General features: G+C 74.3%; 105 protein-coding genes and 1 pseudogene (1 of these 106 cut by a window edge). 43 read left to right on the top strand and 63 right to left on the bottom strand.

Annotation, left to right across the window (positions count from 1 at the left end; all coding sequences use genetic code 11):
* Positions 1-131 precede the first annotated feature (131 nt).
* The 3 genes from ACFTWP_RS10705 to ACFTWP_RS10715 form a co-directional block, all read right to left on the bottom strand.
* Complete coding sequence (locus ACFTWP_RS10705; RefSeq protein WP_380264047.1) at positions 132-788, bottom strand: Pr6Pr family membrane protein; 657 nt, start codon at positions 786-788, stop codon at positions 132-134.
* Between the two features lie 164 nt (positions 789-952).
* Positions 953-1,735 (bottom strand): response regulator, encoded by a 783-nt coding sequence (locus tag ACFTWP_RS10710; protein ID WP_380264049.1) that lies wholly within the window; start codon positions 1,733-1,735, stop codon positions 953-955.
* Positions 1,736-1,799: 64 nt separating this feature from the next.
* Positions 1,800-3,086, bottom strand: a complete 1,287-nt coding sequence (locus tag ACFTWP_RS10715; protein WP_380264051.1) for a sensor histidine kinase — start codon at positions 3,084-3,086, stop codon at positions 1,800-1,802.
* A 172-nt stretch (positions 3,087-3,258) separates the two neighbouring features.
* Between ACFTWP_RS10715 and ACFTWP_RS10720 the strand changes: the two genes are divergently transcribed.
* Genes ACFTWP_RS10720 through ACFTWP_RS10735 form a run of 4 tightly spaced genes read left to right on the top strand, consistent with a single transcriptional unit; the run spans position 3,259 to position 8,991 of the window.
* Positions 3,259-4,383 (top strand): CaiB/BaiF CoA transferase family protein, encoded by a 1,125-nt coding sequence (locus tag ACFTWP_RS10720; protein ID WP_380264052.1) that lies wholly within the window; start codon positions 3,259-3,261, stop codon positions 4,381-4,383.
* A gap of 39 nt (positions 4,384-4,422) precedes the next feature.
* A complete protein-coding gene (locus ACFTWP_RS10725) occupies positions 4,423-5,565 on the top strand; it encodes an acyl-CoA dehydrogenase family protein (RefSeq protein ID WP_380264053.1) in 1,143 nt (380 codons plus the stop codon).
* A gap of 23 nt (positions 5,566-5,588) precedes the next feature.
* Positions 5,589-6,803, top strand: coding sequence for an acetyl-CoA C-acetyltransferase (locus ACFTWP_RS10730; RefSeq protein ID WP_380264055.1), 1,215 nt, complete (start codon positions 5,589-5,591; stop codon positions 6,801-6,803).
* A 19-nt stretch (positions 6,804-6,822) separates the two neighbouring features.
* Complete coding sequence (locus ACFTWP_RS10735) at positions 6,823-8,991, top strand: 3-hydroxyacyl-CoA dehydrogenase NAD-binding domain-containing protein (RefSeq protein ID WP_380264056.1); 2,169 nt, start codon at positions 6,823-6,825, stop codon at positions 8,989-8,991.
* A gap of 81 nt (positions 8,992-9,072) precedes the next feature.
* Here ACFTWP_RS10735 and ACFTWP_RS10740 read toward each other — a convergent pair whose 3' ends face one another.
* Positions 9,073-9,942 carry a MerR family transcriptional regulator gene (locus ACFTWP_RS10740; protein WP_380264057.1) on the bottom strand — a complete coding sequence of 290 codons (870 nt, stop codon included), beginning with the start codon at positions 9,940-9,942 and terminating at the stop codon, positions 9,073-9,075.
* Positions 9,943-10,628: 686 nt separating this feature from the next.
* On the opposite strand from ACFTWP_RS10740, the gene ACFTWP_RS10745 reads away from it, so the two are divergent.
* From ACFTWP_RS10745 to ACFTWP_RS10755, 3 genes are all read left to right on the top strand, one after another.
* Positions 10,629-11,396: a hypothetical protein gene (locus ACFTWP_RS10745; protein WP_380264059.1), complete on the top strand. Its 768-nt coding sequence runs from the start codon at positions 10,629-10,631 to the stop codon at positions 11,394-11,396.
* A gap of 215 nt (positions 11,397-11,611) precedes the next feature.
* Positions 11,612-12,904: a YhgE/Pip domain-containing protein gene (locus ACFTWP_RS10750; RefSeq protein WP_380264061.1), complete on the top strand. Its 1,293-nt coding sequence runs from the start codon at positions 11,612-11,614 to the stop codon at positions 12,902-12,904.
* A 121-nt stretch (positions 12,905-13,025) separates the two neighbouring features.
* Entirely contained in the window at positions 13,026-13,799 is a 774-nt protein-coding gene (locus ACFTWP_RS10755; protein ID WP_380264063.1) for an aminotransferase class IV family protein, read from the top strand.
* A gap of 37 nt (positions 13,800-13,836) precedes the next feature.
* Here ACFTWP_RS10755 and ACFTWP_RS10760 read toward each other — a convergent pair whose 3' ends face one another.
* From ACFTWP_RS10760 to ACFTWP_RS10780, 5 genes are all read right to left on the bottom strand, one after another.
* Positions 13,837-14,598 (bottom strand): class I SAM-dependent methyltransferase, encoded by a 762-nt coding sequence (locus tag ACFTWP_RS10760; protein WP_380264064.1) that lies wholly within the window; start codon positions 14,596-14,598, stop codon positions 13,837-13,839.
* Between the two features lie 163 nt (positions 14,599-14,761).
* Complete coding sequence (locus tag ACFTWP_RS10765) at positions 14,762-16,030, bottom strand: RNA polymerase sigma factor (protein WP_380264066.1); 1,269 nt, start codon at positions 16,028-16,030, stop codon at positions 14,762-14,764.
* Positions 16,031-16,043: 13 nt separating this feature from the next.
* Positions 16,044-16,445, bottom strand: a complete 402-nt coding sequence (locus ACFTWP_RS10770) for a YciI family protein (RefSeq protein WP_380264068.1) — start codon at positions 16,443-16,445, stop codon at positions 16,044-16,046.
* A 171-nt stretch (positions 16,446-16,616) separates the two neighbouring features.
* Entirely contained in the window at positions 16,617-17,036 is a 420-nt protein-coding gene (locus ACFTWP_RS10775; protein ID WP_380264070.1) for a YchJ family protein, read from the bottom strand.
* 234 nt (positions 17,037-17,270) lie between these two features.
* On the bottom strand, positions 17,271-18,353 hold the full coding sequence (locus tag ACFTWP_RS10780; protein ID WP_380264072.1) for an isopenicillin N synthase family dioxygenase: 1,083 nt from the start codon (positions 18,351-18,353) through the stop codon (positions 17,271-17,273).
* Between the two features lie 528 nt (positions 18,354-18,881).
* Between ACFTWP_RS10780 and ACFTWP_RS10785 the strand changes: the two genes are divergently transcribed.
* Both ACFTWP_RS10785 and ACFTWP_RS10790 read left to right on the top strand, forming a co-directional pair.
* Positions 18,882-19,424, top strand: coding sequence for a carboxymuconolactone decarboxylase family protein (locus ACFTWP_RS10785; RefSeq protein ID WP_380264073.1), 543 nt, complete (start codon positions 18,882-18,884; stop codon positions 19,422-19,424).
* Between the two features lie 758 nt (positions 19,425-20,182).
* The gene (locus ACFTWP_RS10790; protein WP_380264075.1) at positions 20,183-21,565 is read left to right on the top strand and encodes an FAD-dependent oxidoreductase; all 1,383 of its coding nucleotides are present in this window, start codon (positions 20,183-20,185) and stop codon (positions 21,563-21,565) included.
* 194 nt (positions 21,566-21,759) lie between these two features.
* Here the strand turns inward: ACFTWP_RS10790 and ACFTWP_RS10795 are convergent, their stop codons facing one another.
* Positions 21,760-23,130 (bottom strand): methyltransferase, encoded by a 1,371-nt coding sequence (locus tag ACFTWP_RS10795; RefSeq protein WP_380264077.1) that lies wholly within the window; start codon positions 23,128-23,130, stop codon positions 21,760-21,762.
* A 97-nt stretch (positions 23,131-23,227) separates the two neighbouring features.
* Positions 23,228-23,941 carry a TetR family transcriptional regulator gene (locus ACFTWP_RS10800; RefSeq protein WP_380264078.1) on the bottom strand — a complete coding sequence of 238 codons (714 nt, stop codon included), beginning with the start codon at positions 23,939-23,941 and terminating at the stop codon, positions 23,228-23,230.
* 562 nt (positions 23,942-24,503) lie between these two features.
* Here ACFTWP_RS10800 and ACFTWP_RS10805 point away from each other — a divergent pair.
* Positions 24,504-26,360 (top strand): glycoside hydrolase family 3 protein, encoded by a 1,857-nt coding sequence (locus tag ACFTWP_RS10805; RefSeq protein WP_380264210.1) that lies wholly within the window; start codon positions 24,504-24,506, stop codon positions 26,358-26,360.
* Positions 26,361-26,447: 87 nt separating this feature from the next.
* Here ACFTWP_RS10805 and ACFTWP_RS10810 read toward each other — a convergent pair whose 3' ends face one another.
* Positions 26,448-27,233: an arylamine N-acetyltransferase gene (locus ACFTWP_RS10810; RefSeq protein ID WP_380264079.1), complete on the bottom strand. Its 786-nt coding sequence runs from the start codon at positions 27,231-27,233 to the stop codon at positions 26,448-26,450.
* 543 nt (positions 27,234-27,776) lie between these two features.
* Positions 27,777-28,469 carry an SDR family oxidoreductase gene (locus ACFTWP_RS10815; protein WP_380264080.1) on the bottom strand — a complete coding sequence of 231 codons (693 nt, stop codon included), beginning with the start codon at positions 28,467-28,469 and terminating at the stop codon, positions 27,777-27,779.
* Positions 28,470-28,940: 471 nt separating this feature from the next.
* On the opposite strand from ACFTWP_RS10815, the gene ACFTWP_RS10820 reads away from it, so the two are divergent.
* The 4 genes from ACFTWP_RS10820 (at position 28,941) to ACFTWP_RS10835 (ending at position 35,477) form a co-directional block, all read left to right on the top strand.
* Positions 28,941-29,654, top strand: a complete 714-nt coding sequence (locus ACFTWP_RS10820; protein ID WP_380264082.1) for a hypothetical protein — start codon at positions 28,941-28,943, stop codon at positions 29,652-29,654.
* Positions 29,654-31,216 (top strand): DNA polymerase Y family protein, encoded by a 1,563-nt coding sequence (locus ACFTWP_RS10825; protein ID WP_380264083.1) that lies wholly within the window; start codon positions 29,654-29,656, stop codon positions 31,214-31,216. The genes ACFTWP_RS10820 and ACFTWP_RS10825 overlap by 1 nt, the downstream gene beginning before the upstream one ends.
* A gap of 36 nt (positions 31,217-31,252) precedes the next feature.
* Positions 31,253-34,525 carry an error-prone DNA polymerase gene (locus tag ACFTWP_RS10830; RefSeq protein ID WP_380264084.1) on the top strand — a complete coding sequence of 1,091 codons (3,273 nt, stop codon included), beginning with the start codon at positions 31,253-31,255 and terminating at the stop codon, positions 34,523-34,525.
* Positions 34,526-34,664: 139 nt separating this feature from the next.
* Entirely contained in the window at positions 34,665-35,477 is an 813-nt protein-coding gene (locus ACFTWP_RS10835; RefSeq protein ID WP_380264086.1) for a DUF1963 domain-containing protein, read from the top strand.
* Positions 35,478-35,622: 145 nt separating this feature from the next.
* Here the strand turns inward: ACFTWP_RS10835 and ACFTWP_RS10840 are convergent, their stop codons facing one another.
* Both ACFTWP_RS10840 and ACFTWP_RS10845 read right to left on the bottom strand, forming a co-directional pair.
* The gene (locus tag ACFTWP_RS10840; protein ID WP_380264087.1) at positions 35,623-36,141 is read right to left on the bottom strand and encodes a hypothetical protein; all 519 of its coding nucleotides are present in this window, start codon (positions 36,139-36,141) and stop codon (positions 35,623-35,625) included.
* 85 nt (positions 36,142-36,226) lie between these two features.
* Positions 36,227-37,057, bottom strand: coding sequence for a TIGR03084 family metal-binding protein (locus ACFTWP_RS10845; protein WP_380264089.1), 831 nt, complete (start codon positions 37,055-37,057; stop codon positions 36,227-36,229).
* Between the two features lie 335 nt (positions 37,058-37,392).
* Between ACFTWP_RS10845 and ACFTWP_RS10850 the strand changes: the two genes are divergently transcribed.
* On the top strand, positions 37,393-38,280 hold the full coding sequence (locus tag ACFTWP_RS10850; RefSeq protein WP_380264091.1) for a LuxR C-terminal-related transcriptional regulator: 888 nt from the start codon (positions 37,393-37,395) through the stop codon (positions 38,278-38,280).
* An 81-nt stretch (positions 38,281-38,361) separates the two neighbouring features.
* Here ACFTWP_RS10850 and ACFTWP_RS10855 read toward each other — a convergent pair whose 3' ends face one another.
* Positions 38,362-39,894: an AMP-binding protein gene (locus tag ACFTWP_RS10855; protein ID WP_380264092.1), complete on the bottom strand. Its 1,533-nt coding sequence runs from the start codon at positions 39,892-39,894 to the stop codon at positions 38,362-38,364.
* 257 nt (positions 39,895-40,151) lie between these two features.
* Between ACFTWP_RS10855 and ACFTWP_RS10860 the strand changes: the two genes are divergently transcribed.
* Together ACFTWP_RS10860 and ACFTWP_RS10865 are read left to right on the top strand one after the other, a co-directional pair.
* Entirely contained in the window at positions 40,152-40,625 is a 474-nt protein-coding gene (locus ACFTWP_RS10860; protein WP_380264094.1) for a group II truncated hemoglobin, read from the top strand.
* A 101-nt stretch (positions 40,626-40,726) separates the two neighbouring features.
* Positions 40,727-41,101, top strand: a complete 375-nt coding sequence (locus ACFTWP_RS10865; protein ID WP_380264095.1) for a VOC family protein — start codon at positions 40,727-40,729, stop codon at positions 41,099-41,101.
* Positions 41,102-41,298: 197 nt separating this feature from the next.
* On the opposite strand, the gene ACFTWP_RS10870 is transcribed toward ACFTWP_RS10865, so the two are convergent.
* Positions 41,299-42,081, bottom strand: a complete 783-nt coding sequence (locus ACFTWP_RS10870; protein ID WP_380264096.1) for a dioxygenase — start codon at positions 42,079-42,081, stop codon at positions 41,299-41,301.
* Between the two features lie 125 nt (positions 42,082-42,206).
* On the opposite strand from ACFTWP_RS10870, the gene ACFTWP_RS10875 reads away from it, so the two are divergent.
* Positions 42,207-42,674, top strand: coding sequence for a MarR family winged helix-turn-helix transcriptional regulator (locus tag ACFTWP_RS10875; protein ID WP_380264098.1), 468 nt, complete (start codon positions 42,207-42,209; stop codon positions 42,672-42,674).
* Positions 42,675-42,933: 259 nt separating this feature from the next.
* Positions 42,934-43,596: a lysophospholipid acyltransferase family protein gene (locus ACFTWP_RS10880; protein WP_380264100.1), complete on the top strand. Its 663-nt coding sequence runs from the start codon at positions 42,934-42,936 to the stop codon at positions 43,594-43,596.
* Positions 43,597-43,650: 54 nt separating this feature from the next.
* Here ACFTWP_RS10880 and ACFTWP_RS10885 read toward each other — a convergent pair whose 3' ends face one another.
* Together ACFTWP_RS10885 and ACFTWP_RS10890 are read right to left on the bottom strand one after the other, a co-directional pair.
* Positions 43,651-44,871, bottom strand: a complete 1,221-nt coding sequence (locus ACFTWP_RS10885) for a saccharopine dehydrogenase family protein (RefSeq protein WP_380264102.1) — start codon at positions 44,869-44,871, stop codon at positions 43,651-43,653.
* Between the two features lie 101 nt (positions 44,872-44,972).
* Complete coding sequence (locus ACFTWP_RS10890) at positions 44,973-46,508, bottom strand: PucR family transcriptional regulator (protein ID WP_380264103.1); 1,536 nt, start codon at positions 46,506-46,508, stop codon at positions 44,973-44,975.
* A 374-nt stretch (positions 46,509-46,882) separates the two neighbouring features.
* Between ACFTWP_RS10890 and ACFTWP_RS10895 the strand changes: the two genes are divergently transcribed.
* A complete protein-coding gene (locus ACFTWP_RS10895; RefSeq protein ID WP_380264105.1) occupies positions 46,883-47,350 on the top strand; it encodes a molybdopterin-dependent oxidoreductase in 468 nt (155 codons plus the stop codon).
* Positions 47,351-47,381: 31 nt separating this feature from the next.
* Here the strand turns inward: ACFTWP_RS10895 and ACFTWP_RS10900 are convergent, their stop codons facing one another.
* From ACFTWP_RS10900 to ACFTWP_RS10930, 7 genes are all read right to left on the bottom strand, one after another.
* Positions 47,382-47,831, bottom strand: a complete 450-nt coding sequence (locus ACFTWP_RS10900; RefSeq protein WP_380264107.1) for an SSI family serine proteinase inhibitor — start codon at positions 47,829-47,831, stop codon at positions 47,382-47,384.
* A 195-nt stretch (positions 47,832-48,026) separates the two neighbouring features.
* A complete protein-coding gene (locus tag ACFTWP_RS10905) occupies positions 48,027-48,446 on the bottom strand; it encodes a molybdopterin-binding protein (RefSeq protein ID WP_380264109.1) in 420 nt (139 codons plus the stop codon).
* Between the two features lie 289 nt (positions 48,447-48,735).
* Positions 48,736-49,830 (bottom strand): WD40/YVTN/BNR-like repeat-containing protein, encoded by a 1,095-nt coding sequence (locus ACFTWP_RS10910; RefSeq protein ID WP_380264111.1) that lies wholly within the window; start codon positions 49,828-49,830, stop codon positions 48,736-48,738.
* A gap of 164 nt (positions 49,831-49,994) precedes the next feature.
* Positions 49,995-51,443, bottom strand: coding sequence for a dihydrolipoyl dehydrogenase family protein (locus tag ACFTWP_RS10915; protein WP_380264113.1), 1,449 nt, complete (start codon positions 51,441-51,443; stop codon positions 49,995-49,997).
* Positions 51,440-51,904 carry an OsmC family protein gene (locus tag ACFTWP_RS10920; protein WP_380264115.1) on the bottom strand — a complete coding sequence of 155 codons (465 nt, stop codon included), beginning with the start codon at positions 51,902-51,904 and terminating at the stop codon, positions 51,440-51,442. Before ACFTWP_RS10920 ends, ACFTWP_RS10915 begins: the two co-directional genes overlap by 4 nt.
* Positions 51,905-52,097: 193 nt before the next feature.
* Positions 52,098-52,613, bottom strand: a complete 516-nt coding sequence (locus ACFTWP_RS10925) for a pyridoxamine 5'-phosphate oxidase family protein (protein WP_380264117.1) — start codon at positions 52,611-52,613, stop codon at positions 52,098-52,100.
* 205 nt (positions 52,614-52,818) lie between these two features.
* A complete protein-coding gene (locus ACFTWP_RS10930; protein ID WP_380264119.1) occupies positions 52,819-54,333 on the bottom strand; it encodes an APC family permease in 1,515 nt (504 codons plus the stop codon).
* A gap of 161 nt (positions 54,334-54,494) precedes the next feature.
* On the opposite strand from ACFTWP_RS10930, the gene ACFTWP_RS10935 reads away from it, so the two are divergent.
* Positions 54,495-55,130, top strand: a complete 636-nt coding sequence (locus ACFTWP_RS10935; protein WP_380264121.1) for a TetR/AcrR family transcriptional regulator — start codon at positions 54,495-54,497, stop codon at positions 55,128-55,130.
* Between the two features lie 131 nt (positions 55,131-55,261).
* Positions 55,262-55,813 carry a GNAT family N-acetyltransferase gene (locus ACFTWP_RS10940; RefSeq protein WP_380264123.1) on the top strand — a complete coding sequence of 184 codons (552 nt, stop codon included), beginning with the start codon at positions 55,262-55,264 and terminating at the stop codon, positions 55,811-55,813.
* A 181-nt stretch (positions 55,814-55,994) separates the two neighbouring features.
* Here ACFTWP_RS10940 and ACFTWP_RS10945 read toward each other — a convergent pair whose 3' ends face one another.
* The gene (locus ACFTWP_RS10945) at positions 55,995-56,372 is read right to left on the bottom strand and encodes a thioredoxin family protein (RefSeq protein ID WP_380264125.1); all 378 of its coding nucleotides are present in this window, start codon (positions 56,370-56,372) and stop codon (positions 55,995-55,997) included.
* Between the two features lie 325 nt (positions 56,373-56,697).
* Between ACFTWP_RS10945 and ACFTWP_RS10950 the strand changes: the two genes are divergently transcribed.
* The 7 genes from ACFTWP_RS10950 (at position 56,698) to ACFTWP_RS10980 (ending at position 62,676) form a co-directional block, all read left to right on the top strand.
* The gene (locus ACFTWP_RS10950; RefSeq protein WP_380264126.1) at positions 56,698-57,312 is read left to right on the top strand and encodes a hypothetical protein; all 615 of its coding nucleotides are present in this window, start codon (positions 56,698-56,700) and stop codon (positions 57,310-57,312) included.
* Positions 57,313-57,482: 170 nt separating this feature from the next.
* Positions 57,483-58,064, top strand: coding sequence for a sigma-70 family RNA polymerase sigma factor (locus ACFTWP_RS10955; protein WP_380264128.1), 582 nt, complete (start codon positions 57,483-57,485; stop codon positions 58,062-58,064).
* Positions 58,061-58,777 carry an anti-sigma factor family protein gene (locus ACFTWP_RS10960; protein WP_380264130.1) on the top strand — a complete coding sequence of 239 codons (717 nt, stop codon included), beginning with the start codon at positions 58,061-58,063 and terminating at the stop codon, positions 58,775-58,777. Before ACFTWP_RS10955 ends, ACFTWP_RS10960 begins: the two co-directional genes overlap by 4 nt.
* A 181-nt stretch (positions 58,778-58,958) precedes the next feature.
* A complete protein-coding gene (locus ACFTWP_RS10965) occupies positions 58,959-59,228 on the top strand; it encodes a DUF1876 domain-containing protein (RefSeq protein ID WP_380264132.1) in 270 nt (89 codons plus the stop codon).
* A gap of 308 nt (positions 59,229-59,536) precedes the next feature.
* On the top strand, positions 59,537-61,201 hold the full coding sequence (gene ettA, locus ACFTWP_RS10970; protein ID WP_380264133.1) for an energy-dependent translational throttle protein EttA: 1,665 nt from the start codon (positions 59,537-59,539) through the stop codon (positions 61,199-61,201).
* A 123-nt stretch (positions 61,202-61,324) separates the two neighbouring features.
* Positions 61,325-61,783 carry an acyl-CoA thioesterase gene (locus ACFTWP_RS10975; RefSeq protein WP_380264135.1) on the top strand — a complete coding sequence of 153 codons (459 nt, stop codon included), beginning with the start codon at positions 61,325-61,327 and terminating at the stop codon, positions 61,781-61,783.
* Between the two features lie 116 nt (positions 61,784-61,899).
* Positions 61,900-62,676 (top strand): hypothetical protein, encoded by a 777-nt coding sequence (locus tag ACFTWP_RS10980; RefSeq protein ID WP_380264137.1) that lies wholly within the window; start codon positions 61,900-61,902, stop codon positions 62,674-62,676.
* A 111-nt stretch (positions 62,677-62,787) separates the two neighbouring features.
* Here the strand turns inward: ACFTWP_RS10980 and ACFTWP_RS10985 are convergent, their stop codons facing one another.
* From ACFTWP_RS10985 to ACFTWP_RS11030, 10 genes are all read right to left on the bottom strand, one after another.
* Positions 62,788-63,192, bottom strand: a complete 405-nt coding sequence (locus ACFTWP_RS10985) for a globin (protein WP_380264139.1) — start codon at positions 63,190-63,192, stop codon at positions 62,788-62,790.
* A gap of 125 nt (positions 63,193-63,317) precedes the next feature.
* Positions 63,318-64,604 (bottom strand): ABC transporter permease, encoded by a 1,287-nt coding sequence (locus ACFTWP_RS10990; protein ID WP_380264140.1) that lies wholly within the window; start codon positions 64,602-64,604, stop codon positions 63,318-63,320.
* The gene (locus ACFTWP_RS10995; RefSeq protein ID WP_380264142.1) at positions 64,601-65,518 is read right to left on the bottom strand and encodes an ATP-binding cassette domain-containing protein; all 918 of its coding nucleotides are present in this window, start codon (positions 65,516-65,518) and stop codon (positions 64,601-64,603) included. Before ACFTWP_RS10995 ends, ACFTWP_RS10990 begins: the two co-directional genes overlap by 4 nt.
* 144 nt (positions 65,519-65,662) lie before the next feature.
* On the bottom strand, positions 65,663-66,913 hold the full coding sequence (locus tag ACFTWP_RS11000) for an FHA domain-containing protein (RefSeq protein ID WP_380264144.1): 1,251 nt from the start codon (positions 66,911-66,913) through the stop codon (positions 65,663-65,665).
* 58 nt (positions 66,914-66,971) lie between these two features.
* On the bottom strand, positions 66,972-68,324 hold the full coding sequence (locus ACFTWP_RS11005) for a VWA domain-containing protein (protein WP_380264146.1): 1,353 nt from the start codon (positions 68,322-68,324) through the stop codon (positions 66,972-66,974).
* Positions 68,325-68,430: 106 nt separating this feature from the next.
* Entirely contained in the window at positions 68,431-69,771 is a 1,341-nt protein-coding gene (locus tag ACFTWP_RS11010; protein ID WP_380264147.1) for a PP2C family protein-serine/threonine phosphatase, read from the bottom strand.
* 3 nt (positions 69,772-69,774) lie between these two features.
* Positions 69,775-72,369: a tetratricopeptide repeat protein gene (locus tag ACFTWP_RS11015; RefSeq protein WP_380264149.1), complete on the bottom strand. Its 2,595-nt coding sequence runs from the start codon at positions 72,367-72,369 to the stop codon at positions 69,775-69,777.
* 5 nt (positions 72,370-72,374) lie between these two features.
* Positions 72,375-73,793, bottom strand: a complete 1,419-nt coding sequence (locus ACFTWP_RS11020; protein ID WP_380264211.1) for a hypothetical protein — start codon at positions 73,791-73,793, stop codon at positions 72,375-72,377.
* Positions 73,794-73,971: 178 nt separating this feature from the next.
* Entirely contained in the window at positions 73,972-74,940 is a 969-nt protein-coding gene (locus ACFTWP_RS11025; protein ID WP_380264151.1) for a glutamate ABC transporter substrate-binding protein, read from the bottom strand.
* 18 nt (positions 74,941-74,958) lie between these two features.
* On the bottom strand, positions 74,959-76,437 hold the full coding sequence (locus tag ACFTWP_RS11030) for a hypothetical protein (RefSeq protein WP_380264152.1): 1,479 nt from the start codon (positions 76,435-76,437) through the stop codon (positions 74,959-74,961).
* Between the two features lie 291 nt (positions 76,438-76,728).
* Between ACFTWP_RS11030 and ACFTWP_RS11035 the strand changes: the two genes are divergently transcribed.
* On the top strand, positions 76,729-77,304 hold the full coding sequence (locus ACFTWP_RS11035; protein ID WP_380264154.1) for a nucleosidase: 576 nt from the start codon (positions 76,729-76,731) through the stop codon (positions 77,302-77,304).
* A gap of 97 nt (positions 77,305-77,401) precedes the next feature.
* Here ACFTWP_RS11035 and ACFTWP_RS11040 read toward each other — a convergent pair whose 3' ends face one another.
* Entirely contained in the window at positions 77,402-77,824 is a 423-nt protein-coding gene (locus tag ACFTWP_RS11040; protein ID WP_380264156.1) for a hypothetical protein, read from the bottom strand.
* A gap of 190 nt (positions 77,825-78,014) precedes the next feature.
* Complete coding sequence (locus ACFTWP_RS11045) at positions 78,015-78,740, bottom strand: SDR family NAD(P)-dependent oxidoreductase (RefSeq protein ID WP_380264157.1); 726 nt, start codon at positions 78,738-78,740, stop codon at positions 78,015-78,017.
* A 45-nt stretch (positions 78,741-78,785) separates the two neighbouring features.
* Between ACFTWP_RS11045 and ACFTWP_RS11050 the strand changes: the two genes are divergently transcribed.
* Entirely contained in the window at positions 78,786-79,316 is a 531-nt protein-coding gene (locus ACFTWP_RS11050) for a MarR family winged helix-turn-helix transcriptional regulator (protein WP_380264159.1), read from the top strand.
* Positions 79,317-79,417: 101 nt separating this feature from the next.
* Here the strand turns inward: ACFTWP_RS11050 and ACFTWP_RS11055 are convergent, their stop codons facing one another.
* Positions 79,418-80,014: a cysteine hydrolase family protein gene (locus ACFTWP_RS11055; protein ID WP_380264161.1), complete on the bottom strand. Its 597-nt coding sequence runs from the start codon at positions 80,012-80,014 to the stop codon at positions 79,418-79,420.
* Between the two features lie 201 nt (positions 80,015-80,215).
* Here ACFTWP_RS11055 and ACFTWP_RS11060 point away from each other — a divergent pair, with 201 nt between their 5' ends.
* Entirely contained in the window at positions 80,216-81,175 is a 960-nt protein-coding gene (locus tag ACFTWP_RS11060; RefSeq protein WP_380264162.1) for a GlxA family transcriptional regulator, read from the top strand.
* A 40-nt stretch (positions 81,176-81,215) separates the two neighbouring features.
* Here ACFTWP_RS11060 and ACFTWP_RS11065 read toward each other — a convergent pair whose 3' ends face one another.
* Together ACFTWP_RS11065 and ACFTWP_RS11070 are read right to left on the bottom strand one after the other, a co-directional pair.
* Complete coding sequence (locus ACFTWP_RS11065; protein WP_380264164.1) at positions 81,216-82,082, bottom strand: ABC transporter permease; 867 nt, start codon at positions 82,080-82,082, stop codon at positions 81,216-81,218.
* Positions 82,082-82,999 carry an ABC transporter ATP-binding protein gene (locus ACFTWP_RS11070; RefSeq protein ID WP_380264166.1) on the bottom strand — a complete coding sequence of 306 codons (918 nt, stop codon included), beginning with the start codon at positions 82,997-82,999 and terminating at the stop codon, positions 82,082-82,084. The genes ACFTWP_RS11065 and ACFTWP_RS11070 overlap by 1 nt, the downstream gene beginning before the upstream one ends.
* 131 nt (positions 83,000-83,130) lie before the next feature.
* On the opposite strand from ACFTWP_RS11070, the gene ACFTWP_RS11075 reads away from it, so the two are divergent.
* The 3 genes from ACFTWP_RS11075 to ACFTWP_RS11085 all read left to right on the top strand — a co-directional run bounded on the left by ACFTWP_RS11075 (position 83,131) and on the right by ACFTWP_RS11085 (position 85,989).
* The gene (locus tag ACFTWP_RS11075; protein WP_380264167.1) at positions 83,131-84,438 is read left to right on the top strand and encodes a sensor histidine kinase; all 1,308 of its coding nucleotides are present in this window, start codon (positions 83,131-83,133) and stop codon (positions 84,436-84,438) included.
* Positions 84,435-85,112: a response regulator gene (locus ACFTWP_RS11080; RefSeq protein ID WP_380264168.1), complete on the top strand. Its 678-nt coding sequence runs from the start codon at positions 84,435-84,437 to the stop codon at positions 85,110-85,112. The genes ACFTWP_RS11075 and ACFTWP_RS11080 overlap by 4 nt, the downstream gene beginning before the upstream one ends.
* Positions 85,113-85,272: 160 nt before the next feature.
* Positions 85,273-85,989 carry a histidine phosphatase family protein gene (locus ACFTWP_RS11085; protein ID WP_380264169.1) on the top strand — a complete coding sequence of 239 codons (717 nt, stop codon included), beginning with the start codon at positions 85,273-85,275 and terminating at the stop codon, positions 85,987-85,989.
* On the opposite strand, the gene ACFTWP_RS11090 is transcribed toward ACFTWP_RS11085, so the two are convergent.
* Together ACFTWP_RS11090 and ACFTWP_RS11095 are read right to left on the bottom strand one after the other, a co-directional pair.
* A complete protein-coding gene (locus ACFTWP_RS11090; RefSeq protein WP_380264170.1) occupies positions 85,955-86,392 on the bottom strand; it encodes a hypothetical protein in 438 nt (145 codons plus the stop codon). The genes ACFTWP_RS11085 and ACFTWP_RS11090 overlap by 35 nt on opposite strands.
* Positions 86,389-86,952, bottom strand: coding sequence for an ATP-binding protein (locus ACFTWP_RS11095; protein ID WP_380264171.1), 564 nt, complete (start codon positions 86,950-86,952; stop codon positions 86,389-86,391). Before ACFTWP_RS11095 ends, ACFTWP_RS11090 begins: the two co-directional genes overlap by 4 nt.
* A 183-nt stretch (positions 86,953-87,135) precedes the next feature.
* On the opposite strand from ACFTWP_RS11095, the gene ACFTWP_RS11100 reads away from it, so the two are divergent.
* From ACFTWP_RS11100 to ACFTWP_RS11110, 3 genes are read left to right on the top strand one after another with little or no spacing between them, the layout of a single operon-like run.
* Complete coding sequence (locus ACFTWP_RS11100) at positions 87,136-88,089, top strand: Scr1 family TA system antitoxin-like transcriptional regulator (RefSeq protein ID WP_380264212.1); 954 nt, start codon at positions 87,136-87,138, stop codon at positions 88,087-88,089.
* Complete coding sequence (locus ACFTWP_RS11105; RefSeq protein WP_380264213.1) at positions 87,998-88,189, top strand: DUF397 domain-containing protein; 192 nt, start codon at positions 87,998-88,000, stop codon at positions 88,187-88,189. The genes ACFTWP_RS11100 and ACFTWP_RS11105 overlap by 92 nt, the downstream gene beginning before the upstream one ends.
* 58 nt (positions 88,190-88,247) lie before the next feature.
* Positions 88,248-88,460 carry a DUF397 domain-containing protein gene (locus tag ACFTWP_RS11110; protein WP_380264173.1) on the top strand — a complete coding sequence of 71 codons (213 nt, stop codon included), beginning with the start codon at positions 88,248-88,250 and terminating at the stop codon, positions 88,458-88,460.
* A 19-nt stretch (positions 88,461-88,479) separates the two neighbouring features.
* On the opposite strand, the gene ACFTWP_RS11115 is transcribed toward ACFTWP_RS11110, so the two are convergent.
* From ACFTWP_RS11115 to ACFTWP_RS11130, 4 genes are all read right to left on the bottom strand, one after another.
* Entirely contained in the window at positions 88,480-88,893 is a 414-nt protein-coding gene (locus ACFTWP_RS11115) for a hypothetical protein (protein WP_380264175.1), read from the bottom strand.
* A gap of 42 nt (positions 88,894-88,935) precedes the next feature.
* Positions 88,936-89,514 (bottom strand): MarR family winged helix-turn-helix transcriptional regulator, encoded by a 579-nt coding sequence (locus tag ACFTWP_RS11120; RefSeq protein ID WP_380264177.1) that lies wholly within the window; start codon positions 89,512-89,514, stop codon positions 88,936-88,938.
* Positions 89,515-89,946: 432 nt separating this feature from the next.
* Positions 89,947-90,159, bottom strand: coding sequence for a DUF4287 domain-containing protein (locus ACFTWP_RS11125; protein ID WP_380264178.1), 213 nt, complete (start codon positions 90,157-90,159; stop codon positions 89,947-89,949).
* A gap of 101 nt (positions 90,160-90,260) precedes the next feature.
* The gene (locus ACFTWP_RS11130; RefSeq protein ID WP_380264180.1) at positions 90,261-90,977 is read right to left on the bottom strand and encodes a TetR/AcrR family transcriptional regulator; all 717 of its coding nucleotides are present in this window, start codon (positions 90,975-90,977) and stop codon (positions 90,261-90,263) included.
* Positions 90,978-91,113: 136 nt separating this feature from the next.
* Here ACFTWP_RS11130 and ACFTWP_RS11135 point away from each other — a divergent pair, with 136 nt between their 5' ends.
* Positions 91,114-92,643 carry an MFS transporter gene (locus ACFTWP_RS11135; protein ID WP_380264182.1) on the top strand — a complete coding sequence of 510 codons (1,530 nt, stop codon included), beginning with the start codon at positions 91,114-91,116 and terminating at the stop codon, positions 92,641-92,643.
* Between the two features lie 133 nt (positions 92,644-92,776).
* Here the strand turns inward: ACFTWP_RS11135 and ACFTWP_RS11140 are convergent, their stop codons facing one another.
* Entirely contained in the window at positions 92,777-93,151 is a 375-nt protein-coding gene (locus ACFTWP_RS11140) for a DUF4288 domain-containing protein (protein ID WP_380264184.1), read from the bottom strand.
* 76 nt (positions 93,152-93,227) lie between these two features.
* Here ACFTWP_RS11140 and ACFTWP_RS11145 point away from each other — a divergent pair, with 76 nt between their 5' ends.
* Positions 93,228-93,602, top strand: coding sequence for a VOC family protein (locus tag ACFTWP_RS11145; RefSeq protein ID WP_380264186.1), 375 nt, complete (start codon positions 93,228-93,230; stop codon positions 93,600-93,602).
* Positions 93,603-93,652: 50 nt separating this feature from the next.
* Here ACFTWP_RS11145 and ACFTWP_RS11150 read toward each other — a convergent pair whose 3' ends face one another.
* The 3 genes from ACFTWP_RS11150 to ACFTWP_RS11160 form a co-directional block, all read right to left on the bottom strand.
* Positions 93,653-94,006 (bottom strand): hypothetical protein, encoded by a 354-nt coding sequence (locus ACFTWP_RS11150; RefSeq protein ID WP_380264187.1) that lies wholly within the window; start codon positions 94,004-94,006, stop codon positions 93,653-93,655.
* 260 nt (positions 94,007-94,266) lie between these two features.
* Positions 94,267-94,791 (bottom strand): hypothetical protein, encoded by a 525-nt coding sequence (locus ACFTWP_RS11155; RefSeq protein ID WP_380264189.1) that lies wholly within the window; start codon positions 94,789-94,791, stop codon positions 94,267-94,269.
* 142 nt (positions 94,792-94,933) lie between these two features.
* Positions 94,934-95,470, bottom strand: coding sequence for a helix-turn-helix domain-containing protein (locus ACFTWP_RS11160; RefSeq protein WP_380264214.1), 537 nt, complete (start codon positions 95,468-95,470; stop codon positions 94,934-94,936).
* 210 nt (positions 95,471-95,680) lie between these two features.
* On the opposite strand from ACFTWP_RS11160, the gene ACFTWP_RS11165 reads away from it, so the two are divergent.
* Both ACFTWP_RS11165 and ACFTWP_RS11170 read left to right on the top strand, forming a co-directional pair.
* Positions 95,681-96,475 (top strand): AzlC family ABC transporter permease, encoded by a 795-nt coding sequence (locus ACFTWP_RS11165; RefSeq protein ID WP_380264190.1) that lies wholly within the window; start codon positions 95,681-95,683, stop codon positions 96,473-96,475.
* A complete protein-coding gene (locus ACFTWP_RS11170) occupies positions 96,472-96,777 on the top strand; it encodes an AzlD domain-containing protein (protein ID WP_380264191.1) in 306 nt (101 codons plus the stop codon). The genes ACFTWP_RS11165 and ACFTWP_RS11170 overlap by 4 nt, the downstream gene beginning before the upstream one ends.
* A 63-nt stretch (positions 96,778-96,840) precedes the next feature.
* Here the strand turns inward: ACFTWP_RS11170 and ACFTWP_RS11175 are convergent, their stop codons facing one another.
* From ACFTWP_RS11175 to ACFTWP_RS11220, 10 genes are all read right to left on the bottom strand, one after another.
* Positions 96,841-98,124 (bottom strand): MFS transporter, encoded by a 1,284-nt coding sequence (locus ACFTWP_RS11175; protein WP_380264192.1) that lies wholly within the window; start codon positions 98,122-98,124, stop codon positions 96,841-96,843.
* A 110-nt stretch (positions 98,125-98,234) separates the two neighbouring features.
* Positions 98,235-99,230, bottom strand: a complete 996-nt coding sequence (locus tag ACFTWP_RS11180) for a BadF/BadG/BcrA/BcrD ATPase family protein (RefSeq protein WP_380264193.1) — start codon at positions 99,228-99,230, stop codon at positions 98,235-98,237.
* A gap of 120 nt (positions 99,231-99,350) precedes the next feature.
* Positions 99,351-99,830 (bottom strand): PPOX class F420-dependent oxidoreductase, encoded by a 480-nt coding sequence (locus ACFTWP_RS11185; RefSeq protein ID WP_380264194.1) that lies wholly within the window; start codon positions 99,828-99,830, stop codon positions 99,351-99,353.
* A gap of 180 nt (positions 99,831-100,010) precedes the next feature.
* Complete coding sequence (locus tag ACFTWP_RS11190) at positions 100,011-101,045, bottom strand: N-acetylglucosamine kinase (protein WP_380264195.1); 1,035 nt, start codon at positions 101,043-101,045, stop codon at positions 100,011-100,013.
* Between the two features lie 70 nt (positions 101,046-101,115).
* Positions 101,116-102,408: a 6-phospho-beta-glucosidase gene (locus ACFTWP_RS11195; RefSeq protein ID WP_380264196.1), complete on the bottom strand. Its 1,293-nt coding sequence runs from the start codon at positions 102,406-102,408 to the stop codon at positions 101,116-101,118.
* On the bottom strand, positions 102,408-103,322 hold the full coding sequence (locus tag ACFTWP_RS11200; protein ID WP_380264197.1) for a carbohydrate ABC transporter permease: 915 nt from the start codon (positions 103,320-103,322) through the stop codon (positions 102,408-102,410). The genes ACFTWP_RS11195 and ACFTWP_RS11200 overlap by 1 nt, the downstream gene beginning before the upstream one ends.
* 2 nt (positions 103,323-103,324) lie before the next feature.
* On the bottom strand, positions 103,325-104,308 hold the full coding sequence (locus ACFTWP_RS11205) for a carbohydrate ABC transporter permease (protein WP_380264198.1): 984 nt from the start codon (positions 104,306-104,308) through the stop codon (positions 103,325-103,327).
* Between the two features lie 17 nt (positions 104,309-104,325).
* Positions 104,326-105,681: an ABC transporter substrate-binding protein gene (locus tag ACFTWP_RS11210; protein ID WP_380264199.1), complete on the bottom strand. Its 1,356-nt coding sequence runs from the start codon at positions 105,679-105,681 to the stop codon at positions 104,326-104,328.
* 138 nt (positions 105,682-105,819) lie between these two features.
* Positions 105,820-107,010, bottom strand: coding sequence for an ROK family transcriptional regulator (locus ACFTWP_RS11215; protein WP_380264200.1), 1,191 nt, complete (start codon positions 107,008-107,010; stop codon positions 105,820-105,822).
* A gap of 402 nt (positions 107,011-107,412) precedes the next feature.
* Positions 107,413-108,516, bottom strand: a complete 1,104-nt coding sequence (locus tag ACFTWP_RS11220; RefSeq protein ID WP_380264215.1) for a mechanosensitive ion channel family protein — start codon at positions 108,514-108,516, stop codon at positions 107,413-107,415.
* Positions 108,517-109,048: 532 nt separating this feature from the next.
* On the opposite strand from ACFTWP_RS11220, the pseudogene ACFTWP_RS11225 reads away from it, so the two are divergent.
* Positions 109,049-109,552: pseudogene (locus tag ACFTWP_RS11225) on the top strand (HNH endonuclease); the annotation flags it as partial.
* A 271-nt stretch (positions 109,553-109,823) separates the two neighbouring features.
* Here ACFTWP_RS11225 and ACFTWP_RS11230 read toward each other — a convergent pair.
* Positions 109,824-111,178: the final stretch of a beta-N-acetylglucosaminidase domain-containing protein gene (locus ACFTWP_RS11230; protein WP_380264201.1), read on the bottom strand. Its footprint extends 2,617 nt past the window's final position; only the last 1,355 of its 3,972 coding nucleotides appear in the window; its start codon lies beyond the right edge, outside the window; its stop codon occupies positions 109,824-109,826.

Here is a 111,178-nt window from a genome sequence, read left to right on the forward strand (position 1 = left end):
GCCCCCCACAACCCGCCCCCCCCCCCCGCCCGGCCCCCCCCCCCCCCGGCCCCCGGGGGGCGCCCCCCCGCCGCGGGGGGGGGGGGGGGGGCCCCGCCCCCCCCCCCCCCCCGCCCCTCGGCGTCGCTCGCTCAGGCCTCGGCCGGGGCCGTCCGCCGCAGCCTGCCGGCCACCAGCGTGCCGAGCCGGTCCATGCCCACGACGGCCGCCGCGAGGACGACGAACTCGACCGTGAGCAGCACGATCTGGCCCCAGACGTAGCCGTAGCCCTTCACGGTCGGGTCGAAGAAGAAGTACGGGTACGGCGTCGGGTAGTTGGAGAACAGCGCCGAGCGGGCCAGCACGATCGCGGCGTAGCCGAGCGGGAAGGCCAGCCAGAGCGGGATGTCGCGCCAGTGCGAGGCGTTGCGCGGGCGCAGGGTCAGCCAGTCGATGATCACCATCACCGGCGTGACGTAGTGCAGGAAGAACGAGGACCAGTGCTGGAGCTTGTCCGGGCCGTCGAACAGGCCGGGCAGCGGGTTCGCGCCGTGCTCCAGCAGGATGTGCGAGACCAGCCCGGTGATCAGGATGTACAGGGTGACGGCCCCGCGCAGCCGGGGGGCGGGGGCGTCGGCGGTGCCGCGCTGCTTCATCCAGTAGACCGCGCCGGCGAAGTAGGCCAGGACGAAAACGTTGCTCTGGATGGTGAAGTAGACCAGCGAACCGGTGCCGAGGGTCAGGCCCGTGCCCGCCGATATCACGATGGCCAGGCGCCACCAGAGCGCGGGTCGGGTCCAGACGGTCATGCGGTCACCTGATCTTTTCGGGAGGTATCGGACGGTGGGTCGTCGCACTCTACTGGCTGGTAGGGCGGACGTGAAGGATCTTCTCAGGCAGCCGGACCGGCCGGTCACCCGCGGCGCCCGGGCACGGGGAGCCGTCGCCGACCGCCGGGCCGCCGTACCGGCGGTCAGCCGGGCTGCACGAAACCCGACTCGTAGGCGGCGATCACGGCCTGTGTACGGTCGCGCGCCCCGAGCTTGGCCAGCACGGCGCCGACGTGGGTCTTCACGGTCTCGGGGCTCACCACCAGCCGCCCGGCGATCTCCGCGTTGCTGAGCCCGGCCGCCATCAGCCGCAGCACCTCGCCCTCGCGTCCGGTGAGGCGTCCGACCGGGCCCCGGTCGGCGTCCGGTCGACGTCCACCGCCCTGTCGCCGGGCCAGCTCCCGGACGGCGGCGGGGAACAGCAGGGAGTCGCCGCGTGCGACCAACCGGACGGCCTGCACCATCTCCTCCGCCCGCGCCCGCTTGAGCAGGAACCCGGCGGCGCCGGCCCGGAGGGCGTCGTAGACGTGGTCGTCGTGTTCGAAGGTGGTGACCACCAGGATCTTCGGCGGCTCGTCCATGGTCGCCAGCAGCTGTTCGGTGGCCCGGATGCCGTCGACGCCGGGCATCCGGACGTCCATCAGCACCACGTCGGGCCGCAGCTCCCGGACCATCGGCACGGCCTCGGCACCGGAGGCGGCCTCGCCGATCACGGTGAGGTCGGGTTCGGCGTCGATCACCACCCGCAGGCCGGTCCGCACCAGGCGCTCGTCGTCCGCGACCAGTACCCGGATCGGCCGGTCCTGTTCCGGCCCCTCCTGTCCTCGCTCGTCCCCTGCCCGCCCGTCCGCTCCTCGCCGGTCCCGTTCCGGCCCGTCGTGCGCGGTCGGCCGCTCGATCGTCGTCATCCCGTTGACCCCCGTCATCCTGCTTCGTCCTGTCTTGCGCTGCCCTGCGCTGCCCGGCGTTGCCCGGCGTCGCCTTCCCGCGTCAGGTCCCGCGCGGCGGGAGCCCGGCCGGCCGCGGCTCCGGCGGGCCCGCCGGCAGCCACACCGCCAGCCGCCACCGCGTGCCGTCCGGCGTGGGTCCGGCCTCGCAGCCCCCGTGCAGGGCGGCGGTCCGCTCCCCGATGCCGCGCAGCCCGCGCCCCCCGCCCGGCCTGGAGGGACGCCCCGCCGCCAGCGGGCTGATCAGCTCCAGTTCCAGCCGTTCGCCGCGCAGGTCCACCCGCAGTCCGGCCGGCGCCGGTCCGGCGTGCCGCAGGACGTTGGTCAGGCCCTCCTGGACGATCCGGTAGGCCTCCCGCGAGAGTGCGGCCGGCAGTCGGGGCAGCTCCGGCGCGAGCGACGCCTCGACCCGTAGGCCGGTGCGCTCCAGCTGGCGCAGCAGGCCGTCCAGTGCCGCCAGCGTCGGCCCGGCCGGGGCGGGGGTCTCCTCCTCGCGCAACAGGCCGAGGACGGTGTCCAGTTCGGCCACCGCCTCGCGGGCGCTCCGCTCGATCGCCCGCAGGGCTTCGGCGGCGAAGTCCGGGTCCGTGGCCAGCACCCGGGCGGCGGCCGCGGCCTGCAGGCCCACCGCGCTCAGCGCGTGGCCCACCGAGTCGTGCAGTTCCCGGGCCAGCCGGTTGCGCTGGGCCAGTACGGCGGCCCGCTGTTCGGCGGCGGCGAGCCGCTCGTCCGGCGTCGGCCCGAGCAGGGCCGGTGCGCAGCGGGCGAGCAGGGCCCCGGCGCCGGCGTTGGTCGCCAGCAGCAGCAGGACGAGCGCCGCGGCCAGGGCCGCGGCGGGCACGGCGCCGGTGGGCAGCCCGTGCTCCCGCCACCAGGCGGGCACGTTGTGCAGGGTGCCGAAGTGCGACAGCAGCAGCGCCCCGGCCGCCGGCGGTACGGACAGCGACATCCCGCTCACCACCCCGCCGAGGAAGAGGTGCAGCACGTACCAGGCGGCGGTCCGCCGCCGTGCCGCCCACGATCCGGACGGTCCGGTGGACAGCTCGCCCGCGGCCCCCGCGCACAGGGCCCGGGCGGCCGCGCCCTCCAGGCCCCGGACGGCCGGGAGCAGGGCGGTCACGGCGGCCAGCGGCAGCGCGGTGGCGAAGGCGGCGAACTCCACGGCGACCCGGTGCAGCGGTGCGCCCCCCGGGCTGAGCGCGCTGAGGGCCACCTCGGACAGCAGCCAGTACGGCATCAGCAGGGCGCCGCCCAGCACCAGGTGCACCCAGCGCCGGCGCGCCCGCCTTCCGAGCAGCGCGCTGCCCGTCCCCCGAACCCCCGCGTTCACCGGACCGACTGTACGTCAGGTGGCGGGCCGCCCGCAGTGGCGGTCCGGGGAGCGCGGGAGGTGGCCGGCGGCCCCTCGGACGGGGTGCGCGCCGCCCTTGTTACCGGCGGGTCGCTTATCTATCATCGCCAGTGTTACAGCTTTACTGTCAAACCGATGAAGGGGACAGCAGGTGGACGGAGCGACCAACCCCGGCCCGCTGGCCGGCGTGCGCGTGGTGGAGCTCGCGGGCATCGGCCCGGGGCCGTTCGCCGCCATGCTGCTGGCCGACCTGGGGGCCGACGTGGTGCGCGTCGACCGGCCGGGCGACCTCCCGCTCAGCATCGAACCCGGGTACGACGTCACCAACCGCAACAAGCGCTCCGTCCTGGTCGACCTCAAGTCCCCCGAGGGCCCCGGCCAGGTCCTCGACCTGGTGGGACGCGCCCAGCTGCTGATCGAGGGCTACCGCCCGGGGGTGGCCGAGCGGCTCGGGGTCGGCCCCGAGGCCTGCCTGGCCCGCAACCCCGCCCTCGTCTACGGCCGGATGACCGGCTGGGGCCAGGACGGACCGCTCGCCGCCCGGGCCGGGCACGACATCGGCTACACGGCCGTCGCCGGCACCCTCGGCATGATCGGCGAACCCGACCGCCCCCCGGCGATCCCCGCCAACCTGCTCGGCGACTACGCCGGCGGCTCGCTGTACCTGGTCGTCGGCCTGCTGGCCGCCCTGCACCACGCCCGGGAGACCGGCGCCGGGCAGGTCGTGGACGCCGCCGTGGTGGACGGCGCCGCCCACCTCACCTCGATGCTCTGGGGGCTGCTCGCCGCCGGCCGCTGGCAGGACCGCCGCGGCGTCAACCTGCTCGACGGCGGCGCGCCCTGCTACGCCGTGTACGAGTCCTCGGACGGCGGCCACCTGGCGGTGGGCGCCCTGGAGCCCCGGTTCTACGCCGAGTTCACCGCCGTCCTCGGCCTCGGGCCGGACGCGCCGGGCCAGTTCGACGTCCCGCGCTGGCCGGAGCTGCGGGCCCGGATCGCCGCCCGCTTCGCCACCCGGACGCTCGCCGAGTGGACCGCCGCCTTCGAGGGCACCGACGCCTGTGTCGAGCCGGTGCTCACCATGCGCGGTGCGGCCGCGCACCCGCACCTGGTGGCGCGCGGCACCTACACCGAGCTGGACGGCGTCACCCAGCCCGCGCCCGCCCCGCGCTTCTCCGCCACCCCCGGCACGCTGCGCCGCCCGCCGGCGCGCCCGGGTGCCGACGCCGCCGAGGTCGCCCGCGACTGGGGCGTGCCCGCGCTCGCCCCCCGCTGACCGCCGCCACGGCTCCGACCGCCCCGAGAGGACACCGCAGTGCAGCGAGACATCTACACCGAGGAGCACGAGGCCTTCCGGGAGACCATCCGGGCCTTCCTCGCCAAGGAGGTGCTCCCGCACCACGACCGCTGGGAGCGGGCCGGCATCGTGGACCGCTCCGCCTGGACGGCCGCCGGCGCGCACGGCCTGCTCGGCCTCGCCGTCCCCGAGGAGTACGGCGGCGGGGGCAGTGCCGACTTCCGCCACAGCGCCGTCCTCGCCGAGGAGTTCACCCGGGCCGGTGCCTCCGGGCTGGCGCTCGGCCTGCACAACGACATCATCGGCCCGTACCTCACCTCGCTGGCGAACGAGGAGCAGAGGCGCCGTTGGCTGCCCGGATTCTGCAGCGGCGAGATCGTCACCGCCATCGCGATGACCGAACCCGGCACCGGCTCCGACCTCCAGGGGATCCGCACGCAGGCCGTCGACCAGGGGGACCACTACCTGCTCAACGGGTCCAAGACCTTCATCTCCAACGGGATCATCGCCGACCTCGTCGTGGTGGTCGCCCGCACCACCCCCGAGGGCGGGGCGCACGGTCTGAGCCTGCTGGTGGTCGAGCGCGGCATGCCGGGCTTCGAGCGCGGTCGCAACCTCGACAAGATCGGCCAGAAGGCCCAGGACACCGCCGAGTTGTTCTTCGACGACGTCCGGGTGCCGAAGGCCAACCTGCTGGGGGAGGAGAACGGCGCCTTCGTCTCGTTGATGCGCAACCTCGCCCAGGAGCGACTGGCCATCGCGGTGGCCGCGATCGCGGGCGCGGAGTACCTGGTCGAGATCACCACCGAGTACGTGAAGCAGCGCGAGGCCTTCGGCCGGCCGCTCGCCAAGCTCCAGCACGTCCGCTTCGAGATCGCCGAACTGGCCACCGAGTGCGCGGTCACCCGCGCCTTCGTCGACCGGTGCATCACCGAGCACAACCGCTACGCGCTCACCCCGGTGGACGCCTCGATGGCGAAGTGGTGGGCGACCGAACTGCAGAAGCGCACCGCCGACCGCTGCCTGCAACTCCACGGCGGCTACGGCTACATGGCGGAGTACCCGGTCGCCAAGGCGTTCACCGATGGCCGGATCCAGACCATCTACGGCGGCACCACCGAGATCATGAAAGAGATCATCGGCCGCTCCCTCCTCGGTTAGACCCTCCCGGAAAGGCACCCACCGTGACCACCGAAGCGTACGTCTACGACGCTGTCCGCACGCCGCGAGGCCGGGGCAAAGCGAACGGCTCGCTGCACGGCACCAAGCCGATCGACCTCGTGGTCGGCCTGATCCACGAACTCCAGGCCCGGTTCCCCGGGTTGGACCCGGCGGCGATCGACGACATCGTGCTCGGTGTGGTCAGCCCGATCGGTGACCAGGGCTCCGACATCGCCCGGATCGCCGCCATCGCGGCCGGCCTGCCGGACACCGTCGCGGGCGTCCAGGAGAACCGCTTCTGCGCCTCCGGCCTGGAGGCCGTCAACCTGGCCGCCGCCAAGGTCCGTTCGGGCTGGGAGGACCTCATCCTGGCCGGCGGCGTCGAGTCGATGTCCCGGGTGGCGATGGGCTCCGACGGCGGCGCCTGGGCGATGGACCCGATGACCAGCTACCAGACCGGCTTCGTGCCGCAGGGCATCGGCGCCGACCTGATCGCCACCATCGAGGGCCTGTCCCGCACCGACGTGGACGCCTTCGCCGCCGAGTCCCAGGCCCGCGCCGCCAAGGCGCAGGCGGACGGGTACTTCGACCGCTCGGTCGTCCCGGTCAAGGACGTCAACGGCCTGGTCGTGCTGGACCGCGACGAGTTCATCCGCCCCGGCACCACGGTGGAGACCCTGGCCGGCCTCAAGCCCTCCTTCGCCGGCATCGGCGAGGCCGGCGGCTTCGACGCCGTCGCCCTGCAGAAGTACCACTGGGTCGAGTCCATCGACCACGTCCACCACGCCGGCAACTCCTCCGGCATCGTGGACGGCGCGGCCCTGGTCGCGATCGGCTCGCGCGAGATCGGCGAGCGGTACGGGCTGCGCCCGCGGGCCCGGATCGTGTCCGCCGCGGTCTCCGGCTCCGAGCCGACGATCATGCTGACCGGCCCGGCCCCCGCCACCCGCAAGGCCCTCGCCAAGGCCGGCCTGACCGCCGCCGACATCGACCTGGTCGAGATCAACGAGGCCTTCGCCGCCGTGGCGCTCCGCTTCATCCGCGAACTCGGCTTCCGCCACGACCAGGTGAACGTGAACGGCGGCGCGATCGCCCTCGGGCACCCGCTGGGCGCGACCGGCGCGATGCTGATCGGCACCCTGATCGACGAGCTGGAGCGCCGCGACCTGCGCTACGGCCTGGCCACCCTCTGCGTCGGCGGCGGTATGGGCGTCGCCACCGTCATCGAGCGCATCTGAAACGGGAGACCTCCACCTCATGAGCAACACGACTGCCATCCGCTGGGAGCAGGGCCAGGACGGTGTGGTCACCCTCGTCCTCGACGACCCGGCCCAGTCCGCCAACACCATGAACGCCGGCTTCACCGACGCCCTGGAGGCTACGGTCGAGCGGCTGAAGGCCACCGAGGGCCTGCGCGGCGTGATCATCACGTCCGCCAAGAAGACCTTCTTCGCCGGCGGCGACCTGCGGCTGATCTCCGCGGCCACGCCGGAGAGCGCCGACCAGGTCTTCGCCAACTCGATGCGGATCAAGCGCGCCCTGCGCACCCTGGAGACCCTCGGCAAGCCGGTGGTCGCCGCGATCAACGGCGCGGCCCTCGGCGGCGGGCTGGAGATCGCGCTGGCCTGCCACCACCGGATCGCGCTGGACGCCCCCGGCAGCAAGATCGGCCTGCCCGAGGTCACCCTCGGACTGCTGCCCGGCGGCGGTGGCGTGGTGCGCACCGTGCGGATGATGGGCATCACCGACGCGCTGCTCAAGGTCCTGCTGCAGGGCCGGCAGTACCGCCCGGCGCAGGCCCTGGAGAACGGCCTGGTGCACGAACTGGCCGGCACCCGCGAGGAGATGCTGGAGAAGGCGCACGCCTTCGTGGCCGCCAACCCGGAGGCCGTCCAGCCCTGGGACGTCAAGGGCTACCGGATCCCCGGCGGCACCCCGAGCACCCCCGCGTTCGCGGCCAACCTGCCGGCCTTCCCGGCCAACCTGCGCAAGCAGCTGGCCGGCGCGGACTACCCGGCCCCGCGCAACATCCTGGCCGCCGCGGTCGAGGGTGCCCAGGTCGACGTCGACACCGCGATGGTGATCGAGGCCCGCTACTTCACCGAGCTGGCCTGCGGCCGGATCTCGAAGAACATGATCCAGGCCTTCTTCTTCGACATGCAGGCCGTCAACTCCGGTGCGGGCCGCCCCAAGGGCGTGCCGGCCCGCGAGGTCCGCAGGGTCGCGGTGCTCGGTGCGGGCATGATGGGCGCCGGCATCGCGTACTCCTGCGCCAGGGCCGGCATCGAGGTACTGCTCAAGGACGTCACCCCGGAGGCGGCCGAACGCGGGAAGGCGTACTCCGCCGGGCTGCTGGACAAGGCGGTGGCGCGCGGTCGCTCCACCGAGGCGCAGCGGGCCGAACTGCTGGCCCGGATCACCCCGACCGCCGACGCCGCCGACCTGGCGGGCTGTGACGCGGTGATCGAGGCGGTGTTCGAGAACCCGGAGCTCAAGCACAAGGTGTTCCAGGAGGTCCAGCAGGTCGTCGCGCCGGACGCGCTGCTCTGCTCCAACACCTCCACCCTGCCGATCGGCCTGCTCGCCGAGGGCGTGGAGCGCCGGGCGGACTTCGTCGGCCTGCACTTCTTCTCGCCGGTCGACAAGATGCCGCTGGTGGAGATCATCAGCGGTCCGGAGACCGGAGCCGAGGCACTGGCCCGCGCGTTCGACCTGGTCCGCCAGATCAACAAGACGCCGATCGTGGTCAACGACTCGCGGGGCTTCTTCACCTCGCGGGTGATCGGCCAGTTCATCAACGAGGGCGTCGCCATGGTGGGCGAGGGCGTCGACCCGGTCTCGGTCGAGCAGGCCGCGGCCCAGGCCGGCTACCCCGCCAAGGTGCTCTCGCTGCTGGACGAGCTCACCCTCACCCTGCCGCGCAAGATCCGGAACGAGGCCCGGCGGGCCGTCGAGGAGGCCGGCGGCACCTGGAGCGAGCACCCCGGCGACGCGGTGATGGACCGGATGCTGGACGAGTTCGACCGCCCCGGCCGCAGCGGCGGCGCCGGCTTCTACGAGTACCAGGACGGCCGGCGCACCCGCCTCTGGCCCGGCCTGCGCGAGCACTTCACCCGCGGCGCCGAGGCGCAGATCCCGTTCGAGGACATGAAGGAGCGGATGCTCTTCGCCGAGGCGCTGGACTCCGTCCGCTGCCTGGAGGAGAACGTGCTCACCTCGGTCGCGGACGCCAACGTCGGTTCGATCCTGGGCATCGGGTTCCCGGCCTGGACCGGCGGGGTGCTCCAGTACATCAACGGCTACGACGGCGGCCTGCCCGGATTCACCGCCCGGGCCCGCGAGTTGGCCGCCACGTACGGCGAGCGGTTCAACCCGCCGGCGATGCTGGAGCGGCTGGCCGCCGAGGGCGGCCGGTTCCAGGACTGACCGTACGGGCGCCGCACCCGGGGACGTTCCCGGGTGCGGCGCCCGCCGCCCGGCCGGGGCAGTGCGCCCGGCCCCCTCTGCTCAGCCCTCGCCCGACTCCGCGCGCAATCCCTCGCCCGACTCTGCGTCCAGTCCCTCGCCCAGCCCGTCGCCCAGCTCCTCGCGCAGCGAGCGCTGGAACGCCGTGACCAGTGCCTGCGCGATCATCGGCTGGATGTGGTCGGTGAGGCCCTTCATCCGCTCCAGCTCGGCCGGCGGCGGATCGCTCTCCCGGTAGGGCTTCCACACCGTCTCGCGGAACAGCCGGTGCAGCTCGTGCGCCGTCGCCCTGCTGTGCCGCAGCACCACCGCGCGGGCCGCGACCAGCGTCTCCAGCGGGATCGGCACGTCCAGCACCCGCACCCCGAGCGGGAGCAGGCCGGGGTCGACCCGGAACACGTCCGGCCGGGCCGTCCGCTCCAGCGCGCCCATGGCGGCGAGCCGGGCGATGTCGGTGTCCGACAGGGCCCGCCCGGCCCGCCGTTCCAACTGCGCCCGCCCGGTCTCCTCGGCGGCCTCCGGCGTCCAGGACGCGACCAGCGCGCGGTGGATCGCCAGGTCCAGCGAGCTGATGTCATCCGGCAGTTGGGCGAGGTAGCGCTCGATGGCGGCCAGTGTCAGGCCCTGGCGCTGCAACTCCTCGATCAGTTCCAGTCGGTCCAGGTGGGCGGCGCCGTACAGCCCGACCCGGCGCGGGCCCAGCTCCGGCGGCGGCAGCAGACCCTTGGTGCTGTAGAACCGCAGGGTCCGGACGGTGACCCCGGCCCGGGCGGCCAGCTCGTCGACCGTGAGCCGCAGCGGCGCGCCGGGGGAGGCGGTCGGGGCGGCCCCGCCCGGAGCGTCGGCCGGGCCGACCGCGGCGGGGCCGGCCGGGCCCGCCGAGAGGCCGGGCGTGGCGGGCGTAGCTGACATGGTGCGGCGCCTTTGCTGCTCGGGAACCAGGCGGAACCGTACGGAACACTCTCGCTGTGACAGTAGCAGTGTGACAGCGCCCGGAGAGGGCGCGTCCGCGCTCGGACGGCCCGTATCGCCAGGGGTTCCGGGAGGTGCGGGGAGGTGCCGAAGCGGGGGAGGCGGCCCCGCCGGGCCGACACCGTCACGGCTGCCGCCGCGGTCGGCACCGGGTTGTGGCCGGCAGCATTCGGGTCGTGGTCGCCATCCCCTCTACACCCTGCGCACACCGTTTGCAGACGTTTCGGTAAATGTTTCACATGGACCGGCAAACACTTCCACCGAACTCTTGATCGCTCCGGTGCCACCGGATGTGATGCCCGAGTCCTTCCGCCCGATCCCGGCTGGTGGCACCCCGAGCACCTCCTCCCCTCCCGCCGTCCCCGGCCCGGCCCCCGGCCCGTCCTCCGCCCGCCCTGGTCCGTCCCCGCCGCCCGGTTCGCCGTGCGGGCAGCGACACCCGTCGCTGCGAGCGGGCGTCCGGTGCGGGCGGACACGCGAGCACGCGGGCCGACGGCCGCACCGATGCCGGGTGCGGGCCGGGCCACGGGTGACGCCCGCCCGGGTCGGGCCGGCGGACACCGTCCCCCGGAACGCCCGGACGATCCGGTGCGTGCATCATTCGAACAGCAAGATCGGGCAACATCGTGCGCTTCACACCCACCGCCGCCGGAATCCTCGCCGCGGCGGTCCTCCCGCTGGCACTGACCTCCTGCTCCTCGGCGGCCCCGAAGGCCGCGGCCCCCGCCGCCACCGCCGCCGTTTCCACGCCCGCGGCCGCGCCGTCCACCACCCCGTCGGCGACCCCGGCCGCCGCCCCGGCCGCGGCCGACCCCAATGCCGGGCTGCTCACCGGCACCCAGCTCAAGGCCGTCCTGGCGCCCGCCTCCGCCTTCGCCGCCGGGTTCGCCCTGGACACCACCAGCGCCCGTGACACCGGCGACACGTACCAGCTCCCGGCCGTGACCGAGGTGCCCACGCCGGACTGCGTCAGGCTCGGCGGCACGTCCTGGACGGAGATCACCGGGATAGCCGGGGTCTCCTTCGCGGAGAACGCCTACATCGACAAGAACGCCTCCGCCGAGTCGGCCCAGGAGATCGACGTCTACCGCGACACCACCGCGAAGACCGTCATCGGCGCGCTCGGCAAGCTCTCGCTGGCCTGCCCGAGCTACACCGACGCCCAGACCAGCAGCAAGGTGACGGTGGCCGAGAAGCCGCTGCCCGGCGTCGGCGACGAGGCCTACGTGATCACCGAGACCAGCCCCGCCTGGAAGGGCGGCACCACCCTGGTCGCGGCCCGGGTGGGCACCGCCGTGGTGACGGTGCTGGCGAGCAGCGGAACCGGCGCCGCCACCGACACCGCCACCAAGCTCGCGGGCCAGATCGCGGCGGGGCTGAAGGGCAAGGCCTGATCCCACGGGTGGGCCTGGGCCGGCACACCGACCCGGGCCCACCCGGCGCCCCGGGGGGTCCCGGGTGCCGGGGCTCCCGCAGGGCCACCTGCGTAGCCCGCGCGTACCGCCGACCGGGTCCCCGGTCGGGGTGCGCGGGCGGGGCGCCGCGGTGGCGGGGCGGAGCGGGGCTACCGTGCTGCGGGGGCCGCCCGACCGACGCCCGCGGGAGAGCCATGACTTCGAACGAGCCCCAGGCCGGTGTGAGCGCCTGGCAGGTGCTGCGCAATCCCAAGGTGTGGGCGCTGCCGACGATCATCGTCGGAGCCGTGGCCCTGCTGCTGTCGCTCCTCTACATGGGCGGCATCGTGAACCCGCGGGCCGATCTGCACCGGCTGCCGATCGGCCTGGTCAACTCCGACCAGGGAGGCGAACTGGCCGGCAGCCCGGTGAACCTCGGCGAGCGGATCACCACCGGCATCCGCACGGCACCGGACCCGCAGCAGGAGGTCTCCTGGCGCCCGCTCACCCGGTCCGCCGCGATGGAGCAGCTGGCCTCGGGCAAGCTCTACGGCGTACTGGAGGCGCCCGCCGGTCTCACCGCGGCGGTCGCGGCGCTCGGCGCCTCGGCCCAACCGGACCCGGCGCGGCCGAGCATGCTCGTGCTCACCAACCCCGGCGTGGGCAGCCTGGCCTCCTCGCTGGCCTCCCAGATCTCCCAGCAGGCCGCCCACCAGGCCTCGCTGCAACTCGGTGCGACGCTGACCGCGCCGCCACCCGGTCAGCAGGGCGCCGGGGCGACCAACGCCGGACGGCTGCTGCTCGCGGACCCGCTGGCGGTGGTGGTGGAGGTCGGTCACCCGATCGGCGCGCACAGCGGACTGGGGCTGACGGCCTTCTACTACACGCTGCTGCTGGTGCTCTGCGGCTTCCTCGGGGCCAACATCATCAGCAACGGCGTCGACGTATCGCTCGGGTACGCGGCGAGCGAGTTGGGGCCCCTGCGCACCCAGCTGCCGCTGGTGCGGATCAGCCGGACCCAGACGCTGGCCGTCACCAGCGTGATGTCCGTCGGCCTGTCCGTCCTGACGTCCAGTCTGGTGATGCTGGCGACCGTGGTGATCCTGGACATGGACGCCTCGCACCTGCCGCTGCTCTGGGTGTTCTCGGTCTGCGCCAGCGCGGCGGTCGGGCTCGGGGTCCAGGCCCTGGTGGCGGCGTTCGGCAGCGTCGGCCAGCTGATCAGCATGTTCATCTTCATCGCCCTGTCGCTGCCGTCCTCCGGGGCCACCATCCCGCTGCAGGCGCTGCCGTCGTTCTACCGCGGGCTGGCCGTGTTCGAACCGATGCGCCAGCTCAGCGACGGGGTCCGGTCGATCCTGTACTTCGGGGCCCAGGCCGAGGCCGGGCTCGCCCGGGCCTGGGTGATGATCGCGATCGCCACGGTCGCCGCGCTCGCCTTCGGCTTCGGCATGACCACCTACTACGACCGTCGGGGCCTGCACCGGGTGCACCCGGAGACGAGCTGAGCCACCGGCGCACGCGCGAGCGTCGGACCGTCGGACCGGGCCCGGACCACCGGGGGACCACTCCTACGGGGCCGCGGGGCCACCGGCCGGGCCGCTGCCCGGCCGATGGCATGCTGGGCGCATGGCGGAACTGAACGGCGGCCCCGTCGGGGCGGACGAACTGCGGGCCCTCGCCCTGACCAACTACGGGCACTTCACCACGATGCGGGTGGAGGGCGGCCGGGTGCGCGGCCTGGCGCTGCACCTCGCCCGGCTGGCGCGCGACTGCCGGGCCGTCTTCGGCGCCGACCTGGACGCCGGGCGGGTCCGCGAGCTCGCCCGGCGGGCCGCACCCGCCTCCGGCACGGGGATCGTGCGGATCACCGTCTTCGACCCCGCCCTGGACATCGGACGGCTCGGCGCGGACGGCGAGCCGCAGGTGCTGGTCACGGCCCGGCCGGCCGGCGGGCTGCAGCTGCCGCCACTGCGGGTGAAGTCCGTGGAGTTCGTCCGGGACGCTCCGGAGATCAAGAGCGTCGGACTGTTCGGCGCGCTGCTCCAGCGCCGGGCGGCCCAGCTGGCCGGCTTCGACGACGCCCTGTTCACGGACGCGGCCGGGACGGTGTCCGAGGGCGGCACCTGGAACGTCGGGTTCGTCCGCGGTGGCGAGGTCGTCTGGCCGGACGCCCCCTGCCTGGCGGGAACCACGATGGAGCTGGTCCGGCAGGTGCACCCGGGCACCGACGAGAGCGTCCGGCTGACCGATCCGGCGGGCTTCGACGCGGCCTTCGCCACCAACGTCGCCATCGGGGTCAGGGCGATCCGCACCATCGACGGGCTGGAACTGCCGGGCGGCCACCCGGTGATCGAGCGCCTGCAGCGGGCGTACCTGGACATCCCGGGCGACCGGCTGTAGGCCCGGCTCGACGTCCGGCAGGACGGCGCGGGTCGCCTCAGCCCGGCTTGCGGGCCTCGATCAGGTACCGGGTCGAGTGGGCCACGAACGGCCCCTCGGCCTCGATCCGCGCGTGCAGCTCGCGCAGCCGGTCACGGTACCCCTCGACGGTGAATCCGGGGACCATCCAGATCACCTTGCGCAGGAAGTAGACCACCGCGCCGACGTCGCGGAACTCGACGCGCAGCGACTCGAAGCGCAGGTCGACCACCTCCAGCCCGGCGGCCGAGGCCTCCCGGCGGGCGTCGTCGGGGTGGCGGCCCCGGCGGACCTCCTCCGGCTGCGGCCCGAGGAAGTACTCGACGAGTTCGAAGACGCTGGCGGGGCCCACGTGCTGGGCCAGGTACGTGCCGCCGGGCCGGAGCACCCGGGCGATCTCCCGCCACCGGACGGTGACCGGGTGACGGCTGGTCACCAGGTCGAAGGCCTCGTCGGCGAACGGCAGCGGCGGCTCGTCCGTGTCCGCGACCACCACCGCGCCGAGCGGGTGCAGCAGGCGCGTCGCCCGGGCGACGTTCGGCGGCCAGGACTCCGTGGCGACCATCACCGGGGGCAGCTTCGGCACCCCGGCGAGCACCTCGCCGCCGCCGGTCTGGACGTCCAGCGCCGCGGTGACCCGGGCCAGCCGCTCGCCCATCGTCCGCTGGTACCCCCAGGAGGGGCGCTGTTCGTCGGCCCGGCCGTCCAGCCAGGAGAAGTCCCAGCCGTCCACCGGGACTGCCGCGGCCTCGGCCACCAGATCGTCGAAAGTACGTGACATATCCGCATCCTCCCGGCAAACCGCTGCGCCGGCCAAGGGAGTTTCCGTCCTGCCGGCTCCGTCTGTCCCGCCCGCCCCGCTCGCCCTGTCCGTCCCGCCCGCCCCGCCGGTCGCGAGAGGCCGTCAGCAGCGGGGCCCTCGGCCCCGGGCGCGTCGGGGCAGGTCAGCCCGCGGGCCCGCGGGTCGACGGCCTCGGACCGGCGGCGAGCCGGGCGGCGCGCAGCATCAGGTAGTGCCGCTCCGGCGTGCTGGCCGTCCGGTTGGCGGCCGTGCGGTAGTCCTCGGCGGCCCCGGGGAGGTCGCCGGCCAGCTCCAGCAGGTGCGCGCGGACCACGTGCAGGCGGTAGTGGCCCGCCAGCCGGCCGTCGGCCTCCAGGGCCGCCAGGATGCCGAGCCCGGCGGCGGGACCGTGCACCATCGAGGCGGCGACCGCCCGGTTGAGGGTGACCACCGGACTGGGCGAGGCGCTCTCCAGCACCTCGTACAGCGCGAGGATCTGCGGCCAGTCGGTCTCCGCGGCGGTCGGTGCCTCGTCGTGGACGGCCGCGATCGCCGCCTGCAGCTGGTAGGGCCCGACCCGGCCGCCGGGCAGCGCGGCCGTGATCAGCGCGACGCCCTCGGCGACCAGGGCGGCGTCCCAGCGGCCGCGGTCCTGCTCGGCCAGCGGGACCAGCTCGCCGTCCGGCCCGGTCCGGGCGGGGCTGCGGGCGTGGCTGAGCAGCATCAGCGCGAGCAGCCCGGTGACCTCGTCGTCTCCCGGGAGCAGCGCGTGCAGCGCCCGGGTCAGCCGGATCGCCTCGCGGGACAGCTCCACCCGTTGCAGGTCCTCGCCCGCGGTGCTGGTGTAGCCCTCGTTGAAGATCAGGTAGAGCACGTGCAGCACGGCGTCGAGCCGGGCGGCCCGGTCCCGCTCGTCCGGCATCCGGAACGGCAGGCCCGAGGACTTGATCCGCTGCTTGGCGCGGCTGATCCGCTGCCCCATCGTCGGCTCGGGGACCAGGAAGGCGCCGGCGATCTCGGCGGTGCTCAGACCGCCCACCGAGCGCAGCGTGAGGGCGACCGCGGAGGCCGGCGAGAGCGAGGGGTGGCAGCAGAGGAAGAGCAGGGTCAGGGTGTCGTCGCGCCCCGCCGCGTCCTCGTCGTCGGCGGCCGGCGCCGCCCACCGGTCGGCCGGCAGCTGCCGGGCGGAGAGCTCCTCGCGGCGCCGGCGCGCCTGCTCGTTGCGTACCCGGTCGGTCATCCGCCGGGCGGCGACCTGGATCAGCCAGCCGCGGGGGTTGTCGGGCACGCCCTCCTCCGGCCACTGGCCGGCGGCGGCGAGCAGCGCCTCCTGGACGGCGTCCTCGGCTGCGGCGAAGTCGCCGAAGCGGCGGGTGAGCACGCCGACGACCTGCGGCGCGAGCTCGCGCAGCAGGTCGTTGACGGGGTTCACGGGCCGGATCAGCTCACAGCTCCGTGGGCGGGACGGACATCACCTGGCGGACCTCGATCGGCATGTTCAGCGGCTCACCCTTCGGGCCGGGGGCCGCCGACACCTGGGCGGCGATCTCCAGCGCCCGCTCGGGCGTCTCGCAGTCCACGATCCACCAGCCGGCCAGGAACTCCTTGGTCTCCGCGAACGGGCCCTCGGTCACCAGCGGGGTGCCGTTCGCGTGCGAGCGGACGATCTTCGCCGTGTCCGGCATGGCCAGCCCCTGGGCGTCCACCAGCTCGCCCGACCCGACCAGCCCGCGGTTGGTGTCCTTCATGAACCCGATGTGCGCCCCGACCTCCTCCGGCGTCCACTGGTCGATCGGCGCGAAGTCGACGCTCTGCCCGCTGAACTGCATCAACAGCATGTACTTCATGGCCTGCTCCTCTGGTCGGCGCACCCGGTGGGGGTGCCTTCACGGACAGGTCGAAGCAGGCGCCGCGTCTTCGACATCCCCGACGGAACTTCGCGGAGGAAAATCTAGCGCCCGGGGGAGCGGAGCCGCGGCGGGCGCACCGCGGGCGGACCGGGACGGCCGCCGGGGGGGTCAGGCCTGCGGCGGCAGGGCGTCCAGGTACACCCAGGCGCCGTCGTGACGGACGAAGCGGCTGTGCTCGCGCAGCACGTCCGGACTGCCGCGGTCGGTGAAGTGGGCACTGAAGTCGACCGTGCCCTCGGAGTGGAACGGGCCGCCCTCGGTGCTGGAGTGGATCTCCAGCCGCTGCCAGCGCAGCCCCGGGTCGAAGTCCACCCGGGCCGGCCGGGTGTCCGGGTGCCATGACCGCAGCAGGTACGCCTCGTCCCGCACGACGAAGGCGCTGTACCGCGAGCGCATCAGCCGCTCGGCCGTGCCGGCGGCGTCCTCGCCCCGGTGCAGCCGGCCGCAGCACTCGCCGTAGGCGGCGGGCAGCCCGCAGGGGCAGGGGGAGGCGGCGGACAGGGCGAGCGGCGGCGTTCGGCGTGACATGGGGCCAGCCTAGGGGCCACGGACCATCCCGGGGACACCACAGCACCCCACGCCCCGGAGCCCACGCCCCACCCCGCCCGCAGAGACCCCCACCCCGAGTGGCGCGCCCCGAGCCGAAGGGGCGCGCCGGTGCCGAAAGGAAGAGAGCGAGGGAGCGACCGACGCAGGAGGGAGAGAGGGAGCGACGACCGTCGGCACCGGATCGAAGCGCCCCGGAGGCGAGCGGGCGCAATGTCAGAGGAGCCCGGCGTGGTGGCGGCGGGTCACCTCGGGGTGGGCCCGCAGGTAGCCCTTCAGCTCGTTGCGGCCGAAGTCGGCGAAGAGCGGGTTGCCCGGGTCCTGGGTGGCGCCCGGCGCGTGGTGGGCGAGCGGGAAGTCCAGCGGCTCGATGTGGGCGTCCAGGCGCGGGTTGTAGAAGAACGGGACGGAGAACCGCTCGCGGGCGCCGGGCGGGCTGACCACGCGGTGGTTGGTCGCCTTGAGGTACCCGTCGGTGGCGACCTCCAGCAGTTCGCCGAGGTTGACCACGAAGGCGCCCTCCATGGGCGGCACCTCCAGGAAGGACCCTTCCCCACCCTCCGGGCGGGGGGACCCCCCGTCGCGCTCCACCTGGAGGCCGGCGACCTGGTCCTGGAGCAGCAGGGTGATGAAGCCGTAGTCCTTGTGCGCGCCGACGCCCTGGCCGGCGCCGTCGGGGGCCGTCCCGGGGTAGCGGACCAGCTTGAGCCGCAGGTGGGGGTGGCCGGCGAAGGCGTAGTCGTAGAAGTCCGGCCGGGCGCCGATCGAGGCGAGCAGCTCGTGCAGCAGGCGCTCGGCCACGCCGCTGAGCCGGTCGATCCAGTGCAGGGCGGCGGTGCGCAGTTCGGGCAGCGCCTCGGGCCACTGGTTCGGGCCCTCCAGCCACCAGTACGGCGGCTCGCCCGGCGCCGGGACGTGCGGGGGCAGTTCCGCACCGATGTCGAGCTGGTCCCGCCAGTCCTGGCTGCCGCCGGTGCGCTCGTCCCCGGTGCGGGTGTAGCCACGGAAGTGCGGGGAGTTCAGGTTGCTCACGGACAGCCGGTCGGCCTCCGGCAGGGCGAAGAAGGCGTGCATCGCGTCGGTCAGCGCGGCCGTCTCCGCGGCGGTGACGCCGTGGCCGGTGAGCTGGAAGAAGCCGACCTCGGTGGCCGCGGCCCGGAGCTCGTCGTGCAGCCGGGCGCGGTCGGCGGGGCCGCCGGCGGCGAGGGAGAGGTCGATCACCGGGAGCCCGGCCTCGGGGGCGGTGGCGCGGGGTGTGCCGGTGGTGGAGGAGGGAACCTGCTGCGTCATGGGTGACATCCGCTTGGTCTCGTCCCGGCCGGGCCCGGTGGTGACCGGGGACGCCGAAGCCGCGCCGGGTAGGGCGGGTGCCACGGGGCCGGGAGGGGGGTGCGCGCCCCGTGGGGCCGCGCGATGAGGGTCTGGGAGGATCAGCCGGAGCGTCGACAGGACATGCTCGTGACGCGGAGCAGGTCCACGTGGCGACGGCTGACGAGTATGAGCACGTCGTCCAGCCTAGATGACCAAGGTGGCGGCGGGCGAGCCCCCTGCTGTGGGGTGTGCCACGCCGGGGGACGGGCGGGCCCCGCGGGGGGTCGCACCATCGCACCCTCCTCCCCGTACCGGGCGGATTGTCATGAACAGGCTCGGCGAGGTCGGACGGTACGTCAAGAACCCCCGCGCGCGACCGGCGGCGCCCCGGGCCGAGGAGGGCAACTCGGAAGAGGTCAACCCGGAAGAGGGCAACCTGGGAGTAGGCGCGCCGTCGGGGACCGGCCGACCATGGGTCCTCCGTCCCGTCCGGCCCGATCCGTGGAGAACACCGCCATGCCGCACATCACGATCACCAACGATCTCCCGGGTATCAGCGGCCTCATGGTCCAGCGCCCCGACACCGCGGCCCCGCTGAACCAGCTCGCCGAGACCCTGCTCCGCGGCCCGCTCTCGCTGAGCCGCGGCGAGCGCGAACTGATCGCCGCCTACACCTCCGAACTCAACGAGACCCCGTTCTGCTCGGGATCGCACAGCGCCTTCGCGGCGGCCCAGCTCGAAGGCGGCCAGGAGCTGGTCAAGGCCGTCCTGCACGGGCTCGACGACGCGCCCGTCACCCCGCGGCTGCGGGCCCTGCTGCGGATCGCCGGCGCCGTCCGCGGCCCGGTCGCGGCACTGCCGCCGGAGCTGGTGGCCGAGGCCCGGGCCGCCGGCGCCGACGACGACCACATCCACGACACCGTGCTGATCGCGGCGGCGTTCTGCCTGTACAACCGGTACGTCAGCTGCCTCGACACCGAGCTCCCGACCGACCCGGGCTACTACGAGGAGGGGGCGGAGCGGATCGTCAGCCGCGGCTACGCCCCGGCGGCCCACTGACCACCCGGCACCCGGGCGCATCGGCCCGAGCGCCGGACCGCGCCGAGCCCGGACTGCTCTGAGCGCCGACCGCGCTGAGCCCGGACCGCACTGAGCGCCGACCGCACTGAGCCCGGACCGCACTGAGCGCCGACCGTACGACGGTCGGCGCTCAGTGCGGTTTTCCGCCCGCGGGCCGTGCGGGAACGGGCAGCCCCGGGCGCCGTGCCCGGCTCGAAGGCCCCGAGCCCGGAGAGCCGGTGCCCGTCGGGGTAACCGCGCACCTGGCTCCCTCCCGCCCGAGGTGCGGATCGCGCCTGGGCGGCAGCAGCCGGACGAGGCGCCCGCGCAGCCGCATCCCGCCCCCGGACGGCGGCGCGCAGCCCGGCCGGCGGCGCGGGGTGGCCGAAGGACTCGCGCAGCGGGTCGTCCAGCAGGCGGATCGCCTCCCGGCCCTGTGGCCGGGCCGGGGGCAGGTCAAAGGGGCCGCGGGTCCGGCGAACGGGTGGCGAGGCCCCGGCGGGGCGGCCCCCGGGCGGGGGTCGGGTACCCGGATCGCGGCCGGTTGTGTAAGGGTGTCCTAACAAGCCGCGTGGATCCCCCGGCATAGGTCCACCCTATGGGTCCATAGGTCCAGCACGCCTACCGGACGGGCGCCAGCCGGGGAATCGTGGTCGAAGCAGAACTGGCGCACCGCACCTGCCCGCCCGGCGGGACCGGTCCACCCTGCCAGGTCCAGCCCGCCGCCCGCCTAGCCCTGCCAGTCGGAGGAAACCCCCATGCCTCGTCCCATACGTGTGGCGATCGTCGGAGCCGGCCCCGCCGGCATCTACGCCGCGGACGCTCTGATGAAGTCCGACGTCGCCCAGGACCCAGGCGTGTCGATCGACCTCTTCGAGCGGATGCCCGCGCCGTTCGGCCTGATCCGCTACGGCGTCGCCCCCGACCACCCCCGGATCAAGGGCATCGTCACCGCGCTGCACCAGGTGCTGGACAAGCCGCAGATCCGTCTCTTCGGCAACGTCGACTACCCGGGCGACATCAGCCTCGACGACCTGCACCAGTTCTACGACGCGCTGATCTTCTCCACCGGCGCCGACGCCGACCGCGACCTCGCCATCCCCGGCATCGAACTCGACGGCTCCTACGGCGCGGCCGACTTCGTCTCCTGGTACGACGGCCACCCCGACGTCCCGCGCAGCTGGCCGCTGGAGGCCCGCAAGGTCGCGGTGCTCGGCGTCGGCAACGTCGCCCTGGACGTGGCCCGGATCCTGGCCAAGACCGCCGACGAGCTGCTCCCCACCGAGATCCCCGCCAACGTCCACCAGGGCCTGGCCGCCAACCAGGCGGTCGAGGTCCACGTGTTCGGCCGGCGCGGCCCCGCCCAGGCCAAGTTCAGCCCGATGGAACTGCGCGAGCTCGACCACTCCCCGACCATCGAGGTCATCGTCGACCCCGAGGACATCGAGTACGACGACGGCAGCATCGCCACCCGCCGCGGCAACAAGCAGGCAGACATGGTCGCCTCCACCCTGGAGAACTGGGCCATCCGCGACGTCGGCGAGCGCCCGCACAAGCTGTTCCTGCACTTCTTCGAGTCGCCCGTCGAGATCCTCGGCGAGGACGGCAGGGTCGTCGGGCTGCGCACCGAGCGCACCGAGCTCGACGGCACCGGCAACGTGAAGGGCACCGGCAGGTTCCGCGACTGGGACCTCCAGGCCGCCTACCGCGCCGTCGGCTACCGCTCCGCCGAACTGCCCAAGCTGCCCTTCGACACCATCTCCGGCACCGTCCCGCACGAGGCCGGCCGGGTCGTCGAGAACGGCACCCACCTCCCGTCCACCTACGTGACCGGCTGGATCAAGCGCGGCCCGGTCGGCCTGATCGGCCACACCAAGGGCGACGCCAACGAGACGGTCGCCTGCCTGGTCGACGACTTCAAGGGCGGCCGGCTGCGCACCCCGCAGACCCCCGCCGAGGACGCCGTCACGGCCTTCCTGGAGGGCCGCGGCGTCCGCTACACCACCTGGGAGGGCTGGCACCGGCTGGACGCCCACGAGCGCGCCCTCGGCGCACGCGAGGGCCGCGAGCGGATCAAGGTGGTGGAGCGCGAGGAGATGCTCCGCGCCAGCGAGCCGCAGGACGGCCCGGCCGAGGGCTGAGCCGCCGTTTCCGGCGTGCTGGTCGGGCAGTCGGGCAGTCGGGCGAGCTGGCGGGCTGGCGGTCGGGCCGGTTCGGGTCGGGGCGGTGACCGCCCCGGCGTTCGAACCGGCCCGACCGCGCGAGCTCCGTCCGGCTCAGGACGGCTCGGACCGGCCCCGGCCTCCGGGCGCATCCGGGAAGGGGGCGCGGGCGGTCAGGTCCTGACGGCCCGCAGGATCACGAACTTCGGGTCGCTGCTGACGATCTCGCAGTTGCCGAACAACCGCCGCAGCTTCACGTGGTAGCCGAGGTGGCGGTTGCCGATCACCCAGAGTTCGCCGCCCGGGCGCAGCGCGTCGCGGGCGCCGGTGAACATCCGCCGGGAGGTCGCGTCGGTGGTCGCCTGGTGGGTGTGGAACGGCGGGTTGTTCAGTACCAGGTCCACCGACCCCGCGGGGACGCCCGCAAGGCCGTCGCCGGTGCGGAACTCGGCCCCGGCATGGGTGCTCGGGTCGGTGTTCGCCCGGTAGGTGGCCCGCGCCGAGGCCACCGCCTGGTGGGACTCGTCGACGAACAGCACCTCTGCCTCGGGGTTGGCCAGCGCCGCCGCCGTGCCCACCACGCCGTTGCCGCAGCCGAGGTCCACCACCCGCTCCGGCCCGCGCCGCTCCGGGAGGTGGCGCAGGAAGAACCGGGTGCCGATGTCGAGGCGCTCGGCGCAGAAGATGCCGGCGTGGTTGACCACCGTCCGGCCGGAGACCGTGCCGACGTCCTCGGGCAGCGCGTAGCTGTGCGGCCACGGGCCGGGCACCCGGGGGATCGCCGGGTCGGGCGTGCAGAAGATCAGCCGGGCCTTCTTCGCCGCCAGCGAGGTGCGGGTGCGCCCGAGGATGCGTTCGAACAGCTTCAGCGTCGAGGTGTGGATCTCGGTGACCATCCCGGTGCCGACGATCACGGTGCCGGCGTGCACGCCCGGGGCCAGCCGGTGTAGTTGGTCCTCCAGGAGCGCGAGGCTCTTGGGGACGCGGACGAGCAGGACGTCGATCCGCTCCGGCGGCGCGTCCCTGGTGGACAGCAGCCGGACGGCGCCCGGCCCGCCGGAGCCGTCCGCGGAGCGCGCGCCGTCCGACCCCTCCGACTCGTTCGCCTCGTCCGAGCCGTTCGCGTCGTTCGAGGAGCCGAGGCCGTCGACGCCGCTGCGGGCCAGGTTGGCGAGGGTGGCCTGCTGGCCGAGGAAGGAGTCGGTGATCTGGACCAGCCGGGTGGCCCCGGGCTCGACCCGCCCGGCGAGCGTGGTGGTCAGCGCTCCCCAGCGGTCTCCGAGCACCACCACGGTGCCGCCCAGGTCGACCGGCTGGACCGCCTGCCCCGCCTCCGCCGCCCCCGCGCCCGGGTCCGTCCCCGCGCCTGTGTCCGCACCCGTCCCCGTCCCCGTGCCCGTCCCCGGGCTCGTGGTGCCGGCGGTGCCGTCCAGGTGGCGCAGCAGGTACTCGTCGGCGGCGTCCCAGGCACGGAGCTGGTCGCGCGGGTCCTCGGGGAAGCGGGTGAGGCCGTACTCGCCCCACGACGTGGTCAAACGGTTCATGGTCCGCCCAGGCTATCCGAGCGGCCCGCCGGCCCGGCAATCACCGCAGGTGGGCGTGCCGGTGCCGGTCGGCCGGTCCGGGCGTCCGCCCCGGGGGTCAGCCGGTGCCGTCCGCCGGAACGGCGTCGTCCGCCCGGTCGGCCTGGTCCGCCCGGTCGGCCTGGTCCGCCCGGCCCGGCCGTAGGTCGGCGAGCAGCGCGGTGAGCACCCGCCGGGTGACGGCGGCCATGTCGACGGAGTCCGGCGCCAGCAACCACTGCACCTGGAGGCCGTCCATCACCGCGATGACGGCGCTGGCCACACCCTCGACGTCCAGGTCCGCGTCCAGTTCGCCGAGTTCGCAGGCCTCCCGCAGCGCCTCCGTCACCAGGGCGCGGAGCCCGTCGTAGCGGTCGCGGAAGAACTGCTGGGCCGGGTGGCCCTCGGTGACGCTCTCGGCGGACAGCACGGTGTACAGCCGCACGATGCCCTCGCGGGTGGAGTTCAGCCGGACGGTCTCCACCAGGTGGTCCAGGAAGGCGGTGCCCTGCGGGCGTTCCGGGCCCAGCTGCTCGATGTCGGAGTTGTCCCGCAACTCCAGGACGCCGCTCAACAGCGCGGTCTTGGAACGGAAGTGGTGCAGCAGCCCGGCCTGCGTGAGCCCGGCGCGCTCGGCGATCTCGGCGAGTGAGGCGTTGTGGTAGCCGCGGGTGGCGAAGGTCTCCACCGCGATCCGCAGGATCTCCTCGCGGCGCCTGGCGCCGGAGGCGCGGCGGGAGCCCGGTCGGTTCGCCGGTTCGCCGGGCACCTCGTTCGTGGTTCTGGCTGTCACCGGGCGAAGTCTACGGGCCGGGCCCCCGACGCCTTCCGGTCGTAGGTGGGCTGCCACCGGCCAGATTTGTCATGCTCTGAAAAAAGGGCGCGCGCGATACTTACCAAGTGGTCGGTAGGTCTGATTTCATGTCAGCCGTCGCACTCGGCCGGACGTGGCGTCAGGGCCGCTGCCGGTCGGGTGCGACGACTGCCGGCCGGACTCCTGACGTCCGATCAGTTCGCCTGCGGCGGGCGCGGCGTGCGCCGGCGGGTCGAACCCCGGGCGTCGTCGTACGCGGACCACGGTCGCCGCCGTAGCCGCCGCCGTTCGTGGTCCGCCGCCGTAGCTGCCCGCCGCCCGCTGCCTGCCGGCGGTGGCCCGTTGCCCGCCGCCCGCTGCCTGCTGGCAGTGGCCCGTTGCCCGTCGTTCGTCGTCCGCCGTTCGTGGCGCGCGGTCCCCACCCAGTCCGTGACACCCCTTCGAGACGGAAGAGACACCGGTGAAACTCCTCCCCATCGGCACCACCGGCCGCGCCCGCCGCCGGACCCTGCTGGGCGGCGCACTGCTCGCCGCCGTCGCCATGGCACTCGGCGCCGCGCCCGTCACGGCGGCCCAGGCCGCGCCGGCCGGCCGCGACACCGCGTCCTACCTCGATCCGAGACTTCCGGTGGAGCAGCGAGTACGCGACCTCCTCGGCCGGATGACCACCGAGGAGAAGATCGGCCAGATGACCCAGGCCGAGCGCAACTCGGTCGAAGCCGACCAGGGCCGGATCACCACCCTCGCCCTCGGCTCGCTGCTCTCCGGCGGCGGTTCCACCCCGACCCCGAACACGCCGCAGGCCTGGGCGGACATGATCGACGGCTACCAGAGGCGCGCCCTCGACACCCGACTGCACATCCCGCTGCTCTACGGCATCGACTCGGTGCACGGTGACAACAACCTGGTCGGGGCCACGGTCTTCCCGCACAACATCGGCCTCGGCGCGACCCGTGACCCGGACCTGGTGCGCGAGGCCGCCCGGATCACCGCGGCCGAGACCCGGGCGACCGGCCCGCAGTGGGTGTTCGCACCCTGCGTCTGCGTGGCCCGCGACGACCGCTGGGGCCGCACCTACGAGAGCTACGGCGAGGACCCCGACCTGGTCACCCGGATGGAGACGTCGATCGACGGCCTCCAGGGCGACCGCCCCGGGGACCTGGCCCGCCCCGACCGCGTACTGGCCACCGCCAAGCACTTCGCCGGCGACGGGGACACCACCTACGGAACCTCCGCCAACGGCGCCTACAAGCTCGACCAGGGCGTGACGATCACCGACCGCGAGCACTTCCGCCGGATCGACCTCGCGCCGTACGTGGCGGCGGTCCGGGAGCACGGCGTGGGCAGCATCATGCCCTCGTACTCCAGCGTGGACTGGACCGAGGACGGCGTCGGCAACCCGGTGAAGATGAGCGCCAGCAGGGAGCTCCTGACCGACGTCCTCAAGCAGAAGATCGGCTTCGACGGCTTCCTGATCAGCGACTGGGACGCGATCCACCAGCTGCCCGGCGACTACGCCACCCAGGTGCGGACGGCCGTGAACGCCGGGCTCGACATGTTCATGGAGCCGTACAGCGCGCCGGCGTTCGAGCAGACCCTGCTGGCCGAGGTCCGGGCCGGGCGGGTGCCGGCCGCCCGGATCGACGACGCCGTCCGCCGGATCCTGCGCGCCAAGTTCCGGCTCGGGCTGTTCGAGCACCCCTACACCGACCGCAGCGGCGCGGCCGCCATCGGTTCGCCCGCCCACCGCGCGGTCGCCCGCCAGGCCGTCGCCGAGTCGCAGGTGCTGCTGAAGAACGAGGGCCGTGCGCTGCCGCTCAGGGCGGGTCAGCGGATCTACGTCGCCGGCGTCAACGCGGACGACATCGGCAACCAGGCCGGCGGCTGGACCGTCACCTGGCAGGGCGGTTCCGGCAACACCATCCCCGGCACGACGATCCTCCAGGGCATCCGGCAGAACGCGCCGCAGGCCACCTACAGCGCGGACGCCTCGGCCCCGACCGAGGGCTACGACGTCGGCGTGGTGGTGATCGGCGAGACCCCGTACGCCGAGGGCGTGGGCGACGTGGGCAACGGCCACACGCTGAACCTCTCGGACACCGACCGGGCCACCATCGCCCGGGTCTGCGGCGCGATCCGGACGTGCGTCGTCCTCGACGTGGCCGGCCGCCCGCAGATCATCACCGACGAACTGCCCGGGATCGACGCCTTCGTGATGTCCTGGCTGCCCGGCAGCGAGGGCGCGGGCGTCTCCGACGTGCTCTTCGGCAAGCGTCCGTTCACCGGCAGGCTCCCGGTGACCTGGCCGCGCAGCGAGGCCCAGGAGCCGATCAACGTCGGCGACAAGCAGTACGACCCGCTGTTCCCGTACGGCTTCGGACTCGGCACCCGCCACTGACGGCCGCCCCGGCGACCGGGCCGGGCCCCTCCCCGGGGCCCGGCCTCCGCGCTGTCGGACGGTCCCGCCCGGCTCACGCCCCCGGCTTCACCCCTCCGGCGGCGTCGGAGCAGCGGCGGGCGGGACGGGCAGCCGCTCCAGCGGCATCCCGAACCACGTCCGGTACGCCGCCAGCGTCTCCTCCTCGGCGAGCAGGGTCTCCTGCCGCTCGTCGCCGACCGTCCGGATCAGTCGGGAGCCGCTGAGCGTCACCCGGCCGTCGTCCGTGGACATCGAACAGGTCAGGGACTTGGTGAAGTACGACTCGGGCGAGGTGGTCTGCCACCAGCAGGTCGGGCCGAAGTCCGCCAGTGCGTACGGGCGCTGCTCCAGCCGGTACTGCGGCGAGCCGTCCAGCAGGACGTCGAGGTCCTCCCCGTGCTCGCGCAGGCTGAACACCCCGTTCGGGTCCGCCTGATCGCCCCGGGCGTCCAGGCGCAGCGGTTCGCGGCTGAAGCGTCCGAACCCGACGTCCACCAGCCACGGTTCGTCCAGGTCCACCCGCAGTGCCAGGTGGTCCATCGGCGGCCCGAGCCGCTGCTCGCCGAACACCCGGGCCCCGAGCAGCGACACCCGGTAGCCGAGCGCGGTGAGCAACGCGGCGAAGGAGCCGTTGAGTTCGTAGCAGAAGCCGCCCCGCCGGCGGTCGACCACCTTGGCCAGCAGCGCCTCCTCGGTCAGGACGACCGGCTCGCCCAGGTGGATGCTGAGGTTCTCGAACGGTACGGCCTTCAGATGGGCCCACTGCAGCGCCCGCAGGCCCGCGAGATCGGCCTGCTCCGGCCGGTCCGCTCCGATCCTCGCCAGGTAGGCCTCGGCCCGAGACTTGTCCATCGACAGCTCCACTCCCCTTGGTTCGTCGGCACGTTCGGCCGCCTCCGACATCGACCGTCGCCGACTGTGATCGACGGCCGTTTCCCATGATCGCTCCTGTGGCCGCTCCCACGGCGGTGAATTCGGCGCGGCTCCGGTCGGGGCGGTTCCGGTCGGCGCGGTTCCGGTCGGGGCGGCTCCGATCGGCGAGGTCGCCGACGGTCTCGATCCCGTACCGGACCAGGGAGCGCTCCAGGGCGGGCCCGACCCCGGGCAGGGCCCGTACCGGGCGGCCCCGCAGGAAGGGACTCCGGCGCGGTCGGGTCGGCGGGCCGCACCCGGACACCGCCGAGAACGAGGCACTGCGTCATCGGCTCGCCACACGCTCAGCTGCCGTGCTCCCCGTCCCCGTCCCTGTCCCCGTCCCCGGACGCTGACGGCCCCGGCGACAGCCGTCGGCGTACGCGTGACAGCCCGGGTCCGTACGTCTCCTCCGGCTGCGCCGCGACGCCCTCGGCATCGCGGACGGCGGCTCTCAGCGCCGCTTCGATCGCGGTACTCGCGTCAGCCGAGCTGCCCGGTGGGCCGCAGGGTGATCTGGTTGATGTCCACGCCCGCGGGCTGGTTGAGCGCGAAGGCGATCGTGGCCGCGATCTGCTCGGGGGTCATCGCCTCCTCAGGGGTGCCGCCGCGCTCGGCCCAGAACGCGGTGTCCACCACTCCGGGGGCGACGACGGTCACGCCGACCCGGTCCTTGGCGACCAGCAGCCGGGTGTTCTCGGCCAGCGCGTGCGCAGCCCACTTGGTGACCGAGTACAGGTTGCCGGGCGTGTTGCGCACCCCGGCGACGGAACCGACGAACACGATCCGGCCCTTGGACGCCCTCAACTGCGGCAGGGTCTCGCGCACCAGCAGGGCCGGGCCCAGAACGTTGGTGAGGACCATGGCGCGCATGTCCTCGGGGGCGTGGCTCTCCAGGTTGCCGGGCAGCGAGAAACCGGCGTTGGCAATGACGTTGTCCAGTCGGCCCCACGTCTGAACCACGCGGCGCACGGCGTCGGCGACGTCCTCCGCCTCGGCGGCGTCGCCGGTGATCGTCAGCAGCCGCTCACCCGCTCCGGCCGAAGCGGCGAAGGCGGCCAGCTTGCCCGCGTCACGTCCGGTGACCGCCACACGGTGGCCCTGGTCGAGCAGGGTGCGGGCGGTGGCGGCACCGATTCCGGTCGATCCACCAGTGATCAGCGTGACGGGCTCCATGCAACGGCCTCCTCGGCGACGGGGGCATCAGTTCCCCAAAACGCCTGCACTATACGTGGGGTGAGCTGCTGCCAGGGGTGTCATACCGGGCCGCAGCCCGGGCCCGCTCGACCGTCGCCAGTGCGAGCTCCCACGGGTACCCGGTCCAGCCGCTCTTCCGCCTCCTTCTGACTCGTGCGGCACGGGCAGCGACCGGGCCTGGTCTTCGGCGGCCGGCGCGGCGCCGCTCGGCGTACTGCTCCTCTCAACCTCGGGGAACCCTGACTGGCGTGCCACAGCCGTCCGGCGCCGCCGCCGGGTCGCCCGTCGGGGCCCGGCCGGGCCGACAATCCCCGGGCCCACCGAGAGCTGATCACCTCAAGATCAAGCACACTCTCCGTGTCGTGACCTGCAGTGATACATCCTATTCGAACGAGTGATCGACTTGCCTTCGGCTTCCTATTCTCGTACTTATGTTCGAATATGGACAGCATGAAGGCACTCACGGCGCTGGCACCCCAGCTCCAGCCGGCCCGCACGGGACCGCTGCTGCCAGTGCTGCCTGCGCTGGAGGGCCTTCTGCCCGACCGCGGGCTGCGGCCGGGCGCGGTGGTGTCGGTGACCGGCGGGAGCACCGCTCTCCTCCTTGCCTTCGCGGCCGCGGCATCGTCGTCCGGCGTGTGGTGTGCGGCGCTCGGGTTCGAGGGGCTCGGGTTGCTGGGCGCGGCCGAGCTCGGTGTGGACCTGTCCCGCTTGGTGGTGGTCGAGGCTCCGGGGCGTCAGTGGCCGGAGGTGACGTCGGCCCTGGTCGACGGGGTCGGGGTCCTGCTGCTGCGTCCGAGCGGGCCGGTGTCGGGGCAGGTCGCGGAGCGGCTGGCCACCGTGGCGCGGCGTAGCGGTTGTGCGCTGGTGGTGGCCGGCGCGTGGCCGGGCGCGCGGGTGCGGCTGGTGGTGCAGGCCCGTACCTGGGCGGGGCTCGGGCAGGGACGGGGGCGGCTGCGGGCCCGGCGGCTGGTGGTGGCGGCGGGTGGACGGGGCGCTGCTGCGCGCGAGCGCCGGGTGGAGCTGTGGCTTCCCGATGTGCACGGGGCGGTCCGCGCGGCCGAGCCCCTCGCACACGGGGCAGACGGGCACCGCCCGGACGTTGCGGCGGCGGCTCGTCAGCCGGCGGCCGTCGCGGCCCGTCCTCCGCTGGCGGTGGTGTGATGACCACGGACACTGCGGATCGGGAGAGTGCCGCGGCCGCGCCGCGCGCGCTGGTCGCCTGGGTGCCGGACTGGCCGGTGACCGCCGTCCTGGGCGGCGACGCGGAGCCCGGGCAGCTGGTGGTCGTGGTCGAGCGGGGCCGGATCGTCGCCGGGTCGAGCGCGGCCCGGGCAGCCGGTGTGCGGCGCGGGCAGAAGGTCCGCTCGGCCCAGGCGATGGTGCCGGGCCTTGCCGTGCACGAGCGGCGGGTCGACGACGAGGCGAACCTGTTCGAACCGGTGGCCGATGCGGTGGGTGCGCTCGCCGCCCGCCTCGAGGTACTGCGTCCCGGCGTGCTCGCGGTGCCGGCCGCCGGGGCGGCCCGTTTCCACGGTGGTGAGCATCCTCTGGCGGAAAAGGTCGTCGATGCGGTGGAGTCGGCCGGCCACGAGTGTCGGGTCGGCATCGCGGATGGCCTGGTCGCCGCGCAGCTGGCCGCCCGGACCGGTCTGATCGTGCCGGCCGGGGAGAGCGCCCGGTTCCTGGCGTCGTTCCCGGTGACCGAGCTGGCGGACGCCAAGCTGTCCGGGCTGCTGGGCCGGCTGGGGCTGCTGACGCTCGGCCAGTTCGCCGCGCTCCCGGCCGCTTCGGTCGCCGACCGCTTCGGCACGCCGGGAGTGGCCGCTCACCGGTTGGCCCGCGGCCTGGAGGCCCGGCCGGTCGTCGCCCGCCCGCCCGGGGTGGACCTCAGCGTGGAGGAGCGGTTCGAGCAGCCGTACATGCTCGCCGAGCCGATCGCGTTCGCCGCCCGCGGCCTGGCCGAACGGTTGCACGCCGCACTCGCGAAGGCGGGGCTGGCGTGCGAGCGGGTCGAGGTGGAGGTGGAGTGCGCCGACGGCAGCAGCGCGGCGCGGATGTGGCGGCACGAGGGTGTGCTGTCGGTGGGCGCGGTGGCCGAGCGGGTGCGCTGGCAGTTGCAGGCCTGGCAGCACCGTCGGGTGTTCGACGAGACGGCGGGCGGGGTGGTGGTTCTCCGCCTGGTTCCGGACGGGCTGGTCCGCGATCCGGGTCGCCAGTTGTCCCTGGCCGACGGGGATCAGGAGGCCACCGCCAGGGTGGAGCGGGCGGTGGCGAGGGTGCAGGCGATCCTCGGTCACGCCGCGCCGGTCACCGTGGAGCTGGCCGGCGGCCGCGCCCCGGGGGACCGGGTGGTGCGGACCCCTTGGGGTGACGCGCACCAGGAGCGGCGCGAGGACGGTCCGTGGCCCGGGCGGCTGCCGGCACCGTCCCCGACCCGTGTGCCGGCGGAGCCCGTGCCGGTGCGGCTGCTGGACCCGGACGGCCGGGAGGTGGAGGTCACCGCCCGCACGGAGGCCCGGGGCCGTCCGGCCCGCCTGGTGCTGCCCGAGGGAGCCGTCGCGGTGACCGCCTGGGCGGGCCCGTGGCCCGAACAGGAGCGTTGGTGGGACCCGGAGTCGGCCAGGCGTACCGCCCGGCTGCAGGTGACCGTGGCGGACGGGCGGGCCTTACTGCTGTCGGTCATCGGCGGCCGCTGGCGACTCGAAGGCGACTACGACACCTGAGCCACCTCTTCCGACCTCAGTTCCAGGACGACGACCATGGGTTTCACCAGCCACCCCACCACTTCGTGGCGCGACCTGCACCGAGCCATGACCGGCAGCCCGCCGACGGGCGACCGCACGGTGGTCTCCTTCCCCGGCCCGGCATCCGATGCGTCCCCGGTCCCGCCCTCGGCTGAGCGCCACGAGGGGATCGGCTGGGCGGAGCTCCACGTGCACAGCTCCTTCAGCTTCCTGGACGGCGCGAGCGATCCGGCCGACCTGGTCGCCGAAGCCGCCCGCCTCGGCATCGAAGCGCTCGCGATCACCGACCACGACGGCTTCTACGCCGCGGCGGTGCTGGCCGCCGAGGCCCGGCGGGTCGGCGTCGCCACGGTGTTCGGTGCCGAGCTGACCCTGGACGCCACCACGGCGCCGACCGGCACCCCGGACCAGAACGGCGAACACCTGTTGGTCCTGGCCCGTAACCCGGAGGGCTACCGCCGCCTGGCCAAGGCCATCGGCGACGCCCACCTCGCGGGAGAGGGAAAACGCCGCCCCCGGTACGACCGTGACCGTCTCGCCGACACCCACGACGGACACTGGGCGGTCCTGACCGGCTGCCGCAAGGGAGCGGTGCGCCGCGCCCTGGAGACCGAGGGCCGAGCCGGCGCCGAGCGCGAACTGCTCCTCCTCGTCGACCGGTTCGGCGTTGACAACGTCTTCGTGGAGCTGACCGACCACCAGATTCCGGGGGACGACGACCGCAACGACGCCCTCGCCGCCCTCGCCGCCCGCACCGGCCTCCCCGTCGTCGCGACCACCGCCGCGCACCACGCCTCCCCGGCCCAGCTGCGTCTGGCGCAGACCCTGGCCGCGCTCCGGCAGCGGCGCACTCTCGCCGACGCCGAGCCGTATCTCGCGGCAGCGGGCACCGCGCACCTGCGATCCCCCGCCGAGATGGCTGCCCGCCTGGCCCCCTGGCCCGGTGTCCAGCAGGCCACCCTCGACCTGGCCCGCCGCTGCGCGTTCGACTTCCGTGCCCTGGCCCCCGAGATGCCCGGGTTCCCGGTCCCCGACGGGCACACCGAAACCAGCTGGCTGCGCGAACTCACCCAGCGAGCAGCCAGGACCCGCTTCTCCGCCGGCAACGAGAAGGCCCACCGCCAGATCGCCTACGAGCTCGACGTCATCGAACAGCTCGACATGGCCGGGTACTTCCTCATCGTCCACGACATCGTGGACTTCGCCCGGCGCCACGACATCTGGTGCCAGGGCCGGGGCTCGGCCGCGAACTCGGCCGTCTGCTACGCCCTCGGGATCACCTCGGTGGACCCCGTCCACTACGGCCTGCTCTTCGAGCGCTTCCTCAGCCCCGAACGGGACGGCCCCCCGGACATCGACCTGGACATCGAACACCGCCGCCGCGAGGAGGTCATCCAGTACTGCTACGACACCTACGGCCGCGATCACGCCGCCCAGGTCGCCAACGTCATCACCTACCAACCGCGCCTGGCCGTGCGGGACGCGGCCCGCACCCTCGGCTACGCCACCGGGGACCTGGACCGCTTCAGCAAGGAGACCGGCTGGCACGAGATGCCGCCTCCCGACGCCACGGTGCCCACCGACGTACGGGAGCTCGCCGGTCAGCTGCGCGGCCTGCCCCGGCATCTCGGCATCCACTCCGGCGGCATGGTCCTCACCCGCCGCCCCATCGCCGAGACCTGCCCGACCGAGTGGGCCACCATGCCCGGCAGGAGCGTGCTCCAGTGGGACAAGGACAGCTGTGCCGAAGCGGGCCTGGTCAAGATCGACCTGCTCGGACTGGGCATGCTCTCCGCCCTGCACGACACCTGCGACCTGATCGAGCGTCATCACGGTGTCCGCTACGACCTGGCCACGATTCCGCCCGACGACCCGGACGTCTACGACATGCTCTGCCGTGCGGACAGCATCGGTACCTTCCAGGTCGAGTCGAGATCGCAGGCATCGACGCTGCCCCGTCTGCGCCCGCGGAACTTCTACGACCTGGTGGTTCAGGTCGCCCTGATCCGCCCGGGCCCGATCCAGGGCGGATCCGTCCATCCCTACATCCGCCGCCGCAACGGCCGGGAACCGGCCACCATCGCCCACCCGCTGATGGAACGAGCCCTGAAGAAGACCCTCGGCGTCCCTCTGTTCCAGGAACAGATGATGCAACTGGCCATCGACTGCGCCGGTTTCACCCCCACCGAGGCCGACAGGCTCCGCCAGGCGATGGGCTCCAAGCGCTCGCACGAACGCGTCGCCGAGCTGCGCGAGCGGCTGCTCACGGGAATGACCGAGCGCGGCATCCCGATCGCCGTGGCCAACGAGGTCTACACCAAGATCGAGGCCTTCTCCAGCTACGGCTTCCCCGAGTCCCACGCCACCAGCTTCGCCCTGCTCGTCTACGCGAGCGCGTGGCTGAAGTACCACTACCCGGAAGCCTTCACCTGCGCACTGCTGGCCAACCAGCCGATGGGCTTCTACTCGCCCCTCACCCTCATCCACGACGCACGTCGGCACGGCGTCACCGTGCGGCCCGCCGACATCAACAAGAGCTCCGCCGCACCCGTCCTCGAACAGGCCGGCCCTCAGGACCGGGCACAGGCGCCCGGCCGGCCGGCGATCCGCCTCGGCCTCGCCGACGTACGCGGACTCGGCGCCGACCAGGCCGCGGCGATCGTCGCAGGTCAGCCATACACCGACGTGGAGGACTTCGCCCGTCGCACCGCCCTGCCCGTACCCGTCCTCGAAGCCCTCGCCACCGCCGGCACGTTCACCAGCCTCGGTCTGAGCCGTCGCCAGGCGCTCTGGGCAGCCGGACTGCTCGCCCACACCACCGACGGCATGCTCCCCGGCACCGCCACCGCCCTCACCGCGCCGGCCCTGCCGGAGATGACCGCCGTCGAGGAGACCATCGCCGACCTGTGGGCCACCGGCACCTCCGCGACCCACCCCGTCCAGCACGCCCGACCCCACCTCGAACGCTGCGGCGCCCTGACCGCCGCCGACTTCAAGAACCACGCCGTCCCCGGCACGCTGATCTCCGTCGGCGGCCTGGTCACCCACCGCCAGCGCCCGCCCACCGCCGGCGGTGTCCTGTTCATCTCCCTCGAAGACGAGACCGGCCTCATCAACATCGTGGTCCAGCCCCACGTCTGGGAACGCCAGCACCGGGTCGCCCTCGGCAACGCCGGCCTGCTGGTGCACGGCACGGCCGAACGACGCGACGGCGCTGTCAACCTCGTCGCCACTCGCCTCGTCCCACTCGTCATCACCCCTGCCGGCAGAAGCCGGGATTTCCGGTGAATCACGGCTCATCACCCGAGGTGATCAAGGGGTCGTGCAGTACATCGGCCCGCTCCCCGCGCCCGCGACGCCCTCGCCCGCCACCGTTTCGGAAAGATCTCCGGTGCGCCCGAGCGGTGGTCGCCGGTACTGTCCGCGGGTGACCCGTCGAACCCCACCGCGCCCGGTGAACGTCGAAGAGCTGTTTCCCGAGCTCGCGTCCTACCGCAGGGAGACCGTGCGGTTGCACCCGCGCTCCGGTGAGCCGACCTGCCGCGACAGTTCGGTGGGCGGCCCGCTGCTCTGGCCGAGGCGGGAGCCCTGGCCGGAGTGCCCCGAGCACCCGGGGTCGCCGATGGTCGCGGTCGTCCAGATCCACCGCTCCGACGTACCGGACCTCGTGCCCTTCCCGGACGGCTGCGACCTGCTCCAGGTGCTCTGGTGTCCGCTGCACCATGCGCACGGGTGGGTGGTTCCGCAGGTCCGCTGGCGATCGGCGGCGGCGGTGGGGGAGGTGCGGCAGGCCCCGCCGGCGCCGGCGGACGCCGGGTACGGACAGGTGCCGCGACCGTGTGTCGTACACCCGGAGCTGGTGCATGAGTACGCGAGTTGGGACGTGCCGTACGAGCTCTGGGATGCGCTGGACGACCGTTTCGAACGGGTGGAGCAGGAGACGGGTTGGGACTACCAGCGCCACCTGTCCACCGCTCCGGGCACCAAGCTGGGCGGCTACCCCGGCTGGTGCCAGGACCCGGAGTGGCCGCACTGCCCGGACTGCGGCACGCCGATGGAGCATCTGCTGACCGTGGCGAGCAGGGAGGGGGGCGACTCCCGGCGGGCGTGGACTCCGGTCGAGGACCGTGGCGTCCGGCTGGAGGGGCCGGACCTCGTGCTCGGTGACCTGGGCGGCGTCTACCTCTTCGAGTGCCGCACCTGCCCGGGCCGCCCGTCCGTCCATCGCTTCGACGCCTGAGGCGCCGTCGGACCCGACCGGTCCGGTCCACGGGCGCAGGCGGGTCGGCGCCTCCGGGGTCAGTTCCCGGACGAGTACCTCCCAGGCCGCGGTGACCCCGGTGGGCGGGATCCCGCCGAGCGCGCCCGCCCTGCCCGGCGGAGTGTCAGGGGGAGGGGCGGGCTTCGAGATCCGTGATGCGGCGGTCCGCGAGTCTGACGGTGTACCTGATCTCCCGGTCGGGGCCGTCGACCCACTGCTGGGTGAGGGCGACCGTGGCGTAGCCGGGTGCGGCGGCGACCTCCCGGGCCGACCAGAAGGCCGGGACGGCTCTGGTCCGGAACACCGGGTCCGCGTCGTTCCGGGACTGCCAGTCGTCCAGTCGGAGGTTGAGGGCGGGGCTGAGGTACCGCCGGCGGACGCCCTGCGGCGGATCGTCGATCTCCCCGAGCACGGCGAGCCGGTACTCCTCGAAGAAGGTGCCCACCTGCGTCTCGGCCGCGGTGGCCCGGGCGGCGTGGCTGATCGGGGGAGTGTCGGACGGTGCCTGGGTGACGGCGCCGGCGGGCGCGGCGGTGAGGCCGCCGGCGGCGGCCAGCAGGACGGTGGCGCCGGCGACGGCGGTACGGGTCTTCCCGGAGGTGCGGGTCTTCACGGTGGTGCGGGTCTTCACGGTGGTGTTCATGGAACGGATCACATCATTCGTCGGCGAACCGCCGCTATCCCCGAAAGGTGTGGTTTCACTTTCCGGCAGTCATATCGACGCATCGTCAGTCCGCGGTGCCGTCCTCGGTGCTCCCGGCGCCCGCCACCCCCGCCGCGCCCGCGTCCCGGCCCTTGCCCGGCGGGCCGGCGAAGGCCTGGGCGATCGGGAGCCAGGCCAGCGCGGTCGCGCCCTCGACCGTCAGGGCCAGGTCGTCGCGGTGCCGGCGCTGGGTGACCAGCAGGCAGAAGTCCAGGGCGGGGCCGGAGATCCGGTCGGCCGCGTCCTCGGGCCCCCACGTCCACAGCTCCCCGGCCGGGCCGGTCAGCTCCACCCGGACCGGCTCCTGCGGCTCCGGACGGCCGTGCAGGACCCAGGCGAAGCCCATGGTCCGCACGCCCAGGTGGGCCACCTGCCGAAGCCGGGCGGTCGGCACCCGGACCACTCCGAGCGCGTCCGCGACGTCCTGCCCGTGGGCCCAGGTCTCCATCAGCCGGGCGGTGGCCATCGAGGCGGGCTTCATCGGCGGCCCGAACCACGGCATCCGCACGCCGTCCGGTACCGAGGCCAGGGCCGCCAGCACCTCTTCGCGGCTCTCCCGCCACCGGGACAGCAGTGCGCCCGGCGAGCCGGCGGCACCGACGGCGGCGCCCTCGTCGACCGGGTCCGTGCCGGGCGTGTAGGCCCGCTCCGCGGCCCCGAAGAACCCCTCGGGATCGCGGGCGGACAGCACCGCCCAGTCGTCGGTCCAGGCCAGGTGGGCGATCTGGTGGGCGATCGTCCACCCCTCGGCCGGGGTCGGGCGGGCCCACCCCGCCGGGTCGAGCCCCGCCACCAGGGCGTCCAACTCAGCGTTCTCCGCACGCAGTTCGGCCATCAGGCCGTCCAGGCTCGTCATGATCGTCTCTCCTCGGTCTCCAGGCCGGCTCTCTGCACCGGCCGGCCCGGCGGCGTCCGCGGGTGAGGGCCCGCGGGTCTGTGGCACCGGCCCACGGGCGCAGACTACGACCGGACGCGGGCGGGAGCCAGGGTGGGCGGACGGAATCGGTGGGTGGGTCGGTCGGCGGGCCGGGTGCCGGGGGAGCACGGCGGCGACGCGAAGCAGGAGGCCCCGGCCGACGGCGGGCGCGGTGGCGCCGGGGCGGCGGGACGCCAGCAACTGGACCCCGGGACGGCGGGACACACCGGTCCGCAGGTCTCGCCAGTCGTCCCCGTGCGTGTGAGAATCGCGCGATGAGTTGGGCTCCGGACACCCCCACCCGGGCGGCCGGCGATGTCGACAGCCGCGCCGCGGCGCTGGTCAGGGACGCCGTACTGGCCGACCTCGCCCGCCGGGTGGTCGCGGACTGCGGTGTCGACGTCGGCCTCGTCGGCGTGCCCGACCGGCTGCGTTCGGTGTCGGGCGCGGGCGCGGGCGCGGGCGCGGGCGCTGACGCGGGTGCGGACGGCGAGGCCGCCTGGCCCGCCGCCCCGGCCGCTGTCGGCCCCGCCGTGCGGTCCGCCGTCCGGTCCGGTGGCCGCGCCGGCGGGCCGGCCGGGATGGTGCTGCGGCACTGGTCCGGCACCCGGGCCGACCTGCTGCACGACCTGGCCGTCCCCAGCGGGACCGGCCTGGGCGGCCGGGCGCTGGCCGAGCGGGCCCCCACCTGGGTGCCCGACTACCGGGCCGCCACCACCATTTCGCACGACTACGACGCCGCGGTCGACGCCGAGGACCTGTACGCGATGCTGACCGTCCCGCTGCTGCACGACGGTGCGGTGCACGGGGTGGTGTACGCGGCCATCCGGGCGGTGGTCCCCTTCGGTGACGTGCGGATCGGGGCGGTCTCCGACCTCGCCCGCACCGCCACCCGCGCGCTCGCCGGGGCCGCGGCCTGGACCGGAGGGGACCGGGGGCGTGCCGGGTCGTCCGACGCCGCCGCCGGACAGCGGCTGACCCCGCGTGAACACGAGGTGCTCCGCTGGGCGGCGACCGGCCGGACCAACCCGGAGATCGCCGCCCGGCTCGGCCTGACCTGCAACACCGTCACGGGCTACCTGAAGGGCGCGATGCACAAGCTCGGTGTTCGCAACCGGGTGGAACTGGCCGTGGCGGCAAGGGAGTCGGGCCTGCTCGACTGAGCAGCCGCCGAGCTGCCGAGCCGAGGAACACGCCGGCCCGCCCGCCGGGCCGGGCAGCCGGGCCGGCGCCCGAGCGCGGCCTCAGTTGACCCCGCGCTCGCGCCCCGCCCAGTACGGCTCGCGCAGACGGAACTTCTGCAGTTTGCCGGTGGTGGTCCGGGCCAGCGCCTCCCGGAACTCCACCGAGGTCGGCGACTTGTAGCCCGCCAGCCGCTGCTTGCAGTGCGCGATGAGCTCCGCCTCGTCCGCGACGTGGTCCGGCTTCAGCACCACCAGGGCCTTGACCGTCTCGCCCCACCTGTCGTCGGGCACCCCGATCACCGCGACCTCGGCGACGGCCGGGTGGTCGTACAGGCAGTCCTCCACCTCGATCGAGGAGACGTTCTCCCCGCCGCTGATGATGACGTCCTTCTTCCGGTCGGAGATGGTGAGGTAGCCGTCCGACATGGTGCCGCCGTCGCCGGTGTGGAACCAGCCGCTCTTCAACGCCTCGGCGGTCTCCTCGGGTTGGCGCCAGTAGCCCTCCAGCACGGTGTTCGAGCGGATCAGCACCTCGCCCTCGTCGTCGACGCGCACCTGGCCGCCCAGAGCCGGCGCGCCGGCCTGGACCAGCTTCTCGGCGCGTTCGGCGGGCGGCAGTCCGTCCCACTCGGCCCGGCCGCGGTTGACCGTGGCCACCGGGGAGGTCTCGGTCAGGCCGTAGATCTGCATGAACTCCCAGCCGAGTTCGGACTCGATGCGCTGCACCACCGAGGTCGGCGGCGGGGCGCCCGCGACGATGATCCGGACCCGGTCGCGGCCGGGCACCGGCCCGTCCCACTCGGCGGCGGCCTCCAGCACCATGGCGATCACGGCGGGCGCTCCGCACAGGAAGGTCACCCCGTGCCGCTCCACCCGGCGCAGGATCTCGGCGCCGTCCACCTTGCGCAGCACGACGTGCCGCGCGCCCAGCCCGGTCAGCGCGAACGGCAGGCCCCAGCCGTTCGCGTGGAACATCGGCAGGGTGTGCAGGTAGACGTCGCGGTCGCTCGCGCCGAAGTGCAGGCCCATCAGTACGGCGTTGAGCCAGATGTTGCGGTGGGTGAGCTGAACGCCCTTGGGGCGGGCGGTGGTTCCACTGGTGTAGTTGATGGTGGCGGTGTCGGACTCGGCGATCTCGTACCGCTTCGGAGCGTTGTCGAAGTCGTAGAGCACGGCGTCGCTCTCGGCCCCGATCACGAACCGGTGCTTCGCGGTCACCCCGGCCAGCGGGTCGGCCAGTTCGGGATCGATCAGCAGGACGGACGCGCCGCTCTGCTCGACGATGTACGAGACCTCCTCCGCCCGCAGGCGGAAGTTCACCGGCACCAGCACCCGGCCGTGGCCGCTGACGCCGTACAACGAGGTCATCAGGCGCGCCGAGTTGTGCGAGACGACGGCCACCCGTTCGCCGGGGCCGACCCCCAGTCGATCGAGCCCGGCGGCCTGGGCGCGGGCGAGTTCGGCGACTCTGCGGTAGCTGAGCTCGCCCCAGGACGGGGCGGGCTGCACCGGCTCGTCGACGATTCCGACCCGGTCGCCGTAGACCAGTTCTGCGCGGTCCAGGAAGTCCATCACGGAGAGTGGAGTCTGCATGTCCTCACTCTGCTACCGCTCGTGCTCGCTGCACACCCCCGATCGGGGGTGGCGTCACCCGTCACCCGGACGGGGGCGGGGACGGGGGCCTCGGTACGGGGAGGGACCGGGTGCCGGGGAGGGACCGGGTGCGGGGCGGTCGGCGGGCGACCGGAAAGGGGATCACCGGCCTCCGTTCGGTGAGCCGACCGCGAACACGCCCGGTCCGGGGCGGGCCGCGGGGCATCCTGGGGGGAAACCGACCTTGGGAGAGTCCGATGACCGGGGAGCAGAACCCGAGCGAGAGCCTGTACGACGCCGTCGGCGGCCTGGAGGCGCTGCGGCGGCTGAGCAACACCTTCTACGACGGGGTCCTGGCGGATCCGCTGCTCGCCCCCGTCTTCGCCGACTTCACCCGCACCCACATCGAGCACGTCGCCGTCTGGCTGGCCGAGATCTTCGGTGGGCCGGCCCGCTTCACCGACGAACTAGGCGGTCATCAGGCCCTGTTGAGATCCCATCTGGGCCTGTCGATCACCGAGGAGCAGCGGGTCCGCTGGATGGAGCTGATGACCGCCGCGGTGGAGAAGGAGCTCCCGCAGGACGAGCTGCTGCGCCGCCGGGTGCTGGAGTACTTCGACTGGGGCACCAGGATCGCCCGCGACGTGTCGGCCGCACCGGTCGGCGAGGACCTCGGCGACCCCGGGCCGACGCCGCGCTGGGGCTGGGAGGGGCTCGTGGAGCGGGGCTGAACCCGCGCCGGACGGTCGAACGGGCCCGTCGCGGCCCGGGGCCGGCAGGGCACATGACAAATCGCTTTACCGCCGCTCGCGTTGCGGCGATAGTGACGATCATGGCCTCTCTCGTACGACACATCACCATCGACTGCGCCGACGCCTACCGGTTGGGCGCCTTCTGGGCGGAGGTGCTCGACGCCTCGCTGCACGAGGACGACCACCCCGGCGACCCGGAGGCACTGGTGACCTCGCAGGGCGCGGTCCTGCTCTTCGTCACCGTCCCCGACGTCAAGACGGTGAAGAACCGGGTCCACCTGGACGTCCAGCCGCAGGACCGCACCCGTGACGAGGAGGTCGAGCGGCTGCTCGCCCTCGGTGCCACGCTGGTCTCCGACCACCGGCGCGAGGACGGTCTCGGCTGGGTGACCCTGGCGGACCTGGAGGGCAACGAGTTCTGCGTGGAGCGCAGTGCGGCCGAGCGGGCGGCCTGACGCCGGGTGATCCCCGGCCCCGTGCCGTCCCCGGCGGCCGGCGCGTCCTGCCACGAGGGCTCGGGCGCGCCGGCCCCGGCGGGGCGCTCCGGCCGCTCGGGCCCGACGGTGCAGGCGGGCAGGCGGGGCAGGCGGGGCGGGGGGCAGCTGGTGCAGGCGGGCAGGCGGGCGGCGGGGAGGCCGCCTTCGCCGCGGAGTCAGCCCAGCTGGACGGAGCGCTTGGCGAGACCCATCCAGAAGCCGTCGATGACGCTGCGCTGGGTGGCCAGGTCCGCCTCGCCGGCGCCGAGGGCGACGAAGAGCGGCGCGAAGTGCTCGGTGCGGGGGTGGGCGAGGCGCCCGGCCGGGGCCTTGCGCTCGAAGTCGAGCAGGGCGTCGAGGTCCCGGGCCTCCAGGGCGCGCCGGCCCCAGTCGTCGAACTCCGCCATCACGGCGGGCACGGTGCCGTCGGGGCTGATCGCGCGCAGGTTGTGGGTGAAGAAGCCGCTGCCGACGATCAGCACGCCCTCGTCACGCAGCGGGGCGAGCCGGCGGCCGATCTCCATCAGCCGCTGGGGGTCCAGGGTGGGCATGGAGATCTGCAGGACGGGGATGTCGGCCTCGGGGAACATCTCGACCAGCGGGACGTAGGCGCCGTGGTCGAGGCCCCGGTCCGGGATGTCCTGCACCGGCGTGCCGGGGGCGCGCAGCAGCTTGCGCACGCTCTCGGCGAGTTCGGGCGCCCCCGGGGCGGCGTACTGCACCCGGTAGTAGTGCTCCGGGAAGCCCCAGAAGTCGTAGACCAGCGGCACGGTGGTGGTGGCGCCGATCGCCAGCGGGGCCTCCTCCCAGTGGGCGGAGATCATCAGGATGGCCTTGGGGCGGGGCAGGCCGGCCGACCAGGCGGCGAGCTGCCCGGGCCAGATCGGGTCGTCGGCGAGCGGCGGCGCGCCGTGCGAGAGGTAGAGGGCGGGCATGCGCTCGGGGGCTGCGGTGCTCATCGGGGCCTTCCTCGGGTGGTTCCGCCTGCGTGTGGTGGTGCTTCACCATGATAGTTCAAATTTGAACCTCGCACCTCGACGGTACACCTTGGTTCGAATTCGAACAACGGGAGTACGATTCCCCCATGACTGAACCCCGCTGGCTGGACGAGGACGAGATGGCCGCCTGGCGGGGCTTCGTGGCCGCCAGCAACCTCCTCAACCGGCGCCTGGAGCGGCAGCTCAAGGACGACTCGGGTCTCTCCCACACCCAGTACGAGATCCTGGTCCACCTCTCCGCCGCCCCCGAGGGCTCCCTGCGGATGACCGAGCTGGCCGAGCGGCTGATCACCTCCAAGAGCGGCCTCACCTACCAGGTCACCCAGCTGGAGAAGGCCGGGCTGGTCAGCCGCCGCTCCTGCCCGAGCGATGTGCGCGGCATCTTCGCCGACCTCACGGAGAAGGGGCGCGAGACCGTCCGCGACGCGGCGCCGGGCCACCTCGCGATGGTGCGCGAGCTGCTCATCGACGTCCTCAGCCGCGAACAGCTCGCCGTCCTGGCCGACGGCCTCGGCGAGGTCAGCCGACGCCTGCGGGCCGACGAGCGCTCCTGACCGGACGAGCCTTCCCGACCGGACGCGAGGTCCTGACCGGACGCGCGGGCCGCCGCCCGCGGCCGACCCGCCGCCCGGTGGGCCGGGTCCTGATCCGCGTGCCCGAGCCGAACGGGCGGGCCGAGTACGTGAGGTGAGTACCCGTACTCAGGTGCCGCGGGCCCCGAACCCCCACCATGGACGGACCGGGCCACCCCGAACCCGAATCCCCGCTCCCGCGCCGAAGCCCGACTCCCGCCCCGAACCCCGAGGACCACGCATGCTGAGCGCCGTCGCCCGCGCCGCCTTCCCGGCCCTCGGCCGCCTGACCGTGACCACGGACGAGGGCGCCGTCCTGGAACCGGGCAGCATCGTCGCCCCCAACCACTCGTCCCTGGTCGACCCGGGCGTGGTGCTGGCCGCCGTCAGCCGGCTCGGTGTCGAGCCCGTCATCCTGGCCACCGCCGGCCTGTGGCGGATCCCGGTCCTGGGCCGTGCGCTCGTCCGCGAGGGGCACGTACCCGTCCACCGCGGCACCGACCGGGCCGCCGAGGCCCTGGAGGCCGCGGCCGAGGCGCTCGCCGCCGGACGGGTCGTCATCATCTACGCGGAGGGCCGCCTCCCGCGCCGGGTGGACGCCGCCGACACCGCCCCCGGACCGTTCCGCACCGGCCTGGCCCGCCTCGCCGCCGGCGGCGCGCCCGTCGTGCCGCTCGGGCAGGCGGGGGCGCGGCGGATCAGCTCGGGATCCACGGCCAAGCAGGTCGCGGGCGTGTTCACCGCGCCGCTGCGCCGCCCCGGTGTGCACGTCCACGTCGGGGCGGCGCTGCGGCTCACGGGCGGTGTGCAGGACGCGACCGCGCAGGCCCACGCGGCCGTGACCAGGGCCTGGCGGACGGCGGCCGACCGGCTGGCCGAACGTCCGGACCTCCGGCGGGGCTGACCGCGCCGACCCCGGCCGGTGCCTTCGCTCCGGAGGGCCCGCCCGCTCCCGGGCTCAGCTCTCCAGGACCCGGAAGCCGATGCCGGCCGCGATCAGCCGCCCGGTCAGCGCCTCGCCCATCGCGACGGCCGTGGTGACCTGCCCGCGGGTGGCCGGCAGCGGGTCGAACGCCAGGCAGAGGGCCGACTCGGCGAGCATCTTCGCCGTCTCGCCGTAGCCGGGGTCGCCGCCCGAGACCTCGGTGACCACCCGGCGTCCGCCGCCCTCCCCGAGGAAGACCACCCGGAACCAGGACTTCGCCCGCTTCTCGGCGGACGGGCCCTCCCCGGGCGCCCGGCGGCCGAGCAGCCAGTTCCGGACGGGCGGGAGCTGGGCCAGTGCCACCAGCGCGCCCACGCCGCCGGCCAGTCCGACCGCGACCGGCAGCCGGCGGACCGCCAGGTAGTGGCCGTAGGAGAAGTCCGGGCCGTAGCGCTCCAGGGCGCGGGCCGAGCGCAGCACGATCTGCGGGTCGACGGTCGGGGCGGGCAGTGCCCAGACGCCGATCCGCCTCTCGTGCCGCGGCAGGCCGGGCAGCCCGCGCACCCTGCGACCGGTGGGCACCTGACCGCCGGGCCCGGGTGAGCCGGCCCCGCGTCCGTCCGGCGCGAGCTCGATCCGGCGGCGTTCCCGGGCGGCCCGCGCGCCCTGGGGCAGGCGGGAGAAGGCGGTGAGCGCCGAGTCGAAGGTCCCGCCGGAGACGGTGGCGGAGGCGCTCACGAACCCCTTCACGGTGATCGGCACCCCCTCGGGCAGGTGCCCGACCGTGAAGCGCACGCCCAGGTCGTACGGGATGGAGTCGAACCCGCAGCAGTGCAGCAGCCGGGCGCCGCTGGCCACGGCCGTGGCGTGGTGGCGCAGGTAGCTGCGGTCGACGAACTCCGGCTCGCCGCTCAGGTCGAGGTAGTCCGTCCCCGCCTCGGCGCAGGCGCCGACCAGAGCGTCCCCGTACCGGATGTACGGCCCCACGGTGCTGACCACGACCCGTGCGGCGGCGGCCACCTCCTGTAGCGAGGCCGGGTCGTCGGCGTCCGCCGTGAGCAGGTCCAGCCCGGCCAGTGCCGGGTCGACCAGGGCGAGCCGCCGCCGTACGGCGGCCAGTTTCGCCGGGCTCCGCCCGGCCAGCGCCCACCGGGTGCCGGCGGGGGCGTGCCGTGCCAGGTACTCGGCGGTGAGCTCGCCGGTGAACCCGGTGGCGCCGAACAGGACGATGTCGTAGCTGCGGCCGGTAGGCATGCCGGGAACCTTACTCAGCGGTAACCGGCATCGTCCAGAGCCCGTCACGGCTCCGCCCCCGCGCCCGCCGCGTCATCGCCGCCCGTCCCGGCCGCCCCCGTTCAGCGGCCGGCCGGGGCGCAGAGCAGCGCGGCGCGCAGGTCGAGCCGGTCCTGGAGGCGGGCCAGGTTGCGGCCGGTCAGCTCCTCGATCCGGCGGATCCGGTAGTGCACGGTGTTCACGTGGATGTGCAGCGACTCGGCCGTCCGGGCCCAGGAGCCGTCGTGGTCCAGGAACACGGTGAGGGTGCCCAGCAGTGAGACGGCGTTCTCGCGGTCGTGCGCGGCGAGCGGCGCCAGCAGTCGGGTGTGGAAGGCGGCCGTCACCTCGGGCGGTATCCCGCGCAGCAGCCCGGCCAGCGTGTCCAGCTCGGTGGTGCTGCCGACCGGCCCGGCGGCACCGGTGAGCACGTACCTGGCCTGGACGAGGGCCGCGCGCAGCGACTCGGCGGCCGGCTGCGCCGCCGGGCCGACCCCGGCCCGCAGGCTGCGCCGGCCGGTCAGCCGGGTCTGCAGGGCGGGCCTGGCCCGGCGCAGCTGGGCCGCCACCGCCGCGGCGGGCGCCGCGACCAGGGCCGCCGCGCGGCCGTCCGGGTCCGTTCCGGCGGCGAAGGGGGCGCCGAGCGGGTGCAGGGCCTCCGCGAGGGCGAGCGCCGCCCAGTCGGCGGGCCCGCCGTCGATCCGGGCGGCCACCGTGACGAGCGGGCCGTCGCCGGGCAGGCCGCAGGTGGCGAGCGGCTCGGCGAGGTCGGCCGGGCCGCCGGCCGCCAGCAGGTCCAGCAGGCGGCCGACCGCCCGGCGCCGGGTCGCGGCCTCGGCGTGCGCGCGGGCGGCGAGCGGGGCCAGCAGGTCGGCGAGGCCGCGCAGCATCGGGGTGGGGGCGGTCGCGGCGCCGGGCTCGCCGTGCAGCAGCCAGCCGTCGAAGGGCGACTCCTGCTGCGGGCCGATCGGCAGCCCGGCCGGCCGGGTCGCCCTGGTGGCGGTTGCCTCGGCGGGCCGGGTGCCCGGGGCGGGGAGGGAGCCCGGTGCGCCTGCGTCGGTGGCCGGGGCGGCGATGATCCGGCCGCCGGCGGTGCTGATGGAGCACTCGGGCACACCGAGCCGGCTCACGGCGTGGGCCAGGACGGCCGAGGGGCCGGCGCCGGAGTCGATCAGGTCGGTCAGCTCCCGGCGGGCGGCCTCCGGGATCGCGGCGGTGTCCTGCGCGCCGGCCTGGAGGCCGCCCCAGAGCCGCAGGTAGACCCGGTCGGTCACGGCGCGGAAGCTGGTGCCGGCGGGGACGGCCAGCAGCGGGATCCCGTGGGTGCGGCAGGCCTCGGCCAGGCTCTCGGGGACGGCGCCGTGGGTGCCCTCGCCGGCCATCAGGGCGGCGACCCGGGCGCTGCGCAGGGCGGTGGCGAAGCGCAGGGCCGCCGAGGTGTCCTCGGGCTGCCACCAGACCAGGCCGGTGAGGACCAGCTCGCCGGGCTGCAGGTACCGGGCCGGGTCCTGGAGGTCGGTGGAGGTCACGCCGGTGACCGGGCGGGCCAGGAGGTCCGGGGTGCCCCAGGCCAGCTGGATGTCCAGGTCGTCCAGGTGCAGCAGGTCTCCGACGATCATGCTCTTCGCTCCTTGTGCTCCGCGCGGGGCCTGGCCTTGCAAGTGCAAGCGTCAAGTGCGCACAAGCATCGTAAATGCAAGGAGGAGAACCGGGTTCCGTCTTGGTTGATCCTCCAGAGCGCATGCCCTCCGACGGTGTTCGAAACCAGTCGTCCCTCGTATTGCGCCTCTGCTCCCCTTGTCTCGGGCGGGTGTGCGCGAGGTCCGCGTCGGGCGTTGCGCACCGGTGTCCGCATCTGCGAGGGGAAGAGTTCCCTGTGCATGGCGTGCGCGGCCGATGGAATGATTCCACGGCCGCAGATGCGAGTGGTCGGACCGCTTCTCGGGTACCACCCTCCCGGGCCGCACCCGGCGGGCCGGGAGGAGCATGCCGTATGAGACACCCCGTCACCGTCCGGCTGCACGGGCACCTGGACCGGCCCGCCGAGCTGACGGTCGGCCAACTGCGCGACCTCCCCCCGCGTCGGGTCGAGGTGAGCTTCGACTGCCGGACGGACGGCGAGCAGCGCCACGGCTACGAGGGTCCGCGGCTGTGGGACGTGCTGTGCGCCGCCGGGCCGCGGGTCGATCTCGCGGCGCGCAAACCGCGGCTGCGCTTCCTGCTGGCGGTGACCGGCGCGGACGGTCACCGCGCGGTGGTCTCCTGGGCCGAGATCGACCCCGACTTCGGCGGTCAGGAGATCCTGCTTGCCACCAGCATGGACGGCGCCCCGCTGGACGAGACGGGCCCGCAGCTGGTCGTCCCGGCGGACCACTGCGGCGCCCGCTACGTCAGCGGCGTGACGGCCGTCTGGCTCGGGCCGGCCCCCGGGGCCGAGCCGGCCGGGGCCGCGCGGGCCTGACCACCGCCGGGGCCGGCGCTCCGGGGCCGGCTCAGGCCGGCGCCTCGGGGCCGCCCGGCAGCAGCGGTACGAAGGAGTTCCAGCGGGCGATCTCGCAGCCGGTCCGCCGGGAGAACACGGCGTCGACCGGTCGCCCCGCCCAGCGGCCGGTGACCCGGGCGGTGGCCGGCCCGCCGTACTGCAGCGTGCAGACGGCGTCCGGCGGGACGGGTGCGAAGAGGTCCCGGCCCCAGGTGGTGAGCGAGTCGAGCCGGTCGCAGGCGGCCTGCGGGTGCGGGTGGTCGCCGCCGGCGGGGTGGCAGCGGAGGTGGTGGGTGCCGCCGGAGGCGGGGCCGGTGCCGTAGGAGACCGTGACGGTGAGCCGGTCGCCCTCCGCTTCGGCCGGGGCCGGGTCCGCCGTGACGGCGTGGGCGAGGGTGCTGAAGGTGGCCGCGCAGGCCAGCGCGGCCACCGCCGCGGGCCACCGGAATGAGCTGATCATGCGTCAAGAGCTACCGCTCGGGCTGCGACCGGGTCCGCATCTCACCCGGACGAGGGCGTGGCGCCGATCTCCCGCCGGTGCGCCGGCGACCGGCGACCGGAGGCCGCGCCCGCCCGCCCCTGCTCGGCCGCCCGCGCGGCGGCGGGAGCCCGAGGCGGCCTCCCGGGGCTCCCGTCGCCGCGCGCCGTGCCCGGGTCAGGCGGTCGCGAGGGAGACCTCGGTCGACTTGATCAGCGCGACCACCGACGTGCCGGCGGCCAGGCCGAGGTCGGCGACCGCGTCGGCCGTGATCGCGGCGGTCAGTTCGCCGCCGTCCACGGCCACCTTCACCCCGGCCATCGCGCCGCCGGTGGCGACCTCGACGACCGTGCCGGGGATCTGGTTGCGGATGCTCACCCCGGTGACCGGGCCGGTGGCCAGGGCGACCTCGGTCGACTTCACCAGCGCGCGGACCTTGCTGCCCTCGGCGAGGCCGAGATCCTTCACGGAGTCCAGCGTGATGGCGGCGGTGAGCTCCTGTCCGGATCCCAGCCGGACCTTGACGGTGGCCATGACTTCACCGGTGGCGACCGCGGTGACGGTTCCGGGAAGCTGGTTGCGAATGCTCAGACTCATGGGGGCATGCCTCGTTCTCGATCAGGGAGACGATGGATTCCGACCGTGCCGCTACTCACCCTAGCCGGTGGGAATCCGCAGGTCAGACACTGTTTTGACGGACTGTCGCAGATGCGGGCCGGGGGCGCGGGGAGGGGTCTCAGGTGCCACCCGGAGGTGCTGCGCCGGTCGGCCGGGGCCGGTCGGGTACGGCGTGTCGCCCCGGGGCCGGCGCCTGACGCCGCGGGCCGTCCCGGCCCGGTCGCACCCCTCCGGGAGCGCGGTCGCACCGGCCCCGGAGGGGTGCGACTCAGCCGATCACGGCCGCCCGGACGCAGAGCACGTCCGGCAGGTGCGAGGCCAGCAGCCGCCAGGTCTCGCCCTCGTCCGCGCTGGCGTAAACCTCGCCGTTGCGGTTGCCGAAGTAGAGGCCGGCCGGGTCCGCGTCGTCGGTGCGCAGCGCGTCCCGCAGGACGACTCCGTAGTGGTCCTCGCCGGGCAGCCCCTCGGCCAGCGGCTGCCAGCTGTCGCCCGCGTCCTCCGTCCGGAAGACCCGGCAGCGGCGTCCGGGCGGCATCCGACTGCCGGCGCCCTCCAGCGGGAAGACGTACGCGGTGTGGGCCCGCCGGGGGTGGGCGGCGATCGCGAAGCCGAAGTCGGCGGGCAGCCCGTCGGCGATGGACCGCCAGGTCTCCCCGAAGTCGTCACTGCGGTAGACGCCGCCGTGGTTCTGCAGGTAGAGGCGGTCCGGATCGACCGGGTCGGTGGCGATCTTGTGCACGCACTGGCCGAACTCCGGGTACTGGTTCTCCTCCGGCAGGAACTCGGCGCGCAGGCCGTGGTTGGACGGCTGCCAGCTCCGTCCGCCGTCCTTCGTCCGGTAGACGCCGCCGCTGGAGACGGCGACCAGCAGCCGCTGCGGGTCGCGCGGGTCGATGACGACGGTGTGCAGACCCTGGCCGCCGTAACCGGCGCCCCACTCGGTGCGCTGCGGGTGCGACCAGAGCGACTCGACCAGGGCGAAGGTCTCGCCGCCGTCCTCGGAGCGGAACAGCGCGGCCGGTTCGGTACCGGCGTAGACCACTCCGGGCGCCTCCTCGCCGGCCGGCTGGAGCTGCCAGACCCGGGTGAGCGAGGCACCCGTGTGCGGGGGGAAGGCGATGGCGGGCTTCGGCGGCTCGTACCAGCTCGCGCCGAGGTCGTCCGACCGCCAGACCGAGGGCCCCCAGTGGCTGCTGTCCGCCCCGACCAGCAGCCGGACCCGGCCCGCGCGGCGGTCCACCGACACGGAGTAGATCGCGTTCATCGGGAAGTGCGGCCCGCTGAACTCCCAGTCCAGCCGGTCCGGACTGCGTCCCAGGAACAGGCCCTTCTCGGTTCCCACGGCCAACAGCACTTCGGTCATGACTGCACACCACCAGGTCAGCGTCTCGGCCCCCGGCCCAGTGTCCCGCCACCACCGGCCGGGCACCGCTCGGCGCGCCGGGCACGGGGGCCGCCGGGCTGTCGGGCAGCGGACCGCCGGGCCCCGCCCCCGCCCGGGCGGACGGGTCGGGGCCCGGCGGGGCCTCAGCCCCGGCAGTCCTCCAGCAGGCGCAGCCAGACCTCGCTCATGGTCGGGTACGAGGGCACCGCGTGCCAGAGCCGGTCGATCGGGACCTCGCCGACCACCGCGACCGTCGCCGAGTGCAGCAGCTCCGCCACCCCGGGGCCGACGAAGGTCGCCCCGACCAGCAGTCCGCGATCCAGGTCGAACACCACCCGGGCCCGGCCGCGGTAGTCGTCCCCGTACAGCGAGGCGCCGGCGACCTGGCCCAGCTCGTGGTCCACCGCCTTGACCCGCAGGCCTGCCCGCCGCGCCTCGGCCAGGCTCAGACCGACCGACGCCGCCTCCGGCTCGGTGAAGACGACCTGCGGCGGGCCGGCGGTGTCGGCGGAGGCCGCGTGCGCGCCCCAGCGTCCGGCGTCCAGCGGCCGGCCCTGGGCGAGGGCGCCGATCGCGTTGCCCGCGATCCGCGCCTGGTACTTGCCCTGGTGGGTGAGCAGCGCCCGGTGGTTGACGTCGCCGGCCGCGTACAGCCAGCCGCCCTCGACTCCGCGCACCACGCAGGTGTCGTCCACCTCCAGCCAGGAGCCGGGCTCCAGGCCGACCCGCTCCAGACCGAGGTCGTCGGTGCGCGGCGCCCGCCCGGTCGCGAACAGCACCTCGTCGGCGGTCAGCCGCTCGCCGCCCGCCAGGACGACCGTCACCGGCCCGTCGGGCGCGGGGCGCTCCAGCGCCTCGACCGACACGCCGGTGCGGACGTCCACCCCGGCCTCGCGCAGGCCGTCCGCCACCAGCTCGCCGGCGAACGGCTCCATCCTCGGCAGCAGGCCGTCACCGCGCACGAGCAGCACCACCTCGGCGCCCAGTGCCCGCCAGGCGGTGGCCATCTCCACGCCGACCACGCCGCCGCCGACCACCGCCAGCCGGCCGGGGACCTTCGGCGCGCCGGTGGCCTCCCGGCTGGTCCACGGCCGGGCCTCGGCCAGGCCCGGCAGCCGGGAGGGCAGCAGGGCCCGGCTGCCGGTGCACACCGCGACGGCATGCCGGGCGGTGAGCCGGCGCTCGGTGCCGTCGGGCGTGGTCACGGTGACGCTCCGCTCACCGGTCAGCCGGCCGTGCCCCCGGACGAGTTCGATGCCCGCGCCCGCCAGCCACTCCACCTGCCCGTCGTCCTGCCAGTGCGAGGTGAAGGAGTCGCGCCGGGCGAGGACGGCGGCGGCGTCGAGCCGGCCGGTCACCGCCTCCCGCGAGCCGGCCACCGCCCGGGCCGCGGCCAGCGCGGCGACCGGGCGCAGCAGTGCCTTGCTGGGCATGCAGGCCCAGTACGAGCACTCGCCGCCGACCAGCTCGCTCTCGACGATCACCGTGCGCAGCCCGGCGGCGGTGGTGCGGTCGGCCAGGTTCTCGCCGGTCGGGCCCGCACCGAGGACGATCACGTCGTACGGCTCGGCCTGCTCGTTCGCGTCGTTCACGCGTGGTCCTCCGTGGTGTTGATCGTGACGCCCGCCCGCAGCGCCAGGGTGACCGGGGTGCGCTCGCAGATGTCCAGCAGCCGGGCGCGCTGCGCCTCGTCCAGCTCGCCGCCGAGGGCGATCCGGCGGGTGATCCGGCCGTGCTGCCCGTCCGTCTCGTAGCCGAGCCGGATCCGGACGTCGGCGAGCGGCCAGCCCTTGCGTCCGGCGTACATCCGCAGGGTGATCGCGGTGCACGAGCCGAGCGAGGAGAGCAGCAGCGCGAACGGCTCGGGTCCGGCGTCCGCGCCGCCGCGCCGGACGGGCTCGTCGGCCGTGAGGCGGTGCGTGCCCGCCCGGACGTCCACCTGGTACGGGGCGCCGGCGGCGGCGCCGGTCACCACGGCGGTGGTCACCCGGCGGAAGCCCGGCGGGCTCTCCCCGGCGTCACCCGCCGCGTTCTCGGTCTGGATCTGGCTCATGCCGTCCCACCCTCTGTTCGCTTCGACTGCGGCGCCGCCCGGTGCCGGCGCCGGGCCCATCCTCTGACGCGGTTACCCGTTCGGGCGTCCGAACACGCTGATCCGGGCCGATCCCCGAGCGGCGGACCCGGGCGGACCGGGGCGACCGGTCGCCGGCGGCCGCGGGGGGCGGGTCGCGGCCGGGGCGGTGTGCTCAGCTCGGGCCGAAGCGCCAACGGGTCTGGCTGTACTCGCCCTTGCGGAAGCCGAACGCCGTGACCGGCTCGACCCGGAACACCGGGTCGTTGCCGTCCGAGCTGAGGAAGTAGCCGTCGCGCACCTCGAACCGCCACTCGTCGCCGTACTTGGCCACGTACGCGTCGGCGACGGTCCGCAGCGCCGCGTCGTCCGCGAGCCGTACGGCCACGCCCTCGACCACCACGTCCAGCCCGGCGTGCAGGGTGTTGGTGCCGGTGGTGAGCACGCAGTGCGAGTTGTGCGCCAGGTTCCTGGCCTTGCGCTCGTCGCCGCCGGTGCAGAAGTGCAGGGCGCCCGCCACCCAGACGGCGATCAGCGGCGTGACGTGCGGGCGCCCGTCGGGGCGGACGGTGGAGAGCCAGTACAGCTCGGCGGCGGCCAGCCGGTCGCGGGCCTCCGGCCACTCGGTGGGGTGCGCGCCGTCGTCGCTGTACCTGGCGTCGAGCTCGGCCACCGGCTCCTGGTCCGTCATCCGTCCGTCCCTGCCGATCGCTCGCCGGTGCGCCGGCGCGCGGGCGTCGCCCGGCGCGGCTCCGGATGCCTCCCATGCTGGCCGCCGCACCCTACCCGGCCGGGGATTGCGAGCCGTGTCGGCGGCGGTTTCACCCGCTCCGACGGGCCGGTCGGCCCCGGGTCGGTGCGCGGGCCGACCCGGGCGGCGGCGGAGCAGGCCGTGGTCAGTGCACAGCGGGCGCCAGCTCGTCGGCGTCGGGGCGGTCGGCCTGCACGCCCTCCCGCATCCGCTGCTGGGGGCGGCGGGCCAGCAGGTAGCCGAGGCCCGCCAGCACGACCAGCCCGACGCCGAGCAGGGCGGCCCAGACCTGGTACCAGGGGGCGCCGGGCGGGGCGAGGATGGTGCGCGGCCAGCAGATGTTGACCACCTCCAGGCCGGTCCACAGCACCGCCAGGGCGTTCAACAGGGTGCCGGCCCGGCCGTACGAGACCTCGCCGGCCGGGGTCCAGGTGCCGCGCAGCCGGGCGGTCAGGGCGGCCAGGCAGAGCAGGAAGAACGGCAGGAAGGTCGCGGCGGTGCCGAAGGTGATCAGGCTGCCGATCGCGGTGGACTCCAGCCCCAGCGGCAGCGCGGCGCTGCTGACCAGGGTCGCCGCGACCAGCCCGCCGATCGGGGCCCGGTGCCGGTTGACCTTGCGGACCTGGGCGGAGAACGGGAACACGCCGTCCCGGGCCAGCGAGTAGAGGCCGCGGGCGGCGCCGCCCTGGGAGGCCATCAGGCAGGCGGTGAAGGAGACCAGGACGACCACCACGAACGGCTTGGCCGACCAGTCGCCGAATCCCGAGACCACCGCGGTGGTGACCGGGTCGAGGTCGGTGCCGTTCACCACCGCGGCCGGGTCGGGATGGGCGAGGGCGACCGAGACCGCGTTCAGCACGACCACCACGCCGACGCTCAGCAGGGCCCACCACATCGCGCGGGGCACCTGGCGGCCGGCGTCGCGGGTCTCCTCGGCGGTGGAGACGCAGGCGTCGAAGCCGATGAAGGCCCAGCCGCCGACCGCGACGACGGCGAGGAAGGCCGCGCCGGTGGAGACCCCGGCGGTGGCGGGAGCGTCCAGGGTGTCCGTGAGCAGCCCGAGGCCGTGCGCCCGGAAGAACACCAGCAGCGCGAGGCCGACCACCACCGAGGCGAGCGCCTCCGCGGCGATCCCGAGCGAGACGAACCAGCGCAGCAGGTTGATGCCGTACGCGTTGACCAGGGTGCACAGGAGCATGAACCCGGCGGCGACGAGCACGAGTTGGGCGGGTGAGGGGGTGAGCCCGAACAGCGCGAAGAACCACGGCGAGGCCAGGTAGGCGACGGTGGTGTTGGCGAACATGATGGCGAACTGCCAGAGCCAGCCGGTCATCCAGGCGAAGGACGGTCCGGCCAGCCGGCGGCTCCACTGGTAGGCGCCGCCGGCCAGCGGCCACTGCGAGGCCAGCTCGGAGTAGACGCAGACCACCAGGACCTGGCCGAGCAGGCAGAGCGGGAGGGCCCAGACCCAGGCGCCGCCGGCCACGCTCATGCCGACCTGGCTGACGGCGTACAGGCCGACCACGGGGGAGACGACCGCGAATCCCATCGAGATGTTGCCGAGGACGCCCAGGCTGCGCCGCAGCTCCTGGCGGTAGCCGAGGGCTGCCAGCCGTTCGCTGTCGGAGGCGGCCGGGGGGCCTGGGAGGTGCTCGGTCATGGGCTCGTCCACCTTGCCGTCGAGAAAACTAACTTTGTTAGTTCGGGACGGTAGCCGCTGCACCCGGGCAGCGGAAGAGTCCGACACCAGGCTGTAATAACGTGGGCCGCGCCGGCACCGACGAAGGGCCGAGGCGAGCGGCCGAGGTGAGGGGGAGGACCGTGGGTCGACCGAGCAGGGCACTGCTGAGCAGGGAGATCATCGCCGGCGCCGCGCTGGAGGTGGTCGACGCGCACGGCCCGGACGGCCTCACCATGCGCGCCCTCGCCGAGCACCTGGGCGTCAAGGCGGCCTCGCTCTACAACCACCTCGCCGGCAAGGACGAGCTGCTCGACGCCCTCGCCGAGCTCGTCAACGCCGAGATCGACCTCGCGCCGCTGGCCGGCCTCGGCGCCACCGGCTGGCGCCCCGGCCTGGCCGCCTACGTCCGCGGCTACCGCGCGGTCTTCCTGCGCCACCCCCACACGATCGCGCTGCTCGCCCGCCGCCGGGTGGAGGCCGAACGCCAGCTGCTCGGGTACGACACCCTGCTCGCCGCCCTCGGCCGGACCGGACTCGCGCCCGCCGACGCCGCGGAGACCGCCGCCGCCATCGACTACCTGGTGCTCGGCTCGGCCCTGGAGACCTTCACCGCCGGCTTCACCCGCGCCGCGGCCGAGTACCGCCCCCGGTACCCCGCGCTGGCCGGCGCGCTGGAGGCCTCGGCCGAGCGCGGCGGCGGCCCCGCCGGGCTGGACGACCGCGGCTTCGAACTCGCGCTGGGACTGCTGCTGGACGGACTGGCCGCCCGGACCTGACCGCCCGTGCGCCATGGCCCGTGCGCCGCTGGTCCGGGGCCCGTCCGGGCTGGTTCCGGGGCGGTCGCGGGCCGTCCCGGGCGGCGAAAACTCGTTGCGTGCCCCCGCGGGGTCGGTGCGATCATCAACCGATGAGCTACCTCATCAGAACCGTCCGGGACGAGGACTGGCCGAAGGTCAGGGACCTGCGCCTGGCCGCCCTCCAGGACCCGATCGCGCACCTCGCCTTCCTGGAGACTTACGAGACGGCCCTGGCGAAGACGGACGCGTTCTGGCAGGAGCGCACCACCCGGGCCGCCGCGGGCGAGTCCGCCCTCCAGTTCGTCGCCGAACTCCCGGACGGACGCTGGCTCGGCACGGCGACCGCCCTGGTCGAACCGGCCGGTGAGAAGACCTTCTTCGGGGACGTCCCCGAGCAGTCCCAGACCCACGTCGTCGGTGTCTACGTCCTGCCGGAGGCCCGCGGCACCGGCCTGGCGCACGCGCTGTTCCGGGCCGTGCTGGAGTGGTCCTGGGCGCTGGCGGAGCCGCGCTTCGACCGGGTCCGGCTCTACGTCCACGAGGACAACGGCCGGGCCGAGGCGATGTACCTGCGGGCCGGATTCACCCGAACCGGTGAGGTCATGGGCGGGCCCGCCGAGGGTGAGCCCACGCACTACGAGCTGGCCGTCGCCCGGGGCTGAACCGGGCGCCGCCGGTGGGCCGGTCGCCCCCGCACCGCCCCGCCCCGCCCCCGTCGAGCCGCCGCAGCGCCGGGCCGGCGGGAACGGCGAACCGCCGGGGCGGCGCGCACACGACGGACGGGCCCGGGGCGACACCCCGGGCCCGTCCGTTCACGCGGGCCGCGCTGCCGGGCTACTTCCGTCAGACCGTCCCGGCCGACTCGGCGGCCTTGCGCTTGACCTCGTCCATGTCCAGCCCGCGGGCCTTCCCGATCAGGTCCTCGAAGACCGCCTCGGGGAGCGCCCCCGGCTGGGAGAAGACCAGGACGCCCTCGCGGATGATCGCCAGCGTCGGGATCGACTGGATCCCGAAGGCCGCCGCCAGCTCCTGCTGCGCCTCGGTGTCGACCTTGGCGAAGACCAGGTCGGTGTGCCGCTCGGCCGCCTTCTCGTAGACCGGCGCGAACTGCCGGCACGGGCCGCACCAGGCCGCCCAGAAGTCGATGAAGACGAAGTCCTTGCCCTCGGGGCCGGGGACGATCTCGTCGAAGTTCTCCTTGGTCAGCTCGACCGTGCTCATGTGCGAGTTCCTTCCTCCGGGGCGGCGTCTTCAGGCGTCCGCTGGCGTCAACCCGACCACCGTACGAGGTATTCCACGGCGGGCCCGTCACCGCCGCCTCGCTTCCGCCCCCCGTCGCCGCCGCCCCGTCTCTCCGTCCCGCTCCCGCCGCCTCCGGCCAGGCCGCCTCGGGAGCCGGGCGGGGGAGCCGCCGAAAAAACCTCGCCGGGGATTGAGTGCCCCGCGCCCCGCGCCCGTACTCAAGGGTGCGGGGCGCGGGGAAGGCGCCCCCGCCACCGGGGATCTCCCGGTGGCGCTGTCCGGCATGTCCTCTGGGGGAAACACCATGCGTACCTACCGCCGCGCCGCACTGATCACCGCCACCGCCGTCACCTCGTTGGCGCTGGTCACGGCATGCGGCTCCAGCTATTCGGGCTCCGGTTCGGGCTCCGGTTCGGGCTCCGGTTCGGGTTCGGCCCAGCCGCCCGCCGCGACCGCCCCCGCGACCCCGGGCGGCGCCGGCACTCCCGCCCAGGGGGCGGTCGCGCTGAAGGCCGGCACCGACGCCAAGCTCGGCGCGATCGTCACCGACGGCGCCGGCTTCACCCTCTACCGCTTCGACAAGGACACCGCGCAGCCGTCCGCGTCCAACTGCAACGGTGCCTGCGCCACCACCTGGCCGCCCGTCGCCGCGGACGGCCAGGTGAACACCACGGGCATCGACGGCAAGCTGGTCGGCACCGTCACCCGCGCCGACGGCACCAAGCAGCTCACCCTCAACGGCTGGCCGGTCTACCGCTACGCGCCGGACACCAAGCCCGGGGACACCAAGGGCCAGGGCGTCGGCGGCACCTGGTTCGTCATCACCCCGGACGGCAAGAAGGCCGGCGCCGCCCCGGCCCAGCCCGCGAGCCCGGCCCAGTCGCCCTCCGGCACCTCCGGCAACGGCTACGGCTACTGACCCGACCACGGTCGTCGGGGGCCCCGACGGCCGGCCCCGCCCTCCCCGTCACAGGGCACCCGGGCACTCGTAGGAAGACACAGCCACCACCGGCGCCGCCCCGCGGGCCGGTGGTGGCCACCGACAGACATCGTCGAGCGGACGGGCGAGCTCTCGACCCGGAGGTACGGGTGCGCAAGGATGGCGCTGTGACCGAGCAGCATTTCCGCGGCGGTGCCGAACGCGGCGGCCGGCCGCACGGCCCCGAGCCGGACGAGGTGCTGATGCGCACCCTCTACCGGGACCACGCCGGGCCGCTGTTCGGCTTCGTGCTGCGCCTGGTCGCGGGGGACCGCCAACGGGCCGAGGACGTCGTGCAGGAGACCCTCGTCCGGGCCTGGCGCAACATCGACCGGCTGGACGCGGCGGCGGGCTCGCTGCGTCCGTGGCTGGTGACGGTCGCCCGGCGGATCGTGATCGACAACCACCGCAGCAGCCTGGCCCGGCCGCGCGAGGTGGATTCGTCGCCGCTGGAACTCCTGCCCGCCGAGGACGAACTCGACAAGGCATTGAGGCTGATGACGATCTCCGACGCGCTCGACGACCTGACCGAGGCCCACCGGGCGGTTATCGTCGAGACCTATCTCAAGGGCCGTACGGTCACCGAGGCGGCCGCCGAACTCGGCATCCCCGCGGGCACCGTGCGGTCGCGGATCTTCTACGCGCTGCGCTCGCTCAAGCTCGCGCTCGAGGAACGAGGAGTGACATCGTGAGGCCGCCAAGGGAAGACCACGTCGACGTCGGCGCGTACGTCCTCGGCGTCCTCGACGCGGCGGACCGCGCCGCCTTCGAGGAGCACCTGGCCGGCTGCCCGCAGTGTGCCGAACAGGTGGCCGAACTCGGCGTGCTGGAGCCCATGCTGGCGGAGTTCCTGGCCGCGGGCGGCCCCGCGGCGGCCGACCCGGCCGACCCCGCGCCGCGCCCGGGCGACGAACTGCTGACCCGTCTGGTGGGCGAGGTGACGGCCACCCGTCGGCGCAGCCGCAGGCGGCGCCTCGTGCTGGTCGCGGCGGCCGCCGTGCTGGTCGTGGGCGGCCCGGCGGTCACCGCGGTGGTCACCGCCGACCCCGGGAGCCACCCCCCTCAGGTGGTGGCCCAGCAGTTCACCGCCACCGACGCGACCAGTGGGGCACAGGCCACCGTGGCCGTCGAGGGCAAGAAGTGGGGCAGCCGGATCAGCCTTCAACTCTCGCACGTCCAGGGCCCGTTGAGCTGCGACCTGGTCGCGGTCTCCCGTACCGGCGAACGCCAGACGGTCACCAGCTGGACCGTCCCGCCGGCGGGCTACGGCACCACGGGCTCGCCCGACGCGCTGAACACCACCGGCGGGGCCGGCTTCCAGCTCAAGGACATCGACCACTTCGAGGTGCGCACGCTGGACGGTCGGCAGGTGCTGGTCACCGTACCGGTCACGTCCCCGGCCTGAGGCCCTCCGCCGAGCCCGGCCACCCAGTTGTCGAGCTGCCCGGCCGCCCGGGTGGCGGGCGCGGCGCGGTCCGGGGCCGTCGGGCACCGCGCGCCGCGGGGGCGGGCCGTCGAGGTCACGTCTGGTGTTCGACGGACACCCGGCGCACCCTGGAAGTGGTATCCGCTGGAGGTGATCCGCCATGCAGACTCTCGTCGGTTGGCACATCGAGATGGAGTTCCGCGAGGAAGGGGCGAGGACGGCCGCGGCCGCCCTGCTCAGGCTCGGCGACGGCACCGAGATCCGCGCCCACGGCTACACCAGCCGCCACCCCTCCGACTCGGAGCAGCTGCGGGTCGGGGAGGAGATCGCGGCCGCGCGGGCGCTCAACGACCTGGCGTCGCAGCTGCTGACCAAGGCGCACGCCGAGATCCAGGACAGCAGCCCCGTACCCACCCACCCTCTGATGTGACCTGCCCGCGCACGCCCGGCAACTGACCCGCCCCGCCCCGCGCGCGGTCGGTCAGGAGCTCGGACGGTCTCGGCCCCGGCCCCGGCCCCCCCCCCCCGCCGGCGTGCCGGGCCGTCGGCCGTGCTGCCCGGCCGCGCCGGCGGTCGCCGTCGCCGGGGTCGGCCCCGGCGGTCCGGTCGATCCGGTGCGGTCGGTCCGCCAGGTCCCGTCCGGCCCGGGCCACCACGGCGGTTCGGGAGGTCCGGCCCGGTGCGGCACAATGGAAGGCTGCAAGCCGAATACTCCCGACGACGCCGGAGCGATCTCACGTGGCGGAATTCATCTACACCATGCGCAAGCTGCGCAAGGCCCACGGCGACAAGGTCATCCTTGACGACGTGACGCTCAACTTCCTCCCCGGGGCGAAGATCGGTGTCGTTGGCCCCAACGGCGCCGGTAAGTCCACGGTGCTGAAGATGATGGCCGGCCTGGAGCAGCCCTCCAACGGTGAGGCGTACCTCTCGCCCGGCTACTCCGTCGGCATGCTCCTCCAGGAGCCCCCGCTCGACGAGACCAAGACCGTGCTGGAGAACGTCCAGGACGGTGTGCGCGAGGTCAAGGGCCAGCTCGACCGCTTCAACGAGATCGCCGAGCTGATGGCGACCGACTACTCGGACGAGCTGCTCGACGAGATGGGCAAGCTCCAGGAGAAGCTGGACCACTCCAACGCCTGGGACCTCGACGCCCAGCTGGAGCAGGCCATGGACGCGCTGGGCTGCCCGCCCGGCGACTGGCCGGTCACCAAGCTCTCCGGTGGTGAGCGCCGCCGCGTGGCCCTCTGCAAGCTGCTGCTGGAGGCGCCCGACCTGCTGCTCCTCGACGAGCCCACCAACCACCTCGACGCCGAGTCGGTGAACTGGCTGGAGCAGCACCTGGCCAAGTACGCCGGCACCGTCGTCGCCGTCACCCACGACCGGTACTTCCTGGACAACGTGGCGGGCTGGATCCTGGAGCTCGACCGAGGCCGCGCGATCGGCTACGAGGGCAACTACTCCACGTACCTGGAGGCCAAGCAGTCCCGCCTCAAGGTCGAGGGCCAGAAGGACGCCAAGCGCGCCAAGCGGCTCAAGGAAGAACTCGAGTGGGTCCGCTCCAACGCCAAGGGCCGCCAGGTCAAGTCCAAGGCCCGCCTCGCGCGGTACGAGGAGATGGCGGCCGAGGCCGACAAGATGCGGAAGCTGGACTTCGAGGAGATCCAGATCCCGCCGGGCCCGCGCCTGGGCAGCATCGTGGTCGAGGTCAACAACCTCTCCAAGGGCTTCGGCGACAAGGTCCTGATCGACGACCTGAGCTTCACCCTGCCGCGCAACGGCATCGTGGGTGTCATCGGCCCGAACGGCGCCGGCAAGACCACCCTGTTCAAGATGCTGCTCGGCGAGGAGCAGCCGGACAGCGGCTCGATCAAGGTCGGCGAGACCGTGAAGGTCAGCTACGTCGACCAGGGCCGCGCCAACATCGACCCGAAGAAGACCCTCTGGGCCGTCGTCTCGGACGAGTTGGACTGGATCAACGTCGGCCAGGTCGAGATGCCGTCCCGCGCCTACGTCTCGGCGTTCGGCTTCAAGGGCCCGGACCAGCAGAAGCCGGCCGGCATCCTGTCCGGCGGTGAGCGCAACCGCCTGAACCTGGCGCTCACCCTCAAGCAGGGCGGCAACCTGCTGCTCCTCGACGAGCCGACCAACGACCTGGACGTCGAGACGCTCTCCTCGCTGGAGAACGCGCTGCTGGAGTTCCCCGGCTGCGCCGTGGTCATCTCCCACGACCGGTGGTTCCTGGACCGGGTCGCCACCCACATCCTCGCCTACGAGGGTGACAGCAACTGGTTCTGGTTCGAGGGCAACTTCGACTCGTACGAGAAGAACAAGATCGAGCGGCTGGGCGCCGACGCCGCCCGCCCGCACCGGGCCACCTACAAGAAGCTGACCCGGGGCTGATCGCCGCGCGGCAACGCTGCCGCAACAACGGCCCGGCAGGCTTGCCCCAGGGCGGTCTGCCGGGCCGCTGCCCGTAGTCTCGAAGGAGACCTTCGGGGCAACGGACGTTTGAGGAGAACACCTGTGGCACGCCACATCTACGCCTGCCCGCTGAGGTGGTCCGACATGGACGCCTTCGGACACGTGAACAACGTGGTCTTCCTGCGCTACCTGGAGGAGGCCCGGATCGACTTCATGTTCACCCAGGCCGCCGAGGCCGGCGCGGGGGAGTTCGCGGGCGGTTCGGTGGTGGCCCGCCACGAGATCGACTACAAGCGCCCGCTGGTGCACCGGCCGACGCCGGTGACCATCGAGACCTGGGTCACCAAGATCGGCGGGGCCTCGCTGACCGTCTCCTACGAGGTCAAGGACACCGCCGAGGACGGCACCGAGACGGTGTACGTCCGGGCGTCCACCGTGGTCGTGCCCTACGACCTGGCGGCGGCCCGCCCGCGCCGGATCAGTGCGGTGGAGCGCGAGTTCCTGAGCCGCTTCATGGACGGGCAGGACGCCCCGGAGCCCGTGGCCGCCGTCGCGGCCTGATCCGTCCCGCAGCTGCGCGCCCGGGCGCCCGCACCGGTACGCCGGGCGGAGTGTCCGGCGTACCGGTGCGCGCCGCCGAACGCGCGGGCGCATCGCCGACCCGGAGTGAGTTCCCCGTGACCAGCACCGCCCGCCTTGTCCTCGCCGATGCCGGCGAGGCCGCCGATCTCGCCGCCTTCCTGGTGCGCCTGTTGCGCTTCGACCGCGCGGCGGCGGTGCGGTTGCAGGCGCTGGGCCGGCCGGCTGCCCGGGACGCGGCAGGGGCAGCAGCAGGGGCGGGGGAACCGGCAGCGGCGGTGGTCGAGGACGGCGCGGCGGACCAGGGCCGGGGCGGCGTGCTCGCCGTCTTCGGGCGGCTGCCGCTGGGCGGTTCGGGTGCGATCGCCGTCCGCACCGCCCGGTTGGGCTCGCTGGACACCCCGGTGGACCGGACCGTCTCGGCGGGCCGGCTGCTGGAGGACGTCGACGAGGACGCCGGTGTCGTGACGCTCCCCGCGCCGGTCACCGGCCCGGCCTGGGCGGGGCTGCTGCCGCCGCGCACGGGCTGGCGGTTGATCGCCGAGCCGCCGGCCTTCGAGGTCGTCCCCGAGCTGATGGCGGGCGTGCGGGAGTTCAAGGAGCGCAGCGAGGCCGTCCCCGAGCACCACCGCACCCGGGCGGTGCTGGACGCCCTGGCGGACGAGATCTGGTCCCGCCCGCTGTCCGTCCTGCCGGAGCTGCCGTTGCGGGCCGTGCACGCCTCGTACGTGATCGGGTTCCTGAAGCCGGCCGCGCCGCTCACGGTGCACCGGGCGGGCGGGTGGCTGCGGTTGAGCGCGCCGGCCGGGTCGATCGCGGTGCGGACGGCGGCGGCGCCGGGGGCGGGGCTGGGGCTCAGTCCGCTGCGCGGCTGACGGGGGCCCGCCCGGGGTGCCGGGGGCTCGTCCCGGCGCGGAGGGTGAGGGGCCCGGTGGTCCGGTGGCCCGTCGACGCCCGAAGGGGCCGGCCCGCGAACAGGGGGCCGGTCAGCCAGCCGTGTTGATCATCGAGGCGGCGGCGTAGGTGAGGTAGTCCCACAGCTGGCGCTCGGCGTCGGCCGGCAGGCCGAGTTCGTCCACCGCCGTCCGCATGTGCCGCAGCCAGGCGTCGTGCGCGGCGCGGTCGACGGTGAAGGGCACGTGCCGCATCCGCAGCCGGGGGTGGCCGCGCTGCTCGCTGTAGGTACGGGGGCCGCCCCAGTACTGCATGAGGAACAGGGCGAAGCGCTCCTCGGCCGGGCCGAGGTCGCCCTCCGGGTACATCGGCCGCAGCAACTCGTCCTCGGCGACGCCCTGGTAGAAGCGGTGCACGAGCCGGCGGAAGGTCGGCTCCCCGCCGACCGAGTCGAAAAAGGTCTCCTCGCTGAGTGTTTCACGCCCGATTTCAGTCACCCGACCATGGTCGCAGACGCCGCGTGGGTCGTACACCAGGACTTTCGGCGTACGACCCACGGCAGGCCGGGGGCCGGCCCTCATCCGCTCCGGAGCCGGTCAGCGCCGGTCCCGGGGCTCCGAGGTCAGGCGTCCTCCCAGCGGAAGAAGCGGGAGGCGATCGCGGTCAGGACGGCCGCGAAGAGCAGCAGCCCGCCCATCGTCGGCAGCGCGTCCATCACTCCGCCCCCGCGGGTCAGTACCGACTGGGAGGCCTGGACCAGGTGCTTGAGCGGCAGGGCGTCCGAGACGGTCTTCAGCCAGGCCGGCGCGTCGTCCATCGGGAAGAACGAGCCGGACAGGAAGGACATCGGCAGCACGATGATCTGCGAGATGCCGTTCGCGGCCTCCTCGGTCTTCGCCAGCGAGCCGGCCAGCAGGCCGATGGACATGAAGGCGATGGTGGCGCAGATCACCAGCGGCACGATCAGCCACCAGTCGCCGGTGAGCTTCAGCCCGAAGTAGGGCGTGGTCGCCACCAGCAGGAAGACCGCCGTCTGGGCGAGCGAGGTGAGGATGCTGACCGCGATCCGGGAGGCCACGATGGAGCCCGCGCTGACCGGGGCCAGCCGCAGCCGGCGGAGCACCTTCTTCTGCCGCCAGGAGACCAGGGTCAGCGAGGCGCCGAAGACCGCGCCGGTGGCGACGGCCCAGCCGAGCAGGCCGGGGGTGAGGAACTGGATCGGCTTGAGCGAGTCGTCCTCGACCTGCCGGGCGTCCAGGGTGAAGGTGGCGGGCTTGCCGCTGGCGGCCTGGTTGGCCTGCTGCACCACCGCGTTGACGATGCCCTGCACGCTGCCGGCGCGGACCTGGTCGGCGGCGCTGAAGCGCAGCTCGATCCGGCCGTCGGGGCCCTGCTGGATCAGCGCGTCCAGGTCGCCCTTCCTGACCTTGGCCAGGGCGTCGGCCGCGTCGTCGGTCCTGGTGATGCTGAGGACCTTCTCCAGGTCGGCCCGCCCCTCGCCCTGGACGGAGTCCAGGATCTGGACGGCTCCGACCTGCGCGACCTTGGCGTGCGGGCTGCTCGCGCCCTTGAGCAGGGTGCCGAAGAGCAGCAGGAACATCAGGGGGAAGATCAGGACGAAGAACACCGCGGTGCGGTCGCGCAGGAACGCCACGATCATCACGCGGGAGAGGCTGAGGAACGCGCTGGCCCGCTCCTTGGAGGGGTCGGCGCTTCCGGCGGCGGGTGCTCCGGCGGCGGCCCGCTGAGCGGGGACGGCCTGGGCGGGGACTGTCTGCGCGGGGACGGCCCGGGCGGGGGCCGGGCCGGTGGCGGTCGGCTCGGTGGCGGTCGGCGGGGCCTCGGCGGCAGGCGCCGCCCCGGGCTCGGTGGCCGGCCCGTCCACGGTGTCGCTGTGCTCGGCGCTCATGCGCGGTACTCCCGTCCGGTGAGCTGGAGGAAGACGTCCTCCAGGGTGGCGCCGCGGACCTGCAGGCCGCGCAGGGCGCCCTGCTCGGCGAGCACGGAGAGCACCGGGGCGGGCGCGCGGGTGGCGATGGCGAGCGAGGCGCCGTCGTCCTCGACCGAGGCGGTCTCGGCGCCGGCCGCGGCGAGCAGGTCGCGGGCGCTCTCCAGCGAGAGCTGGCCGGACTCGACGCTGACCCGGACGGTGTCGTCGATCTCCCGGACGAGGGCGGCGGGGGTGCCCGTCCTGAGCACCTTGCCGTGGTCCATCACCGAGACGCGGTCGCAGAGGATCTCGGCCTCGTCCAGGTAGTGGGTGGTGAGGACGACGGTGCGGCCCTCGGAGTTGATGTCGCGCAGCAGGTCCCAGAGGTTGCGCCGGGCCTGCGGGTCGAGGCCGGTGGTGGGCTCGTCGAGGAAGACCAGCTCCGGGTCGTGGGCCAGGGCGCAGGCGATGGAGAGGCGCTGGGCCTGGCCGCCGGACATCTTGTCGGTCATCACGGACGCGGAGTCGGTCAGGCCGACCCGCTCCAGCATGGTGTCGGCCCGCTTGGGGCCGACGCCGTAGAACGAGGCGAAGGTGCGGATGGTCTCCCGCGCCGTCAGCTTGTTGAAGAACGCCGAGGCCTGGAACTGCACGCCGATGCGCGGCAGCAGGTCCCGGTTGCGCGGCCAGGGTGCCATCCCCAGCAGCTCGATCCGGCCCTCGTCGGGCTTGCGGATACCCTCCAGGATCTCCAGAGTGGTGGTCTTGCCGGCCCCGTTGGGCCCCAGGATTCCGTAGAACTCGCCAGTCCGGACGGTGAGTGACACTCCGTCGACAGCCTGGACATCCCCGTACCGCTGACGTATGCCGTCGGCGGTGATAGCTGCAGTCATGTGCCCTGACACTAGGGGAAGGTCGAGCGCGGGGGCCCCGTGCGGTCGGTTCTTTTGAAGATCATTTTACTTGGGCGGGGAATAGACCCGGGGGCGACGGGAACCGATGCTCCGCCGCCCCCGGGCCCTTCGCCCGCCCGGCCGTCAGGCCCGGTGCATCGTGATCGTGGTCCAGGCGCCCACGTGGATGCGGTCGCCGTCGCTCAACGGGACGGCCGTGTGCGGCGCGATCGACTCCGCGCCGCCGTTGACCGTGGTGCCGTTGGTCGAGTCCTGGTCCACCAGCACCCAGCTGCCGTCCTCCTGCTCGGCCAGCAGCGCGTGCTGGTGCGAGGCGCCCGGGTCCTCCGGCGGCACCGACAGGTCGATCTCCGGCACGGTGCCGCGGTGCTGGCTGCGCCGGCCGATCCGCAGCTGGCCGCGCCCGGTCAGCGGGATCCGCCGCTCGGGGCAGTACGGCGGGAAGAACAGGCCGGCCGCCTCGGGGCCGCTGCGCGCCATCATGTCCGTGAAGTAGTCGCGGTCGGCCGAGACCACCGCCATCCAGGTCGCCCGCTGCGGCTCCGGCGACTCTCCGGCGCCCTGTCCCGGGCCGGCCAGCGGCGGGGCCAGCTGGAACGAGGTGCCGAACTCCTGGCCCTGCGGGGTCGGACCGGGCTGGGCGTACACCGGCCCGGTGCCCTCGCGGGCGCCCGGCCGCTGCTCGTACGCCCCGGGCTGCCCGGCCGGCTCGTAGGGCGGCTGGCCGTAGCGGGACTGCTCGTACGGCGACTGCTCGTACGGCTGCTGCTCGTACGGTTGCGGCTGCTCGTAGGGGGCCGGTGCCGGCTGCTCGTACGGCGCCGGCCGCTCGAAGGCGTTCGGCTGCTGCTCGTACGGGGCGCTCTCCCGGTACGCCTGGGCCTGCTCGTACGCGGGCTGCTGCGCGGCCTGCTCGTAGCCGGCGGGCTGCTGCGGCGGCGCCTGCTCGTAGGGGCCGGGCGCCGGCGGCGGGTAGCCGTAGCCGCTGCGGCCGGCCGGGGCCGGCTGCTGCGGGCCGCCGTAGGCCGCGGGGATGTTCAGCGGCGCGGGCGCCGGCGGCGCGAGGTGTCCGGAGGCGGGTGCGGGCGGCTGGCGGCGCGAGGGGGAGGAGAGGTCGTAGTCGTACCCGCACTCCTCGCAGTACCGGCCGGTCTGCGGGCTGCGGCAGATCGGGCAGACGTTGAGGCCCTCGGTGACGTCCGGGAACCCCTGCGGCCGGGCCGGCGGCGGACCGGGCGGCGGCACCGGGCCGGGCGCGAGGCCGGCCGCGGGCGCGCCGGGGACCGGCAGCCCGGGCGGCGGTGTCATCGGAAAGCCGCAGAAGTCGCACCAGTCCTCAGCCTGCGACTCGTGGCCCCTCGGGCAGATCGGCATCAGGTCCCCCCTCGTTTCCAGCCTGTTGGGGCCGCTTCCGTCCGGGCGTCGGCCCGGGTCACTTCTTGACGCGCACGGTCTTCGTGGACCGGGTCTCCAGGGTCTTGGAGTCGGCCTCGCTCACGTCTTTACGAAACCGAACCGTACCCTCCTTGGGATCCACCACGTCCACCACCTTCTGCAGCAGCTTGAACGTGCCGTCGTTGCCGGTGGCGTGGGCGATCCGGACGGCCGCGCCGAGCTTGGCGGTGGCCCGGGTGAAGTCGCCGGCGCGCTGGGCCTCCAGGCCCTCCTGGATGGAGGAGGCGAGCTCCGCCTGGCCGGTGTAGTGCGCGACCTGCGGGCTGATCCGGGTGGAGGAGGCCAGGTCGTCCGTCCAGACGGCCTTGATCAGGCCCTGGGAGAGCACCTCGGGCTGCCCGCCCCCGGGCTGCGGCAGCACCAGGCTGATCCGGGCGGCGAGCATCACGTTGCCCACGCCGGCGGCCGGCACCTCGACGCAGACGTGGTAGTCCCGGCTCTCGTCCCCCCAGGAGCCGGTGGGGTAGTCGCCGGCGCGGGGGCCGGCGTCGGCGCGGCGCCCGCTGAGGTCCTCCATGCTGGGGGCGACCTGCTTGACGAACTTCACCACCGCGTTGGCCGGTGTCCAGACCCGCAGGGCGACGTCCGCGACCTGCTTGCCCATCGCGTTCTCCATCATCGAGCGGAAGTCGTCCACCAGGCCGGACGGCTCCGCCACGATGTCCACCGAGCCGAGCAGGGCGGAGGAGATCTTCCGCAGTTCGTCCACCCGCCAGTCGGTGCCCACGCCCCGGCAGTCGGCGGTGAAGTGGCCGGTCACCTGGCTGATCGCCCGGTCGAGGTCGGCGGCCGACTCGTGCTCGTTCTTGCCGTCGGTGAGCAGGATCGCGTGCCGGATGGCGATGTCCCGCCGGCTCAGGAACAGCCGGTCGGCCTTGGCCAGCCAGGTGCCCATGGCGGTGCCGCCGCCGGAGGTGAGGCGGCGCAGCGACTCCTTGGCGGCGGCCCGGGTGGCCGGCCCGGCGATGGCGAGGCCGCCGTCGCCGGGGTAGACCTCCTTGGCCTCGTGGGTGCCGGCCACCACCGCGAAGGCGACGCCGTCGCGGACGGTGTCGACGGCGGCGGCGGTGGCATCCCGGGCGCCGCGCATCTTGGAGGCGGGGTACTCCATCGAGCCCGAGCAGTCGACCAGGATCACCACGGCGGAGGACTGCGCCTGCTCGCCCTGCGCCGCGGCGTCGGTCGGCAGCGGCCGGCCGCCGGAGGTGCCGCCGCCGGTGGCGGTCACCGTGACGATCGCGTTGACCTCGCGGGCGCCGTCCGCGAGGTACTCGTTCTGGAAGATGTCCACGTCGAACCTGGGCAGATTCGACTTCGCCAGACTTGCCATGGCCGAGGGCTCCTGTCGGATGGTCAGGACGGTGGGAACGTCGGGGCTGGTGCCGCCGCGGGCCCGGCCGCCGGTGGTCGGCGGCCGGTGCGCGGGTACTGCGGCGTCAGCGGGCCGGCGGGTGGTCCGGCCGCGCGGGTGCGGCGAGGGGTGCGGGCGCCGCGGGTGCGGTCGGCGGCTGCGGCGGTCGCGGCGGCAGCGGCGCCCGGGGCGAGCCGATCACCGGCAGGTCCGGCAGCGTCTCGTCGTGCGGCTCGAACGCCGCCCCGGTCGGGTCGGCGGCGGATCCGGCCGGCCCGGTCACCGGCAGGTCGAACAGGGTGGCGGTGCGGTCGTCCGGCCCGGCGGTGCCCGCCAGGTCGGTGGCCGGCAGGACGGGCAGCACGGCGACGGTGATGTTGTCGTGCCCGCCGGCCGCGATCGCGAACCGCACCAGGGTCTGGGCGGCCGCCAGCGGCTGCGTCCGGGCGTCGGTGCGCACGATCTGGGCGAGGTCGGTGGCCGCCTCGGCGTAGTTCCAGAGCCCGTCGGTGCAGACCAGCAGCACGCCGGGGACGTGCGGGGTGAAGTCCAGGGTGTGCGGGACGACCTCCTCGGCGTCCGCCCCGAGCCAGCCGGTGATCGCGTGCGCGCGCGGGTCGGCGTACGCCTCGGCCTCGCCCATCAGGCCGGCCTCGACCATCTTGGCGGCCCAGGAGTCGTCCTGGGTGAGCCGGAACGGCTCGGCCGAGACCCGGTCGTCCGGGATCCAGTACGCCCGGGTGTCGCCCACCCAGCCGACGGTGATCCGGCCGGCGGCGGCGATGGCGCTGACGTAGGTGCAGGCGGGCGCGTTGGTGTCGACCCGGGCGTCGTAGCCGTCGTCCTCGGCGAGTGCGGCGACCGCGCGGGCGGCCTCGGCGATCGCCGCGCGCATGGCCGAGGTCGGGTCGACGCCGCACTCCAGGGCGCTGAGCAGGGCTTCGGAGGCGCTGTCGACGGCGGTCTCGGAGGCCTCGTCGGGCCGGTCGGAGGAGGAGACGCCGTCGCAGACCACGGCGACCACGGCGGGCGTGCCGCCGGGCAGGGAGGTGGCCGCGACGGTGAAGGAGTCCTCGTTGCGGTGGTGGCGCACGCCGCGGTCGCTGACCCCGGCGACGCCGGCGAGCACCTTCTCCATGTGGTCGCGGGGGCGCGGCTGGGCGTTGCCGCAGGCCTCGCAGTAGCCGTCGGTGGCGACCTCGGGGACCCCGCAGTGGGCGCAGGCCATCCCGGGGACGAGGCCCGGGCCGCCGCTGCTGCGGGGGGCGGGCGGCGCGGGGGCTGCCGTGGGCCCGTCGGCGACCCAGCCGCCGGGCATGGCGCCGGTCGCGCGGGCGGGTTCGTCGCGGCCGGTGCCGCAGCTCCCGCAGTAGGCGTCCTCCGGATCCAGCGTTTCGGAACAGCTCGGGCACACGGTCTGCTGCATTGCTTACACCCACGTCCTGGGGCGGGTCCGGTTGGCCCGTTCCACCATCTCGATCCTGGTCTGCGCCCGGTCGGCCAACCGGGCGAGTACCCGGTAGGAGTGTTCCAGGGCGAAGCGCAGTTCCCGTTCGGCGACGGGCTGTCCCAGCACAGTGGGCGTGCCGGCGGCTCCGGGACGTCCGGCGAGCGCCCAGCCGAGGGCGGCGCCGAGCACCTCGACGGCCAGTTCCTCGTGCCGCCGGTCGTCCAGGCCGAGCCGGTCGAGCTGTTCGGAGCTGGCGCCGAGGTCGGGGCCGAGCGGGTCGGTGGCGGGCCGCTCGCGCAGCCGGGCGCGGATCGCGGCGATCCGGGCGGCGGTGTGGTGGCTGGAGGTGGCGGGCACGGATTCGAGCGCCCGGACGGCGCCGTCCCGGTCGCCGGCCGCCAGCCGGACCCTGGCCAGCCCGAAGGCGGCACTGACGTAGGCGTGGTCGGTGCTCCAGACCAGGCGGTGGAACTCGGCGGCGTCCTCGCCGTTGCCGAGCAGTTCCGCGCAGACGGCGAGGCCCAGCTTGGGCGCGGCCTCGCCGGGGAAGGCGTCGTAGAGCGCGTCGAACGCCTCGGCGGCGGCCTCCAGTTGTCGGGTGCGGGCCGCCGGGCCGTCGGTGGCGGGGTCGGCCGCGGCGGTGAGGGCGGTGAGGCCGCGGTACCAGAGCACCCGCCAGTCGCCCTGGTGGTCGGTCTCCAGGGCGGTCAGGGTCTGCCGGGCGGCCTCGGGGCGCCCGAGTTCGAGGTGGGCGCGCAGTTCGCGCAGGGTGCGCTCGACCGACTCGGCGGGCGCTCCCTCCAGGGCGGTGAGCGCTTCGTCGGGTGCGGTGCCGACCAGGGCGGCGAGGAAGCCCGCGTTGGGGTCGGCGGGGTCGACCCGGGGCACCGGCAGCGCGAGGGCGGCGGCGGCCGGGTCGAGCGGTGCGACGCGCGGGCCGGCGACCGGCCCGGCCGACTCGGCCGACTCGGCGCTGGTGCCGGTGCCGGTGCCGGCGGTCGGGGTCGCGCCGGTGCCCGCCGCCGCGCCGCCGGCCACCACCTGGGTGTCGACCACGCGCAGTTCGGGGCCGAAGAGGGTGGAGAGCGCGGGTCGGGGCCGGGCGTCCTTGAGGGCGAGGATCTCCCGCAGGACACCGGTCAGCTGGTCGGCCATCTCCTCCGCGGAGGAGAACCGGCGGGCCGGGTCGGGGTCGGTCGCGCGGACCAGGAAGCGGTAGTAGGACTCGTACTCGGCGAAGAGCGGGACGTCCTCGGGGCCGGGCAGTTCCTCCCGGTACGTGGTGTTGTAGCCCTGGAAGTCGAAGCTCAGCACCGCGAGGGTGCGGGCCACGGTGTAGAGGTCGGAGGCGGGGGTGGGGCCGTCGGTGGCGATCTCGGGGGCCTGGTAGCCGATGGTGCCGTAGATCGGGCCGTCGTCGTCGAGGCGGCGGACGGCGCCCATGTCGATGATCTTGAGCGAGTCCTCGCTCTGGATCACGTTGTCGATCTTGAAATCGCAGTACACCAGCCCCCGGCCGTGCAGGTAGCCCAGCGCCGGCAGCGCCTCCAGCGCGTACGCGATCGCCTGCTCGACCGGCAGCGGGTCGCGCCGTCCGTCCGGGGTGCGGCGCTCGTTGGCGATGTCCTTGAGCGACTTGCCGCCGATGTACTCCATGACGATGTAGCCGTCGGTGGAGCCCGTCCGCAGGTCCGGGTGCTCGGCGAAGTTGATGATCCGGACGATGTTCGGGTGGTCCACCTCGGCCAGGAACCGGCGCTCGGCCACGGCCACCGCCAGCGCGTCCTCGTCGCCGGTGTCGAGCAGGCCCTTCAGGACCACCCACTTGTCGTTCACCCGGCGGTCGATCGCCAGGTAGATCCAGCCGAGCCCGCCGTGCGCCAGGCAGCCCACCACCTCGTACTGGCCGCCGACCAGGTCGCCGCGCACCAGCTTGGGCGTGAACGAGTACGGCGTGCCGCACTTGGTGCAGAAGCCGTCCGGGCGGCCCGGGCGGCCGTTCTTCTCCCGGCCGACCGCGGATTCGCACCTGCTGCAGAACCGCTTGTGCTCCGGCACCCCCGGGTCGACCAGGACGGCCGCCGTCGGATCGGCCTGGGGCACCGTGGGGACGGTCACCAGGCCGGCGCCCAGCCGGCTCCGGGATCCGGTGCCGGTGCTGCCCCGGCCGCTGCGCACCGACAGGGACCGGCTGCTGCCCGTCCGGGTCGAGCGGTGCGAGCGCGAGCGGCCGGACATCGAGCGGGCCGAGCCCGTCCGGGTCGAGCGCAGCGAGCGCGAGGAGTCCGGGGAGACCCGGGCGGAGGGCAGGTGCGGCCGGGTGAGGCCGGTGTCGGCCTCCGCCGCCAGCCCGCACTCGTCGCAGAAGCCGTCCGGGTCGATCGTCCCCGGGCAGTCGTGCCCGCAGGGGGAGCCCGGCCCGGCCGGGCCCGCGCCGGCGGCGCCGGTCGTGGCGGCACCGGCGGCCGCCGCCCCGGTGGGGCCGGCCGGGGCCAGCCCGCACTCGGTGCAGTACCCGTCGTCGTCGATGACCCCGTCGCCGGTGCAGTCCGGCCGCGCACACGCCTCGCTCATGAAACTCAGGCCCCCTGACCGTTGCTCTGGACGCTGTCCCGCACACTGCCGCGACCGTCGGGCGGCGCGTCGCCGCCTTCGAGTGCCGCTCTCGCGCTCCCGCCGGCTTCGAGCGCCGGCGGTCCGCCCGCGTCGCCCGGTGGGGCGCCCGCCTCGGCCACCGGTCGCAGCGACTGCTGGAACCGGGCCACCGCGCCCGCGGCCGCCCGCAGGTCGCAGGGCGCGCTCCAGAGCAGCCAGCGGGCCTTCTCGTAGCGTTCGATGACCTCCGGGTCCTCCGCGACCCGCAGCCGGGCGGCCATCGCCTTGTACGCGTCGAGCCGGCCCCGCAGCTCGGCGCGGACGGCGAGCGGCTGGGTCACCTCGGTGAGGGCCTGCCGGGCGCGGCCCAGCTCCTTGGCGGCGGCGTCCTCCAGCTGGTCCAGCAGGGGGGCGAGCCGGTGCCAGAGGCCGCTCTGGCGCAGTTCCAGGGCCAGCAGCACGCGTTCGCGCATCGCGGAGGCGGGGCCCGGCACCGCCGGCACCTCGGTGGCGGCGATCTTCGCCAGCACCTCGCCGCGGGCCCGGCGGGCCTCGGCGAGGGTGGCGTCTGCCCGTTGCAGCAGGTCGCCGACCTGCTGGAGGCGCTCCTCGGCGTCGTCGCGCAGCCGCAGCAGGCCCTCCAGCTCCAGCCGGATGCCGTCCAGCGCCCGGCCGGCCCGGTCGAAGCGCTCGGTGTCCACCACCCCGGACGGGCCGGCCAGCGCGGTGCCGTCGGGCACCGTGCCGCGCTGGGCGGGCACCCGGGAGGGGCGCCAGAGGGCCAGCGGGTCGGTGACCACCTCGGCCCGCAGGGACGCCAGTTCGGCGTCGAGGTCGGTGAGGTCGTCGCCGAGCGGGTGCGCCCCGGCCCGTACGCCGAGCGAGCCGGCCAGGCTCTGCACCCGGCGCAGTTCGGCGAGCAGCAGGTCGATCCGGGCGGGCAGCGCCGACCAGACGGCGTCCGCGGCGTTCACGACCTCCAGCACGGTGGCGTACCAGGCGTTCATCCGGTCCATCAGGTCGGCGAGGCTGACCTGCTCGACCAGCTTGGCCGGTGCGCCGAGCCGCTGCCCGCCGTCCGGCAGGGCGCCGCCGGGCACGGTGACGGCGGCGCCGCTGAGCAGTTCGCTCAGTTCGGCGAGTTCCGGGTTGCCGGGCCGGGCCTTGCGGGCGCGCACCGCGCGGGCCGAGGCGAGTGCCTCGGAGTAGCGGTCGAAGAGGGCCCAGAGCAGCGGGAGGCCCTGCCCGGCGACGGCCCAGCGCTCCTCCGTCCGGCCGGCGAGCGAGGCTCCCTCCAGCAGTCGGCGGCCGGGGTGGTCCTGCAACGTGAGCAGGGCCGCCTCGACGGCGTCGCGCTCCGCGCCCAGGCGTGCCAGTGCGCGGTCCACCTCCTCCCGGCTCATCACCGGGCCAGCAGATCCTGCCAAGGCCGGGTCCTTCCTCTCCGCTCTGTCGGGCGGCGCCGTCGGCGCCGCCGCACTGCTTCACTGCTTCACTGCGTCCACCGCCCGGCCCCTGGGAGCCGGTGGCCGTTGCCGAGCCGGTGGCCGGTGGCCGGGTCAGGTCCGGGTCAGGCCCGGGTCAGGGCCGGAACCGGTCGGCGTCGTCGTGCATGGTGGGCTTGAGCCACCTGTCGTAGCTCTCCCGCCAGGCGCCGCTCGCCTGGTAGTCGGCCAGGACCTGGTTGACCCGGGCGACGAGGTCGGTGTTGCCCAGCTTCATCGCCACGCCCATCACGCCCGGGCGCACCTGCTCGTCGAGCAGGGTGATGGTGGTGTCCTGGGCGGCCTGGCCGGCGGCCAGGCCGTCGTCGGTCATGGTGGCGTCGACCTTGCCGAGCTGCATGAGGACCAGGCAGTCGAGCTGGTTCTCCACCGTGACGAGCTTGGAGCCGTGCGGGTTGCCCTTGAGCTCGTCCTCGGCGGAGGAGCTGCGGGCGGCGCAGGCGGTCCTGCCGTTGAGCGCCTCGTCGAAGGTCTTCACGCCGCGCGCCTTGGGTACCAGCAGGCGGTTGGCGGTCCGGAAGTAGGGCTTGGAGAAGGCGACCTGGTCCATCCGCTCGCAGGTGATCGTCATGGTGCGGACGATCATGTCGACCTTGCCGTCCTGGATGAACTTGATCCGCTCCGCGGTGGGCACCGCCTTGAAGGTGATCTTGCTCGGGTCGCCCATCAGGGCGGTGCCGATCGCCTTGGCGAGGTCGATGTCGAAGCCCTCGATCCCGCCGGTCGCCGGATTGCGGGCGCCCCACCGGTAGCTGTTCTGGTCCACCCCGATGACCAGGGTCTTCTTGTCCTTGATGGCCTTCACCGCCGGGCCGTCCACCGTGCTGGGCGGCACGCTCCTGGTGGTGTCGCAGTTCGGGTCGGCCGCCGGTGCGGCCTGCGGCGCCTGCCGGGGCGGTGCGCCGGCGGCGGCCGGCAGCAGGGCGCCCTGCGGGCCACCGGCCCCGAGCACCGCCACCCCGGCCGCGAGCAGGGCGGCCAGGGCCGCGGCCCGGCCGCGCCCGCCGCGGTGGGCCCGGTCCGTCGTCGTGGGTGCTGTACGCATCGTCATCTCCCCGCCCCTCTACCGGTACTCGGCCAGGCGCCGGCCGAGGCCGCGCACCGCACTCACGGCCGCCAGCAGGGCGAGCACGCCCGCGCCGGCGGACAGGGCGTCCAGCAGCCCGCCGGTGCCCGTGGCGGAGGCCTTGAACCTCGCCAGCTCGATGCCGGCGGCCCGCTCCAACTGCTGGTCGGTGATGCTGAAGGAGGCGTCCGAGGTGTTCGGGACGTCGGCCTCCCGGACGGTGATCGTGGCGTCCAGCGCACCCTGGTAGTCGCCGTCCGCGGTCTCCTTGGCCATCGCCGCGTCGTGCCGGGCGGACCAGGTCGCGTAGTTCTGGCCGGCCTGCTCCACGGCCTCGGCCGCGTCCCTGGGCGCGAGCCGGCGCGCCTCGCCGAGGGCGCCGCCGACCGCGGGGGCGTTGCCGGCCGCGGGTGCGCCGGCGGCGGCCGCCGGGCCCGCCAGGTCCTTGGTCGTGGTCGCCCACAGCTCGGCGTACCGGGTGCTCGAACCCCGGGCGACCAGGTGCAGGTTCTCCGCCAGTCGGGCGGTCAGCACGTCGATCCGGGCGACGTTGAGCGCGCGCAGCGGGGCCGCGCCGTCCCGTTCGCTGTCGGCCAGGCGCCCGCTCGCGATCAGGCTGCCGGCGGTGAGCCACAGCAGGGCGGCGAGCACGGCGGCGGTGGCCCCGACGAGTCCGATGTTGAACACCCGGTTGGTGCGCCGGAACAGCACCCGCTGCACCTGCACCAGCGCCGCGAGCACGACCAGGCCGAGCCCGTAGGCGGCCCACGGCACCGCGCGCGCCTCGGCGTAGTCCCGGGCCAGGGCCTGGTTCTCGGCGTCGGCGAGCTTCGCGGCGTCCGGCAGCAGGGTGTCGCGCATCTGCTGCGAGGCGTACCGGAGGTAGGCGCCGCCGAGCGGGAACCCCTGCCGGTTGTTGGCCCGGGCCGTCTCCACCAGGCCCGCGTAGGTGGGCAGTTGCTGGTTGAGGGAGGAGAGCCACTGCTGGGCGGGGGAGGACGCGGTGGTCCTCGCCGCCGCCTCGGCTATCAGCCGGGCCGCGGTCGCGAGGTCCTGCTCGTAGCGCTCCCGGACGGCCCTGGGCTCGGCCCCCGCGAGCAGGAAGCCGGTGGCGGCGGTGGTGTCCGCGTCCGCCAGCGAGCGGTGGATGTCGGCGGCGGCCTGGCTGAGCGGCTGGCTGTACGAGACCACCCGGTCCGCCGCCTGCGCACGGGTGTGGACCTGCCAGGCGGTCAGCAGGCCGAAGGCCACCGCGAGGACGGCCAGCAGCGCGCCGGCGAGCCGTAGCCGGCCGGGCGCGGTGTGCCGGGCGTCGGCGATCCGGGCGGCCCGCCCCGCCAGGTCGAGCCGGCCAGGGGCCCGGGCGGGCCGGGGGGCGGGCACGGCCGCCGCCGGTCTGCCGTCCGGGCGCGCGGCCACTGCGCCGCTCGCCCCCGGCGCCGGGCCCTGCTCCTCCGTACGTGCTGGTGTCGCCACCGCCCCACCCTCCCCAGTGACCCGACCCGCCGAAGGGGCCCGGTCGTTGCCAGCAGTATGGCCGCCGGTTGTGACGGTCACACCCGACTTGCGCCGATCTTGAGCTTCGACCTGCCTGCCGGGCCGGGGCCGCCCCGGGGGAGCCGCTTCGGTCGGTGTCGGCCGGGTCCGCGTCCGGCCGTGTCCAGTGCGACGCGGGTTGCACCCTATGCGGTTGCGGTGTCCGCGGGGTGGGGCGGGGCGGCCACCCGGCGCTTCCGGGGCGCGGGGGGCGCTCCGTACGATGGCGCCATGCGCCTGCTCGGAACGATCTCCCCCGACCGCCCGCTGATCGTCGTCGCCGTCCGGGAGGAGGCGGCGTACCTCGGCGACCGGCTTCCCGTGCTGCTCACCGGCATAGGGAAGATCAACGCCGCGGCGGCGCTGGCGACCGTCCTGGCCCGGGGCGAGCGGCCGTCCGGGATCGTCAACCTGGGCACGGCGGGGGCGCTGCGCCCGGGCTGGTCGGGCACCCACGAGGTGGCCGAGGTGCTCCAGCACGACATCGACACCCCGGTGCTGCGGGAGCTCACCGGCCGGTCGTACGGCGCCGCGATCACCCTGAGCGACCGGAAGGGCCCGACGCTGGCCACCGGTGACCTGTTCGTCTCCGATCCCGCCGCCCGGGACCGGCTGGCGCTCAGCGCGGACCTGGTCGACATGGAGGGCTACGCCCTGGCGACGGTCGCGCAGCGGGCGGAGGTCCCGATCCGGCTGGTGAAGCACGTCAGCGACGAGGCGGGGGCCGGCGCGGCCCGGACCTGGCGCGAGTCGGTGGACGCCTGCGCCCGGGTGCTCGCCGACTGGGCCCGCGACGAGGGCCTGTGACCGTACGCGGTGTCGCGTTGCCGGCCGGCCGCCGGCCCGACCGCCGCCCGGCCGGGGCCGGCGGGTGGCGGCCGGGTCGGCGGCGCCGGCCGGCGGGTCAGGAGGCGATCGGCTGGCCGGTCAGGCCGGGGACGAAGACGTCCAGCTCGGCCCGCCAGTAGCGGCCCACGTTGAGGCGGGTCGGCTTCTGCTCGCCGGGGAAGTGGAACTGCAGCGAGCTCCAGAGCGGGTTCCGCCGGACGTCGCCGATCAGGGTGCGGGCCTGCTCCAGCGGCACCACGTAGAGGATCTCCTGCGGACGGTTGGACATCCGCGAGGCGCGGTGCACCACGACGACGCGCTCGGTCAGCGTGACGTAGTAGTACTTGACCAGCAGCTGGCCGATCAGGCCGAGGGAGCTGATCAGCCAGGGGCTCGGCCCGGTGATGCTCTGGAACGTCGCGACCGGGCGGTCGTTCGGCTCGATCGACGCGATCGCCTGGGCGACCTGCTCCTGAATGGTGGACTTACGGATCGCCATCCGGCGTGCTCCCTGCGGTTCGGATTCCGTCCACGACGTGCGGACGGACGCGCGAGCGTAGTGAGCGGGGAATGCCGGCGGCAACGACCAAATCCGGCATACCGGCCGCACCGGCGAATGTTCATCAGTTCGATATCCGGGGCCGGCGGCGGGGCGGGCGCCGCCGCCCGCCCCGGATCCCGCGGACCGCTCAGCGCCCGGCCAGCGAACCGCCGTTGACGTGCAGGGTCTGGCCGGTGAGGTGGCTCGCGGCGGGGGAGGCGAGGAACAGGACGGTACCGGCGACGTCGGCCGGGGTGCCGGCCCGTCCGGTGCTGGTCTGGGCGATCAGCGCGGCCCGGCGCTGGTCGGTCATGGCGCCGCCGAAGAACTCGGTGGCCTCGACGTACCCGGGTGCGACGACGTTCGCGGTGATCCCGTCCCGGCCGAGGTCCTGGGCCAGGGTGAGGTTCCAGGCCTCGACGGCGGCCTTGGCGGCGCCGTAGGAGCCCGAGCCGCCGCGGTGGGCCGCGATGGAGCCGACGCTGACGACCGAGCCCCCGGCGGTCAGCCGTGGCCGCAGCGCGGCGGTGACCAGGACGGCGGACAGGACGTTGGCGTCGAGGTTGGCGTGCCAGGCGGCGGCGAGGTCGGCCAGCCCGGAGGGCGCCGCGGCGCCGAGGTCGGTGTTGCCGCCGGCGTTGTTGACCAGGACGTCCACCTGCGGCGGCAGGGCGTCGAGGGCGGCCTCGACCTGCTCGGGGTCGGTGGCGTCGAAGGCCACGGCGGTGACGCGGGGCCCGAGTTCGGCGGCGGTCCGTTCCAGGACGTCCTTGCGGCGGCCGGTGATCACGACCCGGTCGCCCTGGGCGGCGAACGACTCGGCGACCGCCCGGCCGATGCCGGTACCGCCTCCGGTGACGACGATCTGACGCATCCCCACTCCTCGTTTAGTGCTAAACGTATGTGGGACACTAGCACCGTGACGACGCCCGAGCAGCCCCCGATCGACCGCGCCGAGGAGATCTCCCGGGCCTGGCGGCGCGAGCAACCCGGGCTGCCCGTCGGGTCGATCGGCATCCTCACCCGCATCCGTCAGGCCGCCAAGCTGCTGGACGACGAGCGCCGCCGGGTGCTGGCCGGGGTCGGGATGGACGCCGCCACCCTCGACCTGCTCAGCACCCTGCGGCGCTCCGGCCCGCCCTACCGCCTCACCACCCGGGAGCTCGCCGACCGCGCCCTGATCACGGCCGGTGCGGTGACCCAGCGGGTCGACCGGGCCGGCCGCGAGGGCCTGGTCCGGCGGTTGCCGCCGGCGCCGGGGACCCGTGCGGTCGAGGTCGAGCTGACCGATCCGGGGCACCGCGCGGTCGAGGAGGCGGTCGGCGGCCTGCTGACCTATGAGCAGGGTCTCGTCGAGGGCCTCGCGCCGCACGAACAGGACGAACTGGCACGCCTGCTGACGATCCTGCTGCGGGACCTGACCGACCGGGCCCGTGACCGGCGCGGCTGACCGACCGGGCCCGTGACCGGCGCGGCTGACCGACCGGGCCCGTGACCGGCGCGGCTGACCGACCGGGCCCGTGACCCGCGCGGCCGGGTACGGGAGGGACGTCAGACGCCGGCCGCCGCCAGCACCGCGTCCGTGGTGACCACCTTGGCGAACCGGGCGGTGTGCAGCACCGCCGAGGTGGCGCGGGCGAGTTCGGTGGCGGGGATGAGCTCGCCGTCCGGGCCGGCCATCCCGAAGGTGTGCATGGCGTCGGCCGGGAAGATCACGTCGTAGCCGAGGTTGCCGCCCATCCGGGCCGTCACCTCGTTGCACACGTTGGTCATGATCCCGGTGACGACGAGCTGCTCGGCGCCGCGCGCCTGGAGCCACTCGTGCAGGTCGGGGGTGCCGTAGAAGGCGCTGTTGACCGACTTCACGATGTGCAGGTCGGGCTCGACGGAGGCCACCTCGGGCTTCAGCTCGTACCCCGGGGTGCCGGCCGCCAGCGGGCCGGCGGTCGAGGCGTGCTGGACCGTCACGATCGGCCGGCCGGTGGCCTGCCAGGCCTCGATCAGCGAGACCATCCGCTTCTCGGCGTCGGGGTTGTCACGAGGGCCCCAGAACTCCTCGTCGTCGAAGCCCTGCTGGACGTCGATCACGATCAGGACCGCGTCCGCGGCGAGGGCGAGGGGGGCGTCGAATGCGCTGGTGTTCGTCATGCGTCGATCGTGCCGCCGGGCGGCCCGGCCGGGTGAGTGGCGCCGGTGCCAACGATCGATACATTCCCGCCAGCCGCCGGGACGCTCGTCCGGTCGCCCGCGCCGGGCCCGCACCGGCCCCCGGGCAGGCGGGAGGGCAGGCGGACGGGCGCGGTGGCGGAACCGGTGACGGGCGCCGCGGCCGGTCGATAGATTGCCGCCATGCGCACAGTGGGCTGCCTGATCTTCGACGGCGTACGGGCCTTCGACTACGCGGTGATCGGCGAGGTCTGGGCGAACCGGGTCAGCCGCCCCGGCGTACCCGCCTTCGACCTGCGGGTCTGCGGCCCGGACGGGGCCCGGGTCCGGCTCGGCGGCGGCCTGGAGCGGACCCCGGACCAGGGGCTGGACGCGCTCCTCGACTGCGACCTCGTGGTCGTCCCCGGCGTGGAGCAGCCGCTGGCGCCGACCGCACCGGAGGTGCTGGAGGCGCTGCGCGCGGTGCACGGTCGCGGCATCCCGATCGCCTCGCTCTGCGCCGGCGCGTTCGTCCTCGCCGACGCCGGACTGCTGGACGGCCGCAGCGCCACCACCCACTGGTGCGTCGCCCGGGACCTCGCCGACCGCCACCCGGCCGTGGACGTCCAGCCCGAGGTGCTGTTCGTCGGGGACGGGCAGATCTGGACCTCGGCCGGGGTCGCCGCCGGCATCGACCTGTGCCTGCACCTGGTCCGGTCCGCGCACGGCCAGCAGGCCGCCGCCACCATCGCCCGGGCGATGGTCACCGCGCCGTTCCGGGCGGGCGGCCAGGCGCAGTTCATCCCGTCCCCGGTGCCGGCGGAGGCCGGGGACGACGTGCTGGCCCAGGTGCGGACGCGGGTGCTGGCCGGGCTCGGCGGCCCGTGGACCGTCCGCCGGATGGCCGGCCTGGCGCTGATGTCGGAGCGCTCCTTCGCCCGCCGGTTCGTCGAGGCCACCGGCACGCCCCCGCTGCGCTGGCTGCTGGAGCAGCGGGTGCTGACCGCCCAGCGCCTGCTGGAGGAGACCGACCTGCCGGTGGACGAGGTCGCCGGCCGCTGCGGCTTCGCCTCCGCCGTCTCGCTGCGCCCGGCGTTCGTCCGCCGGGTCGGGGTGGCCCCGCGCGAGTACCGCCGCTCCTTCCGCGGGCGGGACGCGGGCTGAGTGCCCGGCGCGGGGCCGGCGGCGTGCCGGCCGCGGGCCGTCAGACGTCGCGCCGCCGCACCACGAGCACCGCGAGGGTGAGGGCGACGAGCGGCCAGAGCGCGTACACCGTCCACGACCCGGCGTACGAGGCGTAGTGGTCCACGGCGGCCGGCGACCCCCAGGTCCGGGTCAGCCGCTGCCAGGCGCTCAGCACCAGGGTGTGGTTGAGGTCGGCGGTCGAGGGTTTGTTGGGCGGCAGGAGCATCGGCAGCACCAGCAGCAGCAGGACGGCGGCGAGCACGGTGGTGGCCCCGTGCCGGATCAGGGTGCCGAGCCCGAGGCCGACCAGCGCGCTGACCGGGCCGAGCAGCGCGGAGGCCGCCAGGGCGGTGAACGCGCCGGGGCCGGTGACGGCGATCGCGGCGTCGCGGCCGTCCAGGATGCTCTGGGAGAGCAGGAAGGACGCGGCGGCGACGAGCGTGCCCACGGCGGTCCACAGCAGGGTCAGGACGGTCGCCTTGGCCAGGATCACCGAGCCGCGGGCGGGCACGGCCACCGTGGTGGTGCGGATCATGCCGCTGCCGTACTCGCCGGCGATGCTGATCGCGCCGAGGGTGCCGGCGGCGAGCATCAGCACCAGGTAGCCCTCCGGCGGGAAGGCGTCGTGCAGGGAGAAGACGTGTTCCGCCTGCTGCTCCGGGTCGAGCTGCGGGAAGTCGCGGTAGTCGGCGAGCGCGGCGACGGCGGACGCCCCGAGCACGAACAGGGCGACCAGGCCGAGGGCCCACGCGGAGGACCGCAGCGACCGGATCTTGATCCATTCGGAGCCGACCAGGTCGCGGAAGCGGACGGGCGGCAGGGTGCCGGCGCCGGGCCCGGCCAGTGGGGCGCGGGCCCGGGGGGAGCGGGTGGTGCGGGTGGCCATCAGGACCGTCCTGTCCGGTACTCGACGCTGTCGGCGGTGAGTTGCATGAAGGCCTCCTCCAACGAGGCCCTGCGGCTGGTCAGTTCGTGCAGGGTGATGCCGTGCTCGGCGGCGAGGGCGCCGATCCGGCCGGGCGGCAGCCCGGTCACGGTGAGCCGTTCGGCGCCCGCCGAGCCCTCCGGGGCGACCACCGCACCGGCGGCGGTCAGCACCGCGGCCAGTTCGGCCGTCTGCGGGGTGCCCACCAGGACGTCGAGCCGGCTGCTGCGGGCGGCGAAGTCCTCGACCGACTCGGCGGCGATCAGCCGGCCGCGGCCGATGACGACCAGCCGGTCGGCGGTCTGTTCCATCTCCGTCATCAGGTGGCTGGAGAGCAGGACGGTGCGGCCCTCGGCGGCGAGCCGGCGGAACAGGTGGCGGACCCAGAGCACGCCCTCCGGGTCCATCCCGTTGATCGGCTCGTCGAACAGCAGCACCGGCGGGTCGCCGAGCAGGGCGGTGGCGATGCCGAGCCGCTGTTTCATGCCGAGCGAGAAGCCGCCCACCCGGCGCCGGGCCGCCTCGGCGAGGCCGACCTCCTCCAGCACCTCGGCCACCCGGTGCGGGCCGATGCCGTTGCTGCGGGCCAGGGCCGCGAGGTGGTCGGCGGCGGTTCGGCCGCCGTGCACGTGCTGGGCGTCCAGCAGGGCGCCGGCGTGGTGCAGTCCGCGCCGGTGGGTGCGGAACGGCACGCCGTCGACCGTCGCGGTGCCGCCGGTGGGCGCGTCCAGGCCGAGGATCATCCGCAGGGTGGTGGTCTTGCCGGCGCCGTTGGGGCCGAGGAACCCGGTGACCTGACCGGGTCGGACGGTGAAGGAGAGGTGGTCGACGGCCGTCCTGCGGCCGTAGCGCTTGGTGAGTTCGTTGACTTCGATCACGGTGCCAACCCTGCCGGGGCGGGCCCCGCCGGGCATCGGGCCGTCGGCGGCAACCCGCCCGGCGGTACTGGCCCGTGGGCGTACGCCTGGGGGCCGATGCCCGGTGCCGACGGGCCGGTTAGTCTCGCCGGATGGACGTCACACCAGCCGCTTCACCCCTGGTCGGGGCCGCGCACCGGAGGCGGCCGGCGCTGCTCTGGGCGGGCGCCACCATCCTGATCGTCACCGTCTCGGAGAGCCTGCTCGGGGAGCCGTTCGGCGTCGAGTTCGGGGTTCAACGACCGGGCCCGCTGGCCGCGGTGGCGGTCGATCTGCTGGCGGCGGCGCTGCTGCGGCGGGTCCCGGTGGCGGTGTTCGGCCTGCTGCTGTCGGCCGGCCTCGGGATGGTCCTGGTCGAGGAGCCGTTGCCGCCGAACCTGAGGATCGGTCATCTGCTGCCCGCCGCGGCGGCCCTCTGCTACCTGGCGACCGTGCGCTCGCGCCGGGTCGCGCTGTCGGCGCTGGGTGTCTCGCTCGCGCTGATGGCGGGGTATCAGGTGGTCCAGGCGGCGCGGGGGGCGGACGTCGAGCTGGGCCAGATCCAGTACCCGGCCGCCCTGATGACGGTGTTCGCCTGGCTGATCGGCCACTCGGTGCACCAGGCCCGGGAGGCCGCGACGGTGGCCCGCACCCGGGACACCGAGCAGGCGATCACCGCCGAACGGCTGCGGATCGCCCGGGAACTGCACGACATGGTCGCCCACAGCATCGGCATCATCGCCATCCAGGCGGGGGTGGGCAGTCGGGTGATCGAGACGCAGCCGGCCGAGGCCCGGAACGCGCTGCGGGCGATCGAGGAGACCAGCCGGGAGACCCTGGCGGGCCTGCGGCGGACGCTGGTGGCGCTGCGGCAGGCCGATCCGCCGGGCGCGGAGCAGGTCTCCTCGGAGCCGGTGCCCGGTCTGGCGGACGTCGAGCGGCTGGCGGCGGCGACCACCGCGGCCGGGGTCCGGGTCGAGGTGTGCTGGAGCGGGGAGCGCCGGCCGCTGCCCTCGGACATCGAGCTGTCGGCGTTCCGGATCGTGCAGGAGGCCCTGACGAACGTGGTCCGGCACGCGGAGACCGGTCACTGCCGGGTGAGTGTCGGGTACGGGGACGAGGAGGTGTCGGTGGAGGTCGTCGACGAGGGGCGGGGCGTGAGCGCTCGTGGTCCCGGCCGGGGGTTCGGCCTGGTGGGGATGCGGGAGCGGGTGGGGCTGCTGCACGGCCGGTTCAGCGCCGGGCCGCGTCCCGGGGGCGGGTTCCGGGTGGCGGCCGGGCTGCCGCTGCCGCCGTGGCCGTCCGGACCGTCGAAGGCCTCCGGTGCCGACCTGGGTACGGGTGCGGGCGCTGGTTCGGGTGTGGGCCCGGTCGCGGTTGCGGGTTCGGGTGTCGCGGGCCGGGCGGGGGAGGCCCGGTGAGCGTGCGCGTGGTGCTCGCCGACGATCAGCCGCTGGTCCGCTCCGGCCTGCGGGTGCTGATCACGGACACCCCCGACCTGGAGGTCGTCGGCGAGGCCGCGACCGGGGAGGAGGCCGTCCGGCTGGTCGACGAGACCGGGCCGGACGTGGTGGTGATGGACATCCGGATGCCCGGCATCGGCGGGATCGAGGCCACCCGCCGGATCACGGCCGGCCCGTGGGCGAGCCGGGTCCTGGTGCTCACCACCTTCGACGAGGACGAGCACGTGCTCGGGGCACTGCGGGCCGGCGCGAGCGGGTTCGCGGTGAAGGACATGGCGCTGGAGGACATCCTGTCGGCGATCCGGGTGGTGGCCGCGGGCGACGCCCTGATCGCGCCGGGCGTCACCCGGCGTCTGATCGCCGGGTTCCTCGCGCACGCGGGGCCCGTCGCCGGACCGCCCCCCGGATCGCCGGCCGGCAGGTCGCTGGAGGGCGTCACCGACCGGGAGCGGGAGGTGCTGACCCTGGTGGCACGCGGCCGGTCGAACGGCGAGATCGCCGACGACCTCTTCATCTCGGTCGCCACCGCCAAGTCGCACGTGGCCCGGCTGCTCTCCAAGCTCGGCGCCCGGGACCGCGTGCACCTGGTGATCACCGCGTACGAGGCGGGCCTGGTCGCCCCCTCCGGCTGAGCGCCCGCATCCTGTGCCGCCGGCCGGGGGAGGGGCCGCGCCGGACGCCGCCCTTCCCCGTGCCGCCACCGGGGGCTTGCTGGCAGGATGGAGGGTCCGGGCGGCGGCGCCGCCCGGCCGACCGTCCCCACGAGGCCGAGAACGGAGCCCGATCCGCACCATGCGCCTGCTGCTGATCCGCCACGGCGAGACCTTCTCCAACCTGCGCCGCCTCCTCGACACCGCGCTGCCCGGCGCCGCCCTGACCCCGCTCGGGCTCCGGCAGGCGGCCGCGCTGCCCGCCGCCCTGGCCGGCGAGGACGTCGACGCCCTGTACGTCTCCACCCTGGTCCGCACCCAGCAGACCGCCGCACCGCTGGCCGCCGCGCGCGGGCTGGAACCGCTGGTCCGCGGCGGTCTGCGGGAGCTGTCCGCGGGTGACCTTGAGCTGCGCGGCGACGACGCCGCGGCCGAGCTCTACATGCGCACCGCGTTCGCCTGGTCGGCCGGTGACACCGGGCTGCGGATGCCCGGCGGGGAGAACGGCGTCGAGGCGCTGGCCCGGCTGGACGCGGTGATGGCCGAGGCCGCCGGCTCCGGCGCGGGCACCGTCGCGATGGTCAGCCACGGCGCCGCGATCCGGATGTGGACGGCGGCCCGGGCGGAGAACGTGGACGTGCCCTTCGCCGCCGCGCACCCCCTCGACAACACCGCCGTGGTCGTCCTGGAGGGCACGCCGGAGGAGGGCTGGAAGGCCCTGAGCTGGATGGGCGCCCCGATCGGCGGCCCGGTCCGCGCCGACCACCGGGCGGACAGCCCGGCCGGCCGCCCGGTCACCCCGCCGCCCGTTGGCCCGCCCCCGGTCAGCCCGCCCCCGGGCGCCGCCGGGCTGGACTGAGCTCCGCCGGACCGGCCTCCCGCAGCGGTGGCCTCCGGTGCGGGCTCTGCACCCGCCGGGCGTCCTCCGGCCCGAGGGCGAGTAACTCCACCCGCACCCGGACCGGCAGCTGACCGGCCGCCGCGATCTCCCCGGCGAACACGCACGCCCCCTCGAAGCGCCGATCCGCCCCCAACGCCGCCAGCAGGTAGGCGCGGACGGGCGCGAGCACCTCGGGGAGCGTCCGCGGGCCCTCGGGCGGGATCATCCGTTCGACCGCGTCCAGCAGCGCCGCCGACCCCGTCCCGTCCGACCCCGTCCCGTCCGACCCCGTTCCGACCGGCCGCGCACCGGCCGCCGCCTGCCCGGCCCGTGCGAGCTCGCGTGCGATGCCCGGCCACCGCCGTCCGACCTCCCGCCTCATGCCGTCGCCCGCCCGTCCGCCGTCGGGCCGTCCGCCGTCGGGCCGTCCGTGGCGCGGCCGTCCGTCGCCGGGCCGTCCCCGGTGTCCTCGGTGTCCTCGGTAGGACCGGTGTCCGAGGACGGGCCGCACTCGAACCAGACGAACTTCCCGATCCCGCCCACCCGTGGGCAGCACCCCCAGCCCTGCGACAGCTCCCGGACGAGCAACAGCCCCCGGCCCGCCTCCGCGTCCGCCTGCGCCGGGACGGTCCGCAGCGACGGCCGCTGCGGACTCGCGTCGTGCACCTCGACCCGCAGCAGGTCCGCCCGGCACTCGAACCGCACCTTCACCAGCCGCCCGGCCGGCACCCGGGCGTGCTCGACCGCGTTGGCCACCAGTTCGGAGAGCAGCAACTCGCCCACCTCCACGAACCGTTCCCCGCCGTCGAGACCGTCCAGGAAGCTCCGCAGCAGCCGCCGCGCCACCCCTGGTGAACGCCGGTGGCGCGGCAGCCAGCAGGCGTACTCGCCGCCGACCGCCTCGCCGTCCACCGCCGCTGTTCTGTCGAGTGTCTCCGCCATGGGACCTACCTCCCGGTACCAGCTGCCGAACGCGCCCCACGGAGCGCACATGACAACCAATGGGCGCACGTGCTCACGCAAAGCGAGCGAACAATTCCGTTCCGCTCACAAGCATCGGCATCGGGCGCTACCGTGGCGAGCGATCAAGGGTGCCAAGGACCTGCGTCACTACGGGGGTTGGCTGTGCCACGTCGAAGGCCCGACACAGGTTCGACCATCAGCTCAGCTGTTCTGTTCGGCGGCGAGTTCCGCCACGCCCGGGAGGCCGCCGGCTACTCGCAGGCCGACCTGGCCAAGCTGCTGCACTGCGACCGGACCCTGGTCACCCGGGTGGAGAACGGGGGCCGTGTCCCGCAGGAGGACTTCATCAAGGACTGCGACCGGGTCCTGATGATGGGCGGCCTCCTGATCCGGATCTGGAAGCGGGTCGACTGGTACGCCGAGGTCGAACACCCGGACTGGTTCCAGCGCTTCGCGCAGATGGAGGCGGAGGCTGTCTCGCTGCGCAAGTTCCAGATCCAGCATGTTCCTGGTCTGTTGCAGACGGAGGACTACGCGCGGGCGTTGTTCGCGAGGGGTTCAGGTGCGGGAGATCCCGATCTGATCGAGGAGCGGGTAGCTGCCCGACTGAGTCGGCAGCATCGATTCCTGGCGCCGGACGGGCCGCTGCTGGTCGTGGTGCTTGATGAGAGCGTCATCCGGCGTAGGGTCGGCGGACCTGCAGTGATGGGTGGGCAGTTGCAGCATTTGCTGGAGGTCGGGCGCCGTCCGAACATCGTCCTCCAGGTTGCCCCATTCGATGTGGGCGGCCTGAAGCCGCTCAACACCTCCATGTCGCTGGTCATGCTGCCTGACCGCCATGAGTGGGTGTACTCGGAAAGCCTCGACAGAGGTCACTTCAGTGATGATCCAGCAGTGATTGACCGGCACACGCGGACCTATGATGTGCTGCGAGCTGACTCTCTCTCAGCCGTGGAGTCCGCTGCCGTGATCACCAGTGCGATGGAGGGGTACAACGCCCATGACGATTCCCGATCTCGACGCGGTGGCCTGGTACAAGAGCAGCTACAGCGGGGACAACGGCGGCGACTGCATCGAGGTGGCCCCCGGATTCCCGGGCCTCGTCCCCGTGCGTGACTCCAAGGACCCGTCCGGCCCGGCCCTGGTCTTCCCGGCCGACGCCTGGCGGTCCTTCGTCGCGGGCGTCCGCGCCGGTGAGTTCCCGACCCGAGGTTGACCGATGGCCTTCCCGGGTGAAATCCGGGGCCGCAACGATCTGGAGGGGTACAACGCCCATGATGAATCTCGATCTCAGTGCGGTGGTCTGGCGCAAGAGCAGCTACAGCGGGGACAACGGCGGCGAGTGCATCGAGGTGGCCCCCGGATTCCCGGGCCTCGTCCCGGTGCGTGACTCCAAGGACCCGTCCGGGCCGGCCCTGGTCTTCGCGGCCGACGCCTGGCGGTCCTTCGTCGCGGGCGTCCGCGCCGGTGAGTACCCGACCCGCTGATCCGAGGCGGGCGGAGCGGTCACGCCGGGGGCGTGGACTGCTCGCGGCCCGGGCCGACCGCGGCCATGAGGGCCTGCCAGGGGGCGGAGTCGAAGATGAGCGTGATCGCGGTGATCCGGCCGTCGTGGAGCCGGAAGTGCTCGGCCGTGTGCTGGGTGCCGACGGGCGAGGCGGTGTGCACGTCGTAGAGCAGGGTCGCCTCGGTGTCGCCGTACAGTTCGCTGATCAGGTCGACGCCGGTGACGATGCCCAGGAGTCCGTCGAGCCCGTCGAGATGACCGGTCGGGCTGGTGGAGGTGACGAACGGGCTGCGGAACGCGAAGCCGTCGCCGATCTGAGCGGCGGCGGTCGCGACGTCGCCGCGGAACCGGGCCTCGTGGTAGGCCCTGACGGTGCGTCGGGTCGGTGAATCGGTGGTCACGGCGTCGGTCACGGCGTCCTCGATGGTCGTCGATGCGGAGACGGGTTCGGCGGTTCAGGTGGCCGGCTGGTCGGGCCGTTGGGTGTGCAGGTAGCGCTCGATCCGCTGCTGGTTCTCGACCAGGCGCAGGCACAGGTGCCGGAATCGGGCCAGGTCGTCGGGGGTGAAGCCCTGGAAGACCGCGGACATGGCTCGCTGGGTGGGCCCGCGGAACGACTCCAGCCAGTCGTGGCCGACCGGGGTGATCCGGACCCGGACCGACCGGCGGTCCTGCCGGTCCTGGACCCGTTGCACCAGGTGGTCGCGCTCCAGCGTGTCGACCAGTCCGGTGATGTTGCGGGAGCTCACCCCGCCGGCGCGCGCCAGTTCGCCGATGCTCAGACCCTCGCCGGTGTCGGCGCCCAGCCGTACGAGGACGTCCAGCGCGCCGGCGCTCAGGCCGCGCCCGGTCGCGCCCTGCGAGCGCAGCCGGTCGACGGCCTGCGAGGCCGAGCGGACGGCCGCGGCCGCCTCCAGGGCCAGGGTGTCGCCGTCCAGTGCGAACGTGCCCATCGACTCCCGGACTCCGGGGTCGTAGAGGAGGCCGCCGTCGTCGGCGGGGAAGCCCTCCGGAGATTTATGTACGTCCTTCATAATGAAGCAGTACCTTACTCTGGGTCCGGTGCCCCGCCAAGGGGTTCGGGAAAGCGCCGCCGGCCGGGGGAGTCGTCGGGCGGGCAGCGCGGGGAGACCGCTGAGTGAGTCGGACGGGCCGAGAGGGTCGAGGGGGTCGGGCGGGCCGGGCGGGCCCACACCCGTCGGCCCGCCCGCCCCTGACGACCCGAGGCCGCCGACCCCGGAGTTCAGGGGGCGGCGGCCTCGGGCCACGGTCGGGCATCCGCCGGAGCGGCTCGGCGATGCCCGGGCCGCGCTCGCCGAAGACGTCGGGCACGAGCGCGGGTGACTGCCGGCAGGAGGACGGCCTGCGAAGGGAACTCTGCCGCCGGCCGCCAACGGTTCACCAACACACCACCAACAGCCCCGGCGCGGTGGCTCGTTGGGCTGCGACGGTTCGGACGGAGGGCCCTACTTGCCGCTGTCCTCCGCGAGGGTGTGTGCGACCAGGGCATTGGCGTGCCCGTGGCCCATCCCGTGTTCGGTCTTGAGCCAGGAGACGAGCTCCATGTGCTTGGTCAGCGGCGAGGACCGGATCAGGCCCTTCCACTCCTCGATCGGCCGGCCGTACTTCTTCTCGATCGAGGGGAAGTAACTGGCGGGGCCCTTCACCGGTTCGGTCATGCCGTCATCGTCGCACCCGCCGCCGACAGCGACAGTGCAGCGGCAGTGACCGGGCCCGCCAAGCCGCCGGATGACGCCGCATCGGTCGTTCGGTCGGTCGTTCAGTCGGCCCCGGAGGTCCGGGCGAGTCCGGCGACCAGGATCTCCAGGCCGAAGTCGAAGCGCTCGTCCCCCACGTTCCTGGTGAGGGCCGCCGCCATCGAGGTCATCATCGGGTAGCGATCGGCCGGGGCGGAGGCGAAGTAGCCCTGGATCCGCTCGCTGTAGGCGTCGGTGTCGGCCTGGCTGTGGCCGCTCCTGGTCGCCTGCTCGAAGGCCGTCGCCGTGACGTACAGCCCGAGCAGGTCGACCCCGTACGCCGCCGTCCGCTCGTCCAGGCCGCCGGCGCGCAGGATCGCGAGCATGGACTCCGCCACGTCCATCGCGTGCGGGGTGACGGGCACGTTCGCCACCACGGCGGCCCGGGCGAGGTCCCCGTGGCTGAGCAGGACGTCCCGCGAGCGGCGCATCAGGTCCTTCAGCTGCTCCTCCCAGCGGCCCGGGTCGGGCTGCTCCAACTCGATCTCCGTGTACGCGAGGTCGAGGACCTGCTCGATCAGCTCGTCCTTGTTGCTGAAGTGCGCGTAGAGGCTGGCGGCGCCGGTGCCGAGGTCCTGGGCGACCCGCCGCATGCTCAGGGCCTCCAGGCCCTCGCCGTCGATGATCGCCAGGGCGGCCTCGACGATGCGCTCGCGGCTGAGCGGCCGGCGCTTGGGGGCGGCCTTCTCCTTGCCCTGCCAGGACCCTGGCCAGCTCGGACTCGGGGCGGCACTGGTCACGGTGGGCTCCTCCGGGGTCGTCGTCAGGCCCACCCTACTTGACACGAACACTGTTCCATGGAAGAACGGTGTTCGTCGAAATAGAACACTGTTCGTTAGGACGAACGACGTTCGCCCCTCCCTCGAAGGGATTCCCATGTCCTCCCAGGCCGCACCCTCCGCCACCCCCACACCACCGACGTCACCCGCGCCACCCGTGACGTCCACCCCGCCCGCGCCACCCACCCCGCCCGAGTCCGTCGCCCCGACCGAGACCCGCTACCGCCTCCGGTGGGCCGGCCTCGCGGTGATCCTGGTCGCCGAGGTGATGGACCTGCTCGACACGACGATCGTCCAGGTCGCCTCGCCCGCCATCCAGCGCGCCTTCGGCGGCAGCGACACCCAGATCCAGTGGATCGCCGCCGCGTACACGCTGGCCTTCGCCGTCCTGCTCGTCACCGGCGCCCGGCTGGGCGACCTCTACGGCCGCAAGCGCCTCTTCGTCCTCGGGGCGGCCGGATTCACCCTCGCCTCCACCCTCTGCGCCGTCGCGACCGGCCCGGGCCTGCTGATCGGCGCCCGGATCGCCCAGGGCGCCTTCGGCGCGCTGCTCATCCCGCAGGGCCTCGGCCTGATCAAGGCCATGTTCCCGCCCAGGGAGACCGGCGCCGCCTTCGCCCTGTTCGGCCCGGTGCTCGGCCTCTCCTCCGTCCTCGGGCCCACCCTCGGCGGCTACCTGACCTCGGCCGACCTGTTCGGCACCGGCTGGCGCATGATCTTCCTGATCAACCTGCCGCTCGGCCTGATCGCCGTGCTCGCCGCCGTCCGGATCCTCCCCGCCGACACCCGCACCCGGGGCGCCGGCGCGACCCGCCTCGACCCGGTCGGCGTCCTGCTGCTCAGCGCCGCCGTGCTGCTCGCCGTCTACCCGCTCGTCCAGGGGCGCGAGCTCGGCTGGCCGCTCTGGACGTACCTCGCGATGGCCGCCGCCCTGCCGGTGCTCTGGCTGTTCCTGCGCCACCAGCGCTGGGCCGAGCGCACCGGCCGCTCCCCGCTGGTCGAGCCCTCCCTGCTCGCCAAGCGCCCCTTCACCTCGGCCCTGGCCACCGGTCTGGTCTTCTTCGGCGCGCTCAGCGGCCTGATGCTCGCCCTCACCCTGTACTTCCAGCTGGGCCTGGGCTGGACCCCGCTGCACGCGGGCCTGACGATGATCCCGCTCTCGCTCGGCATGGTCGCCGGCGCGATCCTCTCCGGCGCCAAACTGGCCCCCCGGTACGGCCGCCGGGTGCTGCACGCCGGCCTGGCCGTGGCCGCCCTGGGCATCCTGGGTGTCCGCGCCTGCACCACCCACTGGCCGGTCGACCTCACCAGCTGGGAGCTGGTGCCCGCCGTCCTGCTCACCGGCTTCGGCCTCGGCCTGATCATGGCGCCGTTCTTCGACATCGCCCTCGCCGGCGTCGACGACCACGAGGTCGGCTCCGCCTCCGGCGTCCTCAACGCCGTCCAGCAGCTCGGCGGTTCGGTCGGCGTCGCGGTCTTCGGCACCGTCCTCTTCGACCACGCCGCCGGCCACGGCTTCCAGCCCGCCGCCGCCCTCACCCTGGCCCTGGTCGCCGCCGCTCTCGCCGTGGCCTTCCTGGTCGCCTTCCTCCTCCCGCACCACCCCCGCCCGGAGGGCGAACACTGAGGCCGGCCACCACCCGCCGCAGCGCAGGGCCGGCCACCGCCCGCCGCAGCGCAGGGCCGGCCACCGCCCGCCGCAGCGCAGGGCCGCCCGCCGGACATCCGGCGGGCGGCCCGCTGATTCGGGTCGGACGGCGTCAGAGGCTGCTGCCGGGGCGGGAGTTCTCCGGACGGAACCGGTGATCCCAATCCCACGGCGACGGCGTGATGTCATCCGACCAGAGGGACGCGACCTCGGTGCCGTCCGTCAGCTCCTCCAGCATGTCGATCGTCTCGATCTCGACCACGGCGATCCGAGCTGTTCCCCCGGAGGCGTTCGGGTACGCCTTCTCCTCCCGGCGTCCGATCTCCAACGCGCGAGGAAGGGCGCTCTCGTAGTCGGCTGCCCGGACCAGGTAGGCCGAGGTCCGCAGAAGCAGGGTCTCGCTGTCGGTGGAGAGGTGCGCGAACCTGATGCGACAGGAGAACCAGGATTGCGGCTCCTGCGCGTCCGTCGGTGGGGCGTCGCTCATCGGTCGGCAGATCCCTTGTGTCGGTTTCGAGTTCGAGGGCGGGCACTTCGGCGGTCCGCCCGGCAGAATCGGGCCCATGCTGAGAATCGGATCGGTGGTCCTGGGCGTCCAGGACGTACGTCGGGCGGCGGAGTTCTGGGGGCGGGCGCTGGGGTACGTCCCGCGGGACGGTGTGGTGGAGGACGACTGGGTCGTCCTCGTCCCGGCGCAGGGCGGCGCCGGGACGCCGGTGGCGCTCGGCCGCAGTGTCACTCCCGTGCAGTCGCACCCCCGGGTGCACCTCGACCTGTACGCGCAGGACGCGGCCGAGCAGGCCGCCGAGGTCGAACGGCTGGTCGCCCTCGGCGCCGTCCGGGTGGACTGGGACAGCTACCCGGACGACCCCGACTTCGTCGTCCTCGCGGACCCGGAGGGCAACCGCTTCTGCGTCATCGACACCGCGCACGGCTGAGGCCTGCTCCGGTCCCGGCGCGATCGGTCGACTGCGGGGCTCCGTCCTGCTCACCCCGAAGGGCGGATCGAGGCGAAGCTCCGCGCCATCGCCGGACCGAGCTCCCGGACGATCCCGTGGCCGGGTTCGCCCGGCCACGGGAGGTAGTTGAGAAACGAGGTCACGACCACCTCGCTGATCTCGGGGACTCCGAGGCTCAGCTGCTCCTCCAGGAACGGGAGAGTGCTCCGCCAGTCCGGTTCGTCCTCGTCGCCGAGATAGGAGGCAACGGTTGCCAGGGTGATGTCCCAGAAGATCACGTGGGCGAGCACGCCGTCCTCATTGAAGACGTGACTCCGGTAGAGGTCGTCGAATGCGGGTATCCGGGCGACGAGATCCCGGACGAACCGGACGTCCCTGTTCATCTGCTACCTCGGTGATTCGAGCGCTTCCGGAGTTCGCGGGTGGCCGGCCCGCCCGAACTCCTCGTCTACGGCCCACCGGAGTCGACCGTCGACGATCGTCCCACCGGCCTCGCTGCCGAGGCCAGTCCTTTGAAGGCCTGGTCGGTGACGGTTCGCGACGTGCCGGAGTCGGGCGTCAGCCGGGGTCGCGGTGCGCCGTGCGCGGGGCCGGAGTCGACGTCCCGTCCGCCCCCGGGAGAGCGGGGGCGGACGGGAGCCGGTCACACGAGGCAGTTCACGAAGGTGTCGCCGGTGTAGCTGAGGCCGTCCTGGGTGCCGGCGCCGCCGTCCCACTCGTAGTAGACGTAGGAGTAGAAGCCGAGCTTGACGGGGCCGCCGCAGTTGCTGTCGGCGCCGATCAGGTAGGTCAGGGTGGCCGTCCGGGACTCGCCCGGGTGGATCAGCGCGGTGAAGCCCGGGGCGACGCCGGGTGTGCAGGCGTGGCCCTGGTCGTCGGTGCAGCCGGTCCAGCCGTAGGTCAGCCCGGCGGACACGGCGAGCATGGTCTCGTAGGTCTGCTGGAACGACTGGAAGACGAACTGCACGTCGGTGGTCTGGTTGTTGGTGAACGTCATGGTCACCGTGACGCTTTCGCCGGGGTGGGCGGAGGTCCGGTCCGCCGACATGGCGAAGTACGGGGTCACGGTCGAGGTGGCGGCCTGGGCCGGCTGGGAGAGGCCGATCAGGCCGAGCAGCAGGAGAAAGAGCGCGGCAAGCCTGAGGCTTCGGGGCTTTGTCCTTGGCATGGTCCGTGAGCGTAGGGGCCCCTCGCCCCGGCGTCACCGGCGTGTTCGAGGTCTGACCGGATATCACCGCCTCGCCCGGGCCGCCCGTCCGGAGCCTGCGGAGCTCTGCGGGAGACCGCCGACCGGGCCTCGTCCGGGCCGGTCAGGTGTGCTCCATGACGATGACCGCGGTGGTGTCCGGCGCGAGCGCGCGGAAGATGTGCGGGGTGTCGCCCGGGTAGGCGATGTAGTCGCCGGGGGCCAGTTCGACCGGGTCCTCGGCGGGGCCGACCAAGGCCCGGCCGGTGCTCAGCAGCAGGTGTTCGGTGGTGCCGGGGTTGTGCGGGTCCGAGGTGCGGGCCTCGCCGGGCTGGGCCTCGATCCGGTAGATGTCGCGGCGGGCGTTCGGGGGGCAGGAGGCGAGCAGGGTGGCCGAATAGTCGGCGCGCTCGGAGTGGGTGACCGGGCCCTCGCCCGCGCGGATCACCCTGACCACCGGACGCGGCGGGTCGACCAGCCGGCTGAACGGGACGTCGAGTGCGACGCCCAGCGCCCAGAGGGTCTCGACGCTGGGGTTGCCGAGGCCCGATTCGAGCTGGGAGAGGGTGGACTTGGCGATGCCGGCGCGCTTGGCGAGCTCGGTCATGGACAGGCCGGTGCGTTCCCGCTCCCGCCGGATCGACACGGCGATCAGGGCGATCGGGTTGGGCGGGGCCGGCTGGGCTCCGGCCGTGTCCGTCCCGCTCGTAGCGCCGTTCCCCGCGCCGTCTGCCGCGCCGTCTGCCACGTGTTCGCTCCAGAAGTCCGCTTGTTCGACTTGACGAACGCCTTCCCCGTCTCGTTCACTCTAATGGACAGGCGTTCGCCAAGGCGAACATCACCGAAGTGCGGACCGGATGAGTGTGACCGGATGACTGTGGAACAGGATCTGCCGACCGTCGCGCCAGCCCCCGCGCGGAAGGCCACGGCGGCCGTCGTGCGCGACTCCCTCGGGATCGGGCTCACCGTCGGCGTCTCCGGCCTCGCCTTCGGCGTGGCCGGCAGCGCCGCCCACCTCAGCGTCTGGCAGACCTGCGGGCTCAGCCTGCTGGTGTTCACCGGCGCCTCGCAGTTCGCCCTGGTCAGCGCGCTGGCCGCCGGAGCCGCGCTACCGGCGGCCGTGCTCGGCGCGCTGTTCCTCGGCGCCCGCAACGCCTTCTACGGGCTGCGGCTCGGGCCCAGGCTGGCGATCCCCCGACTGCTGCGCCCGTTCGCCGCCCACCTGATGATCGACGAGTCGGCCGCGGTCGCGCTCACCCAGCCCGACCGCCGCTCCGCCCGGCTCGGCTTCGCCGTCACCGGGATCAGCCTGTTCGCCACCTGGAACCTCTGCACCCTGGCCGGTGCCATGGGCGCCGACGCCCTCGGCGACCCGGCCGCGTACGGGCTGGACGCGGCCGGTCCGGCGGTCTTCCTGGCGCTGCTCGCCCCCCGGCTGCGGGAGGGCGCGGCGGAGCTCAAGGTGGCCGGCGTCGGCGCCGCCCTGGCCCTGGCCGCCACCGTGGTGCTGCCCACCGGGGTGCCGGTCCTGCTCTCGATCGCCGCCGTGCCGATCGTGCTGGCCGCCGGCCGCCCCCGCGGGGGCGCCCCCGGCACCCCCGACCGATCGGACACCGCCGACCGATCCGACACCCCCGGCGCTGCTGGAACGGAGACCGTCGCATGACCGTCTGGATCGCCATCGGCGCCACCGCGCTGGGCTGCTACCTGCTCAAGCTCGTCGGCCTGAGCATCCCGGCAGGGCTGCTGGAGCGGCCGGCCGTGCGCCGCTCCGCCGCACTCATCCCCGTCGCCCTGCTGGCCGCCCTCACCGCCCTGCAGACCTTCGGCAAGGACGGCGGGCTCACCCTGGACGCCCGCGCCCTCGGTCTGGCCGCCGCCGCCTTCGCCGCCTGGCGCCGGGCACCCTTCCTGCTGGTCGTCGGCGTCGCGGTCGCCGTCACGGCGCTGGCCCGGCTGCTCATCTGAGACCGGTTCGGCAGCCCACGGGCAGGCCCTCGCGGGCGGGGATCGGCCAGGTCGGCTGGCCCCTCAGGGACGGGCGGGCGCGAGCACGTCCCCGGGCGGCGCGGCCGCCCGCCCCGGCGCCCCGGCGGCGTCCGGCGGGCGGAGTCCGGCCGGCACCAGGGCGGCGGCCAGCAGCGGGAAGGCCACGGCCAGCCCGTAGGCGAGGCCGAAGCCCCCCGCGCCGATCAGCCGCGCCGCCACCGCCGGCACGCAGGCCGCCACCGCGTTCTGCACGGTGGTGTGCACCCCCAGCGCCCGGCCCGCCCAGCCGCTGCCCGCGTACTCGGCGACGGCGGTGAAGGAGAGGCCGTTGGTGCTGACCGTCACCACCCCGGTGGCCACCAGTGCCACCGTCGTGACGGGCGAGCCGGTCAGCACGCAGAGCGTCAGCGCCGCCAGGGCCCCGGCGGTGACCAGGGCGAGCAGCCGCATCGGCCTGGTCCGACTGCCCACCACGTCCGACCAGCGTCCCGAGGTCAGCCGTGCGCCGGCCCCGGCGACCTGTACGCAGGCCAGCAGCACCCCGGCCGCCGACGGCGACCAGCCCCGCTCGTCCACCAGCAGCACCAGCGCGAAGGTGCCCACCACGAACTGCGGCACCACCAGCAGCGTCGCCGCGCCGTGCAGCCGCCACAGCACCGGCGTCCGGTACGGCGACCCGGTCCGCGGTGCGGCGTCGCCGGCCGGCCGCGCCGGATCGCGGACGGCCACCACCACCAGCAGCGCCGCCGCCAGGCTCATCGCGCCGAGCACGGCCAGGGCGGCGCCGCGTCCGTGCACGGCGGTCCGGGGCAGCAGCACCGCCGCCACCGCCATCCCCAGCGGCAGCGAGGTCTGCCGCAGCCCCATCGCCACGCCCCGCTCCCGGGCCGGGAACCACCCGAGGATCAGCCGCCCGCTGGACGCGTGCGCGGAGGCGCCGGCGGCGCCCGCGAGCACGAAACAGGCGCCCAGGGCGGTCGTCCCGCGGACCGCCGGAGCGGCCAGCAGCACCAGCCCCGCCAGGCCCAGCCCGCCGGCCAGCACCCAGCGCTCGCCCCAGCGGTCCGCCGCCGAACCCCAGGCCGTGAGGGTCAGCACCAGGCCGACCGTCGGGCAGGCCGCCAGCATCCCGGCCTGCCCCAGCGTCAGACCCCCGTCGCGCAGGGCCGGGATCAGGTAGGGCAGTCCGAACTGGAAGGCGCAGCCGGCCGTCATCGCCAGCATCCCGACGGCGAGCACCAGCCAGCGCCGCCGGTCGGGCGCCGGCTCCCCGCCCGTCGCCGGTCCGTCGCCCGTCGCCGGTTCGCCTTGCGGGCCCCGCATCATCGCCACCTCCTGCTCGGCCGCCGTGCCTGCCCGCCACTCAACCCGAACCCGGCGGGCTGGGGCGGCGGCGTCCAGCAGACGGGCAGGGGTCGACCGGTCGCGACCGGTGGTCAGACCTCCCCCGCCGGCGGCAGGAAGGCCTCGTGCGGGGTGCCCGGTACGACCGTGCGGGCGGCCAGCCAGGCAGCGGCCATGGTGGTGTCGCCGGCCACCACGACCTCTCCCGGCAGGCCGGCCAGGGCGGCCGTCAGCGCCTCCCGCACCGGGCCGGGGGAGGCCGCCACGGCGCCCGCCAGCACGATCGGCTCCGGCGGGGCGCCGGCCGGCAGGGCGGCTTCGACCAGGGCGGCCAGCCGGGCCGCCGCCGCGGTCACGATCCGGGCCGCGGCCGGGTCACCGGCCGCCGCCGCGTCGGCGACCACCGGGGCCAGGCCGGCTGGCACCGTCGACGGTGCGTCGTAGACCGCGCGCAGCAGACCCGCGACGGCCCCGGCCCGCGGGCGTGCCGGCACCTCCAGGGCGGCGAGCACGGCCGCCGTCAGCGCGTCCGGCGCACCGGACCCGGCGCCCAGCGCGTCCAGTGCGTGCCGGGCCGCCTCCCGTCCGATCCAGAAGCCGGAGCCCTCGTCGCCGAGCAGCCAGCCCTGGCCGCCACGGGTGCTGCTCACCCGGCGGCGCTGGAGCCGGCAGGCCACCGCGCCCGTCCCGCCGATCAGCACGACGCCGTCCGCCGCGCGCGTCCCGGCGGCGAAGGCCACCTCGGCGTCCGGCCGCAGGGCCGGCCGCAGGGAGCCGGGCACGGCCGGCCCGGCCGCCGCGCGGCACTCCTCGGCGAAGGCCACCGCGGCGGCGTCGGTGGCGAACCGCCGGTAGCCGGCCAGGCCGATCACGCACGCGCCGAGCCGCGCCGGGTCGTGGTCGCCGAGGGCGTCCCGCAGCACCGCGCCGATCCGCTCGGCGGCGGCCCGTCCGCCCTGCGCCTGCGGGTTGCCGCCGGCCGCGAGGGCGGAGCCGAGGCGCCGGCCCGTCAGGTCGGTGAGCACCCCGCGGGTGGTGGTGGCGCCGACGTCGAGGCCGAGGACGAGGGGACCATCAGGGCCGGACATCGCCGTGTTCCCCTTCGGGTTCGTGGGGTGAGTGGGTTCGTGCCGGGTCGGTCGGCCGAGCAGCCGCCGCCGAGCCGCTGAGCGGCCGAGCCGCCGAGCGGACGGGGCCGAGCGGCCGGGTCAGCCCCCGTCCCCGTCCTCGACCAGGCGGGCAGGGAAGCCGCCGGTGGCGATCGGGCCCCAGCGGCGCGGGGTGATCCGGATCAGCGACTTGCCCTGCCTGACCATCGCGGCCCGGTACTCGTCCCAGTCCGGGTGCTCGCCGGCGATGGTGCGGTAGTACTCGACGAGCGGCTCGACCGCCTCGGGCAGGTCGATCACCTCCGCCTCGCCGTCGACCTGCACCCACGGTCCGTTCCACTCGTCGGACAGCACCACCACGCTGACCGCCGGGTCGCGGCGCAGGTTGCGGACCTTCGCCCGCTCCGGGTACGTGGAGATGACGATCCGTCCGGCGTCGTCCACCCCGCAGGTCAGCGGCGAGGCCTGCGGGGAGCCGTCGGCCCGGCGGGTGAGCAGGAGCGCGCGGTGGCGCGGGCGGAGGAACTCCAGCAACCCGGCCAGTTCCACACGGGTGTTCGAGGCGATCGAGGGGCTCATGGGGACGAGCGTAGACGAGGTGCGCCGCCCGTCCGGGGAGGTGTCCACCGGGGCGCCGGGACCGGACGCACCGGCGTCCGCCGGGGGAGCCGGCCGGGCGGGCGTGCGGGCCCGTCCGGCCGACCTCCCCGGCGGACGCCGGATCCCTGGTGGCCGCCCCCTCCCGGGGGCTTCGGTGCGTCAGGCCGCGACCGCCTCCGGCAGCGAGTACGCCGTGCGCAGCCGCTCCTGGGCCGCGGGGCCGCCGCCGAGGCCGGCCGCCTCCAGGTGGTCCAGGCCGAGCAGTGCGGCGCCGAGCACCGGCGGGGCGACCACGATGCGCGGCTCGGCCTGCGGTGCGGCGGCGGCCAGTCGGGCGGTGACGTTGTCGATCAGCAGCGGCTGACGCGAGGCCAGCACGCCGCCGCCGAGCACCACCGGGGTGGGTTCGGCGAGCAGGTCGAGCCGGGTCAGGGCGACGATCGCCAGCCGGGTGATCTCGTCCGCCTGGCGGTCGACCAGCTCCAGCGCCGGGCCGTCGCCGGCCTGGGCCGTGGCGAACAGCACCCGGACGATCTCGTGCAGCCGGTTGCGGTCGAGCTGGCCGAGGTGCATGGCCTCGGCGACGGCGCTGGTGCTCGGCAGGCCGAAGTGCTCGGCGATCGCGGCGGCCAGCGCGGTGGGCGCGCCCCGGCCGTCCTCCGCCCGGACCGCGTGCCACATGCTGCTGGCCGCCAGGCCCGCGCCGCCGCCCCAGTCGCCGGTGAGCTCGCCGAGGGCGGGGAACCGGGCGGTCCGGCCGTCCGGCAGCAGGCCCACGCAGTTGATGCCGGCGCCGCAGACCACGGCCACGCCGCGCGGCCCGTCGGTGCCCGCCCGCAGCAGGCCGAAGGTGTCGTTGACCACGGCCGCGGTGACACCCCACGGCTGCTCCTCGATGGCGGCCTGCAGCAGTCGCTCCTCCACCGGGAGGTCGGCGTTGGCCAGACAGGCGCTGACGTGGCTGGTCAGCGGGGTGTCGCCGAGGGCGAGGCCGGCCTGCGCCGCCGCCGCCGTGACCAGCGGCACCAGGGCGGCGATCGCGGCCCGCGGGCCGACCAGGTGCGGCTGGAAGCCGCCGCCCCGGGCGCTGCCGAGGACGGCGCCGTCGGCACCGACGAGGGCGACGTCGGTCTTGCTGTTGCCGGCGTCGATGGCCAGGACACCGGGCAGGAGTGGATCGGGCTGGTGGGTCATCAGGTCCCCGCGCTCGTACGTGCCCCGGCCGTCGTCCCGACCGGGGTTTCTCGGTGCTGCTGAGGGCTGCTCAGGCCCAGTGGAGGTGCTCGCGGTTGTTGGCGAGCAGGCTGTCGGTGAGCTTGTCCGCGAGCTCCAGCTGCCCGACCAGCGGGTGCGCGAGCAGGGCGTCGAAGACGCGGTCCCGGCCGCCCTTGAGCGCGGCGTCCAGGGCGAGCTGCTCGTACGCGGTCACGCCGGCGATCAGGCCGGCGTAGAGCGGCTCCACGGGGCGCTGGGGCAGCGGGCGCACGCCGGCGGCGTCGACCTCGGCCGGCACCTCGATGACGGCGTCGTCGGGCAGGAAGGGCAGCACGCCGTCGTTGCGGGTGTTGACCACCTGGACGGTGGTGCGTCCGTCGGTGCCCAGCAGGGAGGCGATCAGCTGGACGGCGGCCTCGGAGTAGAACGCGCCGCCGCGCTGGGCGAGCAGCTCCGGCTTGGTGTCCAGCGCCGGGTCGGCGTACATCTCCAGCAGCTGCCGCTCGATCGCGGCGACCTCCTTCGCCCGCGAGCCCTTCGCCCTCAGCTCCTCCACCACCACGTCGTGCTGGTAGAAGTACCGCAGGTAGTACGAGGGGACGACGCCGAGGCGCCGGATCACCGGCAGCGGCAGGTGCAGGTCCTCGGAGATCTCCTTGCCGAAGTCGGCGAGCAGCTCGGGGAGCACCTCCCGGCCGGTGGCGCTGCCGGGGGCGTCGAGCAGGGTGACGCCGCGCTCCCAGGTGAGGTGGTTGAGGCCCACGTGGTCGAGCCGGATCAGCTCGTGGTCGACGCCGAGGTGCTTGGCGAAGCGCCGCTGGAAGCCGATCGCCACGTTGCACAGGCCGACCGCCTTGTGCCCGGCGCTCTGCAGGGCCCGGGTGACGATGCCGACCGGGTTGGTGAAGTCGACGATCCAGGCGTCCGGGTTGGCCCGGCGCACCTGCTCGGCGATGTCCAGCACCACCGGGACGGTCCGCAGGGCCTTGGCGAGGCCGCCGGCGCCGGTGGTCTCCTGGCCGACGCAACCGCAGTCCAGCGGCCAGGTCTCGTCCCGGTCGCGGGCGGCCTGCCCGCCGACCCGCAGCTGCAGCAGGACGGCGTCCGCGCCCTGCACGCCGGCCGCGACGTCCGTGGTGGTGCTGACGGTGCCGGGGTGCCCCTGCTTGGCGAAGATCCGCCGGGCCAGGCCGCCGACCAGCTCCAGGCGGTCCGCCGCCGGGTCGATCAGCACGAGTTCGCCGATCGGCAGGGTGTCGCGCAACCGGGCGAAACCGTCGATGAGTTCGGGGGTGTAGGTGGATCCGCCGCCGACGATGGCGAGCTTGAGCGTGGGGGACATCAGCCCTTGACCCCTGTCAGTGTGACGCCTTCGATGAAGGCTTTCTGGGCGAAGAAGAACAGGATGATGACGGGTGCCAGGACGAGGAGGGTGGCGGCCATCGTGAGGTTCCAGTTGGTGTGGTGGGCGCCCTTGAAGGACTCCAGCCCGTACGAGAGGGTCCAGGCGCCGGGGTTCTCGCTGGCGTAGATCTGCGGGCCGAAGTAGTCGTTCCAGGCGTAGAAGAACTGGAACAGCGCCACCGCGGCGATGGCCGGCCTGGCCATCGGCAGCACGACCTTGAGCAGGGTCCGCAGGTCACCGCAGCCGTCGATCTTGGCGGCCTCGATGTACTCCTTGGGGATGGTCAGCAGGAACTGGCGCAGCAGGAAGATCGAGAAGGCGTCGCCGAAGGCCATCGGGATGATCAACGGCCAGAGGGTGCCGGTGAGGTGCATCTGCTTCGCCCAGAACAGGTACATCGGGATGATGGTGACCTGCGGCGGCAGCATCATCATCGAGATGACGGCCATCAGGGCGAGGTTGCGGCCCCGGAAGCGGAACTTGGCCAGCGCGTAGGCGACCGGCAGGCTGGAGACGACGGTCAGCAGCGTGCCGAGGCCCGCGTACAGCAGGGTGTTGCGCCACCAGGTGAGGAAGCCCGGGGTCTGCCACACCTTGAGGTAGTTGCCCCACTCCCAGGAGGTGGGCCAGAGGTTCCTGGTGAGGGCCTGCTGGTCCGTCATCACCGAGGTGAGGAAGACGAACACGAACGGCAGGACGAAGAACAGGGTGGCCGCGATGGCCGTCGAGTGCACGGCCACCCAGTGCAGGGCGGCGCGGCGCCGGGCGGCCCGGGCCGCCTCGGAGGAGGGCCTCGACGAGCCGGAGCCGGACGCGGAGGCGGACGCGGGGAGGGTGGTGCTGAGAGTCATGGTCAGTCCTCACTCGCCATGAAGCCGGACTTGCGGCGCAGGAGGATCGAGGTGAACGCCATCGAGATGACGAACAGGATCAGGGCGATCACGCAGGCGGAGCCGGTGTCGAAGCGCTGGAAGCCCAGGTTGTAGACCATCTGCGGCAGGGTCCAGGTGGAGCCCTGCGGGTACCCGGGTTCGAACTGCTGGCCGGATCCGCCGATCACGCCGCTGGCGACCTTCCCGGCCACGATCGCCTGGGTGTAGTACTGCATCGTCTGGATCACGCCGGTGACCACCGCGAACATGATGATCGGCGAGATGTTCGGCAGCGTGACGTAGCGGAACCGGTGGAACGGGCCGGCGCCGTCGAGCTCGGCGGCCTCGTACTGCTCCCTGGGCACGTCCAGCAGGGCGGCCATGAAGATGACCATCAGGTCGCCGATGCCCCACATGGCCAGCATGGTGAGGGCGGGCTTGGACCAGGTCGGGTCGGTGAACCAGCCGGGCGTCGGCAGGCCGAGGTCGCCGAGCAGCTGGTTGACCGGGCCGGTACCGGGGTTGAGCAGGAAGGCGAACGCCATCGTGGCGGCCACCGGCGGAGCCAGGTACGGCAGGTAGAAGAAGGTCCGGAACAGGCCGGTGCCGGTCTTCACCTTGGTGATCAGCATGCCGATGCCGAGACCGAAGGCGACCCGCAGCGAGACCATCACCACGACCAGCCACAGGGTGTTCCGCAGGCCCTGCCAGAAGAACGGGTAGTCGTTGAAGACGTACGACCAGTTCTTCAGGCCGGTGAACTCCGGTGCCGTGAAGCCGTCGTAGCTGGTGAAGGAGAAGTAGACGGTGGAGACCAGGGGGTAGACGAAGAAGAAGCCGAAGCCGATCAGCCAGGGCGAGAGGAAGGCCAGGGTGCGGGCCGCCTCCCGGCGGCGCTTGCTGCGAAGCGCCGCCGGGACGGGGAGTCCGGCACTCGCCTTACGGGAGCCGAACGCGATTGCCATGTGTTGCTCGCCTTACGCTACTTCGCCTGGTTCACGGCGGCGTCGATTTCCTTCGCGGTGGCCGCGAGGCCGGCCGCCAGGTCGGTCTGCTTGCCCGACTCGTAGTCGTAGCCCAGGTTCTGCAGGGACACGATGTACGCGCCGCCGTTGACGCTGGCGGGCGTGGTGCCGGAGTTGGCGTTCTTGGCGATGTCGAGGAAGGTCTTGAAGTTCGCGTCGGCGTCCAGCTTCGGCGAGTTGAGCGCCTCGAAGGTGCTCGGCACGTTGTGGATCGCGTTCGCGAAGCTCACCACGGCGTCGGTGTTGGTGGTCAGGTACTTGACCAGCTCCCAGGCCGCGGTCTGCTTCTTGCTGTTCTTCGCGATGCCGATGATGGTGCCGGTCTGGTAGCCGCGGCCGTAGGTGCCGAGCTGGTCGTCCGGCACCGGGAACGGCGCGGTGGCCCACTCGAAGTCGGGCTTGTCGGTGGCCAGCGACGCGGTGCGCCACTCACCGTCGATCGCCATCGCGACCTGGCCGGTGTGGAACGGGTTCTTGGCGCTGAACTCGTCGCCGAAGGACGAGCGGAACTTCTCCAGCTTGTCGAAGCCGCCCAGCTTGTCGACCAGGCCCTTCTGCCAGGTGAGCATCGCGGCGACCTTGGGGTCGGTGGCGATGCTCGACTTGCCGTCGGCGCCGAAGTAGCTCGGGCCGAACTGGCCGAGGTAGTGCTCGGTGGTCGACTCGTAGCCGTGGTAGTTCGGCATGAAGCCGAGCTGCTTGAAGCCGTCGCCGTCGGCGACGGTCAGCTTGGCGGCCGCGTCGGCGAACTCGGTGAAGGTCTTCGGCGGCGCGGTGATGCCGGCCGCGGCGAAGGCCTTCTTGTTGTAGTACAGGCCGAACACGTCACCCAGCAGCGGCAGCGAACACTGGTTGCCCTTGAACTGGGTGTAGCTGAGCATCGGCGCCGGGAAGGTCTTGGCGGCGTCTATGCCGTCCTTCTTCAGCAGCGGGTTGAGGTCCGCGAACACGTTCGAGGAGCAGAACGTGCCGACGTTGTTGGTGGTGAAGGAGGAGACCACGTCGGGCGCGTCGTCCCCGCCGGCCCGCAGCGCCTGGTTGGTCTTGTCGTCCGCGATGTTCCCGACGGCCTTGACGTGGATGTTCGGGTGGGCCTTCTCGAAGGCGGCGATGTTGTCGTTGATCGCCTTGGTCTCGCTGTCCTGGCTCCAACCGTGCCAGAAGGTGATCGTGACGTCCTTGCCGCTGGCCGAATCGTCGTTGCCGCCGCCGGAGTTGGTTCCGGTGCAGGCGGTGGCGAGCAGCGCCAGGACGGCGCTGCCGGTGACGGCGGCGATCGTACGGCGGGCTCTGCGGGAGGTGGTGGCGTGCACTTCGAGGTCCTCCTGGGGGGTACGCGGGCAGGCGTCATTGCCTCGTCGCCCACGGCGGGGTTGGGGGAAGGTGTGCTGCGGTTGCGGTGTCGGGCGGAACGGTGTCGGGACCGTACCGGGTCCAGGTTGCGGGGAGGGTCAGTGGGTGGAGAAGACCGCCTCGCGGGCGGCGGCCAGGGCGCGCTGCAGCGCGCCGTGCAGGACGGGCGGCCCGGGCAGCGCGCTGCTGCGGACCTCCGGACGGGAGATGGCGATCCGGGCCAGCTCGTCCTCGACGAGCAGGCGCAGCCGTTCGCCGCCGGCGATCGGCACGCCGCCGGAGACCACCACGAGCTGGGGGTCGACGACGGAGACGATCACGGCCAGCCCGACGGCGAGCCGCCCGGCCAGTGCGGTGAGGAAGTCGTCGCCGGCGCCCGGGGTCTCCAGGGCCAGCAGGACCGCCTCCTCGGCGGTGGGCGCGGTGAGGCCGTGCTCCCGGGCGAGTGCCCGGACGGCCGGCGCGCCCACGAGTTCCTGGAACCCGCCGGAGTTCTTCCGGCGGACGTCGCGGACCACGGGCGCGCCGGGCACCGGCATGTAGCCGACCTCGCCGGCGCCCCCGGTGAAGCCCCGGTGCAGGCGCCCGGCGATCACGATCGCGGCGCCGGTGCCCTCGCCGGCCCAGAGCAGGACGAAGTCCTCGCAGCCCTGCGCCGCGCCCGAGGCCTGTTCGGCGACGGCGGCGAGGTTGACGTCGTTCTCGATGCTCACCGGCGCGCCGAGCGCGGTCGAGAGCTCGTCGGTCAGCCGCGGCGCGTGCCAGCCGGGCAGGTGCGAGGCGTAGCGGAGCTTGCCGGTGACCGGGTCGGGGGCGCCGCCGACGCCGATCACGATCTCGCGCAGGCTGCCGGGTGCGAGGCCGGCCAGGCGCACCGCCTCGGCCACCGCCTCGGTGACCTTCCCGACGGTGGCGGCGGCGGGCCAGCCCTTGGTGGGGACGACGTGCTCGGCGAGGGTGCGGCCGGTGATGTCCGCGACCGCGACCCGGACCTGGCTGGTGGTGACGTCCAGCCCGGCGACGTACCCGGCGGCGGGGTCGACCTGGTACAGCTGCGCGTTGGGCCCGGGGCCGCCCTCGGTGGTGCCGACCGGCACGACCAGCCCGGCCGCCTCCAGACGGGCCAGCAGCTGGGAGGCGGTGGGCTTGGAGAGGCCGGTGAGGGTGCCGATCTGGGTGCGGGACAGCGGTCCGTTCTCCAGCAGCAGCTGGAGGGCGGCCCGGTCGTTGATGGCGCGCAGCAGGCTGGGGGTACCGGCGAGGGGGAGGCGGCTGGTGTTCTCGGTCACAGGTCGATCCTCCTCTTTCGGTGGTCCGGCCGGTGGGCCGGGGTGGCTGGCGGGCGACGTGGTCCCCACCCGGCGGGGTGGGTGGTGCCACGGGTACGGCGGGTGCTGCGGGTGGGTCGGGGCAGCCGGGCGGGCACGGCCGGGGCGGCCGGACCGGACGGCCGGGTGGTTGCGACAAGAACTGTTAGGAAACTTTCCAGTCGCTTGGAGAGGACCGTAGAACCCGGCTCGTCGGGGTGTCAATGGCCCGCCCGCAGGTGGATGCCGAAGCGTTACCGGACGCAGCGGAGCCCCGCCCCCCGGCGAGGGGGACGGGGCTCCGGAGCGGGCGCCGAGGACTGCGTGCGCGGCCCTGTCGGCCGGGGTCGCGAGCGGCCCCGGCGGGCCGGCGGACGGCTCGGCTCAGGTGGTCTTCACGGGCCCGGCGCCGGACTCGTCGGCCGCGCGGGCCGGTGCCGGTATCGGCGCCGCGGCCAGCGAGCGCGGCGAGGTCGGATCGGCCAGCGCGGACGGCGGACCGGCGTCCACCAGCAGCATCGGCGCGACCGCGGCGGCCGCCGCCGCGGCCCCGGCGGCCGTGACGACCTCCTCCTTGAGCTTGATCCCGGACAGGTCGAACGCCACCTTCAGGCGCTGCCGCAGGGCCCGTCCGACCAGCGCGGACTTGCCCGGAGCGGTACGCGCCTCCAGCCGGAGCACCACCGAGTCCGCGGCCACCGACTCCACGCCCAGGACGGTGAACGGCGCCCAGATCAGCTCGTCGAACGGCGACTCCTTGGACAGCGCCTCCGCCGTCTCCAGGATCAGCGCCTCGACCCTGACCAGGTCCTCCTTGTAGCCGACCTGGACGTCCACCGACGCGGTCGACCAGCCCTGGCTCATGTTGGCGATCCGCTTCACCTCACCGTTGCGGATGTACCAGATCTCGCCGTTCGCCCCGCGCAGCTTCGTCACCCGCAGGCCGACCTCCAGCACGGTGCCGGTGGCCACCCCGGTGTCGATCTCGTCGCCCACCCCGTACTGGTCCTCCATGATCATGAAGACCCCGGACAGGAAGTCCGTCACCAGGTTCCGGGCACCGAAACCGATCGCCACACCCGCGACACCGGCACTGGCCAGCAGCGGCGCCAGATTCACCCCGAGGGCCGACAGCACCATCAGCGCCGCCGTACCCAGGATGGTGAACGAGGCCACGCTGCGCAGGACCGAGCCGATCGCCTCCGAGCGCTGCTGACGCCGCTCGGGGTTGACCACCCCGGTGTTCGCCAGCAGCCCGCCGAGCCGGCCCGGCTCGGCGGCCTCGCCCTCCGCGGGCTTGGTCATCCGCGCGATCAACTGGGTGATCAGCTTGCGCACCATGGCCCGCAGCACCAGCGCGAGCACCACGATGAAGACGATCCGTATCCCGCCGGCGACCCACTCCTGCCAGTGCGCGTCCAGCCAGCTCGCCGCCTCCTTGGTGGAGCTGGTGACCTCGTCCGCCGTGGTCGGGATTCTCAGGTCGATCCCCGGCAGGGCGGAGGAGGGCTGGCTCGGGCCGGTCGGCGGGGCCGACGGCGGGGCCGTCGGGGTCGCGTCGGCTAGGAGACCGGTGACACCGGACCAGGACACGTGCGGGGCCTTCCTGCAGGGAGCGGTGGAGGGCCGCCGGATACCCGGTGCGGCGCCGCTCCCGGGCCCGAAGGCCGTCCGGACCAGCCTAGCGGCCGTCCGCCGCGGCCCCGGACAGCCAGTCAGGGCCGCCCCGGCCGGAGGACGCCCGGGCCGCACCGGGTGACGGCGGACGGTGACCGGCGCAGCGGCGGCGGGTGACGGCGCGCCGAGAACGCCCCGGCGCGCCGGGTGCAGCCCGGCCGCGACCTGGGCATACCGGCTATGACGGACGACACATCCGGAATTCACGTCAGGTCCGTTACACAGGAGTGGTGGCGCCGCGCGAACACGTAAGGCGACACTGGGGGAGATCACGCACCCGCTGCGTGGTCGAACCGCTCGTCCCGGCGCGAGCCACGCGCCGCAGGCGTCCAAGGAGGCATCCGTGCCGCATGTCCTGGTCCTCAACGCGTCCTACGAGCCACTCGGCGTCGTATCGATGCGCCGCGCACTCATCCTGGTCCTCAACCACAAGGCGGTCAGCCTGGAGGACACGGGAGTCACTCTGCACAGCGCCACCAGCGCCCTTCCGGCGCCGTCCGTCGTCCGGCTGACCCGCTTCGTCCGGGTCCCCTTCTGCGGGCCCGTCCCGCTCACCCGCCGCGCTCTGTTCGCCCGTGACCACGGGCGCTGCGTCTACTGCGGGGCCGCCGCTACCAGCGTCGACCACGTCATCCCGCGCAGCCGGGGCGGCCAGCACCGGTGGGACAACGTCGTGGCGGCCTGCCGCCGCTGCAACCACACCAAGGCCGACCGGCACCTCACCGAACTCGGCTGGCGGATGAAGCGCCAGCCCGCCCCGCCCAGCGGCCTGGCCTGGCGCATCATCGGCACCGGGATCAAGGACCCGCGCTGGCGGCCCTACCTGGAGCCGTACGGGGCGAACGACCAGTTCCGGGAGTACGAGCACCACGACCATACCGAGTTCGCCGGGGCCCACCCGGTACCGCTCGGCCGGGCGCACGCCGCCCATTCCCTCCCGGGGCACGGCGCGCCCGCGCGCCCCGCCCCGAACCGCCGCGGCGAGCAGCCCGAACCGCTCTCCGCCTGACCCCGTTCCACAAGGGCCTGCCCTCAGATCCCGGTACGCCTCATGGGCCGCCGACGCACCCCGCAGCGGGAGCGCCGGCGGCCCGCCGTCCGTCCGGGCCGCAGCACCGCTACGGCTGGGCCGGCGGAGTGACGGGGGGCGTGGCCGGAGCAGCCGGCTGCGCCGGCGCGAGGGGCGGGGCACTCGGGGTGACCGCGTACGCCTCGATCCCCCAGAGGGAGTAGCCGTACTTGGTCGCCCGGGACACGCCCTGCACCCGCAGGTACGCCGCGCCCGGCGCGTCGAAGCGCACCGTCTCGGTACCGCCCTTGCCGTCGTCCACCGTCGCCACCGTCGTCCAGGTCACCCCGTCGGCCGAGGTCTGCACCTTGTACGAGGCGGCGTACGCGGCCTGCCAGTGCAGCACCACGGCGCCCAGGTGGACCGCCTGCGGAAGCCTGAGCTGCACCCAGGCGCCGTCCGAGGCGGGGGAGGACCACCGGCTCTTCGGGTCGCCGTCGGCCACCGCCGAGGCGGGGAAGGCCGGGGTCTCGTCGCCGGAGGAGCTCGCGGTCGCGGTCGGCGCCAGGTCCGCGCCGCCGGTCGGCGGCACCACGTGCACCTGGAGCACCTGCCGCACGCTGCTGGCGCCGGCCGTGAAGGTCACCGGCACCTGGTACGTCCCGGAGGGCGTCTCCGCCGTGGCGGTGATCAGCAGCGGCGTGCCGATCCGGCCGCCGCGCGGCACCGAAACCCCGGCCACCGGAGCGACCGTCAGCCCCTTCGCGATCGCCGGCACCTCCGTGCGCAGCTCCCCGCTCACGCCCTCGGGCCGTCCGGCCTCGACGAACGCCCGGGCCTGCGCCGGCGCCGACGAGCCGGTCACCACGTCCACCGCCGGGTCCGACAGGCTCAGCCGGGCGACCGGCGTGTCGGCGTACCAGGGGATCACCTGGTTCACCACCGGCGGCTCCCCGCCGGGCTGCCAGATCAGCCGGACGGCGCCGGCGGGCAGGCCGCCGGCCGGCAGCTCGTTGTAGCCGGGCCGCACGGTGCCGATCTCCGCCCAGCTGCCGTCCGCCCGGCGCACCTGCGCGGTCGCGCTGGCCCGCACGTTCGGGTCGGTCAGCACGGTCAGCCGGTCCAGCGGACGGTCGGCGCCGAGCTCCACGGTCAGCGGCTCGTCCGTCGCGGTCGGCGCGGTCGCCGCCCGGTAGGCGGTGTCGGGGTTGTTGTCCAGCACGGCGGCGGCCGAGAACCCGGGCGACGCGGCCGGGCCGCCGGACACGCTCGTCGGGGCCTCGCCCGGCGCCGTCACGCTGAACTCGCGGATCGCGACGGCGGTCTTCTGGGCCGCGGTGGCGCGCAGCCGCACCGCCCGCACCACCTCGCCGGCGGGCACCGCCGCCGTCACGCTCTTCTGCCGGCTGACCTGGGCCAACGGCTTCCAGCCGCCCTCGCCGGCGGAGTACTCCAGCACGCCGT

The sequence above is a fragment of the Kitasatospora sp. NPDC057015 genome, assembly GCF_042673745.1.
In the GTDB taxonomy this organism is placed as follows: Bacteria; Actinomycetota; Actinomycetes; order Streptomycetales; family Streptomycetaceae; genus Kitasatospora.

Excerpts from the sequence above, each read along its gene's own strand:
- ACFTWP_RS10705 (WP_380264047.1), bottom strand. The coding sequence starts at position 788 with ATGACCGTCTGGACCCGACCCGCGCTCTGGTGGCGCCTGGCCATCGTG.
- ACFTWP_RS10710 (WP_380264049.1), bottom strand. The coding sequence starts at position 1,735 with ATGACGGGGGTCAACGGGATGACGACGATCGAGCGGCCGACCGCGCAC.
- ACFTWP_RS10735 (WP_380264056.1), top strand. The coding sequence starts at position 6,823 with ATGAGCAACACGACTGCCATCCGCTGGGAGCAGGGCCAGGACGGTGTG.
- ACFTWP_RS10740 (WP_380264057.1), bottom strand. The coding sequence starts at position 9,942 with ATGTCAGCTACGCCCGCCACGCCCGGCCTCTCGGCGGGCCCGGCCGGC.
- ACFTWP_RS10750 (WP_380264061.1), top strand. The coding sequence starts at position 11,612 with ATGACTTCGAACGAGCCCCAGGCCGGTGTGAGCGCCTGGCAGGTGCTG.
- ACFTWP_RS10755 (WP_380264063.1), top strand. The coding sequence starts at position 13,026 with ATGGCGGAACTGAACGGCGGCCCCGTCGGGGCGGACGAACTGCGGGCC.
- ACFTWP_RS10760 (WP_380264064.1), bottom strand. The coding sequence starts at position 14,598 with ATGTCACGTACTTTCGACGATCTGGTGGCCGAGGCCGCGGCAGTCCCG.
- ACFTWP_RS10770 (WP_380264068.1), bottom strand. The coding sequence starts at position 16,445 with ATGAAGTACATGCTGTTGATGCAGTTCAGCGGGCAGAGCGTCGACTTC.
- ACFTWP_RS10775 (WP_380264070.1), bottom strand. The coding sequence starts at position 17,036 with ATGTCACGCCGAACGCCGCCGCTCGCCCTGTCCGCCGCCTCCCCCTGC.
- ACFTWP_RS10780 (WP_380264072.1), bottom strand. The coding sequence starts at position 18,353 with ATGTCACCCATGACGCAGCAGGTTCCCTCCTCCACCACCGGCACACCC.
- ACFTWP_RS10785 (WP_380264073.1), top strand. The coding sequence starts at position 18,882 with ATGCCGCACATCACGATCACCAACGATCTCCCGGGTATCAGCGGCCTC.
- ACFTWP_RS10790 (WP_380264075.1), top strand. The coding sequence starts at position 20,183 with ATGCCTCGTCCCATACGTGTGGCGATCGTCGGAGCCGGCCCCGCCGGC.
- ACFTWP_RS10795 (WP_380264077.1), bottom strand. The coding sequence starts at position 23,130 with ATGAACCGTTTGACCACGTCGTGGGGCGAGTACGGCCTCACCCGCTTC.
- ACFTWP_RS10805 (WP_380264210.1), top strand. The coding sequence starts at position 24,504 with ATGGCACTCGGCGCCGCGCCCGTCACGGCGGCCCAGGCCGCGCCGGCC.
- ACFTWP_RS10810 (WP_380264079.1), bottom strand. The coding sequence starts at position 27,233 with ATGGACAAGTCTCGGGCCGAGGCCTACCTGGCGAGGATCGGAGCGGAC.
- ACFTWP_RS10815 (WP_380264080.1), bottom strand. The coding sequence starts at position 28,469 with ATGGAGCCCGTCACGCTGATCACTGGTGGATCGACCGGAATCGGTGCC.
- ACFTWP_RS10820 (WP_380264082.1), top strand. The coding sequence starts at position 28,941 with ATGAAGGCACTCACGGCGCTGGCACCCCAGCTCCAGCCGGCCCGCACG.
- ACFTWP_RS10825 (WP_380264083.1), top strand. The coding sequence starts at position 29,654 with ATGACCACGGACACTGCGGATCGGGAGAGTGCCGCGGCCGCGCCGCGC.
- ACFTWP_RS10830 (WP_380264084.1), top strand. The coding sequence starts at position 31,253 with ATGGGTTTCACCAGCCACCCCACCACTTCGTGGCGCGACCTGCACCGA.
- ACFTWP_RS10840 (WP_380264087.1), bottom strand. The coding sequence starts at position 36,141 with ATGAACACCACCGTGAAGACCCGCACCACCGTGAAGACCCGCACCTCC.
- ACFTWP_RS10845 (WP_380264089.1), bottom strand. The coding sequence starts at position 37,057 with ATGACGAGCCTGGACGGCCTGATGGCCGAACTGCGTGCGGAGAACGCT.
- ACFTWP_RS10850 (WP_380264091.1), top strand. The coding sequence starts at position 37,393 with ATGAGTTGGGCTCCGGACACCCCCACCCGGGCGGCCGGCGATGTCGAC.
- ACFTWP_RS10855 (WP_380264092.1), bottom strand. The coding sequence starts at position 39,894 with ATGCAGACTCCACTCTCCGTGATGGACTTCCTGGACCGCGCAGAACTG.
- ACFTWP_RS10860 (WP_380264094.1), top strand. The coding sequence starts at position 40,152 with ATGACCGGGGAGCAGAACCCGAGCGAGAGCCTGTACGACGCCGTCGGC.
- ACFTWP_RS10865 (WP_380264095.1), top strand. The coding sequence starts at position 40,727 with ATGGCCTCTCTCGTACGACACATCACCATCGACTGCGCCGACGCCTAC.
- ACFTWP_RS10870 (WP_380264096.1), bottom strand. The coding sequence starts at position 42,081 with ATGAGCACCGCAGCCCCCGAGCGCATGCCCGCCCTCTACCTCTCGCAC.
- ACFTWP_RS10875 (WP_380264098.1), top strand. The coding sequence starts at position 42,207 with ATGACTGAACCCCGCTGGCTGGACGAGGACGAGATGGCCGCCTGGCGG.
- ACFTWP_RS10880 (WP_380264100.1), top strand. The coding sequence starts at position 42,934 with ATGCTGAGCGCCGTCGCCCGCGCCGCCTTCCCGGCCCTCGGCCGCCTG.
- ACFTWP_RS10885 (WP_380264102.1), bottom strand. The coding sequence starts at position 44,871 with ATGCCTACCGGCCGCAGCTACGACATCGTCCTGTTCGGCGCCACCGGG.
- ACFTWP_RS10890 (WP_380264103.1), bottom strand. The coding sequence starts at position 46,508 with ATGATCGTCGGAGACCTGCTGCACCTGGACGACCTGGACATCCAGCTG.
- ACFTWP_RS10895 (WP_380264105.1), top strand. The coding sequence starts at position 46,883 with ATGAGACACCCCGTCACCGTCCGGCTGCACGGGCACCTGGACCGGCCC.
- ACFTWP_RS10900 (WP_380264107.1), bottom strand. The coding sequence starts at position 47,831 with ATGATCAGCTCATTCCGGTGGCCCGCGGCGGTGGCCGCGCTGGCCTGC.
- ACFTWP_RS10905 (WP_380264109.1), bottom strand. The coding sequence starts at position 48,446 with ATGAGTCTGAGCATTCGCAACCAGCTTCCCGGAACCGTCACCGCGGTC.
- ACFTWP_RS10910 (WP_380264111.1), bottom strand. The coding sequence starts at position 49,830 with ATGACCGAAGTGCTGTTGGCCGTGGGAACCGAGAAGGGCCTGTTCCTG.
- ACFTWP_RS10920 (WP_380264115.1), bottom strand. The coding sequence starts at position 51,904 with ATGAGCCAGATCCAGACCGAGAACGCGGCGGGTGACGCCGGGGAGAGC.
- ACFTWP_RS10925 (WP_380264117.1), bottom strand. The coding sequence starts at position 52,613 with ATGACGGACCAGGAGCCGGTGGCCGAGCTCGACGCCAGGTACAGCGAC.
- ACFTWP_RS10930 (WP_380264119.1), bottom strand. The coding sequence starts at position 54,333 with ATGACCGAGCACCTCCCAGGCCCCCCGGCCGCCTCCGACAGCGAACGG.
- ACFTWP_RS10940 (WP_380264123.1), top strand. The coding sequence starts at position 55,262 with ATGAGCTACCTCATCAGAACCGTCCGGGACGAGGACTGGCCGAAGGTC.
- ACFTWP_RS10945 (WP_380264125.1), bottom strand. The coding sequence starts at position 56,372 with ATGAGCACGGTCGAGCTGACCAAGGAGAACTTCGACGAGATCGTCCCC.
- ACFTWP_RS10950 (WP_380264126.1), top strand. The coding sequence starts at position 56,698 with ATGCGTACCTACCGCCGCGCCGCACTGATCACCGCCACCGCCGTCACC.
- ACFTWP_RS10965 (WP_380264132.1), top strand. The coding sequence starts at position 58,959 with ATGCAGACTCTCGTCGGTTGGCACATCGAGATGGAGTTCCGCGAGGAA.
- ACFTWP_RS10990 (WP_380264140.1), bottom strand. The coding sequence starts at position 64,604 with ATGAGCGCCGAGCACAGCGACACCGTGGACGGGCCGGCCACCGAGCCC.
- ACFTWP_RS10995 (WP_380264142.1), bottom strand. The coding sequence starts at position 65,518 with ATGACTGCAGCTATCACCGCCGACGGCATACGTCAGCGGTACGGGGAT.
- ACFTWP_RS11000 (WP_380264144.1), bottom strand. The coding sequence starts at position 66,913 with ATGCCGATCTGCCCGAGGGGCCACGAGTCGCAGGCTGAGGACTGGTGC.
- ACFTWP_RS11005 (WP_380264146.1), bottom strand. The coding sequence starts at position 68,324 with ATGGCAAGTCTGGCGAAGTCGAATCTGCCCAGGTTCGACGTGGACATC.
- ACFTWP_RS11010 (WP_380264147.1), bottom strand. The coding sequence starts at position 69,771 with ATGCAGCAGACCGTGTGCCCGAGCTGTTCCGAAACGCTGGATCCGGAG.
- ACFTWP_RS11015 (WP_380264149.1), bottom strand. The coding sequence starts at position 72,369 with ATGAGCGAGGCGTGTGCGCGGCCGGACTGCACCGGCGACGGGGTCATC.
- ACFTWP_RS11020 (WP_380264211.1), bottom strand. The coding sequence starts at position 73,793 with ATGAGCCGGGAGGAGGTGGACCGCGCACTGGCACGCCTGGGCGCGGAG.
- ACFTWP_RS11025 (WP_380264151.1), bottom strand. The coding sequence starts at position 74,940 with ATGCGTACAGCACCCACGACGACGGACCGGGCCCACCGCGGCGGGCGC.
- ACFTWP_RS11035 (WP_380264154.1), top strand. The coding sequence starts at position 76,729 with ATGCGCCTGCTCGGAACGATCTCCCCCGACCGCCCGCTGATCGTCGTC.
- ACFTWP_RS11040 (WP_380264156.1), bottom strand. The coding sequence starts at position 77,824 with ATGGCGATCCGTAAGTCCACCATTCAGGAGCAGGTCGCCCAGGCGATC.
- ACFTWP_RS11045 (WP_380264157.1), bottom strand. The coding sequence starts at position 78,740 with ATGCGTCAGATCGTCGTCACCGGAGGCGGTACCGGCATCGGCCGGGCG.
- ACFTWP_RS11055 (WP_380264161.1), bottom strand. The coding sequence starts at position 80,014 with ATGACGAACACCAGCGCATTCGACGCCCCCCTCGCCCTCGCCGCGGAC.
- ACFTWP_RS11060 (WP_380264162.1), top strand. The coding sequence starts at position 80,216 with ATGCGCACAGTGGGCTGCCTGATCTTCGACGGCGTACGGGCCTTCGAC.
- ACFTWP_RS11065 (WP_380264164.1), bottom strand. The coding sequence starts at position 82,082 with ATGGCCACCCGCACCACCCGCTCCCCCCGGGCCCGCGCCCCACTGGCC.
- ACFTWP_RS11075 (WP_380264167.1), top strand. The coding sequence starts at position 83,131 with ATGGACGTCACACCAGCCGCTTCACCCCTGGTCGGGGCCGCGCACCGG.
- ACFTWP_RS11085 (WP_380264169.1), top strand. The coding sequence starts at position 85,273 with ATGCGCCTGCTGCTGATCCGCCACGGCGAGACCTTCTCCAACCTGCGC.
- ACFTWP_RS11090 (WP_380264170.1), bottom strand. The coding sequence starts at position 86,392 with ATGAGGCGGGAGGTCGGACGGCGGTGGCCGGGCATCGCACGCGAGCTC.
- ACFTWP_RS11095 (WP_380264171.1), bottom strand. The coding sequence starts at position 86,952 with ATGGCGGAGACACTCGACAGAACAGCGGCGGTGGACGGCGAGGCGGTC.
- ACFTWP_RS11110 (WP_380264173.1), top strand. The coding sequence starts at position 88,248 with ATGATGAATCTCGATCTCAGTGCGGTGGTCTGGCGCAAGAGCAGCTAC.
- ACFTWP_RS11120 (WP_380264177.1), bottom strand. The coding sequence starts at position 89,514 with ATGAAGGACGTACATAAATCTCCGGAGGGCTTCCCCGCCGACGACGGC.
- ACFTWP_RS11125 (WP_380264178.1), bottom strand. The coding sequence starts at position 90,159 with ATGACCGAACCGGTGAAGGGCCCCGCCAGTTACTTCCCCTCGATCGAG.
- ACFTWP_RS11135 (WP_380264182.1), top strand. The coding sequence starts at position 91,114 with ATGTCCTCCCAGGCCGCACCCTCCGCCACCCCCACACCACCGACGTCA.
- ACFTWP_RS11140 (WP_380264184.1), bottom strand. The coding sequence starts at position 93,151 with ATGAGCGACGCCCCACCGACGGACGCGCAGGAGCCGCAATCCTGGTTC.
- ACFTWP_RS11145 (WP_380264186.1), top strand. The coding sequence starts at position 93,228 with ATGCTGAGAATCGGATCGGTGGTCCTGGGCGTCCAGGACGTACGTCGG.
- ACFTWP_RS11150 (WP_380264187.1), bottom strand. The coding sequence starts at position 94,006 with ATGAACAGGGACGTCCGGTTCGTCCGGGATCTCGTCGCCCGGATACCC.
- ACFTWP_RS11155 (WP_380264189.1), bottom strand. The coding sequence starts at position 94,791 with ATGCCAAGGACAAAGCCCCGAAGCCTCAGGCTTGCCGCGCTCTTTCTC.
- ACFTWP_RS11165 (WP_380264190.1), top strand. The coding sequence starts at position 95,681 with ATGACTGTGGAACAGGATCTGCCGACCGTCGCGCCAGCCCCCGCGCGG.
- ACFTWP_RS11170 (WP_380264191.1), top strand. The coding sequence starts at position 96,472 with ATGACCGTCTGGATCGCCATCGGCGCCACCGCGCTGGGCTGCTACCTG.
- ACFTWP_RS11175 (WP_380264192.1), bottom strand. The coding sequence starts at position 98,124 with ATGATGCGGGGCCCGCAAGGCGAACCGGCGACGGGCGACGGACCGGCG.
- ACFTWP_RS11180 (WP_380264193.1), bottom strand. The coding sequence starts at position 99,230 with ATGTCCGGCCCTGATGGTCCCCTCGTCCTCGGCCTCGACGTCGGCGCC.
- ACFTWP_RS11185 (WP_380264194.1), bottom strand. The coding sequence starts at position 99,830 with ATGAGCCCCTCGATCGCCTCGAACACCCGTGTGGAACTGGCCGGGTTG.
- ACFTWP_RS11190 (WP_380264195.1), bottom strand. The coding sequence starts at position 101,045 with ATGACCCACCAGCCCGATCCACTCCTGCCCGGTGTCCTGGCCATCGAC.
- ACFTWP_RS11195 (WP_380264196.1), bottom strand. The coding sequence starts at position 102,408 with ATGTCCCCCACGCTCAAGCTCGCCATCGTCGGCGGCGGATCCACCTAC.
- ACFTWP_RS11200 (WP_380264197.1), bottom strand. The coding sequence starts at position 103,322 with ATGACTCTCAGCACCACCCTCCCCGCGTCCGCCTCCGCGTCCGGCTCC.
- ACFTWP_RS11205 (WP_380264198.1), bottom strand. The coding sequence starts at position 104,308 with ATGGCAATCGCGTTCGGCTCCCGTAAGGCGAGTGCCGGACTCCCCGTC.